The 114,885-nt window shown below is 41.4% G+C and carries 93 protein-coding genes and 2 pseudogenes; 55 read left to right on the top strand and 40 right to left on the bottom strand.

Annotated features, from left to right (window positions below; all coding sequences use genetic code 11):
- Positions 1–243: 243 nt before the first annotated feature.
- The 3 genes from CHB62_RS04325 (at position 244) to CHB62_RS04315 (ending at position 2,515) form a co-directional block, all read left to right on the top strand.
- Positions 244–696 (top strand): hypothetical protein, encoded by a 453-nt coding sequence (locus tag CHB62_RS04325; protein WP_089365838.1) that lies wholly within the window; start codon positions 244–246, stop codon positions 694–696.
- A 149-nt stretch (positions 697–845) separates the two neighbouring features.
- Positions 846–1,409 (top strand): DUF4251 domain-containing protein, encoded by a 564-nt coding sequence (locus CHB62_RS04320; RefSeq protein ID WP_089365837.1) that lies wholly within the window; start codon positions 846–848, stop codon positions 1,407–1,409.
- A complete protein-coding gene (locus CHB62_RS04315; RefSeq protein ID WP_089365836.1) occupies positions 1,406–2,515 on the top strand; it encodes an energy transducer TonB in 1,110 nt (369 codons plus the stop codon). The genes CHB62_RS04320 and CHB62_RS04315 overlap by 4 nt, the downstream gene beginning before the upstream one ends.
- Here CHB62_RS04315 and CHB62_RS14585 read toward each other — a convergent pair.
- The 12 genes from CHB62_RS14585 to CHB62_RS04260 form a co-directional block, all read right to left on the bottom strand.
- Positions 2,503–2,697, bottom strand: coding sequence for a hypothetical protein (locus CHB62_RS14585; RefSeq protein ID WP_141240401.1), 195 nt, complete (start codon positions 2,695–2,697; stop codon positions 2,503–2,505). The two genes, CHB62_RS04315 and CHB62_RS14585, sit on opposite strands and share 13 nt — an antisense overlap.
- 44 nt (positions 2,698–2,741) lie before the next feature.
- Positions 2,742–3,227 carry a hypothetical protein gene (locus CHB62_RS04310; RefSeq protein WP_089365835.1) on the bottom strand — a complete coding sequence of 162 codons (486 nt, stop codon included), beginning with the start codon at positions 3,225–3,227 and terminating at the stop codon, positions 2,742–2,744.
- A 1-nt stretch (position 3,228) separates the two neighbouring features.
- On the bottom strand, positions 3,229–4,710 hold the full coding sequence (locus CHB62_RS04305; protein WP_089365834.1) for an MBOAT family O-acyltransferase: 1,482 nt from the start codon (positions 4,708–4,710) through the stop codon (positions 3,229–3,231).
- A gap of 33 nt (positions 4,711–4,743) precedes the next feature.
- Positions 4,744–5,496 (bottom strand): SGNH/GDSL hydrolase family protein, encoded by a 753-nt coding sequence (locus tag CHB62_RS04300; RefSeq protein WP_089365833.1) that lies wholly within the window; start codon positions 5,494–5,496, stop codon positions 4,744–4,746.
- A 9-nt stretch (positions 5,497–5,505) separates the two neighbouring features.
- The gene (locus CHB62_RS04295; RefSeq protein WP_089365832.1) at positions 5,506–6,255 is read right to left on the bottom strand and encodes an exodeoxyribonuclease III; all 750 of its coding nucleotides are present in this window, start codon (positions 6,253–6,255) and stop codon (positions 5,506–5,508) included.
- A 56-nt stretch (positions 6,256–6,311) separates the two neighbouring features.
- The gene (locus CHB62_RS04290; RefSeq protein ID WP_089365831.1) at positions 6,312–6,929 is read right to left on the bottom strand and encodes a DUF4840 domain-containing protein; all 618 of its coding nucleotides are present in this window, start codon (positions 6,927–6,929) and stop codon (positions 6,312–6,314) included.
- Between the two features lie 33 nt (positions 6,930–6,962).
- The gene (folE, locus tag CHB62_RS04285) at positions 6,963–7,556 is read right to left on the bottom strand and encodes a GTP cyclohydrolase I FolE (protein ID WP_009012308.1); all 594 of its coding nucleotides are present in this window, start codon (positions 7,554–7,556) and stop codon (positions 6,963–6,965) included.
- 67 nt (positions 7,557–7,623) lie between these two features.
- On the bottom strand, positions 7,624–8,289 hold the full coding sequence (locus CHB62_RS04280; RefSeq protein ID WP_089365830.1) for an SPOR domain-containing protein: 666 nt from the start codon (positions 8,287–8,289) through the stop codon (positions 7,624–7,626).
- A 97-nt stretch (positions 8,290–8,386) separates the two neighbouring features.
- Positions 8,387–10,507, bottom strand: a complete 2,121-nt coding sequence (locus CHB62_RS04275) for a BT_3928 family protein (RefSeq protein ID WP_089365829.1) — start codon at positions 10,505–10,507, stop codon at positions 8,387–8,389.
- Positions 10,500–11,048, bottom strand: a complete 549-nt coding sequence (locus CHB62_RS04270; protein WP_089365828.1) for a DUF1599 domain-containing protein — start codon at positions 11,046–11,048, stop codon at positions 10,500–10,502. The genes CHB62_RS04275 and CHB62_RS04270 overlap by 8 nt, the downstream gene beginning before the upstream one ends.
- A gap of 807 nt (positions 11,049–11,855) precedes the next feature.
- Positions 11,856–13,901, bottom strand: a complete 2,046-nt coding sequence (locus CHB62_RS04265) for a hypothetical protein (protein WP_089365827.1) — start codon at positions 13,899–13,901, stop codon at positions 11,856–11,858.
- 52 nt (positions 13,902–13,953) lie between these two features.
- Positions 13,954–14,118: a hypothetical protein gene (locus tag CHB62_RS04260; protein WP_009012313.1), complete on the bottom strand. Its 165-nt coding sequence runs from the start codon at positions 14,116–14,118 to the stop codon at positions 13,954–13,956.
- 599 nt (positions 14,119–14,717) lie between these two features.
- Between CHB62_RS04260 and CHB62_RS04255 the strand changes: the two genes are divergently transcribed.
- From CHB62_RS04255 to CHB62_RS04220, 8 genes are all read left to right on the top strand, one after another.
- Positions 14,718–16,142: a CCA tRNA nucleotidyltransferase gene (locus tag CHB62_RS04255; protein ID WP_089365826.1), complete on the top strand. Its 1,425-nt coding sequence runs from the start codon at positions 14,718–14,720 to the stop codon at positions 16,140–16,142.
- A 198-nt stretch (positions 16,143–16,340) separates the two neighbouring features.
- Positions 16,341–17,675 carry an efflux RND transporter periplasmic adaptor subunit gene (locus CHB62_RS04250; protein WP_009012315.1) on the top strand — a complete coding sequence of 445 codons (1,335 nt, stop codon included), beginning with the start codon at positions 16,341–16,343 and terminating at the stop codon, positions 17,673–17,675.
- Between the two features lie 82 nt (positions 17,676–17,757).
- Positions 17,758–21,021, top strand: a complete 3,264-nt coding sequence (locus CHB62_RS04245; protein WP_089365825.1) for an efflux RND transporter permease subunit — start codon at positions 17,758–17,760, stop codon at positions 21,019–21,021.
- A gap of 21 nt (positions 21,022–21,042) precedes the next feature.
- Positions 21,043–22,422, top strand: a complete 1,380-nt coding sequence (locus CHB62_RS04240) for an efflux transporter outer membrane subunit (RefSeq protein ID WP_089365824.1) — start codon at positions 21,043–21,045, stop codon at positions 22,420–22,422.
- Positions 22,423–22,453: 31 nt separating this feature from the next.
- Positions 22,454–23,236 (top strand): acyl-ACP--UDP-N-acetylglucosamine O-acyltransferase, encoded by a 783-nt coding sequence (gene lpxA, locus CHB62_RS04235; protein ID WP_009012318.1) that lies wholly within the window; start codon positions 22,454–22,456, stop codon positions 23,234–23,236.
- 734 nt (positions 23,237–23,970) lie between these two features.
- Positions 23,971–25,200 (top strand): site-specific integrase, encoded by a 1,230-nt coding sequence (locus tag CHB62_RS04230; RefSeq protein WP_008449768.1) that lies wholly within the window; start codon positions 23,971–23,973, stop codon positions 25,198–25,200.
- A gap of 64 nt (positions 25,201–25,264) precedes the next feature.
- Positions 25,265–26,560, top strand: a complete 1,296-nt coding sequence (locus tag CHB62_RS04225) for a site-specific integrase (RefSeq protein WP_089365823.1) — start codon at positions 25,265–25,267, stop codon at positions 26,558–26,560.
- Positions 26,557–26,973, top strand: a complete 417-nt coding sequence (locus tag CHB62_RS04220; RefSeq protein ID WP_009012960.1) for a hypothetical protein — start codon at positions 26,557–26,559, stop codon at positions 26,971–26,973. Before CHB62_RS04225 ends, CHB62_RS04220 begins: the two co-directional genes overlap by 4 nt.
- 174 nt (positions 26,974–27,147) lie before the next feature.
- Here the strand turns inward: CHB62_RS04220 and CHB62_RS04215 are convergent, their stop codons facing one another.
- The 5 genes from CHB62_RS04215 to CHB62_RS04195 all read right to left on the bottom strand — a co-directional run bounded on the left by CHB62_RS04215 (position 27,148) and on the right by CHB62_RS04195 (position 33,726).
- On the bottom strand, positions 27,148–27,627 hold the full coding sequence (locus CHB62_RS04215) for a hypothetical protein (RefSeq protein ID WP_008449756.1): 480 nt from the start codon (positions 27,625–27,627) through the stop codon (positions 27,148–27,150).
- Between the two features lie 17 nt (positions 27,628–27,644).
- Entirely contained in the window at positions 27,645–29,834 is a 2,190-nt protein-coding gene (locus tag CHB62_RS04210) for a peptidase domain-containing ABC transporter (protein WP_008449702.1), read from the bottom strand.
- A complete protein-coding gene (locus tag CHB62_RS04205) occupies positions 29,835–32,108 on the bottom strand; it encodes a TonB-dependent receptor (RefSeq protein WP_009012961.1) in 2,274 nt (757 codons plus the stop codon).
- Positions 32,109–32,116: 8 nt separating this feature from the next.
- On the bottom strand, positions 32,117–33,394 hold the full coding sequence (locus tag CHB62_RS04200; protein WP_008449654.1) for a radical SAM/SPASM domain-containing protein: 1,278 nt from the start codon (positions 33,392–33,394) through the stop codon (positions 32,117–32,119).
- Positions 33,395–33,546: 152 nt separating this feature from the next.
- Positions 33,547–33,726, bottom strand: a complete 180-nt coding sequence (locus CHB62_RS04195; RefSeq protein WP_009012962.1) for a hypothetical protein — start codon at positions 33,724–33,726, stop codon at positions 33,547–33,549.
- Between the two features lie 206 nt (positions 33,727–33,932).
- Here CHB62_RS04195 and CHB62_RS04190 point away from each other — a divergent pair, with 206 nt between their 5' ends.
- From CHB62_RS04190 to CHB62_RS04150, 9 genes are all read left to right on the top strand, one after another.
- Positions 33,933–34,358, top strand: a complete 426-nt coding sequence (locus CHB62_RS04190) for a hypothetical protein (RefSeq protein ID WP_019036535.1) — start codon at positions 33,933–33,935, stop codon at positions 34,356–34,358.
- Between the two features lie 732 nt (positions 34,359–35,090).
- Entirely contained in the window at positions 35,091–36,050 is a 960-nt protein-coding gene (locus CHB62_RS04185; protein WP_008449695.1) for a TOMM precursor leader peptide-binding protein, read from the top strand.
- A 12-nt stretch (positions 36,051–36,062) separates the two neighbouring features.
- The gene (locus tag CHB62_RS04180; RefSeq protein ID WP_089365822.1) at positions 36,063–37,358 is read left to right on the top strand and encodes a YcaO-like family protein; all 1,296 of its coding nucleotides are present in this window, start codon (positions 36,063–36,065) and stop codon (positions 37,356–37,358) included.
- 4 nt (positions 37,359–37,362) lie between these two features.
- Positions 37,363–38,247: a SagB/ThcOx family dehydrogenase gene (locus tag CHB62_RS04175; protein WP_009012966.1), complete on the top strand. Its 885-nt coding sequence runs from the start codon at positions 37,363–37,365 to the stop codon at positions 38,245–38,247.
- Positions 38,231–39,097, top strand: a complete 867-nt coding sequence (locus CHB62_RS04170; protein ID WP_232214123.1) for an ABC transporter ATP-binding protein — start codon at positions 38,231–38,233, stop codon at positions 39,095–39,097. Before CHB62_RS04175 ends, CHB62_RS04170 begins: the two co-directional genes overlap by 17 nt.
- A gap of 147 nt (positions 39,098–39,244) precedes the next feature.
- Positions 39,245–39,967 (top strand): ABC transporter permease, encoded by a 723-nt coding sequence (locus CHB62_RS04165; RefSeq protein ID WP_008449671.1) that lies wholly within the window; start codon positions 39,245–39,247, stop codon positions 39,965–39,967.
- Positions 39,964–40,497, top strand: coding sequence for a hypothetical protein (locus tag CHB62_RS04160; RefSeq protein WP_008449642.1), 534 nt, complete (start codon positions 39,964–39,966; stop codon positions 40,495–40,497). The genes CHB62_RS04165 and CHB62_RS04160 overlap by 4 nt, the downstream gene beginning before the upstream one ends.
- Positions 40,498–40,542: 45 nt before the next feature.
- Positions 40,543–41,325, top strand: coding sequence for a tetratricopeptide repeat protein (locus CHB62_RS04155; RefSeq protein ID WP_008449717.1), 783 nt, complete (start codon positions 40,543–40,545; stop codon positions 41,323–41,325).
- A gap of 65 nt (positions 41,326–41,390) precedes the next feature.
- Positions 41,391–43,556, top strand: a complete 2,166-nt coding sequence (locus tag CHB62_RS04150) for a TonB-dependent receptor (RefSeq protein ID WP_009012969.1) — start codon at positions 41,391–41,393, stop codon at positions 43,554–43,556.
- Between the two features lie 167 nt (positions 43,557–43,723).
- On the opposite strand, the gene CHB62_RS04145 is transcribed toward CHB62_RS04150, so the two are convergent.
- On the bottom strand, positions 43,724–44,860 hold the full coding sequence (locus CHB62_RS04145) for an ISAzo13 family transposase (protein WP_008449745.1): 1,137 nt from the start codon (positions 44,858–44,860) through the stop codon (positions 43,724–43,726).
- A 334-nt stretch (positions 44,861–45,194) separates the two neighbouring features.
- Between CHB62_RS04145 and CHB62_RS04140 the strand changes: the two genes are divergently transcribed.
- From CHB62_RS04140 to CHB62_RS15450, 3 genes and pseudogenes are all read left to right on the top strand, one after another.
- Positions 45,195–46,481: an IS1380-like element ISBf12 family transposase gene (locus CHB62_RS04140; RefSeq protein WP_008449762.1), complete on the top strand. Its 1,287-nt coding sequence runs from the start codon at positions 45,195–45,197 to the stop codon at positions 46,479–46,481.
- Positions 46,482–46,493: 12 nt separating this feature from the next.
- Positions 46,494–46,679, top strand: a pseudogene (locus tag CHB62_RS15135) (hypothetical protein).
- 113 nt (positions 46,680–46,792) lie between these two features.
- On the top strand, positions 46,793–47,092 hold the full coding sequence (locus tag CHB62_RS15450) for a response regulator transcription factor (RefSeq protein WP_009012343.1): 300 nt from the start codon (positions 46,793–46,795) through the stop codon (positions 47,090–47,092).
- Positions 47,093–47,369: 277 nt separating this feature from the next.
- On the opposite strand, the gene CHB62_RS04125 is transcribed toward CHB62_RS15450, so the two are convergent.
- Positions 47,370–47,660, bottom strand: coding sequence for a helix-turn-helix domain-containing protein (locus tag CHB62_RS04125; protein WP_008449754.1), 291 nt, complete (start codon positions 47,658–47,660; stop codon positions 47,370–47,372).
- 11 nt (positions 47,661–47,671) lie between these two features.
- The gene (locus tag CHB62_RS04120) at positions 47,672–47,974 is read right to left on the bottom strand and encodes a helix-turn-helix domain-containing protein (RefSeq protein WP_008449658.1); all 303 of its coding nucleotides are present in this window, start codon (positions 47,972–47,974) and stop codon (positions 47,672–47,674) included.
- A gap of 376 nt (positions 47,975–48,350) precedes the next feature.
- Between CHB62_RS04120 and CHB62_RS04115 the strand changes: the two genes are divergently transcribed.
- The 6 genes from CHB62_RS04115 (at position 48,351) to CHB62_RS04085 (ending at position 54,971) form a co-directional block, all read left to right on the top strand.
- A complete protein-coding gene (locus CHB62_RS04115; protein WP_009435903.1) occupies positions 48,351–49,715 on the top strand; it encodes a virulence-associated E family protein in 1,365 nt (454 codons plus the stop codon).
- Between the two features lie 181 nt (positions 49,716–49,896).
- Positions 49,897–50,865 (top strand): DUF8464 domain-containing protein, encoded by a 969-nt coding sequence (locus tag CHB62_RS04110; RefSeq protein WP_009012342.1) that lies wholly within the window; start codon positions 49,897–49,899, stop codon positions 50,863–50,865.
- Between the two features lie 4 nt (positions 50,866–50,869).
- Positions 50,870–51,331, top strand: coding sequence for a DUF3408 domain-containing protein (locus CHB62_RS04105; RefSeq protein ID WP_008449678.1), 462 nt, complete (start codon positions 50,870–50,872; stop codon positions 51,329–51,331).
- Positions 51,332–51,691: 360 nt separating this feature from the next.
- Positions 51,692–52,123, top strand: a complete 432-nt coding sequence (locus CHB62_RS04100) for a plasmid mobilization protein (protein WP_008449726.1) — start codon at positions 51,692–51,694, stop codon at positions 52,121–52,123.
- Positions 52,107–53,168, top strand: coding sequence for a relaxase/mobilization nuclease domain-containing protein (locus CHB62_RS04095; protein ID WP_008449737.1), 1,062 nt, complete (start codon positions 52,107–52,109; stop codon positions 53,166–53,168). Before CHB62_RS04100 ends, CHB62_RS04095 begins: the two co-directional genes overlap by 17 nt.
- A 951-nt stretch (positions 53,169–54,119) precedes the next feature.
- Positions 54,120–54,971 carry a hypothetical protein gene (locus tag CHB62_RS04085; RefSeq protein WP_009012319.1) on the top strand — a complete coding sequence of 284 codons (852 nt, stop codon included), beginning with the start codon at positions 54,120–54,122 and terminating at the stop codon, positions 54,969–54,971.
- Positions 54,972–55,131: 160 nt separating this feature from the next.
- Here the strand turns inward: CHB62_RS04085 and CHB62_RS04080 are convergent, their stop codons facing one another.
- The 4 genes from CHB62_RS04080 to typA form a co-directional block, all read right to left on the bottom strand.
- Positions 55,132–55,914 carry a radical SAM protein gene (locus CHB62_RS04080; RefSeq protein WP_009012321.1) on the bottom strand — a complete coding sequence of 261 codons (783 nt, stop codon included), beginning with the start codon at positions 55,912–55,914 and terminating at the stop codon, positions 55,132–55,134.
- 154 nt (positions 55,915–56,068) lie between these two features.
- Positions 56,069–56,971: a hypothetical protein gene (locus tag CHB62_RS04075; RefSeq protein WP_009012322.1), complete on the bottom strand. Its 903-nt coding sequence runs from the start codon at positions 56,969–56,971 to the stop codon at positions 56,069–56,071.
- Between the two features lie 24 nt (positions 56,972–56,995).
- The gene (locus CHB62_RS04070) at positions 56,996–58,237 is read right to left on the bottom strand and encodes a DUF1810 family protein (protein ID WP_009012323.1); all 1,242 of its coding nucleotides are present in this window, start codon (positions 58,235–58,237) and stop codon (positions 56,996–56,998) included.
- A 347-nt stretch (positions 58,238–58,584) separates the two neighbouring features.
- On the bottom strand, positions 58,585–60,387 hold the full coding sequence (gene typA / locus CHB62_RS04065; protein ID WP_089365821.1) for a translational GTPase TypA: 1,803 nt from the start codon (positions 60,385–60,387) through the stop codon (positions 58,585–58,587).
- A 207-nt stretch (positions 60,388–60,594) separates the two neighbouring features.
- Here typA and rpsO point away from each other — a divergent pair, with 207 nt between their 5' ends.
- On the top strand, positions 60,595–60,870 hold the full coding sequence (rpsO, locus tag CHB62_RS04060) for a 30S ribosomal protein S15 (RefSeq protein ID WP_004360506.1): 276 nt from the start codon (positions 60,595–60,597) through the stop codon (positions 60,868–60,870).
- A 314-nt stretch (positions 60,871–61,184) separates the two neighbouring features.
- On the opposite strand, the gene CHB62_RS04055 is transcribed toward rpsO, so the two are convergent.
- From CHB62_RS04055 to CHB62_RS04025, 7 genes are all read right to left on the bottom strand, one after another.
- Positions 61,185–63,620 (bottom strand): C10 family peptidase, encoded by a 2,436-nt coding sequence (locus CHB62_RS04055; protein WP_089365820.1) that lies wholly within the window; start codon positions 63,618–63,620, stop codon positions 61,185–61,187.
- A 113-nt stretch (positions 63,621–63,733) separates the two neighbouring features.
- Entirely contained in the window at positions 63,734–64,144 is a 411-nt protein-coding gene (folK, locus tag CHB62_RS04050; protein ID WP_089365819.1) for a 2-amino-4-hydroxy-6-hydroxymethyldihydropteridine diphosphokinase, read from the bottom strand.
- Between the two features lies 1 nt (position 64,145).
- Positions 64,146–65,330 (bottom strand): S-adenosylmethionine:tRNA ribosyltransferase-isomerase, encoded by a 1,185-nt coding sequence (locus CHB62_RS04045; RefSeq protein ID WP_089365818.1) that lies wholly within the window; start codon positions 65,328–65,330, stop codon positions 64,146–64,148.
- A gap of 21 nt (positions 65,331–65,351) precedes the next feature.
- Positions 65,352–66,050 (bottom strand): tRNA pseudouridine(55) synthase TruB, encoded by a 699-nt coding sequence (gene truB / locus CHB62_RS04040; RefSeq protein WP_089365817.1) that lies wholly within the window; start codon positions 66,048–66,050, stop codon positions 65,352–65,354.
- A 21-nt stretch (positions 66,051–66,071) separates the two neighbouring features.
- Complete coding sequence (locus tag CHB62_RS04035) at positions 66,072–66,932, bottom strand: undecaprenyl-diphosphate phosphatase (RefSeq protein ID WP_089365816.1); 861 nt, start codon at positions 66,930–66,932, stop codon at positions 66,072–66,074.
- A complete protein-coding gene (locus tag CHB62_RS04030; RefSeq protein ID WP_089365815.1) occupies positions 66,932–67,174 on the bottom strand; it encodes a DUF3098 domain-containing protein in 243 nt (80 codons plus the stop codon). Before CHB62_RS04030 ends, CHB62_RS04035 begins: the two co-directional genes overlap by 1 nt.
- A 93-nt stretch (positions 67,175–67,267) precedes the next feature.
- On the bottom strand, positions 67,268–68,146 hold the full coding sequence (locus CHB62_RS04025; RefSeq protein ID WP_089365814.1) for a cell division protein FtsX: 879 nt from the start codon (positions 68,144–68,146) through the stop codon (positions 67,268–67,270).
- A 1,108-nt stretch (positions 68,147–69,254) separates the two neighbouring features.
- On the opposite strand from CHB62_RS04025, the gene CHB62_RS04020 reads away from it, so the two are divergent.
- The 8 genes from CHB62_RS04020 (at position 69,255) to CHB62_RS03985 (ending at position 82,339) form a co-directional block, all read left to right on the top strand.
- The gene (locus CHB62_RS04020; protein ID WP_089365813.1) at positions 69,255–69,938 is read left to right on the top strand and encodes an outer membrane beta-barrel protein; all 684 of its coding nucleotides are present in this window, start codon (positions 69,255–69,257) and stop codon (positions 69,936–69,938) included.
- A 197-nt stretch (positions 69,939–70,135) separates the two neighbouring features.
- Positions 70,136–71,413 (top strand): DUF3078 domain-containing protein, encoded by a 1,278-nt coding sequence (locus CHB62_RS04015; protein WP_089365841.1) that lies wholly within the window; start codon positions 70,136–70,138, stop codon positions 71,411–71,413.
- 379 nt (positions 71,414–71,792) lie between these two features.
- A complete protein-coding gene (locus tag CHB62_RS04010) occupies positions 71,793–75,278 on the top strand; it encodes a SusC/RagA family TonB-linked outer membrane protein (RefSeq protein WP_089365812.1) in 3,486 nt (1,161 codons plus the stop codon).
- A 6-nt stretch (positions 75,279–75,284) separates the two neighbouring features.
- Complete coding sequence (locus tag CHB62_RS04005; protein WP_089365811.1) at positions 75,285–76,832, top strand: RagB/SusD family nutrient uptake outer membrane protein; 1,548 nt, start codon at positions 75,285–75,287, stop codon at positions 76,830–76,832.
- A gap of 41 nt (positions 76,833–76,873) precedes the next feature.
- The gene (locus CHB62_RS04000; RefSeq protein ID WP_089365810.1) at positions 76,874–77,506 is read left to right on the top strand and encodes a fasciclin domain-containing protein; all 633 of its coding nucleotides are present in this window, start codon (positions 76,874–76,876) and stop codon (positions 77,504–77,506) included.
- Between the two features lie 2 nt (positions 77,507–77,508).
- Positions 77,509–77,982 carry a hypothetical protein gene (locus CHB62_RS03995; RefSeq protein ID WP_089365809.1) on the top strand — a complete coding sequence of 158 codons (474 nt, stop codon included), beginning with the start codon at positions 77,509–77,511 and terminating at the stop codon, positions 77,980–77,982.
- Positions 77,983–78,148: 166 nt separating this feature from the next.
- Positions 78,149–79,477 carry a thioredoxin fold domain-containing protein gene (locus tag CHB62_RS03990; RefSeq protein WP_089365808.1) on the top strand — a complete coding sequence of 443 codons (1,329 nt, stop codon included), beginning with the start codon at positions 78,149–78,151 and terminating at the stop codon, positions 79,475–79,477.
- 9 nt (positions 79,478–79,486) lie between these two features.
- A complete protein-coding gene (locus tag CHB62_RS03985) occupies positions 79,487–82,339 on the top strand; it encodes a M16 family metallopeptidase (protein WP_089365807.1) in 2,853 nt (950 codons plus the stop codon).
- Between the two features lie 221 nt (positions 82,340–82,560).
- Here the strand turns inward: CHB62_RS03985 and CHB62_RS03980 are convergent, their stop codons facing one another.
- The 3 genes from CHB62_RS03980 to CHB62_RS03970 all read right to left on the bottom strand — a co-directional run bounded on the left by CHB62_RS03980 (position 82,561) and on the right by CHB62_RS03970 (position 84,761).
- On the bottom strand, positions 82,561–83,490 hold the full coding sequence (locus tag CHB62_RS03980; RefSeq protein ID WP_089365806.1) for a cation diffusion facilitator family transporter: 930 nt from the start codon (positions 83,488–83,490) through the stop codon (positions 82,561–82,563).
- A gap of 34 nt (positions 83,491–83,524) precedes the next feature.
- Entirely contained in the window at positions 83,525–84,346 is an 822-nt protein-coding gene (locus CHB62_RS03975) for a hypothetical protein (protein ID WP_089365840.1), read from the bottom strand.
- A 145-nt stretch (positions 84,347–84,491) separates the two neighbouring features.
- Complete coding sequence (locus CHB62_RS03970; protein WP_089365805.1) at positions 84,492–84,761, bottom strand: hypothetical protein; 270 nt, start codon at positions 84,759–84,761, stop codon at positions 84,492–84,494.
- A 226-nt stretch (positions 84,762–84,987) separates the two neighbouring features.
- Between CHB62_RS03970 and CHB62_RS03965 the strand changes: the two genes are divergently transcribed.
- The 10 genes from CHB62_RS03965 to CHB62_RS03920 all read left to right on the top strand — a co-directional run bounded on the left by CHB62_RS03965 (position 84,988) and on the right by CHB62_RS03920 (position 99,784).
- Positions 84,988–88,740 carry a DUF4922 domain-containing protein gene (locus CHB62_RS03965; protein ID WP_089365804.1) on the top strand — a complete coding sequence of 1,251 codons (3,753 nt, stop codon included), beginning with the start codon at positions 84,988–84,990 and terminating at the stop codon, positions 88,738–88,740.
- An 11-nt stretch (positions 88,741–88,751) separates the two neighbouring features.
- A complete protein-coding gene (locus CHB62_RS03960; protein ID WP_089365803.1) occupies positions 88,752–90,062 on the top strand; it encodes an MFS transporter in 1,311 nt (436 codons plus the stop codon).
- Positions 90,063–90,199: 137 nt separating this feature from the next.
- On the top strand, positions 90,200–91,102 hold the full coding sequence (locus CHB62_RS03955; protein WP_089365802.1) for a M48 family metallopeptidase: 903 nt from the start codon (positions 90,200–90,202) through the stop codon (positions 91,100–91,102).
- 549 nt (positions 91,103–91,651) lie between these two features.
- A complete protein-coding gene (locus CHB62_RS03950; RefSeq protein WP_089365801.1) occupies positions 91,652–92,101 on the top strand; it encodes an NfeD family protein in 450 nt (149 codons plus the stop codon).
- A 101-nt stretch (positions 92,102–92,202) separates the two neighbouring features.
- A complete protein-coding gene (locus tag CHB62_RS03945) occupies positions 92,203–93,159 on the top strand; it encodes an SPFH domain-containing protein (protein ID WP_089365800.1) in 957 nt (318 codons plus the stop codon).
- 109 nt (positions 93,160–93,268) lie between these two features.
- Positions 93,269–94,393, top strand: coding sequence for a UDP-N-acetyl glucosamine 2-epimerase (locus tag CHB62_RS03940; protein WP_089365799.1), 1,125 nt, complete (start codon positions 93,269–93,271; stop codon positions 94,391–94,393).
- 381 nt (positions 94,394–94,774) lie between these two features.
- Entirely contained in the window at positions 94,775–96,139 is a 1,365-nt protein-coding gene (locus tag CHB62_RS03935) for an MATE family efflux transporter (RefSeq protein ID WP_089365798.1), read from the top strand.
- A complete protein-coding gene (locus CHB62_RS03930) occupies positions 96,136–96,699 on the top strand; it encodes an AraC family transcriptional regulator (protein ID WP_089365797.1) in 564 nt (187 codons plus the stop codon). The genes CHB62_RS03935 and CHB62_RS03930 overlap by 4 nt, the downstream gene beginning before the upstream one ends.
- Positions 96,700–97,554: 855 nt before the next feature.
- Positions 97,555–97,767, top strand: a complete 213-nt coding sequence (locus tag CHB62_RS03925; protein WP_089365796.1) for a heavy-metal-associated domain-containing protein — start codon at positions 97,555–97,557, stop codon at positions 97,765–97,767.
- A gap of 97 nt (positions 97,768–97,864) precedes the next feature.
- Positions 97,865–99,784, top strand: coding sequence for a heavy metal translocating P-type ATPase (locus tag CHB62_RS03920; protein WP_089365795.1), 1,920 nt, complete (start codon positions 97,865–97,867; stop codon positions 99,782–99,784).
- 106 nt (positions 99,785–99,890) lie between these two features.
- Here CHB62_RS03920 and CHB62_RS03915 read toward each other — a convergent pair whose 3' ends face one another.
- Entirely contained in the window at positions 99,891–100,760 is an 870-nt protein-coding gene (locus tag CHB62_RS03915) for a hypothetical protein (RefSeq protein ID WP_089365794.1), read from the bottom strand.
- A 116-nt stretch (positions 100,761–100,876) separates the two neighbouring features.
- Entirely contained in the window at positions 100,877–101,827 is a 951-nt protein-coding gene (locus tag CHB62_RS03910) for an aldose epimerase family protein (protein ID WP_089365793.1), read from the bottom strand.
- A gap of 579 nt (positions 101,828–102,406) precedes the next feature.
- On the opposite strand from CHB62_RS03910, the gene CHB62_RS03905 reads away from it, so the two are divergent.
- The 5 genes from CHB62_RS03905 (at position 102,407) to CHB62_RS03885 (ending at position 107,556) form a co-directional block, all read left to right on the top strand.
- Positions 102,407–103,237, top strand: a complete 831-nt coding sequence (locus CHB62_RS03905) for a prephenate dehydratase (RefSeq protein WP_089365839.1) — start codon at positions 102,407–102,409, stop codon at positions 103,235–103,237.
- A gap of 68 nt (positions 103,238–103,305) precedes the next feature.
- Positions 103,306–104,475 carry a pyridoxal phosphate-dependent aminotransferase gene (locus CHB62_RS03900; RefSeq protein ID WP_089365792.1) on the top strand — a complete coding sequence of 390 codons (1,170 nt, stop codon included), beginning with the start codon at positions 103,306–103,308 and terminating at the stop codon, positions 104,473–104,475.
- A 74-nt stretch (positions 104,476–104,549) separates the two neighbouring features.
- Positions 104,550–105,614: a bifunctional 3-deoxy-7-phosphoheptulonate synthase/chorismate mutase type II gene (locus CHB62_RS03895; protein ID WP_089365791.1), complete on the top strand. Its 1,065-nt coding sequence runs from the start codon at positions 104,550–104,552 to the stop codon at positions 105,612–105,614.
- Between the two features lie 145 nt (positions 105,615–105,759).
- Positions 105,760–106,554 (top strand): prephenate dehydrogenase, encoded by a 795-nt coding sequence (locus tag CHB62_RS03890; protein WP_089365790.1) that lies wholly within the window; start codon positions 105,760–105,762, stop codon positions 106,552–106,554.
- A 27-nt stretch (positions 106,555–106,581) separates the two neighbouring features.
- The gene (locus CHB62_RS03885; protein WP_089365789.1) at positions 106,582–107,556 is read left to right on the top strand and encodes an endonuclease/exonuclease/phosphatase family protein; all 975 of its coding nucleotides are present in this window, start codon (positions 106,582–106,584) and stop codon (positions 107,554–107,556) included.
- Between the two features lie 228 nt (positions 107,557–107,784).
- Here the strand turns inward: CHB62_RS03885 and CHB62_RS03880 are convergent, their stop codons facing one another.
- Complete coding sequence (locus tag CHB62_RS03880) at positions 107,785–108,306, bottom strand: GNAT family acetyltransferase (RefSeq protein WP_089365788.1); 522 nt, start codon at positions 108,304–108,306, stop codon at positions 107,785–107,787.
- Positions 108,307–108,522: 216 nt separating this feature from the next.
- Between CHB62_RS03880 and CHB62_RS03875 the strand changes: the two genes are divergently transcribed.
- Together CHB62_RS03875 and CHB62_RS03870 are read left to right on the top strand one after the other, a co-directional pair.
- The gene (locus CHB62_RS03875) at positions 108,523–110,028 is read left to right on the top strand and encodes a glutamine synthetase family protein (RefSeq protein WP_009012937.1); all 1,506 of its coding nucleotides are present in this window, start codon (positions 108,523–108,525) and stop codon (positions 110,026–110,028) included.
- Positions 110,029–110,336: 308 nt separating this feature from the next.
- A complete protein-coding gene (locus CHB62_RS03870; protein ID WP_009012936.1) occupies positions 110,337–111,596 on the top strand; it encodes a nucleotide sugar dehydrogenase in 1,260 nt (419 codons plus the stop codon).
- Between the two features lie 770 nt (positions 111,597–112,366).
- On the opposite strand, the gene CHB62_RS03865 is transcribed toward CHB62_RS03870, so the two are convergent.
- The 3 genes and pseudogenes from CHB62_RS03865 to CHB62_RS03855 all read right to left on the bottom strand — a co-directional run.
- A complete protein-coding gene (locus CHB62_RS03865) occupies positions 112,367–112,726 on the bottom strand; it encodes a DUF2023 family protein (protein ID WP_176414839.1) in 360 nt (119 codons plus the stop codon).
- Between the two features lie 48 nt (positions 112,727–112,774).
- Positions 112,775–113,263: a flavodoxin FldA gene (gene fldA / locus CHB62_RS03860; RefSeq protein ID WP_009012932.1), complete on the bottom strand. Its 489-nt coding sequence runs from the start codon at positions 113,261–113,263 to the stop codon at positions 112,775–112,777.
- A gap of 120 nt (positions 113,264–113,383) precedes the next feature.
- A pseudogene (locus CHB62_RS03855) lies at positions 113,384–114,805 on the bottom strand (S8 family serine peptidase); the annotation flags it as partial.
- Positions 114,806–114,885 lie beyond the last annotated feature (80 nt).

Below are 114,885 nucleotides of genomic sequence, written 5' to 3'. Positions count from 1 at the left end.
AACGAAAGACCAAGAGAAAAATTAAACTTTTCTACTCCAAAGTGTGAGTTCTTTAAACACGTTTTGTAATTTTGCACTTGCTGGTTGACTCTGCGTGCTGCAAAAAGCATATTTTTTAGTAATCTTTCGGTACATTCTCCTTTTTAATGTTTATCTTTGCAAAAGATAGAAGGAGAATGTACCGATTGCATTTCTCCGTGAACTTAAATAGAGAACTCCTTAGAAAAGAAAAGTAATAAGGCTATGTCAAATCAGAATAAACAGCATAAATTTAGAAAGTCGTTGACCTTTAAAGTCCTTTGTGGGCTGGTTGTCCTCTTGGTTTTAGGGTTAGTTTATAATTTCATCGTGGCTGCCGACGATGCTCCCATGACCGAAGAAGAGCAGGAAGAGGTGCAACAACGTAACGCAGATAGGGACACGATTGATATTGTCGGTAATTATCTTTGGCCAGACATGAAGCCTTCAAAGGAAAAGGAAACGACCGATGAGGATAAGACTGTTGATGCTGAGAAAGATAAGAACGCTAAAGACGAAAAAGGCAAGGCCTCATCTGAGAGGGAACAAACGACCCATCATGATGCTCCTATTGCTGCTCCTGCACCAGACATAGCTCCTTCTTCTGACCTTCCTGCCAAGCAGACAGCTCCATCTATTGAGAAGATGGATGCGCCAAGGATAGAGAAGATAGAATAGTCTGACGACTTTTAGATTTGAAAAAAAAGTCTTTAAGGTTCATACATTCACTTTTTTATGTTCGATATATCGTCTTGTAAACATGTTCTGGAGCTTCTTGAACAAAGGAGAGTGGATTTATAACGACTTAAAAGAAAGAGAGGTAGACAATGAAAAGGTTATTTTTATTTCTTTTTGTAGCAGTCCTTATTGCAGGTTGTGCTACTACCTATTATGATTCCGAAGGTAATCCTGTACCAAAGGAGAAGATGAATCAGTTGCGAACCGCTGCTGTGAAGGCTCACTTAGGAGAGCATCGTTATCGTATCTTCGTCGACCGCATGTATCCAATGCGAGGTCCTGCAGTCTATTTACAGTATGATTGGGGGATGGAGGTGAGCGGTGACTCTGTCGGTCTCTTCCTCCCTTACTTCGGTAGAGTCTACCAAATTCCTTATGGACGCGGCGGAGGCTTGAGTCTTGTTGAACCTCTAACGAGTTATAAGGAAGAACCGATGAAGGACGGACGGCGCATCTTCATGACAACACGTAATGATTTTGAGAGTTATCAGATAGTTCTTGAAGTATTCGACAATGCTACTGTCTCACTTATCGTCAACCCCAGTGGAAAGGAGTCTATCAGCTTTTCTGGTGTGATGGAGCTTAATGATGTTTTTACACCAAAGGGTCAAAAAGCAAGTAAGAGACACCAGACAACATTTATGAAATTATGATTAACCGACTTTATACTTTGTTCCTGTCACTGTTCGTAAGCCTTGTGGCCTACGGACAGACGGCAGGAACAATTGCATCTAAGGATGCTATGCTCTATGATTCGTCGCGCCATCTGTACGAGAATGGCAATAAGCTGACGATTGTCTCTAAGGATTTGGAATGGCCAAAGGGCTTGGGTGGTTCTGTGCTGACCGAGTTACAGCAATATCTTACGGCCTTCTTTTTTGGGCAGGCATCAGATAGTTACGATGCTGGGTGGAAGAAGTTCGAGTCCTTACAAGGTAAAGAAGTGCATGCGATAAAGGACGATACGGGGAGAGAAAGGCGTTATTATGATATGGGTTTGCGCTGTCTATGGTTAGAACAGGGACGGTATGTGTCTTTCCTTGCCCGTCTGGAGGAGCGTAACGAGATAAGGGTTATTACGCAAAAGTATTCTTATTTCACCTTTGACCTTATTAATAAGAAGGTGTTAACACAGAAGGATGTGTTCAATCAGACACGTATGTGGCAGGATGCTAACATTCGTAGTCAGTTCTGTGAACTATTAGATTATATGGCGAACACGCATACAGCAGACTCTATAGATTGGGATCACCTTCCTAATCAGTTTGCTTTGGAAGGACAAAACATACGCTTCGACCTCGGTGTAGACAAGAGTGGAGGGGTTTATTCAGACGTGACTGATGACATGGTTGACGTACTTTTCTCTAAAGACTTTAAGCGATGGATGAAGCAAAAGGTATCAACTGAAGGCAATACAAATCTTCCTATGGAGGCTGTATATACTACTTTACCTACTGACTCGGTGTTCCCTGAAGTATTGCCACAGTTTCAAGGGAATGTAGCGGCCGCTATTGGGCAGAGTCTTTCTTATACGAGTATTACTCCCGAAACGACTCCTGTGAATAAAACTTTCGTCTCTTTTATTGTCGATTTGGATGGTTCATTGAAAGATATCACCTTTCTAACGGTTAATAACATCGAGTTAAATCGTGCTATTGCAGCAGCTCTTCAACTGTTGACAGGCTGGAAACCTGCTATGCACAATGGTAAACCTGTGGCTTGCAGATATAACCTCCCGCTTATTCTTCATTTCCAATAAGAGTCGTGCGGAGCCTTAGCACGTGTGGTGCGGATGGTAAGCACCAATGGTGCGGAGGCTTCGCACCAAGCAAACAGATGTAGATGTGATTGTCGATAAAGAGTTGGTTCAGAGTCGATTAATGCTTGTTCTTTGCTTGTTTCAAAGGTGAATGAAGCACGAAAGCATTTGTTTTGTTTCACCAAAGGGAGGAGACGGAAAGTTGATAGGTTATACTTATCTTCTTTTAGGGTATGGTTGTATGCTTTTCGTCCTTCTCTTTTTCAGCTTGATATAGGAAGTCGTAAATGATTTCTGTAACCCTTTCTTGCCCTTCGTTAGTAAGTCCTGGAAGGGTGAAGATTCTTCCCTTTGTTGTATAAATTATCTGAACGATGAAAGGAACGAAGTAATAATGGTAGTCGTTTATCCCTTCTATTTCATCAGCAGTTACTTCCGTATATTTGCAGCGTAGGCAATCGTAGAAACAAATATGGTCACCTTTGATGGATAGATAGTCTTTTTCCCATAGTTTTTGGCAGGCAACAAAAAGTCTGAAAAGCCAAAACGAAACAGTATGAAGTATGAATGAGAGTGCAATAATGAGCATGAAAGGATGGGCAGCGTCTACACCTTTGTGCCCAAAGAAAAACCATATATAAAAGAAGACGGCAATGGATATGAATAACGCTCCTAAGAGTAATAAGCCACTATATTTGTATTTGATAACCATCTTAGAATTGTGTGTAGATAAAAGGTTGGATACTATGATGACTAAGATTAATAACTAACTGCATAACAACAGCAAAGATACATAGCTTTACAAGCCATGAAGAATTGATAAACTTACTTTGCAGCCAGTTATAGTCAGTCTCTCGAATACTATGAAGTTCTAAACTTATGAGAACAACGGCCAACCACAGGGGGTATTCCTTTAGGAAGGTGTAAGCGTCTGTAAGGCTTACTGTATGCAGGATATTGTTGATTAATGTCGTAGCAGTCGTCATGTCCGCCGCACGAAAGAATATCCATGCAAGAGAAACATAGCTAAACGTAATAAACCAACTGATAGTTTTGGTGTATTTATTATCTGGTATCCTATTCAGACCATTGTTCCGGCAGAACTTATGAATGACCAGTCCAATACCATGAAGTACGCCCCATACGACGAACATCCACGATGCGCCATGCCACAGACCAGCCACAATCATTGCCAAGAAGCTATTGAGGTAGGTGCGAAGCTCGCCTTTTCTGTTACCTCCCAATGGGATGTAAAGATAGTCACGGAACCATGTGGAGAGGGCTATGTGCCAACGATGCCAGAACTCAGTGAGGTTCAGACTCTGATAAGGAAACCTGAAGTTGTCTTTTAATTCGTATCCCATCAGTGCAGCAACACCAATGGCAAGGTCGCTATAGCCTGCGAAATCGAAGTAAATCTGTACTGAGAAACCTAATACACCCATCAGGTCACCGAAGCCACTTTGGCTTGCTGGGGCATCAAAAACAATGTTATTGTATTGTGCGATATAGTCGGCTATGAGGGCTTTCTTTATTAATCCGCAGATGATGAGCCATAGTCCTTTATAGACAAGGCGGTCGTCGACCTTATTTCTCAGTGTTTGAACCTGTGGAAGTAATACCTCAGCACGGGTGATAGGACCAGCGATAAGAAGTGGGAAAAAGGTAAGGTAGAAAGCGTAGTCAATGAGTTCTGCCGTCTTGGGATAGTGCCCCTTATAGATATCAACCGTGTAGCTGATAGCTTGAAAGGTGAAGAAAGAGATACCGACAGGCAGCAGCATCTTCTCAGGAGAGAAGTTACTACGTAGGAGTTCATGGAATATCTCAAGAGTAAAGTTTGTGTATTTGTAGTAGAGTAGGGGGATTAACTCTGATAGAATGACGAGGGCAAGTCCAATTTTACGCACCTTTCCCCGTTTTAATCGCATCATAAAGCGAGTGAGATACCATGAGCTAATGGTGATGATAGGCAATAGCCACATCAAAACTCCATTCGCTTTGAAAGCAAAGAAAAGGCTGAAAGCAATGATGTAGACCTTAGTCCACATCGGTCGATAGCGGTTTAATCCGATGTAAATAGCGAAGAAAACAAGGAAGGAAACCATAAAAGGAAATGTACACAGCGACCAGTTCTTGTCTTGTGAAGACAAGAAATCGAATAAGGCGGTTGTTAGCTGTGTTATCTCTGCCATCTATCAATCGTTTAAGTGCTGCTTCTTTCCTATTTAATAACCCTCGAAGGAAGGTTGTAAAAGCTTTGTATTCGTAGCCTTATGATGGGCTTTGGGTTTATTAAGTAGCAGTGGGTTGGCACACTCCTTACTCTTAATAAACTTCGCAGCGGTATCCATCCAGTAGGCTGCTGCAGCCCAGGTAGGGTGATAATGGTCGCTACCTCTTTTGAGTTTAAGGTTACGACTGTCGAAGAAATGGCCCTTCCCAACATTCTCTTCTATAACATCATTGATGCCAGTGTCGCCGTTCCAGTTAGAAGGACTTATCCATACGAAGGGGAGATTACCTAACTTTTTAACCAACTGCTGTACGTATTGCGTGCGATTGGCAAGGTCGTTGATGAATAACTCATTACTTCCAAGACAGATAAGGACGTAGGTTGGCTTGTATTCAGCAATGAAGTGCTCTAATGTTTGGGTTGTTCCCCAGCGCTCTGTAGTAGAACTATACCAGATGACGGTATATAGTTTATGGCCGTTCTCACCTGCATAATCACCCAGCCTACGTGATAGTCCTTCCACCATAGAGTCTCCTATAAAAAGGATAGTCTGGTTGCGACGCACCTTCTTAGCGGTATGCTTTATGGGTTTTGACCTCTCAATAAGTGGTTGACTGAGGTTGGTAAGGGTAATTTTGCGGATGGTATAGTTGCCCATAGTTATCTCTGTTGGGATAACAGCATAGACAATAATGGCTGCCATGACAGCAGCCATCAAGAGTAATGTCTTTATCTGGGCCTGCATACGAGCGTCTTATTTCAAGGTAATCTCTACAGGACAATGGTCGCTTCCCATAATCTCTGTATGAATTTTGGCGTCTTCAAGGCGGTCTTTGAGACGTTCTGATATAAGGAAATAGTCAATACGCCACCCCGTGTTTTTCTCTCTTGCACGGAAACGATACGACCACCAAGAGTAAGTAACCTGCTCTGGATAAAGAGAGCGGAAAGTGTCGATGAAGCCATTACTTAGCAACTGGGTCATCTTCTCACGCTCTTCATCCGTGAAGCCAGCATTCTTGTGGTTGGTTTTTGGGTTCTTAAGGTCTATCTCCTGATGGGCAACATTCATGTCACCACATACGATAACGGGCTTAATAGCATCGAGTCTGTGAAGATAAGCTTGGAAGTCTTCTTCCCACTTCATACGATAGTCCAATCGACGAAGCCCATCCTGTGAGTTCGGTGTATAAACAGTTACGAGGTAGAAGTCTTCCATCTCGAGTGTAATCACACGTCCCTCATGGTCGTGCTCATCAATATCAATACCGTAGGTGACGTTCAACGGCTTATGCTTAGTGTAGATAGCGGTACCAGAATAGCCTTTCTTGTCAGCGTAATTCCAGTAAGATTCATAACCAGGAAAGCTGAGGTCGAGTTGTCCCGCTTGCATCTTCGTTTCTTGAAGACAGAAGAAATCAGCGTCTAAGTCCTTGAATTGCTGCTCAAAGTCTTTCCCTACGCAGGCGCGAAGCCCGTTTACATTCCATGAAATAAACTTCATTGTATTTCTTTCTTAGCTGTTATTCTTAATTAAACCTTAATGAGCTTGTTGTTATCTTATATCTTTCTCCCTGTAAGAGAAAAGCTGACAGGTGTGTCAAAGTCGTCCTGTTTAGTTGCAGTTGCGTGTGCCTTGTCTATTCTCACTAAGCTGTTTATAGTGAATTGTATTGCCATCTCTGATCTACTCATCGTGTAGCTATTATAAAACAGATTATTCCTATAGGTAACAACGCCTGTTAACTCGTAGGTTTCACTGCCTGTTGTTACATCAAACTTGAAGTTAGGCGATAAGTTGAAAAGCACGTAGTCATCTTGTAGTAGGAGTGTTGTAATATAGAATTTTAGGGGTGCTTTCTTCGCATTCAGTAGGGTTGTGTACAATGGAGATGCCGTATTCTTTGATACACCATTCGCTAACAAATTATAAGGAAAGTCGTTAACTATAATAGTAGAGTTCTTGTTTGCTGTCCAAGTGACTATTGTCAAGACTGAGTTGGGTGTGTTATTATCAGTTCTCAAAGTGCCGTTATAGGTGCCGACCATGTTGTTGAGCGCTTGTTCTGCAGTCTTTTCTGCGTCAGGAATATTGTTGTCTTTAGAGCAGCTTGCCGTAAACAATGTTATTACAAGTGCGCAAATGACTATCGTTGTGGTTTTTATAGTCTTTCTCATAACTTTGGGTTTTAAGTTTATTGTTTGTTTCTTCTATATTCTCTTGGTCTCACCGCGTAGCAAGTCCATAAACTCGTTGCGGGTCTTACTTGATTCAAATACACCACTATAAGCACTTGTTGTGGTGATAGAGTTCTGCTTCTCCACGCCACGCATCTGCATACACATGTGCTTTGCTTCGATGACAACCATCACACCTTGTGGCTTCAGTGTATCATTAATACACTGCATCACTTGTTCCGTTAGGCGTTCCTGCACTTGTAAACGGTGTGAAAAGATATCTACAACACGTGCAATCTTGCTCAAACCAGTAATATATCCTTTCGGAATATACGCCACATGAGCCTTACCATAGAACGGAAGAATGTGGTGTTCGCACATAGAGAAGAAGTCAATATCTTTCACAATAACCATCTGATTATACTTCTCTTCAAACAAGGCATCGGTCAATACTTTATGTGGGTCTTGTGTATAACCACGCGTAAGTACCTGCATTGCCTTTGCAACACGCATTGGAGTCTTCTCCAAACCTTCTCTTTCTGGGTCTTCTCCTAAGAGAGTAAGCACCTGCTTGTAGTGTGATGCGAGTTCGTCTAACCCTTCTCGGAATGGTGATTCAGGAATCATATTATTATAGTTTCTTGTTAATTGTATATGTTCTGGTCCTTCGCTCTATTAATAAAAGGTAGGACCTTTAGTTACTTACGACCTGAGAAGTCTTAATGGTTACCATCATACGGACTACATTGGCATGTGGATAACCCTCTGTACGGAGTGTCCGCATAACCTTCTTAGCCGCATTATAGTTAGTGAAATTACCCACAAGACACATCCAACGTGGCGAATAGAAATGTACGTAAACGGGCTGGTCTGGGAATAGCTCCTTGGCTTTCTGACCAGCCTTGTCAGCCTGTTGATGAGCAATACGAGTGTTACCACCGCTATAAACCTGTACACGGAAGCCCCTAACCTTCTGTGTTCCTTTCTTAATACGTTTGGTCACAATCCGCGTGTCTTCAACCTCATCCCATGAAGGGACGTGCGGTCTTCTGACTAAACGTTTGACCATCTTGGTCCTAACTGGTTGTAAGGTACTGTTGTCAGGGCGTGCTATCTCTGGTTTATGCTCGTTTAGCTTCGGGACAGTCAGCTGTCTCGTGTCTGGTGTCTTGATAGCTGGACGTGCGCTCTCGTTTTGACTCTCTACTTTCTGTCGGTCTTTACTATTTTTCTTTGAAGCTTTCTTACCATTCACCAATGCGTCAATCTCGGCACTCTGCGATACCGTTACCGACCCTTGGGCATTAGCAGCCACAATGGAAGTCAGCATAAGAACTATGATTGTAAGGAGTCTTTTCATTCTTTAGTCTTTGATAAGTGAAACAGAGGTTGTATCAAAGATGCCAATGGTTGTTGACCGAGTGGCAGATTGATACAGCCTCTTAGATATTCTTTAATTACTTCTTCCAAGCGTCGATGATAGCCTTGAAGTCAGCAGCCTTCAGTGAAGCACCACCAATCAAACCACCATCAATGTCTGACTTACTAAACAACTCTGCAGCGTTGCTTGCGTTACAGCTACCACCATAGAGGATAGATGTGTCTTCAGCAGCCTCTTTACCATACTTCTCAGCAACGATTGAGCGGATATAAGCTAACATTTCCTGAGCCTGATCAGATGTAGCTGTCTTACCAGTACCGATAGCCCAGATTGGTTCATAAGCCAAGATGATGTTCTTCCACTCCTCAGCTGTAAGGTGGAAGATTGACCCCTCGAGTTCAGCCTTTACTACTTCGTTCTGCTTCTCAGCCTCGCGCTCCTCAAGCGTCTCGCCGCAGCAGAAGATAACCTTCAATCCGTTAGCCAAAGCCAACTGTACTTTCTCCTTGAGAATCTCTGCTGTTTCACCGTAGTACTGGCGACGCTCTGAGTGACCAAGGATTACATACTGTGCACCAGTGCTCTTTACCATAGCGGCAGAAACCTCACCTGTGTAAGCTCCCTTAGCCTTATCAGCACAGTTCTCAGCACCGAGAGCAACGCCCTCAGCGTCTAAAACTTCTGCAACACTTGCAAGGTGAATGAATGGAGTACAGATAACAACATCACAGTTAGGCTTCTCTGCCTTCAATGACTCGTTGATTTCCTTTGCCAAAGCAACACCTTCTTGCAGGGTCTCGTTCATCTTCCAGTTACCTGCTACAATTTTCTTTCTCATTTGTCTTTTACGTTTTAAAAGTTGATATAATCTATTTGATTGTTCTTTCTGTATTATCCATTGCTCTTTCTGCTTAAGCCATTCCTCCCGTTTTCTCACCCATCTTGTCCATGACCAGATGCGATCTGCAACAATGAGAAGGGTCAGTGGGAAGATATAGCAAATAAGTATCAGTACTATCTTTGTCCATGTCTCATTCTCTGGTTCGCGTCCTATCTCTATGAGTGACAATGGTGCGTTTAGTTCTGCTTGTTTGGGTAGGTCGTTATGACTCCACTTGTTGATGATAGTACCTTTGTAAAGCAGTACTAAACCAGGGTTACTACGGATGATAGTCTTTAAGGTTGTCCCATCAGTTGTGTAGAAAGGGTACTCTGCTCCAGTGATGTCTCGCCAATGTTTTACGGCTTTATCCGTACTTGCTGTCAATCCATAGAAGCCATAGCCGTTCTCCTTAGCATATTCATAGATAGCATCTATCTCACCAAAATTACTATCGTCTGCACGTTCCAATACAGGGGCAATGAGTAGGAAGGTATATCCATCCTTGGTTAGTATGCTGTCAGTAAGGTCCTCTCCCGTCTTTTCGTCTGTAATTGAAAAGTCGTGAATAGGTGGTTCGTAACCCTTTTCAAGTATCTCTTGGTGTGTATCTTTGAACACCCATGTAGAGTCATTGTAAGGGTAATCATTCTCAGTGAACTCTTTTGTTACGCCATTCTTCTCACAAATGAAGGTCGTCTTATAAGTTGTTAGCTTAGCCCCTTTAGGAATTTCCATCCCTTTTTTGATATTCTGTCCGATGTAATAAGGACGGAAATCAAAGATAGGCAGATGATAAAGACTCAGTGTGGAGGCTGTGACAATGAAGACAATCGTGAAATAGAAAGCTATCCATTGGTTTGTTTTTGATACAAAGCGCACTTGATGAAGCGGCCAGCAGGCAAGGATGATAGCTGCTGTCAAGAGGATAAGGTTCTTAATGAAAGTCTGTGTGTTCGTAAGGTGAATGGCATCACCGAAGCATCCACAATCCTGTATCGGATTGCTTACAGTAAGCCAAAGGGTCACGAGCGTCATCACTACCATCATGATGAGTGAGAGCTTGCTGGCGAGTCGGCGACGTATAGCAAGCAAGAGCATCACACCCAAGGTGAACTCTATTGCTGATAGTCCGACAGATAAAATCAATTGTGCCCAGTCTGGAATATATGCCGACAACTGTGCTGCCTCTAAGTATTCTGCAATCTTATATTGCGAACCTAAAGGGTCAATTGCCTTGACAAAGCCTGAGAAGATGAATGTCAAAGCAAGTAGTGTACGGCTTAAGTTTACCAGTATGGACTTTAATTTATTCATGTAGTTTGATTGCTCCAAAGCCTGCGTAGTTCATTATATCCATGTAGTTGGCATCGATACCCTCGCTAACAAGCGTTGCTCCACCAAGGTCTTCTATCTCTTTAATACGCTCAATCTTTGTCAAGATGAGGTCGGTATAGCTACTGACACGCATATCGCGCCATGCTTCGCCATAGTCGTGATTTTTCTTAATCATTAATTCGTAGGCCTCTTTTGCGTATCTGTCGTACAGATCTAAAGCTTCGTCAGGGGTCATATCGACGCTATCAACAAAGCCTTTCTCCAACTGGATAAGTCCTACAATACTGTAGTTTATCAGCGCAATGAATTCTGGGCGAATACCTTCACCCACCAAACTCTTACCTGTAATCTCCAAGGAACGGATGCGTTTCGCCTTGATAAAGAGCTGATCAGTAAGGGAAGAAGGACGCAGAATGCGCCATGAAGCACCATAGTCATGGAGCTTCTTTGCGAAAAGACTTCTGCACTCAGCGAGTACATCTTGAAAATCCTGCTGTGTCTTTGTCAGTTGACTTGCCATAGTCTTATATTGATTTGACTGCAAAAATACGTAATTTCGCTGTAATAAACGAATGAATTAACAACTATTCCTGTGTTTAAGGTTGGTTCGTAAATCATTGTGAGCAATTACAACAAGGACTTGAATATCCTTTGTCAATCTTTGTGTTGAAGATAGATAGGTGTCTTTCGGTCGGTTTACAAGGTTTTCTGAGGGGCTTAACCCTAAGTTTTTTTGAGAGAAATCGTATGCCTTAAGGTTTTTCCATTAGTTTATTGGTTGTGAATAGAATAAAGGGTTATACACTTGTATGGTATTACTTTCTTATATCTGTTGGTCTCACAAAGGAGGATAAACTGCAGGGTAAAATACAAATTGATACCCTATCTATTCGTCTTCAGCAAACAACTTATTTCCTTTATTGTGTGATGTTTGTAAAATATTTTATGCAGTTCGAAGCCAATATATGCTCTTTTGGCTTCTAAAAGACGGCTAATTAGCTTGTAGAAGGAGCCCTTTTGAGGTCTAACTAAGGCCCTTTTGGAGTCTAATTAGGCACCTTCTTTGGGCTACTTTATAACTAATTGATTTTCTGTTGGTTGTATACTCACTTCTTATCAGTGTTTTTGCCTTTATTTATAGATGTTTTATACGGAATTATGTAATGATTTTTCAGAACCTTGTCTGCGGGATTTGATATTAAAAAAAGTCTTTCAATCTTCGTAATACTTTGCCTAAAACTATACGAAAGATTATAAAATAAAAGAGCGGGAACGCCTGTTAGGGACATTCCCGCTCTGTGGATGTATGTGTAAATGCAGTATAGTCTTATGGTGCTACTACTACTTTTACCCAGCTATTCGTGTCATCGTGATTGGCTCTGTCATCGTTAGCACTTTCTTTGAATGGCTTTACTTGTTCCAGTTTAGCCTTTTGTGCAGCAGTCATTGTGACAGTAATGTTTGCTAAGAAGCCATTTGGGGTTTGGCTACCAGCGTATAATTGTGTTAAATCAGTAAGGTGGCGTATGTCTAATGACGTGAGCTTATTATGAGCAACTCTTAGTTCTTTTAATTTTGTATTGTTGGAGATGTCAAGAGTTGACAGGGGAGTGAACGATGTATATAGCTGTGTTAGTTTTGTGTTGTGTGTTACATCTATCTGAGTCATTCCTTTTAGTTGATTTATATCAAGTCTGCTAAGGTTTGGATTGTGTGATACATCTACAGAACTTATATTTGAGTCTGCTATGTCTAAAATCTGTAGACTTGCTCCTATAACGTCTAATCCCTTTATTTCTTTTGCTGCAGAAGATGTGAGATTGATTTCTTTCAACTTAGTTAGAAGGCTGAAATCATAGCTTTCAATTTTAGAAAAGGAAGCCTTAAAGATTTCCAGATTTCTATTCCCATCTAAACCAATAACAGCTAATAAACTACCATCTGAGGCAGCATTAAGTTCTTTTAATTTAGGAGTATTGGTGGTGTTGATATACTTTATATTAGAACTATAATATGTCTGTAATTTTGTTAATGAAGGCATATTGCTTGCATTAACAGACTCAAGACTACCATTACTATATAGCCCAAGTGCGCTGAGTGTTTCGTTATCACCTGTTACAACTTCTTTTAGTCCACTTAAATTATGTGCTTGTAACTCTATTATCTTATTTAACCCGGTTACATTTATCTTTGTTACTAATGGGCTACCACTAAGTATTATTCGGTTAGTAATCTGTGGATATTTGTTGAAATTTAGTTCTCCTGCGAGGTTCTTATTATCTTCGAGAATTAGTCCTGTTACATTACGATAGTATTGTAGCTCATCAATTGATGTTAGCTTGTCGTTTTTGTTAATCTTCAATATACCCTTGTAAGAAAGGATTTTCTCCAAGTTGTCTGCTGCATAGATGTCTAGGTGTCCATCTGCGGTTGTAGTTAAGCCGCCTAATACCTTCGCACCAACAGCCTCAATCAGACCCTGATTCTTGAGGATGAAAGCCTTAGCCTTAGATGCATCAAGTGTCATCTCACCGAGGTCGTAAACCTTGGCACGCTGAATGTTGATTTCTTGCTTAACCTTCTTCAAGATAGCTTTGCCATCTTGCATGATAAAGACAAGCGTCAAACCCTGTGAAAGCTTTTGTTCTGGGAGTGCAATGTAATATGCCTTGTTCTCCTCAAGGGTGCCAGACTCGGCTTTTAGGTTTACCACCGGAGAAGCCGCAGTGAACTCGTTTTTAGCCGCACTAATCTTTCCATCAGTAGCAAAAGTGATAGTTGACTTTAAATTACCAGCAAGGTTCTCCTGCCCAATAGCAAGTAATTTCACCTGCTTTACGTCTGAAGTTCCTTTGATGGTAAAGCGGAGCAAACCACCAACATTGTATGCAATGAATGGTTTTCCACGCTGTGGAATGATACCAACAGATACATTCGCCTTTGGATCAAATGTGCCTGCAATGGCATTTTGTTCCTTTGGAAAGTTGTATTGGTATATTGCTTGGGTGTTACTGTTTGCTGAAATCTTCGCATCCTGCTGATAAGGATACATCATGAAGTATGATACGTTATTGACATTTGGTGCTTTTCCCCAGAAATGTACGTCGCTTCCTGCAGTAGGAGTTGTGAATGGGAAATTCTTGGCAGAGGGTGATTTAAAGCCAATACCAATCTTATCGTTTGCTTGCCAAGTAACAGTTGCGCCGTCTGAGCCAAGTACTGTACGTGTGACAGGCTGTGAAGAGCCTGCAATAAAGCTCATCTCAACGAGATTCTCACTGTCACTGTCGCCGTTTCCGAAGTCGTCTTGAGAACATGATACTGTGATAAGTGCAAGTCCTAAGCACAGTAAGTATGCTTTAAAATGTTTCATATAATTCTTTTTGATTTTTTGTTCGTTTTTTGATAAGCTTAATCCTTTGTGGTTAAAATGGTGAGTCATCGTCAGTACCATCTTCAACTCTAAGGTTAGGATCGTGAGTTTCTGTAAATCCCTCGTGCTGAGTACCATGCGCACTATCCATTAAGAAATCACCTTCTGTCTCTATTTTGACCAGAAGGGTAGATGGTTTTTGATATACTTTCTTCATTTTTTCTCCTTTTTGTTATCCTATTTACTCTCTTTGGATATCATGGTTTTCTTTTGATTCTTTTGTTATCCGTGACCGACTTCTTTATGTCTTTTACTTTGTCGTCAGTCCTTTTCTCTTGGACATCTCCGTTAGATGGAGTCCTTAATTACTGATATCACAAATCCGTATTCGGTGGTTATTTTATCTTTACACGGTCTTAAAGACTTATTACCAAGTTCTTTACCGTCGCTTTTTTTAGTGGGTTGCAAAGTTAATCATTCTTCTGTAAACAGTAAAAAAGCTTGTTGGAAACTTTCTAAAACGAAACTTTAATTAACGTATCGATCGTGATTAATCAGCTTTTATTGTGATATGTTAACGTTTGTCTAATGGTACTTTCCATTTAAGTTTAGCCACTTTTGTAAGCGTGAAGATGAATGTTGTATATTCTTTTTACCAATTTACTTGATTTACATCATGCTTATCTATACTCGTAACTTGCGTTATTGTGTAAATAGTTAGTTGTAAAAAGCGTATTCACTTACTTTTAGTCTTGTGAGAGTTAAGGAAATTATGTATCTTTGCATGACTCTTATTATTAAAGATAACATTATTTTATGCGAGATCTTTCAGATGCCGAATTGGCACAGCTTATAGATAAAGACATATTCCATCACATCTCATCTGCAGCAGATAAACTTGGCTTAGAATGCTATGTTGTAGGTGGTTACGTTCGTGATTTGTTTTTGGAACGTCCGTCAAACGACATTGATGTTGTGGTTGTAGGAAGTGGTATTCAGGTTGCAAGTGAGTTAAAATCCATCTTGGGGAGGAAGGCGCATTTGTCAGTCTTTCGTAACTTTGGAACAGCGCAAGTAAAGTATAAGAACATAGAGGTGGAGTTTGTCGGGGCACGCAAGGAAAGTTATAGCCACGACAGTAGGAAACCTGTAGTAGAGAATGGCACATTAGAGGATGACCAGAACCGCCGTGACTTTACGATTAATGCGATGGCTGTTTGCTTGAATAAGGAACGCTTCGGTGAGTTAGTAGACCCATTTGGAGGCATTGATGACCTTTGGGATGGTATTATCCGTACTCCTCTCGATCCAGATGTAACCTTCTCAGATGATCCATTGCGCATGATGCGCTGTGTTCGTTTTGCCACACAGCTTAATTTCTTCATAGAGGATGAGACCTTTGAAGCCTTGGAGCGAAATGCAGAACGAATTAAGATTATCAGCGGGGAACGCATAGAAGAAGAGTTGAATAAGATTATGATGACGGCAACTCCAAGTAAGGGCTTTATTGAGTTATACCGTTGTGGTCTCCTGCAGCTTATTCTGCCTGAGCTTGTTGCACTCGATGTTGTGGAAACAAAGAATGGTCGTGCACATAAGAATAACTTCTATCACACCTTAGAAGTGTTAGATAATATTTGTAAACATACGGATAATCTATGGTTGCGGTGGGCAGCCTTGTTACATGATGTGGGGAAAGCAAAGTGTAAGCGATGGGATACAGTGGCTGGGTGGACCTTTCATAACCACAACTTTGTGGGTGCAAAGATGGTCCCAACAATCTTCCGACGTCTAAATCTCCCGATGGATAGTAAGATGAAATATGTGCAGAAGCAAGTAGACCTACACATGCGTCCGATAGTCATAGCCGATGAAGAGGTGACTGACTCAGCCGTTCGGCGATTGATGAATGATGCTGGTGATGATATAGACGACCTGATGACGCTCTGTGAAGCAGATATAACAAGTAAGAATGCGGTACGAAAACAGCGCTTCTTAGATAACTTCCGTATTGTTCGTGAGAAACTAAAAGACCTGAAAGACCGTGATTATAAGCGTTTGTTACAGCCTTGTATTGACGGTAATGAGATTATGGAGATGTTTAATCTGAAGCCGAGTAGAGAGGTGGGAGAACTGAAAAAGACATTGAAGGATGCTGTTCTTGATAATAAGGTACCCAATGAGCGTGAGCCACTATTAGCTTTGTTACAAGTAAAAGCAAAAGAGTTAGGATTGATATAAATAATAAATGTTAAAAAAGTAAGTGCTTGTTCGATGTCAATGGATAAAAATGTGTATCTTTGCATACCGAAAACTAAAACACTTAGTTTTGGTTTTATAAGGGCTTAGACTTACTGATAAAACCCCTTAGAGGTACATAGTTAGAGTCTTACTATTTGTGAGAAAGAATATAGAAAAAGAATATTTAATATTATAGGTATGAAGAAAAAAGGTGTCTTACTGGCTGCTGTTGCAGCAGCGGCAGTGTTACTTACCAGCTGTAAGGGAGGCCAACAGGGTCTTCCTACAAGTAATGAGTATCCAGTAGTAACGATTGGTGCAGCTAATGCACAGTTGAAGACAACATTCCCAGCAACCATCAAGGGTGTACAGGATGTTGAGGTTCGTCCGAAGGTTAGCGGTTTTATTACAAAACTGTATGTACATGAAGGTGAGTATGTTCATGCTGGTCAGGTGCTATTTGTAGTAGATAACTCTACTTATCAAGCTGCAGTACGCCAAGCTGAGGCACAGGTAGCATCAGCACAAAGTGGTGTTGCAGGTGCACAAGCTCGTGTCATTCAGGCAAATGCAAGCCTCAATTCTGCCAACGCACAGGCTGCCACTTCACGTTTAACATATAGTAACAGCAAGAACCTATATAATAATAAGGTGATTGGCGAGTATGAGTTGGAGTCAGCAAAGAATGCATACGAGACAGCGCAGTCGGCTGTTAGTCAAGCACAGAGTAGTGTTGTCGCAGCTAAGACAGCTGTGACTCAAGCAGTAGCAGCTGTTCGTCAGGCTCAAGCTATGCTTGCTACAGCTAAAGATAACCTTGGTTTCTGCTATGTGAAGAGCCCCGCATCAGGCTATATTGGTAGCCTCCCATATAAGGAGGGAGCTTTGGTAAGTGCTTCTTCAGCACAGCCAGTTACCACAGTCAGCAATAACTCTTCAATAGAAGTTTATTTCTCTATGACAGAAGCGGATGTTTTAAAGCTCAGTCGTACTAATAATGGATTGAGTAATGCCATCAAGTCTTTCCCAGGTGTGAGCTTGATATTGGCTGATGGAACAACCTATAATCATGAAGGAGTCGTTGTTAAGACCAGTGGTATTATTGATCCAACAACAGGTACAGTAAGTGTTATTGCTCGTTTCCCTAATCCAGAACACTTACTGAAGAGTGGTGGAAGTGGTCAGATAGTTATAGCAAAGACTAACAATCGTGTATTGTTGATACCACAGGAGGCTACCGTACAAGTTCAGAATAAGGTCTTTGTCTACAAGGTTGATGCTAAAGACACAGTACGTTATAGCGAGATAAGCATTGATCCACAGAATGATGGTATCAACTATATCGTGACAGGTGGTCTTAAGATGGGTGATCGTATTGTAAGTAAGGGCGTTTCCAGTCTTGAAGATGGTACATGGATTAAGGCTCTAACCCCTGCGGAGTATGATAAAGCCATTCAGAAAGCAGAGAAATTGGGCGAGAAGCAGAGTTCTGCCTCAGGCTTCCTTAAAGCAATGAAGGGCGACGATAAGTAGGTGATGAGTGTTGAATGATCGGCGATGATGTATTGCTTAACTCATTCAATACTTCTAAACCCTAAATAAATAATTAGGTATTATGACATTTACGAATTTCATTAAACGACCGGTATTATCAACGGTTATATCAATCTTCTTTGTACTCTTGGGTATCATTGGATTGATATCACTGCCTATTGAACAATATCCGAATATTGCACCTCCTACGATTTCTATTCAGACATTTTATCAAGGAGCTGATGCACAGACCGTATTGAATTCAGTTATTACACCATTGGAGGAGAGTATCAATGGTGTTGAGAACATGACTTATATGGAGTCAACAGCAACCAATGCTGGTATGGCAATGATTACTGTTTACTTCAAGCAGGGTGCAGACCCTAATATGGCAGCAGTCAATGTACAGAACCGTGTGTCACAAGCACAGGCGTTGTTGCCTGCTGAGGTAACACGTGCGGGTGTGACGGTGTCAAAGCGTCAGAGCTCAACTGTTGTTATGTATTCATTGACAACAGATGACGGACGATATGATGATGAGTTCTTGACGAACTATAACAATATCAATATCGTGCCAATGTTGAAGCGTATCAATGGTGTCGGTGACGTACACACACCGGGTATGAAGACCTACTCTATGCGTATTTGGCTCCTGCCAGATAAGATGAAGCAGTATGGTCTTGTGCCTTCTGATATTTCTGGTGCATTAGCAGAACAGAATATAGAAGCAGCACCAGGTTCTTTCGGTGAGCAAAGCAAGCTTAAATTCGAGTACACCATGCGATATAAGGGACGTTTAAAAACGCCTGAAGAGTATGGTAATATTATTATCTCAAGTAATACAAATGGCCAGACTTTACATTTGCGAGATGTCGCTAAGGTAGAGTTAGGTGGCTTGATGTATTCTGTTGCCATGCGTAACAATGGCCAACCAGCTGTGTTAGGTATGGTCAACCAGGTTGCTGGTTCGAATGCTACTCAGATAGCTGAAGATGTGAAGACAGCCTTGGCTGATGCTCAAAAGCAGATGCCACCAGGAATGAAGGTTACGATAGAGCAGGATGTAACAGAGTTCCTCTTTGCATCTATTGCGGAGGTTATTCGCACATTGGTTATCACCCTTGTGCTGGTATTCTTCGTTGTTTATATCTTCTTGCAGGACTTCCGTTCAACAGTAATCCCTATGATTGCCGTACCAGTGGCATTGATTGGAACCTTCTTCTTCCTATGGGTGTTCGGATTCTCCATCAACCTTTTAACCCTGTCAGCATTGTTATTAGCGATTGCCATTGTGGTCGATGATGCCATTGTGGTCGTTGAGGCTGTTCATGCTAAGCTCGATTTAGGTTATAAGAGTGCTATGACAGCTGCCATAGATGCTATGAACGAGATTTCAGGCGCTATCATCTCTATTACTTTGGTGATGGCAGCAGTGTTCGTTCCTGTATCTTTCATTGGCGGAACCTCAGGTACTTTCTATCGTGAGTTCGGTGTGACAATGGCCGTGTCAATCGTTATCTCTGCTTTGAACGCTTTAACGTTATCACCTGCACTTTGCGCTATTTTCTTGAAGCCTCATGGTGATGATGAAGAACACAAGAAGCTGTCACGCGTAGACAGGTTCCACATTGCTTTCAATGCTCAGTATGAGAAGATTAATAGTAAGTATCAGAAAACCGTTGAGAAGGTTATCAATCATCGTTGGATATCAGGTGTATCTGTCGTCCTTGGTGTTATAGCTCTTGTTCTGACAATGACCTTTACACAGACAGGTCTTGTACCTAACGAAGATACAGGAAGTATATATGTCATGATTAGTACTCCTCCTGGAACCTCTCAAGTAGAGACGCAGAAGGTGACCGACCAGGTGGATAAGATGTTGGCAAGTAACCCTTATATCGAGCGCCGTGAACAGATTGTTGGTTATAACTTCATGGCAGGACAGGGTTCTAACCAGTCGACTTTTATTATTAAGTTGAAGCCTTTCGCTGAGCGTGAATATGGCATGATAGAACGCATTAAGTCTGTCTTTGATGGGGCTGGTATTGCCGGACTGTTTATTGACCCAACTTCTTCAAATATGGTTTTGGGTATGATTTATAAGCAGACTTCAAGTATCAAGGGCGCACAGATTATTGCTTTTGCACCGCCAATGATTCCTGGTTATGGTATGACCAATGGTCTTTCCTTCTCTTTGCAGGATAAGACTGGTGGCGACTTGAATAAGTTCTTTAAGATAGCACAGGATTACATTGCTGCGCTGAACAAGCGTCCAGAGTTTAGCCGTGCACTCACTACATATAATCCTAACTATCCTCAGTACATGGTAGACGTTGATGTTGCGAAGGCAAAGCAGGCTGGTACATCTCCAGCAGCTATCCTTTCTGTATTGCAGGGATACTATGGTGGTATGTACGCATCCAACTTCAATGCATACGGTAAGCTTTTCCGTGTGATGATACAAGGAACAGCAGAGAGTCGAATGGACGAGTCGAGCATGAATAACATCTATGTTCGTACAGCGGCTGGTATGGCTCCTGTGAGTGAGTTCTGTACGTTGAAGCGTGTTTATGGACCATCAAATATCACTCGTTTCAACCTCTTTACGTCTATTGCCGTTAGTGCAACACCTGCCAATGGAGTGTCTTCTGGTCAGGCCATTAAGGCTGCCGAGGAAGTTGCTAAGCAGATATTGCCACAGGGATATGGCTACGAGTTCTCAGGTTTGACACGTTCTGAGCGAGAGTCTTCTAACTCAACGGCGATGATCTTCGTGCTTTGTATTGTGTTTGTCTATTTGATTCTTAGTGCACAGTATGAGAGTTATATCCTTCCGTTGGCCGTTATCTTGTCAATACCATTCGGTCTTGCAGGTGCGTTCATCTTCACCTTGCTGTTTGGACATAGCAATGATATCTATATGCAAATATCCTTGATTATGTTGATTGGATTGTTGGCGAAGAATGCTATTCTTATCGTTGAGTTTGCTCTTGAACGCCGTCGTACGGGTATGGCGATAAAGTATGCGGCTATCTTAGGTGCTGGTGCACGTCTTCGTCCTATCTTGATGACTTCTTTGGCAATGGTTATTGGATTGTTGCCATTGATGTTCGCAAGTGGTGTAGGCCGTAATGGTAACCAAACATTAGGTGCTGCTGCCGTTGGAGGTATGTTGATTGGTACACTCTGTCAGGTATTTGTTGTACCAGCTCTCTTCGCTGGCTTCCAGTACTTACAGGAGCGTATTAAGCCTCTCGAGTTTGAAGATGAGGCTAATCATGACGTCATTAAGGAACTTGAACAATTTGCTAAAGGTCCTGCACATGACTATAAGGTAGAAGAGTAGTACTATATTAAAAGAACAATAATGAAGAATAAGAATATAATCATCATAGCCCTTGCAGCCCTGTCATTGACAGGCTGTAAGAGCCTCTATGGCAATTACGAACGTCCAGACGTTAAGACGAATGGGATTGTGCGTGACCCTGTTGATGACAAGACCGCACTTGAAGGGGCTAACGATTTCGGTAACCTGTCATGGCGTAGTGTCTTTACCGACCCTCAATTACAGGCACTTATTGAGAAAGCTCTTAATAATAATCCTGATTTGCTCAATGCTGCTTTGAATGTGGATATTGCTGAGCAGCAGGTTAAGATGGCGAAGTTGGCATTTTTACCATCGGTAGTCTTCGCACCAACAGGTACGATTTCTCATTTTGGAACGCATACCTCTTCAACACAGTCTTACACGCTTCCTATTGCTGCAAGTTGGGATGTTGACCTCTTTGGGAAGCTTCGTTCGCAGAAGAAAGCCGCACAAATGCTTCTTCTTCAGTCAAAGGATTATAAGGTGGCAGTGCAAACCAGCCTTATTTGTAACGTAGCTAATCTCTATTACACATTGTTGATGCTTGATCGTCAGAAGCAGATTGTCGATGATATGTCTGGTCTGACAAAGAACACTTGGGACATGATGAAGTTGCAGATGGACTTTGGACGTGCTCGTTCAACGAGTGTTCAGAGTGCTGAGGCGGCTTACTATAGCGTACAGACACAGGCTGCAGACATTCGTCGTCAGATTCGTGAGACAGAGAACTCACTGAGTCTTCTTCTTGGCGAACCTGCTCAAGGGATTGTACGTGGAAGCCTTGATAATCAGAGTCTACCAACGAATTTTGCAGGAGGCATTGGTGTTCAGCTGTTAAGCAATCGTGCTGATGTGCATGCAAACGAGATGGCGCTGGCTCAATGCTTCTATAATGTACAGCAGGCACGTAGCCGTTTTTATCCAGCATTGAACATTTCTCCTACCGGAGGTTGGAGTAATGGCAACGGCATGGTAAACCCTGCTAAGTTGTTATTGAGCGTAGTGGGTAGTCTTACACAGCCTGTTTTCATGCGTGGACAGCTGAAAGCTGGTCTACGAGTGGCTGAAGACAAGTATAAGCAAGCGTATAACACGTGGCAAAACAGTATTCTTAAGGCAGGCTCAGAGGTTAGTAATGCACTTGTAGCCTACAACTCTGCTAACGAGAAAGAGAAGTTACAACAACAGCAAATAGATGTCTTAAAGCAAAATGTAGAACATACGCAGATGCTCTATGCACAAAGTTCAAGCACCTATCTTGAGGTTATCACTGCTCAGCAGAGTTTACTTAATGCTCAAATCTCACAGATTCGTGAGCAGTTTACGAAGCTACAATCTATCGTGAACTTGTATAATGCACTCGGTGGTGGCTCTAAGTAATAAGTTTGTTTAATTCTTAGTATTCAAAAGTATGAGTAGTGTAATTAGTCCAAAAGCCGAGATTTCTCCACGAGCAAAGATTGGAGATGGCTGTAAGATATTCCCATTTGTTTACATAGAAGACGATGTTGTCATTGGTGATAACTGTGTTATCTTTCCTTTTGTTAGTATCTTGAATGGTACGAGAATGGGGAATGGGAACAAAGTGCACCAAGGTTCTGTTCTTGCTGCATTGCCACAGGACTTCAACTTCGTAGGAGAAAAGAGCGAATTGATAATTGGCAACAACAATGTTATCCGTGAGAATGTAGTGATAAACCGTGCTACACACCGTGGATGTAAGACGGTCATTGGTTCAGATAACTTCTTGATGGAGGGTGCACACATCAGTCATGATACCGTCGTTGGCGACCGCTGTGTCTTTGGGTATGGTGCGAAGATTGCTGGCGATTGTGTTATTGACACAGGTGCAGTCATCTCTTCTAACGTTGTAGAGAAGGCTAACACCCGTGTTGGGTCGTATGCTGTGGTACAAGCGGGTACAACATTCTCTCGTGATGTCCCTCCTTATATTATTGCGGGAGGCTCTCCAGTTGGATTCCATGGTGTTAATACCACGATTCAAAAGTCTGCTGGTGTAGAAGAGAAGACCCTCAAGCATATCGCTAATGCTTATCGTCTTTTGTTCTATGGTCAAACATCGGTGTTTGATGCATGTATACAAATAGAACAACAGGTTCCTTCCTCAACTGAGATAAGTAATATTATCGACTTTGTTAGAGGTACAGAGGTTGGAATCATTAGTAAATTATAATTTTCATACCTATAATTTTTAATGTTGGGGAGGGTTAACCGCAAGGTTAGCCCTCCTTTTTTGTTTTTATTATATAGGTTTTTATTTTTATTATATAGGTGCTTTTTTGGTTCTTCCGTTAAATGTGTAGATTGTTCATAGAATGAGATTAATCCACATACATGGTAAGCTTGCCTCCAATAAGATGGTTTTATAAAGGGAGGGGAAACAATATGATAAATGTAATTAGGTGTGATGTCTATCTGTCGTCTACAAACAATTTATTCCTATTAGCCTAATTAGGCTATTTAGTCCAATTGGGCTAATTAGGCTAATAACTTATTATTCTGTTATAATATTTCACATCATAATTTTGAATACATGCTCTTTTGGCTTCTAAAAGACGCCCTTTTGGCTTGCAAAAGATGCTCTTTAAGACCCTTGCTAACGCCCTTTTGAAGTCCAACTAATCAAAGAAAATGAAGTAAAATCGAAGTTGGTGTAAACTGACTGATAATAAGCAGGAAACGGAACAATTTGCATAAAACTGCCTCTTTCAAAAAGGGCAGCAATATGCAGATTTAGGCAGAAGTTCAGTTACCAGAACGTTACCCGATTCTAGCATAGGTAACGATGGAGTAATATTCGGTAACTGAATTATTTTCGCTCGTGTGGCTGTTGCTTCGGTCGGCAGTTTTCTGCGTAAGTGAGGAACGCTTTAATTCGGGTAACTTTGCCCACAGAAATTAAAGCGTATGAAACAAGGAAAAATGAAGGTGTTGCTCTACCTCAAAAAGAGCGGTCTTGACAAGTCGGGCAAAGCCCCGATTATGGGGCGGATAACCATCGACCGTTCCATTGCCCAGTTCAGTTGCAAACTCTCCTGCAATCCCGATTTGTGGAATCCCCGTGAGAGCCGAATGGACGGAAAGAGCCGTGAGGCGGTGGAAGTGAACAGCAGGTTGGAAAACCTGTTGCTGTCCGTTCAGTCTGCTTATCAGTCCCTGCTCTCCAAAGGATGCCCGTTTGACGCAACCGATGTGAAGGAGCAGTTTCAGGGCAGCGTGCAGACACGGTGCATGCTCATCGAAAGGCTGGACATACTCATCAAGGAAAAAGAAAACCATGTAGGTATAGACATCAAGGAAGGAGCCATACACGGCTACCACTCCACCCGGATACATTTACAGAAGTTTATTCAACGGAAGTACAAGGTTTCGGACTTGGCATTCTCGCAACTTACAGAGGATTTTATCCATGAGTTCCAGCAGTATTTCTTAGGTGAGTGTGGTTTTCAGGAAAGCACGTTCTATAATGTAGCCACGCATTTGAAGACGGTATGCAGATTGGCATACCGTGAGGGATTGGCAGACACGCTCCTTTTTGACAAGGTTAAGATATCAAAGGGCAACAAGAAACTCCCCAAGGCACTCGACAAGGAAGCGTTGGAAAAGCTGAAGGCTCTCTGCTTTGAGGATTTGGAGGAAGAAATGGAAACGGCAAGGGACATATTCCTCTTTGCCTGCTATGTTGGTGCAGCCTATTGCGACCTGATGGAACTGAGCAAGTCCCACCTTGTCCGTGATGATGAAGGCAAAATGTGGCTGAAATTCAACCGCCACAAGACAGGCGTACCCTGCCGTATCAAGTTATTGCCCGAAGCCATTAGGCTGATAGAGAGGTTTCACTGCGATGAAAGGGAAACACTGCTTCCCTATATCAAGTACAAGAGCTATCAGACCTGTCTGAAAGCCCTGCGGCTTCGTGCAGGCATATCGTTTCCATTTACCACTCATACCGCAAGGCACACCTTTGCAACACTCATCACGCTTGAACAGGGTGTGCCTATTGAAACGGTAAGCAAGATGCTGGGACATTCCAACATAAGCATGACGGAACGCTATGCCAAAGTAACTCCACTGAAACTTTTTGAGGAGTTCGACCTTTTCCTCTCTTTTACAGGTGATATGCAGCTGACTATCTAACGATAAAGTCTCATCATCTTATTTTTTTTCATCCAATCAATCAAAACATTAAAGCATCAAGACAATGAGAAGTACATTCAAGATAATGTTCTATATCAACAGACAGAAAATTAAGGCAGATGGCAATACCGCCATTCTATGCCGTATCACCATAGACGGAAAAAGCACAACCATTACCACGGGCGAAGAATGCAATCCCTCCGAGTGGAACACCAAGCAGGGCTTGACGACAGACAGGAAAACCAATCAAAGACTCCATGAGTTCAGGGAAATTGTGGAAAAGACCTATCAGGATATACTGACAAGGGACGGAGTGGTAAGTGCTGAACTTATCAAGAACCACCTGCAAGGCATAACAGAGAATCCGTCAACCCTCCTTGCCATGAGCAGGGCGGAGCTGCAAGCACTCAAGGAAAGCGTTGGAAAGTCAAGGGCGGAGGGAACTTATCTGAATCTGTCCCATTCTGACAAGAACCTCCGTGAGTTTGTGGAAGATAAAGGATTGCAGGACATATCCATTTCCACCATTACGGAGGACTTGTTTGAGGAATATCGCTTCTTTCTCAAAAAGCGCGGATTAAAGGGAACGACCATCAACAACTATCTCTGCTGGCTGAGCAGGCTGATGTTCCGTGCGGTCAGCAAGAGGATTATTCGCTGCAATCCTTTTGAGCATGCCAAGTATGAGAAAGAAGAAAAGAAGATACGCTTCCTGCAAAAGAGTGAAGTTGCTAAACTTGCGACAATGAAAATGAATGACAGCGAGGCGGATTTGGCAAGGCTGATGTTCGTCTTTTCCTGTCTTACGGGACTGGCAATCGCTGATATGGAAACTCTGCAATATGGGCATATCCAAACGGCAGCGGGCGGGAGGAAGTATATCCGAAAGGAACGTCAAAAGACAAAGGTGGAGTTCGTTGTGCCGCTGCATCCAATAGCGGAGGCCATTATCCGCCATTGTTGGGAAGAACAGGAGGGAAACGAAGAACTGCAGACGGTGAAAGAAAAAGGCGACAGCCTTGTCTTCCCCCGTAGTTGCAGCCGTAGCGTAATGGGCAAGAACCTGTGCATTGTGGGCAAGGCTTGCGGTATCAGAGAACGGTTGTCCTATCATATGGCAAGGCACACTTTCGGTACAATGAGTTTAAGTGCAGGAATACCCATTGAGAGCATTGCCAAGATGATGGGGCACGCCTCCATATCAAGCACGCAGATTTACGCGCAGGTGACGGACAGGAAGATTTCGGAGGATATGGACAGGCTCATTGCCAAGCAATCTGCAAAAGAGAAAGAAATTGCGGAGAGAGAGGCTTGTGAACCTTCGGATTTTGCAACCTGTAAAATGGAGGAAACGGCATGAAAGCAAGCAATAATTCAAAGAGCAAAAATAGCACGTACAATCATCGCAGTTACTTTGATTGGGGGAGTAATATGCAGGTTGTCCACAAGGGTAAAGGCGAGATTGCCATGACGGAGGGAGAACTTGCGAGGTTCTTCGGTGTGACGTGGAGAAAACTCAATCATAGGCTTCAAGCGATAATAAAATCTTCCAACTTGCATCCCGATGAAAGGGGTGCAGGCCAAGAAGAAGTTATCAATGGTAGAGAGTGTGTTGGTTATGCATCACTTTATCCGCTCTCAACAATCATTGCCCTGTCCTTTCTATTGGACAGCATGGAAGCGCATTTATTCAGAAAGTACATCAGTAGAAGATTGCAGACAGAGTCTGCCATTGTAACGCCAATCTTCCTGTTAGGCAATACCAAGAACTAATGAATATATTTCCTTTTTCTTTCACCGATTATATCTTACTACATTACTACAATAAGAGTTAAAGCGGTGAAAGAGAAAGGATTAACGTGTAGTTGGCTGCTCAAAATAATTGTACTACGCAGTAACTACATTTGCCTTTCTTCTTTCACTGCTTCATTACGGTTAAAAAGGGAATTATATGCTATTTGTTATTTGCTTGACTATCCTCTGGAGCACGCTTTCATTGCTTATAAGTATAGATGCCGTGCCCACCATTCCGCTGATAATTTTATACCTGCAATCCGTTATCCTTACCTGTGCCGTGAATACGCTGCCTTCTGCCGTTTGTCGGGGTGTATGCGATGTGGCTGTTATTACACCATTTGCAACTCCGTATGTTTCTGCATCGTAACCCTCAACTTCGATGTTCGCTGTCATTCCTCTTGCTATCGTATTCACGTATTTATAGGGAACGGTTATTGTGCCTTGATGGGCATTTGTCATCTGCACCTTTGCACTGATGGTTTCGGGATAAGGTATAAAATATGCGCCCACCAATAGTCCCAATATCACAATGGTGATTATCGTGATACCATAACGGACAATCCTTGACGGTATCTCGCCAATGATATGCCTTACTTTCTCGCTGCGGAGTTCTATCTCGTTGTCTGCCATAATATTCCTTTCTGCTGTTAGTTGCCTAATTCTAACTGATTTTTTACGAGGTTATAGTATGCACCCCGCTTTGCTGTGAGTGCTTCGTGGTTGCCAATTTCTACCACCTTGCCTTTATCCAATACCACTATCTGATCAGCATTCTTCACCGTACTTAGGCGGTGTGCCACGATAACCACCGTCTTGCCTTTGTAGAACTCATCAAGATGTTCTACTATCATACGCTCATTGTTGGCATCGAGCGAGTTGGTGGCTTCGTCAAGAAAGATATAGTCGGGATTCTTATACACTGCCCTTGCTATCAGGATACGCTGTTTCTGTCCTTGACTCAAACCAACGCCATCGCGACCGATCTTAGTGTTGTATTTTAAGGGCAGTCCCATTGCATAGTCATGAATACAAGCTATTTCAGCAGCTTTCTGCAATCGCTCCTTGTCAATCTCGCCGTCATCTACGGCAATGTTCCTTGCTATACTCTCGGAGAATATCACACCGTCTTGCATCACCACGCCACATTGCCTGCGCCACCATTTCTTATTAAGTGCGTTTACATCTGTTCCGCCAATAGTTATTTGACCTCCCAATACGGGGTAATAGCCTAACATGAGTTTGATGAGCGTTGTTTTACCGCTGCCCGATGCGCCCACAATGGCTGTTACCTTACCTTTGGGGATAGTGAGACTAACATCATCTATAATAGTTTTCAGTGCGTGAGGGTCGTATTTGAAGTTTACGTTTTCAAGGTCTATGCCTTCGTTTTCTTCTTTCACTGCTGTTTCCAATCCTTGCTTTCCGTTCTCATCATCCATACGGTGGATTTCATTGATACGTTCAAGGCTTATCTTTACATCCTGCACCGAATAGAAGAAACTCATCAACTGCTCGACAGGTGAGTTGAGTTGCCCAATGATATACTGCACGGCAAGCATCATACCCAGCGTGAGTTGTCCATGAATGACGGCTGTTGCTGCGACCACCGTGATGACGATGTTTTTCAGTTCATTGATGAAGATGCTGCCTGCCTCTTGTGTCTGTTGGAGTTTCAACGATTTCATCTGCACTCCAAAGAGGTCTGCCTGCACGTCCTCCCATTCCCAGCGTCTGCGCTGCTCGCAGTCTTGGAGCTTTATCTCCTGCATGGAGGTGATAAACTCGTAGGTCTTGTTGTTGTTGATGGCTTGCTGCTCAAAGAGTTCGTAGTCAAGTACCTTTCTGCGCCTGAGGAAGAGTGCAAGCCAACCGCCATAAAGCAGACTGCCGAGCATGAAGATGGCAAAGACGAGCCAATTATAGGATAGCAGTACGATGCTGAACACCACAAAGGTGAAGAGTGAGAACACGATACTGAGCGTCTGTTGCGTCAGAAACGTGTTCACCCTACTGTGGTCGCCCATACGCTGCATGAGGTCGCCCATCAGTTTGGTATCGAAGAATGACATCGGCAGCTTTAAGAGCTTGATGAAGAAGTCGCTTACCAATGAGATGTTGATGCGCAGCGAGATGTGCAGCAACAGCCAACGGCGAATAAAGTCGATGGCAGTACGGCTCACGGTAAGCATCAGTTGTCCTAAGAGTATCAGCCATATAAAACCGATATTCTGGTTTTTGATGCCCACATCCACGATAGACTGGGTGAGGAAAGGCAGAATAAGCTGTAACAAACTGCCCACGAGCAAACCTAAGACAATCTGCCCGAAGTACTTGCGATATTGCTTGATGTAGCCAAAGAGGAATCTGAACGAGCGTTCCTCTGTTGGCTGTTCCTCCATCTGCTTTTCATAAAATGCTGGTGTGGGTTCCAAGAACATGACTATTCCTTTCTCCTCACCGTCCGATTGAGTGCTGACCCAATGCTTCTTAAATACTTCGAGGTCGTATTTTACATGCCCTTTTGCAGGGTCTGCAATGTAGAATCCGTTCTTTTTAACTTTGTATAGTACAACAAAATGATTTTGGTTCCAATGGAGTAAGCAAGGATAATTTATGTCTTTTATTTGATACAAGCTTGCTTTTCCACATAGCACATCAAAACCTAAGGCTTCTGCCAATTGTTTTAAAGCCTGCATTGAAACACCCTCATTGGTTATAGTACAGGTATTTGATAGAGTTTCAAATGAACACTTTCTACCATAATACTTACAGACCATAGCCATGCAGGCAATCCCACACTGCATGGCGTCATGTTGCCTATAAAAATAAAAGGACATTTATTTTGCTGTGTTGTATTTGGTAAGACCGGAGTCGTTGTCTCTATTATTAATGTTTTTACCCAGATGCCTTCGTGAATTGCCTTTTGACAAAGAATAGACGAAAGTCAGTGCCACAAGATTTTTGAAATTACCCCATCGGGTCTTTTCTACGAAATGGAATGAAGGAGTGTCCGCATAAATCCTGGAAGGATCGGGATTGTAAATGAACATGGCACCCACGGTGATTGCACCTAATTTATAGGTAAGGGATGCGTTCGCATTATACCCAATCTTCTCAAAGACATCACCTTCAACAGTGGTCATCGGTAGATTGTGGTTGGTAATGAACTGCCACTTGCCTGCCACCACCTGACAAGAGATTCCGACATTGTTCAGATTGTGGTTGACACGCTGATTAGGCGTATTGTATTTGGAAGACAGATAGTTATAGTAAGGCTGCAAAGTTAGCCAGGAGAAAGGTCTGCAACTCAGAACAAGCGATGCGCCATACTCGTTGACATGGCGGATGCCCACAATCTGGTTCACGAAGTCCGAACCGTCAGCGGAAACAACTGTCATATTCTTGCTGGGATAGTAGGCATGGCTGACGGAAGGTTTGACAAACCAGATATTATTGGCCGACGCATACTGGAAGCTAAGTTCGGTGCGGTAGAAATGGTAGGGCTTCAGACTGCTGTTGCCTTGTAGATAGAATCGTTCATCCACGACGGTACGACTATCTGTGAGCTGACCGACGTTAGGAACCGCAGATGCTATGGACGACGTCAGGCGTAGCGAACTGTGTTTGTGCAGCTGGTAATTAAGAGAAACAGAAGGCCGCATAAGGATGTAGTTGGCTATTGCCTTCGTCGCAGTTCTATATCGGTTGTTCTCCACACCGATTCCCAGGTTGTAGGACAATGCCCCCCATTGATTGGTGTAGTCGGCGTATAGGTATTCCTTTTGCGTATTCACTGTCGACAAATTGGATGCCCCGTCTGTCTGACGCAGGTTTTTGTATTGATAGTAGGCTCCTATCTGTATATTTCCCTGCCACAGTTTGTCAGTATAAAGTGCTTCTGCTATTAGCGAGTAAGACTTGTTGTCGACGACGTTGGTAAACGTTCCCGTTCCCGAGGTGTTTGTTAGATTATTGTTCGAATTGGATTTGAAATAAGTGTTCACCACATTGACCGACAGACTGTTGCCTTTACGGAAGGTGTGTCCGAAGTAGATGTTGGCCGATATGGATGAAAAGTCACTTTGAAGCCTTCTGTGGTTGGCATCTTCCAATGTACCCGTCCGCAAGAGCTGTTGACTGTATTGCTGGGTAGCCGGAAACTTACGATATTCTAAAGTGATATTGAAAAGGTTGCTGTTTTGGAAACGCTGATAGAATAATTGTCCTATGTGGTAGGTACCAGTGTATTTACCCGACAGACCCTTGTAATCGTTCGTCACATCCGGATAGACATAACGGTTTTCCATGGTGTTCCGGTCAAGATGTCTGTAGTCCAGAAAATATGCCGCAGACACCTTGTTGAGCGAATCGCTATAACTGGTGGAAATCAAGTTGGTACCATATCCTGTGGTGATACTGTTTTTGGTGTCGAGATATAGTGAATAGTGCCTTTTGTTGGTGCGCTTAGTCGCTACATCTAATACAGCACCTATCTTCTCATGCGCAAACCTTGCAGGCGGATTGGAATAGTAGTGCAGGGTCTTTATTTCGTCGGCTTTGAGCAGCATCAGTTCACGTACCGACCTCCTGATTCCATCAATCAGCACCAAGACAATTTTACCATCTGCCGTCAGCAGTTCACCGCTGTTTGTTGAAAGTCTGAATTGCGGCAGGCTACTGATGGCCTCCAAAGCGTTGTTTCCCATCTGTCTGGCACGCCTGTCTAACAGGATGATGTCTGCGTTGCCGAAGCTTCTTAGCCCTTGAGCCGACACAGTGACCTCTGAAAGGTTCTGTATGCTTTCTGTCAGCTTGACCACTCCGACATCGCCACGCTTGCACGTTAGCTGTTGTGGCCGATACCCTAAACAAGAGAATTTCAACAGGAACTGTCCGTCTTCGTCTACATTCAAACTGAAGGTTCCTTTTGAATCCGTCAACGTGTGAGCAATGGCTGCCGTGTCAGATAAGCTGGCCAATACGCAGTCAACGCCGGCTAATGGACAGCCAGACGGATCGGTCACCGTACCGTATATCCTGTTCTGTGCGTTGCTGCTTATCAACGAGACTACAAAGGCAAACCATAACGTTGTGAAAATTCTTGCCACCATAATATAAATTATTTACACATTGAATCAATGTAATTTACCATCGAATCTTCCAAATTGATATCCATTCCATCGAATTTACACGCATTTACATATTCATTATCCCTTGGACACACCCCCATACAAATTGGAAGTTGTTTGCATTGTAAGCACCGTTTATTCTCAAAGGATTTCACCTCATATTTTCTGATAAAATCCATGTTCCAAGAAATAGAACCATCGTTTTGAATAATGCCATGAGTTTTGTTCTCATACAAATCATTGCATGCCGTACATTTTATAACATCACCATTAAAATTAATGGCATTATAATACTTACGACTAGCGTAACATGGAACGAAGTTTGTGATAACGTCCAGACGTATTGTGTTATAACCAGATTGTTCAAATAAATTAAGAAGTTCTCCGATGTCTTTATATCTATCTTTCCTTACCTTTTCTTGCCATACTTTTTTGGGGGTAATCGTTATTCTTCCCCGATTAGCCATTGTAATGTGATGGTTGATTTGATCTACTATTTCATAATTTAGATTCTCGTCAGTATAGTTAATTCTCAATAGAATATTAACAGCCTTTGTATTGCTGAGCAATTGGTTGATGTTGTTTAGAACATGATCGAATGCAGAATCACAACCTTTCTGATATTTTACTTTATCATGGTTCTGTTTGGGTCCATCTAATGTAATATGAAACCGCGTCATGCCAAGTTTTTGAATTAATGGAATGTTTTTGGGGAAAATGAAGTAACCATTTGATGTAGCTGTTGTTGAATATTTTACACCTTTTTTCTCACATTCTTTTTGTGCGAATTCACATATTGGCTTTATAATTTGTTTTAAGTACATTAACGGTTCACCACCAAACCATTCGATTTGAAGTGATTCTATATTCTGTACATCAATCATATATTTGATGTGTGTCATCACATTCTCCATTGTACTCTTCGACATTCTTGAAGGTATATGATTTTGTATGCAATACCAACATTTAAAGTTGCAATCCAAGGTTGGTAGAATGATTAACAGATAGTTCTTCTTGTTTACTGAATCACAATATCTTTTCCTAATTATTGAAAGCTCATCAGTATTATCCGGCACAATGAAACCACTTGCTGATAGCTTGTCTTTTAGAACTTTAGGGATGAACTCAATTCTTTCTTTGTCTGTGAGTAGCCTCTCTATTTTTAACCCTAAATCCTTGGGAAGCTTAAAATAAGTGTGTTCAAGCCCATTGTACCAATAAGATTGGTTATTTTGGTATATTATATAGTTATAATTACTTGCTTTCATATATTACAATACTTAATTAACATCCCGTAAAAAAATAAAAGAGCCATATCAAGTATGGTAATGAACGATATGGCTCTTAAAGTGTTGAAGTTTCATTATCATCTACCACGAAATACCTTCAGGTACACGTTGAAATGATGTAGAACTGTTCATTAAGCATGTTGTACCCCCGGTTGAGATTGATCTGTCACAATAATAACATCACATCCGCATCCGGCAACATTGTTAGAACATCCTGTCTGAGAGGCTGCCATTTCAGAAGCTCCACCCTTGACTTCAAGCGACTCCATTAAGGATAATTCCTCAACTGAAAAAAGTTTTTGGTTTTTCATTTAATGTAACATTTAATCGCCTTCTTACTGCTTCAGGCATTGCATTCTTTTGTCGTCAAAATTAGAAAAATATATAGTTGAGTTCAAATAATTTCGATGTTTTCTTGCAGGTTTCCTTGCAAAATCATACTTTTGTATGATAATATATAATCTTTCATGTAACATTATATAGTCAAAAAACGTGAACACGTAAAAAACTCCATAGAATGACGATTTTCGATATTTTAAAAGGGTTAAAAGAGGCAGACGACAACACACAGAGTATCCGGAGTCAAGCCACCAGTGATTATTCTCCTTATATAAAAAGTGCCCAAGCTACTGATAGGCTTGGATATGGAAAAATAGTTCTGATTGATTTCTGTCAATATACTTTTCTATATATATCACCATCTATTTTTTCAACTCTACAACAAAAAAGATTTAGAGATAACGGAGGAAGAATTGATAATATACTTGATGAAAGGCAGTTAAGCTATTTGAGCAATATTCTTAAATCGTATTTCGCGTTACAAAAAAACTATGCCCGTATAGAGTCCTCTGTCTTGCATTTTGACTTTTCAATAAATACCTCTTTATGTAAGCAAATGATACATGCCTCGTTGACCCCTTGTTTAGTAATGATAAAAAAATAACTTGGTATTTTTTTCTCTCTCTCCATGAAACCATATAGTTCCATTTCTGGAGTTTTTCATCAATTGAATACACTGCTCAAGACCGATGCCTCGGCTCCGAAAATGTACCAAGTTATTTTTTAATCATTACTAAAAACAAGCTGTGGCGCTTATTTTTTTGAGAAATCCTTGCATATCTCGAAGAATTTCCATATATTTGCCACACATTATATATGTGTATTTTGTAAATGAAATATATGAAACAGTCCTGGCTGTGTAAACAGGAGCGGATACCGAAAAGCTTACGAGTAGGTTTCTTTAAAATAATACAATTATGAAAACGAAAAAACTACTAAGCCACACAAATTATGCAGCTAAAGTTGTTGCTTCAGGTTGTTGCTGTAATTGCAATTCATGTTGCTGCTGCTGGTCACTTTTCTCCTCCAGTGCATCCATGGAACAGGCTGCTGTAGCCTAATAGTAGCCAAATGAGTGTAGCTCGTTTTGAGTCAGCTATTCTCTAAATCATTAAAAACGAGGTTGTTGTGAAATCACACACATATACTACGATTATTAGTTTATGGTACGATTATTCACATTTATCTGTTACGCAGAATGAGATTTTAGCAGTTATTCAAACAACTATCAAAAATCAACAAGTCTGTTTTTGAAGCCAGACTATCTTTCGATTCATCACGAAAGGAAGAAGCGGAAGATAGCTGGTTTCGATTTTACCCATTAAATTAAAAAACAATGAAACAATTTGATATATTCTTCGATAATGACAATAAACTGTATCAAGTAAGAACCAAAACAGATACAACAACCATAGAATTTACAGATTCCGAAAAAGAACTGATTTTTAAAGACTTGATCAGATTGTACGATACACGGGATAAAATATCTTTTTCAACAATCCAAAAACTATTAAATAAGGCTGACTATAACAAACTTTTGGATGTAGTAAAAGAGTTACAAGAATGTGGAATTCTAGATGAACTGAATTTCGAAGCAGAAGGTGCCACTGTTATTTCTGATATATATAATGAAGTCAATCACAAACCGGTTTCAGAAATGAAGATTGCTTATATTGGCAATACAGATTTTGGCAACCAAGTGAAAGAGAAATCATCCGAATATAACATAGAACATTTTGTTATCTACTCAATAGATGAATTGTCGGATGAAACAATTGAGTCAATCCTCTGTAACAGCGATTTTATCATTGTTGATTCTTTGACTTGGAATCCGTACAAAATGCACATTATCAACGAGAAGGCATTGAAACACAGCAAACCATGGTTATTGATTGAAGGACTGACTTTCTCTGGAAAATTCAGTATTGGGCCGATTTTCCACGGCAAATACACAGGATGTTATGATTGTTACAAAAATAGAATAAGGAGCAATGACGAATTCATCAACTTCAATGACTCTTACGTTAAATACCTTGAAACAGAGAAAGCATCAGCAAAACCAGACTTGAATATCCAACCAGTAGTAAAGGATATGGCTTCCGCTATTGTAATTGCAGATATGCTGAAGTTTCTTTATGCCTGGTATCCCCCGGAAACTTGGAAGTGTTGTATATTGATAAATCCGTCCAATTATGAAGTAGAAAAGCATACTTTTATAAAAGCTCCGATTTGTCATGTATGTAAACCAGCATTGGATTATAATCCGGCTCCGTGGCTCGAATCAGTAACTCTTTAACATAAAAAAACAATGGATGCAGTCAACAACTCTCTGATTAAAGGTATAATGCTGATTTCCAATCAGTTTGGAATCGTAAATCATGTATCCAAATTACCCAGGCTCAATTACGATCCTAAACTTGTAAGCTTTGGTATTTGGCCCAGCAACACTCTGGCTTTCGGAGCAGAAAAGTATGAAGGAAGAAGTAGCGGATGTAACTTTGATCTGCAAAAGTCATTTATGGGAACTTTAGGTGAAACGGTAGAAAGGTATTGCCCCGTATTCTACAATAAAGAGAATATGATCCTAAGTTCTTATAAAAATCTAAAAGTACACGCTATACCGCCCTCGGAATATGCCTTGTTCCATGAGAAGCAATATGCCCAGGAAAATTATCCTCTCCATCGGTTCGACGAGAATATCGAATTACATTGGGATAAATGCATGGATATTACTAATGGGAAAGAAACCTGGGTTCCCGGAGCATGCATCTATCTTCCCTGGTCATGTGAAAAGCAATGGATAAATGTAAGTACATCAACAGGCTTGGCAGCACATACGAATTGGGACAAGGCTTTGCTGGTTGCATTACATGAAGTCATTGAAAGAGATTCGTTTTCTCTCACTTGGTGGCAGAAAATAAGCGCTCCAAAAATTATTATAGACGAGGATATCAGCCATTTTATCCATGAGCGTTTTCCAGCAAGCTACGAGTGGCATTTTATGGATATAACTTACGATTTAGGTATTCCGACAGTTTATGGTATCTGTTTCGGTGAAGCCGAATATGGTAAATTTGTAGCCGTAGGCACTGCGACAAGAGACACCTATGGCGAAGCATTGAAGAAAGTTATTCTCGAAATGGGGCAAAGCGTCAGCTATTTCAGATATTTGTTAGGAGAGAAAAAGAATTGGCAGCCTTCTGAAAACTTTCATACATTACTGGATTTCGAAGACCATTCTATACTATATATAAAAAAACCAGAACTGTGCGAGGTCTTCAAAATCTGGACGGAAACAAAGCCGACCAGAAAGATTGATTTTCTTGAAGAGTCTGCACGCTCAACCAAAGAGAACATCCGGCACATTACCAGCGTACTGAAGTCCAAAGGTTACAATGTATTAGTAAAAGACATCACGACTCCTGATGTAAATCAGGCAGGCTTCTATTGTCTGAGGGTTATCGTTCCTCAATTAATACAAATGGGTGGTGCGTATTCCTTTTATTTCCTGGGCGGAAAAAGACTATATACGATACCGCAGGAACTAGGCTACAAATGCTATCCTTTTGAAGAATTAAATGTATATCCACATCCATTCCCTTAATAATATGAAAACAATAAAATCAAAAGCATTAATAGCAAGCTTAGATTCAGGACTATATGGAGCTAAAAATTTTGGTGAATCGTTGGCTTTGATTTTTAACGAGAATGTGAAATTTGATAAGTTTCTGATTCGCAAACAAGTTGAAAGTATCCAAAGTTTCTCCAATAAATACGTCCACCAACGCTCGTGCCAACCGTATAAAGTGTTTCCCACCAGCAAAGAGTATGATTTGAAACCTTATCTCAAAGAGATGCCTGGTAGTGAAAAAACCAATCTATTCAATATCCTTGCTAAGCGCCGTTCCGGAAGAGCCTATTCTCCTTACTCCATTTCGCTCAACGAGCTGGCGCTACTCTGCCATTATAGCTATGGAATTAGCGGAGAAGACTTTAATAAAGAATCAGAAGCTACGTTACGATTCAGAACGGTTCCATCTGCAGGTGCCTTATATCCACTTGAATTATACGTATATTTGAATACAAGTGTATTGCCTAAAGGAATTTACCATTATAGCCCCAATAAGTCAGTTCTCGAATTCATCAAAGAAGAAGATTATATGGAATATTTAAGAGAAAATCTCGTAGCAGAACCTTTCGTGGATTTGCAACATTGTAGTTGCGTGTTCTTCATCACGTCCTTCTTTGAGAGAGTACTTATCAAATATGGCGACAGAGGCTACCGATTTATACTTCAGGAAGTTGGATTTTTAACTCAGAACATCTCGTTACTCGCCGAATTTCTCGAACTTGGCTCTTGCGTTCTGGGAAGCTACGTTGATGACAACATCAACCAGATCCTCTCTGCTGACGGAACCTTTGAAACTGTGCAAAATGTGATTGTAATTGGAAAAAACAAGGAGGTTCAAGATGACAATGTTACAAGCAAATAATATTTCTTTTTCGATTCAGGGTACTTCCATCCTGCGCAATGTATCGCTGGAAGTTAATCCTGGAGAAATTGTAGCTCTATTAGGACAGAACGGTTCCGGAAAGACAACATTCATTGAGTTGTTGTGTAATATGATGAAATGTTCATCCGGCAATTTCGCATTTTTCGGAAAAGGCAACTTCGACCAGAACAAACAGAATATTGGTGTGCTTTGGGATAATCCGGTTATTTTCCCCATGTTAAAAGTCAAAGAAATAATCGGATTCACTCGAAGAATCTATAACATATCGGAATTGCCACGAGACATCTACGATTTCCTTGAATTAGATAAGATAAAGAATAGGTTCTTTTATCAACTTTCAAAAGGGGAAAGAAAAAGGGTTGCCATTTTTTTGTCCGTATTACATAACCCGTCATTGTTGATTCTGGATGAACCGACCGCCGATCTCGATCCGATGATAAGGGAGGTTATCTGGAGGAATATTTTCAAAAGCAAAAACCGGGGTGTCCTGTTCACGACACATCTTTGGGAAGAAGCCGGAAAATATGCAACCAAAATCTATTTTATCTACGAAGGGAAAATTATCTCGAAAGCATTGAGCCCGCAGGAATTGATAAATGAGTCGGCATATCAGCAAAAGATTGTCATCTCTAAAGAACTGTCCGGCACTGATCCTTTTGAAAATGATGAAAATGTATTGGTCATCCCAGATGATAAATTCCTCAAAATATACTTGAAGAGAGAAGATACCAAAACATTACAAAAGGTTCAGACCCGAACCTACAATTTTTCACTTATGCCTGTTGAGTTAGAGGATATATATCAAATTTTAGTAATGATAAAAAAATAACTTGGTATTTTTTTCTCTCTCTCCATGAAACCATATAGTTCCATTTCTGGAGTTTTTCATCAATTGAATACACTGCTCAAGACCGATGCCTCGGCTCCGAAAATGTACCAAGTTATTTTTTAATCATTACTTAACAAAATCAGAAAGATGAAAGTACTCATAGCTTCAATCTATTATCAATTGCTTTCTTCCATGAGAATCAAGCAAGCCGTATTTTTTACGGTGATATTTCCGGCATTTATTTTCCTTATATTTTCCAGTATATGGGGAATCAACAACAAAGAATATTGTGTATTCTTGCTGACGGGAATTTGCGCTATGACCATAGCCAGTGACGGATTATTCGCTATTGGCGGGGTTATCAAACAGTATTACACATCAGGAGTCATGAAGTTCATAAAAGTAATGCCTTACAACATCATTACTCATATTATCAGTTTGGTATTCAGCCGGATGATTTACATCCTGTTTTCTTTTGTAATACTGTTTATATTAGGTAGAGCCATATTTGGCGTGACATTAAACGTGCCGCAATACCTTTCCATACTGTCAGGATCAATATTGGGATTAATAGAGTTTTCTTTCTTGGGCTTACTGCTCTCTTTCACCAACATGAAAGCTGAAAGCGAAAAAGGATTAATCAACATCATCTATTTTGGACTGATATTTTTAAGTGACACATTTTATCCGATGACAGAAATAAATCCCGTATTCGAAGGCATTGTGGAATTCTCCCCGATTACGCCCGTGTTGAAAGTTCTCAGAGGTGATTATACCTATACATTGTATTTGGCTTTGTGGGCCGCGGCTTTCATGATAGCTTTCTATTTTTGTTTCAAAAGATTTCAAGTAAAAAGGAGTAAACAATGATCACATTTATAATTACTTTCATTATCCTGATGATGCTCCACGAACTGGCTCATGTATTGACAGCAAAGGCCGTAAATATGAAAATAGACAAAATAGGGGGCACTTGGAAACCTCTGCCTCATATTTATGTTTCTGTCATCAACGCACAAGTGTCTAATAAAAAGAATTTTTTATTCCTGATAAGCGGCAATGCTATGACATGGTTCTTATTCGTTATGCTAATGATTTACGGAAGTATGTTCAAAGTCCCTTATCCGGTTTATATGGCATTCGCCACTCAACTGATTTTCGAAACGAATCCATTCTTCTCGGATTACACAAAATTATTTTGCTATTACAAATACATGAAATGGTTAAAATTACAACTCAAAGTAGGTAACAAATTAACTTACAAAGAAATAGAGGCTAACCGTTCATTTATTATTCAAAAATATATGTATAGCAATATATGGTATTTGCAGTTCGTAGGCTGGGTATTTGTGGTGATTGCTCTATTATCACCTCACCTTTTACCTTCTATCATCCTGTGAATTGACATATATCTTTAATTTATCAACTCGTTAAAAAGAAAAAATATGAAAAAGTTTATCGTTTTGTTTGTTACTTTCTTTGCCATTGCAACTATCACTACAAGTACGCATGCAACCGGTATGAACCGTAATTCTTCTGTCGGAACTCCAGAGAATATATTAAATGGCATCCAAGACAAAATCGAGACAGCCATGAACAACTGTTTCGCCCGGAATTCCGTTTCTCCTCTTGACAGTATTTCCCAAAAGCTAAATAAACTGAAAAGTCAAAATAACATCGTACTTTATTGGAAATCTTACGTCAATTATTATAAAAGCGTCTTTTATGCAAAGCTGGGAGATAAAGACAAAAGCAAAAAAGCTATCAAAGAGGCATATATAACTCTGGAAAAAATGAATAACAAGAACTCGGAAGATTATGCATTGCTGGCTCTGACCCAAAGTTTTTATATACAATTCACTTCAGGAATGGCCGCCGGAGTCCTTTCATCTAAAATCACAAGAAATGCAGAGAAAGCTTTGAAGCTTGATTCAACGAATCTGAGAGGATGGTACGTTCTGGGCAGCAATGATTTCTATACACCCGCGAGTTTCGGTGGTGGGAAAAAAGTGGAGTATTATTTGAAAAAAGCTATTTCAACAGTGCCTAAAAGCATAAAAAACCCATATCTGCCTACTTGGGGAAGAGAATATGCTTTCGAACTATTAATCCGATATTACATCCAGAACAAAAAAATGAACGAAGCCAGGAAATATGTACAAATGGCGGAAAAAGAATACCCGAACAGTTACTTTATTGGTGAGTACAAAAAAATAATCAATAAATAAACCCTCCACCTACATAGGTAAGATAAAATCAAACGATTTATAAATAGCTAAATATCCGATCGAACATGAGAATAGACTTCCATTTATTCAGTTTGTTTCTCCTGTTTTTAATCAGGTCATCATATATATATGCGCAGGATGCGAATATACAGGGAAAAATAACAGATAAGAAAGGTGAACCTATATTGGCGGCCAATGTCTATCTGAAAAAAGAACCTGATAAGGGAACCATTTCTGATATAAATGGATATTTTATTCTCCGGTGTCAAAGCCATAGTTTCAACAATGATACGTTGATCATCTCTTTTTTAGGTCTGAAAACCAAAATCATTCCAACAGTGCACTTAGATACAAGCAAAGAGATATCAATCGTTATGGAAGAAGATCAACAGATGCTTGTAGAAGTAGTGATTATGGCTAATCCATCTTTATCAAGAGAATTCTCAATAAAAGAAGTTTCTAAATTTGATATTTATAATACCCCTTCTTCTGCCGGTGACGCATTGAAAATGGTCACTGTCCTTCCTGCATCCACCAATGTATCAGAAAGTGCCAATGTCGAATTGAGAGGAAGTGCCGGCGATATGTCAAGAGTGATGTTAAATGAAGTACCGGTATATAAACCCGTACGCAATTCCCAGATAAATGGAATCGGAAATTTCAGTCTGTTCAATACAGAAATGATAGAAGAGCAAAACGTCTATGCCAGTAATCCCCCATTGGTCTACAGCAATGCAACTGCGGGCCTGGTAGAGATAGGCACAATAAAGAAGTTGTCAGCAAGCGAAACGGCTCTCTCTCTATCACTTGCAAATATCGGTTTCCTCCACTCTCAGCCCATTAATAAAAAAAGTTTTCTTCAGATATATGGAAATTATCAATTTTCTAAACCTTATTTATGGGTCAATGCAAATAATAAGGATATTAATAAATTTTCATCAGAAGATACCGGTTTGAATTTTCATACAGAATTAACCAAAAGGTTAAGCATCAATCTTTATTCCTATTTTATTAATGAAAAGTATCTGGCTAATGATTATTCTTATACTTTTTCAGGGACAGTGGATGCAGGTAAAAGACGAAATTTCAATATTCTGAATTTCAAATACAAATTGGGCAAAGGATTTATCTCAATAAACAATGGCACAGACTTTTCAAACGAGGACTTTAAATTTGGCAATATTTTATCCAAGCAAAAGAACTGCTATGTATACAGTAACTTCGATTTCAAATATTATTTCACTCCGTCATGGAATTTACAATCCGGTTTTTCACATGAATATACCAAGCAAAATTACCGGAGCCGGTTTCCAAAGTATTATTTTGCGGTAAAACCTGAAAACCCAAGTTATTATTTTGAAAACAGTATATCAAACAACAACCTCGAATTTTATCTGTATAACAGAGTGCAGATCTTTAACGAATTAACTTTAGGTGTAGGAATCAGAAAAAATATACCTGTCAAGGAACAATCCGGATATTGGTCTTATCAAACGAACATAAAATATTCATTCAATAATTATAATTCTATATTGGCCTCTTTAGGGAAGTATAACGGATATGCAACCCCATATTACAACACACAGGAGTTTTCCTCCATATCAACGAGGCAGTATTCATTGGAGTATTCATTTTCGAGAAATGATTTCAATCTCCGGTTGGCTACATATCATAAGAAAGAAAATCTGAAGGAAAACTTTTCTGAAACAGATACTTCCGAAAGATTATTAAGAAAAATATGGGGAGCGGAAATCAGTATGAGTAAGAAATACGAAAATTTGACAGGTTCACTTGCATACACTTATCTCTATTCCAAATTCAGAAATGGGGGCAAATGGTATAACTCGTACAACCGGATGGACTATTTAATAAAAGCGTTTATTTCTTACTATCATAAGAAAGCAGGCACTGTCTCACTGTCTTGCTTAACCCGGCCCGGGCTTTATTATAGCCCGATAATAAATGCCGAGATAAATGAAACAGGGGCATACAAACCTTTATATGGCGATTATAATGTGAAACAATATTCAGGATATTGCAGCGTTGACTTCTCTTACAACAAAGTGCTGACCTTAAAATCATCCAATTTAATATTCTTTCTGACTGTCAACAACATCTTTGACATCAAGAATGAAAGCGCCATAATGTTCAGCGAAGACTATTCTACGATAACAGGATACAGACACTATAACAGACGTTCCATCTACACGGGAATGCAACTTCGTTTTTAAAACCATTTAGTAATGATAAAAAAATAACTTGGTATTTTTTTCTCTCTCTCCATGAAACCATATAGTTCCATTTCTGGAGTTTTTCATCAATTGAATACACTGCTCAAGACCGATGCCTCGGCTCCGAAAATGTACCAAGTTATTTTTTAATCATTACTTAGTAACGTTTAAAAAATAACTTGGTATTTTTTGTCTCTCCATGAAACCTTGTAGTTCCATTTCGGTAGCTCTTCATCAAAGGTAATATGCCGTTGACAGACATCATCATAATTGCTATCCACACAACGAGAAGTGTCGTACTTCTTTCTGTTGATGTTGGTGAAGACACAAAGGCCGGATTTCGTTCTGGCCTCTGCGGCAAGTTCGCATGCCTGCTCAACGCTCTCGAAGGAAATACCACTCCATACTCTGGTGATTTGAGAGAAAAGCCTGTGTTCAATGGGGTTCCACTTCGACGTGTACGGGGGATAGTGCGCCACTATTATGTCAATATGGAGGTCTTCGGAAAGTTTGATCAGCTCTTGCTTGAAAAGCCTGCTGGAACTGCTGTTGGAACCTCCACCGTCACAGAGCAACATGATGGCAGTTGCATGTGGATAGATGTCTTGGAGCACACGATACCAGTAGTACTTGAAGTTGTCGCAGAAGAACCCGGCTGTGTCATGGCTTATTCCGAAGCTCATGTATCCAGTATTCTTTTGAACATCGTAGATGCCATAGGGAATGATTTTGCCGCTTGCAAAGGAGGGGAAGTCATGGTCCCTGCATCGCGGCGACCTGTCGCAGTATACCTGTCCGCCTCTTCTGAATGGGCCGACCAACTCTTTCTTCTTCGTGTCTATACTGAAGACGGGTATGTGATTTTCTTCACACATGCTTCTCATTGCGGAGATTTTCTCGAACTGTTCGTTTCTTTTATTGCACTCTGCCATCGAGGTACACTTCTTCGGAGTGCGTTTCTTGAATCCCTCTTTGGATATGATTTGTTTGAGGGTGTGATAGCTTATGCTTATTCCGTAATCCACCTCCATCTTGTCTCTTATGATGCCAGGCGAATAGAAAAGCATGCGTACGCTCTCATCTTGCGGCAAGCCGCCTATGGCATCTTCCGTAATCTCCCGGAAGATGTCGATATACTCGGGATGAACACTGAGAATACTCTTTCTGCCTCCACCTTTCTTCCTTATGTGTCCGGCAGCAATTGTGTCCCCGCTCTCAAGCTCGTGAATACCTCTATACACTGTATTTCTGGTGACATGATATGTTTTGCAGACCAGACTCACGCCGTGCGTTCCAAGTTCCATCGCCTTGTGGGCACAGAACAACCTGCGTTGGCGTTCGTCCAGATTGGCGACTTCTGGGAAACTCCCTGATTTGTCGCACTCGCTATGTCTTCTCTTGTATGCTTCCACCTGCGCCCTGCGCAAGGGCAAAGATACAAAAAATAAACGACAACAAAGAATTAAACAACAACGTATATCATTACGTATCAGTTAATTAAACCTTAATTCCGCAACACTATTATAAATTAAACTTTTTAAGTACCTGAGCAACAAAAAGTTGCTCAGGATTTTGCCATGTCAGAATTTTCACTTATCTTAGTGTTGCAAAAAAAAACAAGAGAATCCAACGATAGACATGGCGAAGATACAAATTAAATCTGAGAGACTCACTCCTTTTGGGGGATTATTTTCAATCATGGAGCAATTTGACTCCACATTATCATCTGTCATCGACTCAACCCTCGGTCTAAGGTGTAGATCGTTCGGTTATCAGTACAGCGAAATCATCCGTTCTCTCATGAGTATCTACTTCTGTGGCGGTTCATGTATTGAGGATGTCACTACTCATTTGATGAACCACCTCTCACTTCATCCGACACTTCGCACTTGTAGCTCTGATACTATCCTCAGGGCGATAAAGGAGTTGACGCAAGAAAACATTTCATACACATCAGATATGGGCAAGACCTACGATTTCAATACGGCTGACACTCTCAATACTTTATTGCTCAATTGTATATTTGCATCTGGCCAACTGAAAGAGGGTGAGATGTATGATGTTGATTTCGACCATCAGTTCATAGAGACAGAGAAGTATGATGCAAAGCCTACATACAAGAAGTTCCTTGGTTATCGCCCTGGCGTGGCGGTTATTGGCGATTTGATAGTCGGTATAGAGAATAGCGATGGTAACACAAATGTTCGTTTCCATCAGAAGGACACGCTGAAGAGGTTCTTTGAGAGATTTGAACAGAATGGGCTCATTATCAATCGCTTCAGAGCTGATTGTGGATCATGTTCCGAGGAAATCGTGGAGGAAATAGAAAAACACTGCAAGTCCTTCTATATCCGTGCTAACCGCTGCAGTTCGATCTACAATGACACCTTTGCTCTCAAAGGCTGGAAAACTGAAGAAATCAATGGCATTGAGTTTGAATTGAACTCTATCCTTGTTGAGAAGTGGAAAGGTAAGGCATATCGACTTGTGATTCAAAGACAGAAACGGATGGATGGTGTGCAGGATTTTTGGGAAGGAGAATACACATACCGTTGTATCCTGACTAACGACTATGATTCTTCCGTAAGAGAAATTGTCGAGTTCTATAACCCTCGTGGAGAAAAGGAACGTATCTTCGATGATATGAACAATGGTTTCGGGTGGGACAGATTGCCCAAATCCTTCATGGCAGAGAACACAGTGTTCCTTCTTCTTACAGCACTTATCCGTAACTTTTACAAGGCCATTATTCAAAGACTTGACGTAAAGAAGTTCGGACTCAATGTAACAAGTCGCATAAAAGCGTTTGTCTTCAGGTTTATCTCTGTACCAGCCAAGTGGATCAAGACATCAAGGCGGTATGTGCTGAATATCTATACCTGTAATTATGCTTACGCAGATGTTTTCCAGACTGATTTTGGATAGTGCCTACAACTTATGGGAATGATATTGTGTATTGCCTCAAGTCACATTGTGGGGTAAGGGGATATTGTAGGCAGAAGTGGGTGCTTCAAGTTCAAATTATCTGCAAATTCAGTAATGAGAGGACGTGTAAACGCAATAAGAACCTTCAAGGGCTTAGTTGCGGATTTGAGGTTAAATAAAATATATGAGAACTGCTAATATCGAATTGAATACATTGTTCAATGCCGATGTCTTTGGCCTGAAAATGTACCAAGTTATTTTTTAATCATTACTTAATTGACAGTAACAAACATATTACACTAGGAATTTGTATGTTAACGTATTCAACAAGAAAACAAATAGGGAACGCCTTGGTTAAGTTATCTGGGGTTGACTATCATTTTGAATTGAGAAACGATAAATGGGTGCAAACCAATAATTCACATTTAACTAATATGGAAAAAGTTATTATTGGGCAAAGTGCAAATGGTAAAAGCATAGCGAACATCGCAGAGTATCTCTCTGTTTCGATAACTACAATCAAGACTCACAGAACAAACATATTCAAAAAACTTGGAGTTAGCAATATTACTGAGGCCATACAATATGTAGAGGATTATAATCTAATTTGAGTACTATCTCCAAAATATCGTATCAGGCAAAAGTTGATATCGAAAAGTGGTTTTGTTGGATTTTCTACTGAAGATATACGGATTGAAATGTCTAGTAATTACAAGTAACTATTTGATTATTAATATTGTTTTATGTCCTTTGTCGCTGAATAGCTACTTGCAATATACCTGTTACCGAGACCTCTGCAAAACTATTTTTAGAAGAAAAACTATGATTGATTATCAGTAAGTTATATTCACTTTATTCTTCTTTTTACGGACTTTTGCAGAGGTTTCGTTACCTCTTATAATTCTCCTCCAACATTTTTTCCAAATCCGACTCCTTATAAAGTATCTTCCCTGCAAACTGTGTGTAAGGAATAATCCTCCTGTCCCGATAGTCCTGCAAGGTGCGAGGGCTGATATACAGCCTCTCGCATACTTCCTTACCTGTAAGGAAGTGCTCATCGCCAAATAGCGGCTTGTGTGTCTGTGCCACTTCCTTAATTCTCTTGCTTACTCCGCTGATAGCTGACAGCACCACCTGCATATCGTCCGCCTCTATATTCAAATCTCTTACCTGTTCCATAATCTTCGTGTCTATTTGTTGATTTTAGTTTTTCCCGTTTCAGCTTTCTCCGTTTTTGTTTGGAGCAACTGTTCCACGTCCTCACGCTTGTAGTAGCACTTATGCCCGATTTGGGCAAAGGGCAACACACCCGTATCACGGTAGTGCTGCAAGGTGCGCTTGCTGATATTAAGCAGCCTGCACACATCACCGTTGTGCAGCCAATCGGTGTGCCTGCTTCGTTCCCCGAATGCCTTGTGGCAGGTCTCGGCAAGGCTGAGAATCTCGTTCCTCAGCTTTGCCCAGTTTGAATCCGTAATGATAAAATATCCCATAGTTTTATTATTGTTTTGTTTGTATTTCTGTCTTATTGGTTTAATAAAACCTTTGTCCGTCTTGCGTTTCACCGCATATTTCTGCCTGCAAAAGTAGAGAGTGTTTGCCATACTTCAAAGCACGAGGGAACAGTAGGGAAATAGAGGGAAAAACATGGAAATGGCAAAAGGATTGTCGCTCTCTTTCTTTGTCTCTTTACTCCATTTTATCATATCCTTTTAGCCGACGCAATACGATGCGTATTGTAGCAAATTAGCACCTGCCTTTCTTGCATCCTTTACACACTTGTCCTCTTGTTTTGGGCTTAAATCCATACTTTCCAACAGTTTCTTGTCAAAAATCTGTGAGAAATTCATAGCCAATGTACGCAACATTATGCAAGCACTCTCCGAATGCTTGGCACTTTCTTGTTCTCTTCATAACTTCACTCTTGGAAACCAAACCAAGCATATAATGAAGAAGAATGCAGATAAAGGTAAATCGGAGGGAGGAAACAATATGTCCAAGCAAAAGAAGACTTCCTCAAAAAACGGTGAGATAGAAACCTATCTGTCCTCTCGCTATGAGTTCAGATACAACACTGTATTGGGAAGAACCGAATACCGAAGCAAGAACGATGCTCATTTCTCAAAAGTGGGTCGCTATGAAATCAACACGCTCCGCAGGGAGATAGACAACGACATCGGGATTATCACATCTTCTGATAATCTCTATTCCATCATCGAGAGCAGTTTCTCTCCACGCATCAACCCCATACAGGAGTATTTCAAAAAGTTGTCTGCAACGGATATAGGCAGCAGTAACCCTGATTGTGGAAATAAAGTTTCCCTTTCACTGAAAGCCATTCCCGACTTGGCAAGTTGCGTTGTCGTGCGCAACTCCGACAAATGGCTGCCGTACCTCACCAAGTGGCTCGTGGCAGTGGTTGCCAACGCAATGGACGACCGTGAGTGCCGTAACCATACCTGCCTCGTACTCACAGGCGAGCAGGGCAAGTTCAAGACCACGTTCCTTGACCTGCTCTGTCCCCCAGCACTGCACGGTTACAGTTACACAGGAAAAATATATCCGCAGGAAAAGGACACACTCACTTATATCGGTCAGAACCTTATCGTAAACATAGACGACCAGCTAAAAGCCCTCAATAAGCGGGATGAGAACGAGCTGAAAAACCTCATCACCTGTCCGATGGTCAAGTACCGTATGCCGTATGACAAGTACGTGGAGGAGCATCCCCACTTGGCAAGCTTTGTGGCATCAGTGAACGGCAATGACTTTCTTACAGACCCGACAGGCAGCAGAAGGTTCCTGCCCTTTGAAGTACTTTCCATAGACATAGAGAAAGCCAAGCGTATTTCAATGGACAATGTCTATGCTGAAGCCAAAGCCCTGCTAAAGTCAGGTTTCCGCTATTGGTTTGATGATGAAGAGATTGCCGAACTATACAGGGAGAGTGAGGACTTTCAGGTACAGACCGCTGAGATGGAACTCTTGCTGCGTTGCTTCGAGAAACCAGCGGAGGACGAAAACTATTCGTTAATGACCACTACGGAGATACTCACCTATTTGGGTATTTATACCCACCAGCCACTTGTTGCCAAACGTATGGGCGAAGCCTTGAAGAAAGCAGAATATATAAAGGTGAGCAAACGAAGAAACGGTGGTAGCCCCATCTATGTCTACAAGATTAGGAAAATCTTGCCCTGCCCGCTCCTTCAAACTTGTAGTAGTCAAATGTAGTAGAATGTGTAGTATTGTCTTATACTACAAAGTAATACTGATTATCAATCACTTATCACAAAATAATATGTAGTAAGAAGAAAGATGAAAAAGTTTGGAGGGGAAAAACTTTGGAAACGGTAAAACCATAAAACAGACAAGCATAAATAATTATCATTCAACCCATTAAAGTATCAAAACAATGAAAAAAGAAGATTTATCACTAATCAAACGATATTCCATCGTGGAATATCTCGAAAGGAAAGGCATTAGGCCTGTCCGTAAAACATCTACCTATGTCATGTATCGCTCACCACTCAGGGAGGAAACTCATCCGAGTTTCAAGGTGGACACGGAAAAGAACCTTTGGATAGACTATGCCGAAGGCAGGGGCGGAAGTATCATCGACCTTTGTATACGCTTGGAAGGCTGCACGCTCTCGGAAGCCATCTGCCGTTTGGGGCAGAACGCTTTAGAGCATACAGCGTACTGCTCCTGTTCTTCAAAGAGAGAAACATCTATCAGTCCAAATCAAAGAAAGGATATAACAGCAAGCGGAACAAGGAGACTGACAAGCATCTCAGACACCTTGCCGCCGCACCTGCAGGAGTATCTCAAAAAGGAACGCTGTATTGATTTAGAAAAGGCAACACCCTTTCTCAAATGTATCAGCTACGAGGTAAGGGAAAGAAGATATGAAGCCATCGGCTTTGCCAATTCTTCAGGTGGTTATGAACTACGGGACAATCATTTGTTTAAGGGAACGATTGCCCCGAAAGACATCACCCCTATATTTGAGGACAAGGCACAACCTGTCTGTCTGTTCGAGGGCTTTATGGATTTTCTTTCTTTCCTTTCAATGAAAGAGGAAGTAACCAACCAATGCCTTGTGATGAATTCCGTGAGTAATGTTGTAAGAAGTATTCACTACCTGAATAAAAGAAATATAACCTCTGTTCGTGCTTTTCTTGATAATGACGATGCAGGTCGAAAAGCTGTGCAGGAATTTGTAAACACAGGTTTTAAGGTAGAAGATATGGCAGTGTATTATAGAGACTTCAAAGACCTCAACGAGTTTCATGTCAGTCGTGTCCGTGAGCAACAGAAAAAGTTGGAGAAAACTCCCAATACAAGCAACAAAAGAAAACAAGTCAAACTTAAAATAAGATAGAGGTATGGAAAAGAAAACAGTCAGCAAAGAGGAAATGGAAAATACCATCAGGAAATCTTTCAGTATGAGCCAAGCTGAAAGTTCAAGTGAACAAACCGTCGCTGAATTTCGAGCAAAGGGAATGAAAAATATTCAAGAGCAAAAACAACAAGGAACAGAACATGTCATAAAGTATGTTACGCCAGCCGAGCCTGCACAGCATACAGAGCATGCAACCGTTCAAAAACGCATCAGTGCCAAGATGAGAAAAGAGACACTCGACGCATACAAGCAGGCGTTCCTCGTTCCGACAAAGCTAAGTGAGAGAAAGGCGGTTTACCTGAGCAGGGAGACGCAGGAACGTGCCGACTTCATCGTTCGCAGGTTGGGTGACAGGGGTAGCAATCTTTCAAGTTTCGTGGAGAACATCGTGCGCATCCATTTGGGGGAATACGGTGAGGATGTAGAGAAATGGAGAAAACTGTGAACCGCAAGAAAATGGTCGAGGGGTTTCAGAAAAAGGAACACCTCTTTCACTCAAAACCCTCGACACTTTTCAGAGAGTAAGGCAACGAACTTTTGCTAAAAACACTGAATGGTGGGAACGCTACGAACGCAGTTAGATACTGAATGCACGGCATTCGCTTTTAATAACCAAAACGCTTTATGCGTAAACGTTTCGTTAGCTGACATTGCAAGACGTCAGTTTGTACCCACAAACTGCTCTTGCTCCCCTCGTTCGATTGTCGGGGAGATAAGACCGTAATCACTCCGTTCTCATCGGTCAGTATTCAGGAATTAAGAAACAATGAATCATCTACAATGATTAACTTTCTAAGAAACTTATATGAAAAGATACAAAGGAAAAGCTGCCCGATGGCAGCAACAGGATAAGGAAGAACAGCGGATGAACAAAACGGAGTTCATCAAGGTAAGATGCACCTTAGAAGAGAAGCAGCGTATCAAGTCAAAAGCGGAAAGTGCAGGGCGGAAGTTCTCAGATTACTGCCGTGAGATACTCCTTAACGGAGAAGTAACAGCCGTTCCCAAGATGACAGACAATGAGAGGGAAGCCATTGCCATTCTCCATCATACAGGAAAGTTCTATGGACAGGTATCCAATCTCATCAAGGTCAAGGACGAAAGGTGGGTACTCATCACAAAGAACCTATCACTATGTGCAAAAGAAGCATTTAAGCGGTTTTACGACCCTCATTTTCGTGTGGAAGATGAGGTATATAAGGTCTTAAATCTAACAAGAAATGATAGGAAAATGTAAGGCGATAGCGCACGGCAGCACGGCTTTAGACTATATCTTCAGAGAGGGCAAGCTTGGCTATCGACTTGCCTTCCACAATCTTTGCAGCAGGGAGCCAAAGGCTATCTATGAGGAAATGAAAGTGGTCAGCGATTACAACAGTCGTTGCAGGAACAAGTTTCTCCGTATCGAAATAGGCATCGCACCGCAGGACGAGAAAAAGCTGTCAGTGTCCGAACTCATGTGGATAACCCATTTATTTGCCAAGCAAATGGGACTTGACAACCACCAATGGGTGGCGGTAACGCACAAGGATACCGACAACAGACACATTCACATCATTGCCAACCGCATCAGTTTGTACGGAGAGGTCTATGATACTACTTTTGTGAGCAATAGGGCAGCAAGGGTGGCGGAAGAAATCAGCAGGGAGAAACACTTGACCATCGCAAAGGAGGTCAAGGCGAAAAAGCAGCATCAGGAGCCAAAAGCCAGTCCAATAAGAGAGCAGACAAAACAGCAGGTACAGCAAATCTGCTATGCCCTGCTTGACAAGTACAAAGGTATGGGTATTACTGGGCATTCCATGTTCCTTTACGAGTTGAACAAGAACGGCATCGCGATAGAGCGCATGAAGAACAAGCAGGGCAAGGTCTATGGCTTGAAGTTCTCATACGCAGGACAATCATTCAAGGCATCCGAAATCGGCAGGGAGTTCGGCTACCGTTCCCTGCAGAAAAACTTTGAACCAACCAACAGGGAAGAGCCAAGGAAACCACACCAAACAATACAGGAGGCAACAGAAAAGAACGAACGCCCTGATACCGGTTATCAACTCGTACCTCCAAGCCGCTCCTCAATTTCACGAGACAATGACACACCACAAGTGCAGAATCCTATTAGTACAGTGGCAGACACCATTGTTAGTGCAGCCGATGAAGTTGTGGAAGGATTAGGCGATTTGATTACACCATCCACACAGGGCAATGACTATGCTGAAACAGCGTGGCAGCGCAAGCTCAGGAACCAAGCCAACAGAAAGAAAAAACGTGGAAGAGGATTATAACTCACGCCTGAACAAAATGCAGAAAGAAGAATATCTCATCAAGAACGCTTGTTATTCGGTAACAAAGTATTATCTTTGCAAACAGAATAACAAGCGTTCTTTGTTAGGCAGAAAACAGCGAAACCAAGTAACTCGCTCGTTTCTAAATCGTTACCAGTTTAGTTCTACTAACAAGGTAACTTCTTTATTTTCAACAAGTTGTATTTTAAGAATTATCTTAAAAACCAATTAAGCACCTTTTACTTTATACTTGATAACTAATTGATACGCTGTTGATTGTAAACCTGCTTCATGTGTGTATTTTTGTCGTTAGTTATAGGTATTTTCTTTAAAATTATGTAATGATTTTTCAAACCCTTGTCTGCAGATTTTCGAAGTCTTAAAACGAAAAGATTTTCAATGAAAGAGGATGAAAATAGGATAGATAGTTGACTGTCTCAGCTATATTTTTGTTTAATGAGTAACTTTGGCTCTTACGTTAAAGCACTACGAAAAGCGTCCACACATTTAACGGAAGAACCGCTTTTTTCGTCCTTATGGCTGTTAGTTTCAAGCGTTCTCATGTGCAATTGAAGGCGTGCGTAGCCTTACTTGTGATTTTTCTTTTCATGAAAATAATTCGGGAATGATGGTAGACTATTTGTTTACTTATTGTTAAATAGACTATTGAGCTTACTTTTTAAACACTTTCTATTGTTCCTTACGGCGTTTTTTAGCCTTTTTTCTCTGTGCGCTAACCTTTCTCTTTTGTCGTTTTAATTATGTTCAAGGTATAAATTGTGTATGATGATGTAAATATTCTATCTATTGAAGATAAAATAAAGGAGGTAATGAAAAAATATTCAAAAATGTTTGTAATATAAAAGAATAGCATTATATTTGTCCCAGAATATAAACAATCTATTTGTAAGAAATAAAATCTTAATATAATAACTTACTTAAATTAATAGTATGAACTTAAAGAAGTTGATAACCAGATACGTCCTGGTTGCTTTAGGCTTAATCTTGAGTGTTCCAATGGTAAGTTCTGCGCAGAGTAAAAATCAGCTGATTAAGCCCTGTAATCAAATTGTGAAGCAGGGTGGGGAGGTTATGGATTGCTCTGAAGGGCAGCAATGGATTATCTTTAAAAAACAATCGCAAAAGAAGACATCAGAAGGTCGTTCGCTTTATACACTTGGATTGTATGATGTCAAAAGTGGTAAAACAACGGTGCTCTCAGATAATAATTGTATCTTTGTTGTTAAATCACCAAAGTCAAAGTCTGGTGATGTACGTATCACAGAAGAGTATGCATGGTATGATGAAGATGGAGTATTAGTCGATGCATCATCCAAAGAAGATATCATTATGCCTGATGATAAGATGCTCATCAGCCAGCTTACCAATGAAGAAGGGACTGTTAGCGATTATCTAAAGGTTATCCCTTTAGGAACGAGCAAGGCTAAGATGATGGAAATTGAGCTGGCTAAGAGTCCTTACACACTGGTTGAAACTACAAACTTAGTAGATAAAGATGGTCAGACGAGTATTCTTCATATATGTAATGAGGCTCTTCATATATGTAATGCGACTTTTGATGTTAACCCATTGAGAAAAGTCACAATAGAGAGTAACAATACTTTCTCTTATTACAGAAATGCGGAGCAGGTTTTTGATGGTGATATGTTGGTTGATACAAAGTATCAGCGTGTTGTCTGCAATACGGATGGTGAGATTGTAGAGGTAGGGAAAGTTATGACATACCAAGAGGCTCTACAGGCTTCTGGTAATGCAAGCAATCCTCAACTGAGCTTAAAGTAATTTGGTTTATAAGTATAATAGACGTAGGATTTATACATTCGTTAAAATAAAATGGACGCATCAAAAGTGCGTCCATTATGGTTGGTTTATACTTTCGTATTGGATAGCTCTTCTATAATAGGAGTCTATCTATGATAGGGTTATTTAGAAGATAGAAAGATTAATACGATGCTGTACAAGGGATTCCCAATGCGATGACACGGTCACGGATGGCATCCAGTTCTTCATGTGTGGCCTTTTGCAGGTGTTGGTCGGGCGTTTCACGGTCGATGGTGTAAATCATCACCTCACGAGGTCCAATCTCCTTGACAACTTCAAGCCATGGAGCAACGAACTTTTCCGTAGTGTTGTTGACGTCATAACCATCCTCGGTTGTCCCCTTCAAAAACATTGTTTGAATAATAGCTTGGCCGTTGAAGGCCTTAATATCTGCTATGATACGATGAACATCGTAGGATGGCTGTGTTGGACGGTCTACCTTATTGATATACTCAGTATTGATAGTATCGAGTTTCAGAATGTTGTTGTCTATCTTTGACAGTGCTTCGTGAATCTTCGGACGATGGATGAATGTAGAGTTACTGAGGACAGAAATCTTTGCTTGTGGGCAATACTTGTTGCGTAGACGAATTGTATCGTCGATGATTTCAGCGAAGTGTGGATGGGAAGTGGGCTCTCCGTTGCCTGCAAAAGTCAGAACGTCAGGGTGGATATTGTCCTGTTGCATTTCCTTCAACTTTGCCTCCAAAGCCTCTGCAATACGCTCACGAGTGGGGTGGGGAGTCTTTGTGCGGTGGTCTTCATTGAATCCGCATTCGCAATATATACAGTCGAAAGTGCATATCTTACCGTCTGCTGGCATCAAGTTAATACCTAAGGAAATACCTAATCGACGGCTGTGGACTGGTCCAAATATAGGGGATGGATAGATAATCGTGCTCATTGAAATTGTCTTTATAAATGGTCTATGGGTAGGATGTGACTGAGTAGATGAGAGCTCATCTATCTGTTGTCTTTCCTTTCATAATCTTGTTACAACAAAGGTACGTATTTTTCTTGGAAATGATGTCGTTTCCAATTATTTTGATACCTACTTTTTATCTTAGACAATCAACCTCATCAGTAGGAAGACTGTTACTCCCAATTTTTACTCCTGTCGTAGAATAAATATTGATGGAAGGTGTAAGATAGGTCCTGTAAAAGATATCTGCCCCTTTTGGTGTTGGTAGATCTTTGTTCACAGCGACGGTAGATGTTGTAAGTATTATTCGTTTTGTTAATCCTTGCTCTGCTACCATTAGGGTATTGTCGTCTATGCTAACGAAACCAAGGAACTTTTCTGTAAGCACTTTGTGTTTATGTGCGGTAGGGTTAATGATAACGGTTAGAGGAGAAGCATGTGGCGTAATTCCTCTATCTGTACAAGATAATACGACAACAGGAGTTGCTTTTTTAATACGTAACATACCTTTTGCGCCCGACTTGGAAATGTATGGTTTGTTAAAAGTTTTGATATCATAATCCCAAGAGATATTGTCTATCTGCATTTCTGTATATGTGTCTACATGATGAGAGAAAATCTTGGTTAATACCTTTGATGAGTTATCAAACATGTAGATATTGTAATATGTCTCGTCGCTATCTCCGTCTGAGTTTGTTATAGGTTGGGTAAAGAAATAATAGGTTCCGAAAGCCCCGCTCCCTGATTGCAGACAACTCATGGCAAGATAGTCTTGCTTCTTTTTAGGGCTTAACTGTGCATAAGGGAGATCGCTACCGTTGTATGCTGCAGGATAAGCATCGTGGGGTAAGCCATGAGAATAGAATGCTGAGAGTGGATCGGTATTTTCTTTTTTGCCTTCTGGATCATATTGTCTACTACCAGTATCAAGGGCTTGCATATACTGACAAGATAACACTATCATAGCAATTAAGGCAATGAATCTTCTGTTCTGTCTTAATGTAGACCGACATAGGCAAATGGCTTCTTTAATATTCATAATATCAATTTAGTTTAGTTAGGATTAGTTGTTGGAGATATGACCATTGAAAGTCTTGCTTATTATTTGAAGTGTATTTCTATCTTTCTTGCCATCGTAAAAGACGTCAAGAACCTTGCTAAAGATGTCATTAGGACTAATGGCATCAAATAGAGTCATAGAGGATTTTAGTTTTAAGGCATCAATAGAGCTACCCATGAGGCGTTCTATATTTCTGTCTTTATATATCAGTAGGGCGTTAGTTATCTCACGTAATCGTTCATTCAAGCAAGGGTTTGCAAGGAATGTACGAGCTTCGTCCGTATCTGCTAAGCCGTAATATTGCGAGTAGGTACTGTGTCCAAGTCCTTTCAGTTGTGGGAAGATATACCATATCCAATGGGAGGTTTTATGCCCTTGCAAGATTTCTTTCAATGCTTGTTGGTAGGTATTGTCATCGTTCTGAGCCTTGATAAATCTTTCAATGTCGAAAGGGTCGGGAGTCAGCACTCCTATACTTTCTTCGAACTTATTGAGAATTGTGCGTAAGTAAGGTGTAAGCAGTGCATAACAATAGGATGCAAGGTTTTGAGGAATACCATAAAATGCTTGTGCAATACTCCCAGCCATCGCTGCTATTGTGTCTGAATCACCACCCAAGGATACTGCAATACGTATCACATCTTCAAAGTTGGCACCCTCAAGGAATGCTAAAAGAGCCTGTGGGACAGTATTCTGACAAGACATATCATAGGAATAAGTAGGTCGGATATCATCCAATTGCGGACTTAAATCATAATGAAATTGCTCCTCTGCATAGCTCTTAATCTCCCTCTTCGTTGCCCCATGACGTGCAAGATAAATGGAGGAAGCAATTGCTTGTGCTCCTTTTATGCCTTCGGGATGATTGTGTGTCACCTCTGCTGATATCTTCGCAAGACCTAATGCTTCCTGTAAACTATGCGCATAGAACGCAACGGGACTCACCCTCATAGCAGAACCATTCCCATAGCTATTATAAGGTTGAGGCTCTGGATTATGCAACCAACGCATAAAACTACCGCCATAACCAGCCGTTGGATAACGTCTACCAAGCTCTTGCATGTGTCGAACCAGTGTTTCTTTGCGATGTTCCTTATCGCCACACAGCCATCGAGCCACAGCCAACGTCATCACCGTATCATCTGTGAATTTACTCTTCGGAGTAAACAAATGAAACTCTTTCCGCTTCGTATTATTAAACTCATAGGCTGACCCTATGATGTCTCCAACTATTGCTCCTAACATAAACTATTACTTTACATATCTGTTAATCAATAATATCTTACCTTTGATATAACAAACAGGAGTTATACAAAAGGCTACAAACTCGAATACAAAAATAGCTATAATCCATTAATGAAACAAATGAAAATAGAGGAAAACTAACGGAAGGGACAAAATAAGAAGATGGTCATTTTTAAGGTTGCTGTCACTACTGTCATAATATTGACGTTATAATCTACTAACTACAAGACTGTTACGAGAAGTGTTAAAAGTGACAGTAACTACAATAAACAAAAAATTAGTAATAAAGAAAGGGGCGGCTACCCCCCATCGGATAGTCGCCCCTCGTCTTATGATTGAAATAAGATTTAATCCTTGTTCTCGCGTTTACGCTCCAAATGATCAAGAGTTATCTTACGCATACGAATGTTCTTTGGAGTTACCTCAACATACTCGTTGCCCTTGATGTACTCAAGACATTCCTCAAGACTCATCTCGGTCTTAGGGATAACGCGTGCCTTCTCGTCAGAACCAGATGCACGGACGTTGGTCAACTGCTTTGCCTTCGTAACGTTGATAACGAGGTCGTTGTCGTGAACATGCTCACCAACAACCTGTCCGCCATAAACTTCCTCACCAGAATCAATGAAGAACTTACCACGATCTTGTAGCTTGTCGATAGCGTAAGCGTAGGCTGTACCAGCCTCCAACGCAATCATTGAACCATTTGTACGACGTACGATCTCGCCCTTGAATGGCTGATAATCTTTGAAACGGTGTGCCATGATAGCTTCACCCTGGCTGGCTGTTAAGACGTTGGTACGTAGACCAATGATACCACGTGATGGTATTTCAAAGGTGATGTTCACACGTTCGCCCTCAGCGTCCATACCGAGCAAGTCACCCTTACGACGAGTCACCATATCAATCATCTTACTTGAGAAATCAGTTGGAACGTTGATTGTCAACTCCTCGATAGGCTCACACTTCTGTCCATTAATCTCCTTGTAGATAACCTGTGGTTGACCAACTTGCAGCTCATAACCCTCACGACGCATTGTCTCAATGAGCACAGAGAGATGGAGAACGCCACGACCACTGACAATCCACTTATCTGTTGCGTCCTCCATAGGACGTACACGTAGTGCAAGATTCTTCTCAAGTTCTTTGTTAAGGCGTTCGCTGATATGACGAGAGGTACAGAACTTACCTTCCTTTCCGAAGAATGGAGAGTCGTTGATGGTGAAGAGCATACTCATTGTTGGCTCGTCAACAGCGATAGGTGGTAGTGGCTCCGGGTTCTCGAAATCAGCAATAGTATCACCAATCTCAAACTTCTCCAAGCCAATCACTGCACAAATATCGCCTGAGTCTACGTGGTCTGTCTTCTTATGGCCCATACCCTCGAAGGTATGAAGCTCTTTAATCTTAGTGCGTTCCTGTGTTCCGTCGCGGTGACAGATTGTAATATTCTGTCCATCCTTCAATGTTCCACGGTGTACACGACCAACGGCGATACGTCCGGTGTAGCTTGAATAGTCCAAAGATGTAATCAGCATCTGTGGTGTTCCTTCAATCTGCTTAGGAGCAGGGATTGCCTCAATAATGAGGTCGAGCAGATATTCAATATTATCTGTTGGCTTCTTCCAATCCTCACTCATCCAGCCATTCTTAGCTGAACCATAGACAACTGGGAAATTCAACTGGTCTTCTGTAGCGTTGAGGTCACACATGAGATCGAATACCATCTCATATACTTCCTCAGGACGACAGTTTGGTTTGTCTACTTTGTTGATAACAACAACTGGTTTCAAACCAAGTTGTAGGGCTTTCTGTAGTACGAAACGAGTCTGTGGCATCGGACCTTCGAAAGCGTCAACGAGCAACAGACAACCGTCTGCCATGTTCAATACACGCTCAACCTCACCACCGAAATCAGAGTGACCTGGTGTGTCGAGAATATTGATTTTTACTCCTTTCCAATTAATACTTACATTCTTACTGAGAATTGTTATCCCTCGTTCGCGCTCCAAGTCGTTAGAGTCGAGAACCTCTCCACTGTTGTCTTGTCCGTCACGGAAAAGTTTTCCTGCGAGCATCATCTTATCAACCAAGGTTGTCTTACCGTGGTCTACGTGCGCAATAACTGCGATGTTACGAATATCTTGCATTTAATTACCTTAAAAAAGCTTACGCTAAATTTATGGTGCAAAAGTACGAATAAAAAATGGAAAACGTTTGTGGTTCCAATAAAAAGTTGTAACTTTGCACAGCATTTTCGGAACGTCCGATGCATTTGATGTCGTAACCCGTTGTGATTAAGGCGGCTAACGACGGAAAGATGTAATTGCAAATCACATTAATCACACAAACAAATTATGTATTTAGACAAGACTAAGAAGGCAGAGATCTTCGCTCAGTATGGTAAGGCACAGAGTACAACTGACACAGGTTCAGCTGAGAGCCAGATTGCTCTTTTCTCTTATCGTATCAAGCACTTGACCGAGCACGTTAAGAAGAACCGCAAGGACTACGTTACAACTCGTTCATTGACACAGCTCGTAGGTAAGCGTCGTGCATTGCTCGATTACCTCTACGATCGTGACATCGAGCGTTATCGTGCTATCATCAAGGCTTTGGGTCTCCGTAAGTAAGCTTTTAAGAAGCAACGAAATAAAGGTAAGAAAGTTAAGGTTGGCTTGTCCATACCTTACTTTCTTACCTTTTTTCATTTACTATTCATGCTATCTTACTTTTGCTATATTGTTGATTAAGTTTTAAAAAGAACGCAAGGAAAGGAAGAACCTATGTAAAGGTTTTCTTAATTACTATATCTTTCTATTTATAGGAAATCGGTCAATGGGTATTTAATAATAATACTCAATGACCGATTTCTTTCTTATCTTTTCCTAAGAAGTTCACATTCTCTATGCGTGCTGTATCTGTTATAAGATAGGATTAGCTTATATTATTTCTTAATTATCTTTTTACCATCTACGATATAGATACCTGCAGGGAGTTCTTCCCAAGGCTGTGATAGGCGAAGCCCTTGCAAGGTAAAGATGTCCAGTGCTCTGCTCTGCTTGGTTTTAAGCAAGTTAATACCATTAGGTCTCAACTCATCAACCGTAGAGAATGTGTTGCGTAACACATTTGGATTCCAAATGTCTTCTCGTTTTCCATCCCTTTCAACCTCAATATGTATCTCGTATGAATGATTAGGCTCTAATTGAGAAGCAGCAAAGGTGATACGTGTCTGTGCTGCATTGTTGTCTGCATCACATGGAAGATAAACATTATTGATGGTACCCAAGTCTATCCACTTATTGCTTGTCAAATCGAGTAGACGATAATGAATTGGACCACGGTAGCCATTCCTAATCTGATAACCAGATACTTTGGAATGTACTTGCAGACTGATATTCTTTATCTTATTAAGTTGGAAGGTGCTGTAATTAGCGTATTCACCATCAACGTAGTAGTCGAGGAAAGTTAATTCAATATTTCCATTATTGACATAAGGTAATACTTCGATCTCGAATGGCTCTTTCATGTCAATAGGTATCTCTACTTCAGTTCCTTTTCTATTGGCTTTTATTGATAGTTTGACGTCATATTTACCTCTTGGTAGATTCCCTAAACTTGGTTTGTTGTAATATAGTGGAAGCATATTAATGACAAAGGTTGTTCGTCCAAGGCGTTGTGCAACAACGTTTGGAGTAAGTAGATAACCATGATATTCTTTCTTTGTCTCTTGATTTGTAAGTGTCATCACAAGTTCGCCACGCACTTCTTCACGTCCAGGATTATACATCGTGAAGCTGTATGCACCCTTAAATCCAGAACCTTCATAGTAAGGTGCAAGTAGGCTTGGAGCCTTTTCAATAACAACTACATCCTTTGGGTTATTTGTATTGAGCTGTACTGCACTTGGAGTGAGTTTTACTTCTATCTCATTGGCGTGATTGATTGGCTTCCAGTCACCGTGTTCCTTAGTCTTGGTATCGAGCATCTCAGAGAATACTGGTACTAAACGGTAGTTTCCGTCAGCAATACCCTTAAAGTTAATATCAGCAACATCAAAGGACATGGAAGTAAAGATAGATGCCCAAGTCTGGTCGCTTGCAGTTGAGTTGAAGATTTTTACTTGTTCGTTCTTGTCATTATAGAGGGCAAGTGCTACCTTCCCAGTGAATACACCAAGTTCACCTTTCACCGAACTATACGAGCCTAACTTCTCAATCTTTGCACTGAAACTTTCAGAACGGTTTGCTTCTGTCTTGTCAATAGTGAGTGAAGTGGTGGTTCTTGCATCTAATCCGCGCTCGATATCCTTAAAAGGTGTAGCCTTACCGTCATTAGGATGGGCAAAGACAACTGAGATATCGTCCCAGAATGTTCCACTATTGAGAGCAAAGCCTGAAACATTAAGGGTTACTATATTGATGTCGAAGTATCCATCGTTTTCACCTCCCCAGCCCCAGTTGGTGTGAATGAGGCCCTGCTCATCATAGCCATCATAAACAAAGGCATGTGGTCCACCTACTACTAAGACTGGATATCCATCTGAGATTTCTTGCATCACCTCATTGAGGAAGTCATTGGCAGGAAGGAAGTTTTTGTCAAGATAACGTACAGTATAGTCGAACTTGTCGCGAAGTGCATTGCAAGCATATTGTAAGTTTGAGTCACTACCTCTATAATAGTATCTCATATTGACAGCCTTACCGATGTCAGACATCAATACGCCAACGGCTTGTCGAGAATGTTCCGTTCTCATCTCATTAGTCGTGTTCTTCATTTCATCCCACCAATAAGTAGCACTCTTCTTAGCATCATCACCTGTTGATGCTATATAATCTTGTGGTCGATTCTTAGGCCATTTATTGTAGAACATCACCTGTGCTGTGGCTGTTGCAACACAACCAGTAGGTGTATGCTGTCCATTACTTAGTGGGGTGTACTTGTTGAAAGGGTCATACTGGCTCCACTTACAAGTAAGCAAGGGTTCTACTTTTCGTTTGATAGGACGCTGTGGAGTAGTAGTTGCAGCTTTAGAACGCACTTCTTTTACAACACGTTCATATTCCTTTAAGAACAGTTTGAAGTAGGGAGGCTGGTCGTTGGGGTTTTCTGTCATCTTATCTCCATAACCTACGAGTTCGTTGAGTTTACTTTCTCCAGAGATAATAACGAATTTCTTGTCGTTTGGATTAGTAAAAATGTAATAAGCTGGTTGCTCATTAGCTTGTGATGAGCGGGTTTTGGGGGTATCGTTCGATAGTTTTGGGTTGTTGATGTATTTGGTAGCTATACTCAAAGCTTGTGCTTTAGTGATAGGATCTGCATTGGCAAGTAAGATGTTTGTAAACGCAGTTACCACTAATAATAATGTTCTTTTCATTTGTTTATCTTATTAGTCAAAGTTTGGGTTTGTTATATTTTACGTCAGGGTTGTATAAGTTTAAGAATATTTCCGACAAATAGATTTAGTTTATTTTACGGTGTGAAGAGCGCTTACTCCTCCCATATCTCCTTCAAGGGAAGCATAACGAAATCACGTTCTTCCATAAGAGGGTGGGGGATGATAAGGTCAGGCTCATTGATACTTAGCTTGTCATAAAGCAGGATATCAATATCTATGATGCGGTCTGTATATTGTGCATTGATAGACTTCTTTACTCGTCCCATCTCTATTTCTATGGCTTGTGTCGCCTCTAATAGCTGTCTGGGAGCAAGAGAGGTAGAGACACATACGCAGGAATTGAGGAAGAGATTAGGGCTTTCAAAGCCCCAAGGCTCTGTCTCATGGAAAGAAGATTGGCGCAATACTGTGCCAATCTTTCCTTCTATTCGTGTTATCGCCTCGTGCATAATGGCCTTTCTATTACCAAGATTGGTGCCGAGGGATAAATAAACTATGTGCATGTTAATCGTTAAGAATCAGTAGAGAGTCGCCAAAGCAACCAAACATATAACCATTCCTTACCGCTTTGTCATATGCCTCCATCACAAGGTCATAACCTCCAAAGGCTGCTGTTTCCATCAATAAAGTTGAGTATGGATGATAGAAATTCACCAGCATTGAGTCGGCAAAGCCAAAGTTGTATGGAGGGAAGATAAATTCATTGGTCCAACCATCATACTCCTTTATCATACCATCAGTGCCAACAGCTGTCTCTGTAGCTTTGACAACACTTGCACCAACAGCACAGATATGATGTCCTGCCTGCTTAGCACCGTTAGCGATACGACATGCGTCAGCATTGATGTGCATCTCCTCTGAATCCATCTTATGCTTTGTAAGGTCCTCTACCTCAATATCATGGAAGGTGCCTAAGCCACAATGTAGTGTGATAAAGGCCTTCTTGATACCTTTGATATCCATCATCTTCATCATGTGTTCAGAGAAATGGATATTTGTACCAGGTGCTGAGACGGCACCTTCATGCTTGGCAAAGACAGACTGGAAATTCTCCATGTCGTCAGCTGTTGCGTGTGCAAACTCTTCCCCATCCTCCTTAGGACGGTTATCAATGACGTAGCGTGGTAATGGAGCCTCTCCCAAAGCAAATAACTCACGCTTGAACTCATCGTGCGGACAGTCGTAAAGGAAGCGGAGAGTACGACCACGAGAGGTAGTATTGTCTATAACCTCAGCTACCATTGTGCCAGACTCATCAAAGAAAAGCTTGTTACCGATACGAATCTTACGTGCAGGCTCTACCAATACATCCCAAAGACGCATCTCCTGATTGAGTTCACGAAGGAGGAATACCTCAATCTTCGCATCAGTCTTCTCCTTTGTACCATATAGACGAGCAGGGAATACCTTCGTGTCATTGAAGATAAAGGCATCTCCCTCATCGAAGTAGTTGAATACATCTTTGAATCGGATGTAGTCTTCTTCAGTAGGTTCACCGTCGATATCAGCCTTGAACATATCAATCTTTCCTGACTTACGGTGTAACACCATCAGCCTACCTTCATCACGACGAGTGACGGTGAAGGTTTGTGTGCTACCATCAGTACGTGTCAGAACACGTTCAGAAGAATGTGGATATAAGGCTACCTGCTCTTTTGGCAAGTTGAATTTAAACTGTGAAAGCTTCATATTTATATATTGGGGAGTTTATTATTTTTCTATAGTTTGTTGTTGGAGCCATGCGTCAAACTGGTCATAATTGACACAGTCTTCTACTCTGACGTCTCCAACACGTGTGCGGCGTAAGGCAGTAAGGTAGGCTCCGCTATTCAGCGCACGACCAAGGTCGCGTGCCAATGCACGAATATAAGTACCTTTACCGCAGACGACACGGATTGAGAGTTGCATCTTCTCTGCATCGAAGTCTAATACTTCTATCTCGTCAATGCGAATATTCTTAGGTTTCAGCGTTATTTCCTTACCTTTTCTTCGATAGTCGAAAGCACGCTTACCATCCACCTTTACAGCACTATAAGTGGGTGGAATTTGTTCGATATCACCCACAAACTGAGGTAGTGTAGCGTCTATCAGCTCCCTTGTAATATGTTCTGTTGGGAAATTTTCATTTACCTCATGTTCCATATCGTAGCTCGGTGTGGTAGCACCCAACTGTAGGGTCGCTGTATATTCCTTTGTGTGAGTCTGTAAAGTCTCAATCTGCTTTGTCATCTTACCCGTTGCAAGGATGAGAACTCCTGTCGCTAAAGGGTCTAATGTACCGGCATGACCAATCTTTACCTTCCCATCATTCGCCTGTGTACAAAGGTAGCGTACGTGTGCTAACGCCTTGAAACTGGTGATGCCGTAGGGCTTGTCAATAGGGATGATTACTCCTTCTTTGAAGTTCATTAGGGCAATAAGTATATGAGATTAGTGTACCATATTCAGTGGAATATCACAGAGCAGCATTATAATGATGATAAGGCCAACGATGATACGATACCAACCGAACCACTTGAAACCATATTTTGCAAGGAAACTTACAAACCACTTCATTGCCAATAGCGCAACGATGAATGATACAACACAGCCAACAGCAAGCATTGTAAGGTTATGAGCTGAAGCCCATGTGCTGTCACTATTTAACAAGTCATACATGTCAAGTACGGTTGCACCAGCCATAGTTGGTACCGCAAGGAAGAATGAGAATTCTGCTGCGCGTTTGCGTGTTAACCCATTTGCCATACCACCCACGATGGTTGCCATAGAGCGGCTTGTGCCAGGAATGAGAGATAAGCACTGGAAAAGACCAATGCGGATAGCACGTTTCTCTGTTATCTGGTTTTCTTCTTTTCCTTTGTTAAAGATCTTGTCACAGTAGAGCATGAATATACCACCCACTACGAGCATTATTGCAACCATCCATACAGATTCAAGCAACCAATCAAGTAGACCGCTCTTCTTAGCTGGTAGACCAATTATAATTGCTGGGACGAACCCAACAAATAGCAACCAATAGAAGCGTATAGGGTGGATAAATCTTTTGAATTTAGACTTCTCATCAGCAGGTACTGGTGTGCGGTCGATTTGGAAAAAGCGTTTCCAATATAGACATACCACAGAGAGGATTGCACCAAACTGTATGATGAACGTGAAGGCATGTACAAATTCATCGTTTGCAGGGACACCCAGAAGTTTCTGAGTGATAATCATGTGACCCGTAGATGACACTGGAAGGAACTCCGTCAGTCCTTCAATAATAGAGATAATAATCGTTTGTAAAAGTGTCATTAGTCCTCCATTCCTTTCGTTTCTTTCGGCTGATAAAGAATAGCACCAATGATAGAGATAAAACCAATAAAGGTGACGATAGGTGCTACTGTGATGTGACGAGCACTAAAGATATTTGGGTCGAATACCGTCTCTGTGGAGGATCCGCCACTCATAAGGATAAAGCCGATAATAACAACGGCTATACCTATAGCCAACAAGATAAAGTTGGTCTTACCAAAAGCTAAATTTCTTTTGTCCATATTGTTTGTTTGAGGAGTTCAAGAGCGTTAGGGGGAGTTAAGACAAGACTGCCTTCGCCACCTAAGAAGTCTTTTACCTTATTTATGTTTTGTTTATATTTTATAGAGGTCACCTGCCTTCATACGCAGGAACTTGTTTACTGACAACCATGAGCAGAAGGTCGCAATAATCACACCAAAGGCTAACATAACGAATGCTGTGATAACCAATGCGTCCCACGACAATACTTTTGTAATCTCTGGCTCGTAATCATAGAGGAAGCATATCCCGACACCCAAGACTGCAATAGCTAATAGGGCAGAGACGAGTCCTTCTAATACAGCGCGTCGTAAGAATGGTGCACGGATGAAATTCCATGATGCTCCAACGAGTTTCATCGTGTGGATTGAGAATCGTCGTGCATATATACTCAGACGGATAGTATTGTTAATCAGAGAGAAGGAGACAATGGTGAGCAAGACGGCAATGACTAACAGCACCAGACTAATCTTACCCAGCGTTTGGTTTACACTCTCTACTAAGCTCTGTGGATAGGTAATGTCGCTCACACCACGATAGGTTCGTAGTTGCTGAACGATGTTACGAATAGAGTCGTTGTTGGCATAGTTGGCCTTTAGTTGTACTTCGATCTCTCCTGTAAACGGATTCTCACCTGCAAACTCGGCAGGGTTAGCACCCAATTCTCGAGTTCCTTCCTTCAAAGCCTGCTCCTTACTGATAAAGTTCAGGCTATTGATATAATGCAAGTTGCGAATACGTTGACAAAGAGCAGAGCTCTCCTCTGTATTCATATCGGGCTGGAGAATCATGGTGATAGTAAGATTCTCCTTCACGTAAGAACTAAGATTGCGACTGGTAAAGCCTGTAAGTACAACCATACCAATCAGCATCAGCACCATAGCTGTACTGATACATAGTGTGACAACCTGCAGACTATGACGACTGCGGGCTTTGTTTCTTTTTTTTGCCATTTCTTTAATAAGGTATAATACACCAAAGTTGTTGCAAAGATACAGCAAAATAAGGTAATGACAAAAGAATTTATATTTTATTTAGAGATAATAGATGAAACTTTTGCACACGCTACTGTGGAAGGGTGGGAGAGAGCGGTTTGATTAAAAGAAATTCTTCCGAGCAATTCAGGGCTTGGGCGACTCTAACAGAAGAGAGACTATTCCGTAAACTACGAAAATAGTTTTATTTTTATTTGCTGTCATAATTAACATTTCATGTAATCTTACTGTCAGTTAATGACTTAGGTGATGATATTCGATGACAGATATGACAGCAAATTCAAAACTCCCTTGAAAAGGATGTTCACGCTTGCTACTTTTTCGAGTGGGGTTGGACAAGTGGGTAAGACATGTTTTTCAGCTTCTCTTAAGAATAAGCAGAATGATAAAAGATACTTAAATTATGAAGGACTGTAGTAGCTCTTGGATTCAGTCGTACCTGCCATTCGCATCATACGGGACGAACCTCGATACATGCAGTGTGGGCTGTTCGCATGCTATGTTTTAAGTATTGAAACGTTGGAAGAAGATGGAGTGGGAAGGAGGTTAAAGGTTTCGTTTTGAGCGTCAATAAGGTTGAGTTTGTAAACCTTTTTCCAGTCTCTCCAATACAACACTTGCCCTTTAAGGTTTAAGAAGACGCCTAATTACGTTCAAGAACATGCTCTTCTTGCCCCTAAAAGACGCCCTTCTTGCCCCTAATTAGGCCTCTTCTTGAAGAGAGTTCATAACCATTTGATATGTTGTTGATTACAAAGATGCTTGTAGGGGAGCCTTCATGGTTTTTAAGACAAATATATAGAAGGTAGAAGTAAAGAATTTTTCGTATCATAGAAAGCTGTGAAGAGGCTATCTTTTGTCTGTGTTATGGCTGTTATCCGTTGGTAAGGTTTGGTGTAAATCAAAGACTTTAATTGCAATATTTCTCAATATTAGGCATGTAAATAGAACTCGATATATAACTTTCGGGGGATGAAAGACTAACAAATAGTATAAGGTATTGCAATAAAATCATGTGAAATACGTTTAACAGATATAATTTTTAACAAAATAAAATACGAAACCTATGAAACGAATAGCAGTTCTAATCGTGTTAGTTACATCAACTTTGGTATCAATGGCACAGAACAAGCCGGGTACATGGTCAGTGATACCACATGTAGGAGTATCAATTTCTTCTTTGTTAGGTGGGTCTGGTATTTACGAAGTGGTCGATAACATGATAGTAGAGGTTAAACCTCATGCATTGTTAGGGTTTGTTGGAGGTGCTGATGTGATGTATCAGGCTTCTGATGCCGTAGGTCTTTCTGCTGGCTTATCATTTGTTCAAGCAGGCTGTAAATTGGAGGATTATACTGATGAACACACTACAGTTTATGATCGTTACTTGCGAATAAATTATGTGAGTATGCCGATTTTAGTTCATAATAAGTTGTTGCCAGGTCTTTCTGTTAAGGTTGGTATAGAACCAACCTGCCTGTTTAATGCTAATAATCATGAAGTACAACAGTCGTATGAAGTAGACAAGGAGGGTAAAAAGTCTAATTTCCATGAGGATGAGTTTACTATCGATATGAAGAATGGTATGCGTAAGTTTGGTCTTTCAATACCAGTTGGTGTAAGCTATGAGTACGAAAATGTTGTGTTAGGAGCATTATATCATGTGGGAGTCTTTAATATTTACAAGAAAGGCGACTCTTCTCGTAACAGCGTATTTGAGGTGTCTGTAGGCTATAAATTAAATCTTTAAGACAACGCTAAGGAGTATTCTTGGTGATTCAAGAAATACGATAACCTTTGGATGAAAGAGTTAGTTGTCTTCCATTTCAGGATGAAGTGGAAGACAACTAATTATATGGGTAAATTGCTTATAGTGATTAAGATTTTCAGTAAATAGGGCCGTAAATTGAAAAAAATACTGTAAGTTTGCACATTATATTAAGTATGATGAAACGGAACTTTTTAATCACATTATTTTTAATGATATGCTTGGGCGCTGTTGCTCAAGTGAGTCATCCTGTCTCTGTTCGTAGCGATGAACGGCCATCAATGGATAAGATACAAGCGTATGTTGACTCGTTGAACGCATTAAAAGACAGTGTTTTTACGTCTAAAAAGCCTAAGATTCGTCGTGAACAGAGACTGCGTAGGAATGATATGAGATTGTTCCTACCACTGACCTATTATGGTAATGTTGCAGAGAAATTGTTCACACGAGATAGAAATGACAACCCTATTTTGTCAGAGTTGATGCACCTTTATCTTGCACGTCCTGACCTTGTCAGAGGGACTGATAGGATGGTACAACAGCAGCAGACAAAGTTGGACGATATTAACGCACCAATCCATCATGACCCAACATTAGTTGAGAAGGTGCCAGAAACACCTGTTGAGCCAACGACAGTGCCAGTGGAGGTTATGATAAAACGACCTAATTTCTGGACGTTTAATGGTGATTATGCTTTACAATTCCTACAGAACTACGTTTCAGGAAACTGGTATAGAGGTGGCGAAAGTAACTATTCAGCATTGGCTTCTTTGGTGATGCAGGCCAATTACAATAATAAACAGAAATTGAAATGGGAAAACCGCTTGGAACTGAAATACGGTTTACAGAGTAGTCGTTCAGACTCTTTGCATAGTTTCAAGAGTACAGAAGACTTGATACGTCTTACCTCAAAACTTGGCTTGCAGGCAACGAAGCGGTGGTACTATACGGTGCAATTTATTGGTAATACACAATTTAGTCGTTCTTATCGTTCTAACGACCCAAAGGTATATTCAGCCTTCGTTGCTCCGTTGAACATAAACCTCTCTATCGGTATGGATTACTCGGTCGACTGGATGAACCACCGTTTGAAGGGTAACTTCCATTTAGCTCCCTTGGCTTATAACATGAAGTACACTCGCATGTTGGATTTGACTCGCCGTTTGGGTATCAAGGATGGTAATCATTTCCTGCATGACTTCGGTTCTGAGTTTACTGTAGATTTAGAATGGAAGATGATGGAGTCGTTGACTTGGAAGACTCGTCTGTATGGCTATTCTACGTATAAGCGCACAGAGTTAGAGTGGGAGAATACCTTTACCTTCCGCTTCAATCGATACATCTCAAGTCGGGTATTTATCTATCCTCGTTTTGACGATGGAGTACGTCGTGATGACCATTATGCCTTCTGGCAGTTGAAGGAATTTGCATCAATAGGATTTCAGTATAGTTTCTAATATAGCAATTTGGACAAGGAAGGGGTAGAAATCTTTAATAAGCCTTGTTGGCAATATTTCTCTATGTGTCGAGAGAATACTCTTCTACGTATAGAGAAGGGAGAAAGTAAAGGGACTATTCGTGTTTAATAGGTAGGCATCTGTTCTATCTTAGAAGTCTCTTCTCCTTTCCGAGAAGGGGTGAGATGTCTTGTTATAGCTATTTTTCTTTTACTTTTTTTATGTCCAATTGGCTTTGATATCCAATATTTTTATGTACATTTGCATCGCAATCAATATTAATACCCTTTTTATGTAGAATCGTTGAGAGCGCATTTGCGAAGTAATCTAATTTGTTTAATAAGTTAATATCAAAAGTAATAACAATAAAGACTAATCAATGAAGTATCATCAACACATGTTTAGAACTTTAAGAAGCTTGCCTTCTTTGGTGTTTCTGACAGCTTTTATCTTGATGCTTTCGTGGAGTTCGCCTGCTTCTGCACAAGTAGCAGGAAAGAAGTTCTCGATTTCGTTTAAGGATAAAAGTGTTGCTCAGATTTTGGATTTCATTTCTACAAAGGGAGACTACAAGATTAATTACACGGATGATGTTAAGAACGATACGTTGCTTCTTACCATCTCGTTTGAGGATGTAGACGAACTGAGTGCTGTAGAAAACCTGTTGGCTCACTCATCTTTTGTCTATAATATTGACGGTAAGGTGATTGATGTCTTCAAGATGAAAAATGCTACACAGGGACAATACACCATTCATGGAACAGTAAAAGACAAGGACGGGTTGGGCGTACCTTTTGCTATTGTACAGATTAAGGGAACGTCGAAAGGTGTTACTGCCGATGTAGATGGTAATTTCTCTATGCCTGTAGAAAAAGAGGAAGGAACTATCACAATCTCCAGTGTAGGCTATGACGCAAAGACACTAAAATACCATACTGGTAAGGCGATGAATGTTATCCTGACGTCATCTGCCGTTGCTATGGGTGAGGTTACGGTCGTTGCTTATGGTAAGAGGAATACACGTGAACAGGTGGGAGCCATTGCCTCTGTTAAAGTTGAAGATTTGCAGAAGGCACCAACAGCAAGTATTGAGAACCTCTTGCAGGGTCGTATGGCTGGTGTAGACGTGACTAACCTGTCTGGTTCACCTGGTGGTGGTGGCTCTCGTATTACTATTCGCGGCTTTAGCTCTCTCAATCAGAAGGGTATCAATGATGGTTCACCGCTTTACGTGATTGATGGTATACCAGTGTCAAGTAGTGCTGGGGATGCAACGGGCGGTATTAACCCACTGTCAGGACTTGACCCTTCAAGTATAGAGTCTGTGCAGGTGCTTAAAGATGCTGCTTCTGCGTCACTCTATGGTTCGCGAGCTGGTAATGGTGTTATCCTCATTACTACTAAGAAAGGTAAGTCGGGACGCTCGGAGGTAAGCTTCAATTTCTCACAATCTCTTTCTTGGTTACCAAGTACACCAATGCAGACACTTGGTAAGGGTGAACGTGATATAGCTCTTCTCTTGGCTAAGAACCAGAGAGGTGCACACTATGATTATATAACAGATAAGCTGATTTACCCTGGTTCTTATAAGGATTCATACGGTTGGGATGCTGATAATGATGGCGCCTACGACTACTTGTGGCGTAATGGTAGGGTGTTAGACCCAGATCGTCGACTACCAGGAATAGCACAAGACTCACTGAACACTTTCTATAACAACAGAACAAACTGGTGGAAATATGCCTTCCGTGTAGGTAGGGTGACCAAAGGTGACTTGTTGTTGGCTGGTGGTACAGATAATATAAGGTATATGGTTAATGCTGGTATCTACGATGAAACGGGTATTATGATTAGCTCTAATTTCCGTCGTTTCAGTTTGTTGAGTAATCTTGACTTTAACCTATCGACGAAGTTGAGTGCTTTCACACGTATCAACCTGACATACGCTACGCAGAAAGCTGGCTCGGATGGGGGACGTGTGCAGGGATTGACATTCGATCCGAAGCGTACGTCTACGCTCTTGCCGGGTAAGGGTAGTGTCGCGGAACAAGTGGCGTTAAGGCAGTTGAAGGATATTGATAAGACGAATTCAAATTATAATGTTCGTCTGAGTGTAGGCTTGAACTATAATATTATAAAAGGTCTGAAATTCTCTTCTACCTACTCGCTTGACCATTATTTCACACGTGTCTACACGTTTACACCTGATTATCTGAAGTATGATAAGAAGTCGGAGGTACAGGCTTCTAATATTGCTATGACGAATATTCAGACTGAGAATATCCTTACTTATAACCTTGCATTGCCAAGCGAACATAAGTTGGAGCTGATGGCTGGTATGACTTATAACTATGACTTGCTGCAGAACCTAAGCGGTACAGCAAAGGGTGGCCCTACTAACTCTATTAAGTTTGCGGGTGAGGGATGGCCTTCTCTCTTCAACGATGGTGGAACTGTGAGGGCTGCACAAAGCTTCCTAACCAATCAGCAGGAGCAGTCATTGCTTAGTTTCTTGGGTCGTGCGGCATATAGCTATAAGAAACGTTACATGGCGGAGTTGTCTATCCGTGCGGATGGATCAAGTGTCTTCGGTAAGGATGTACGCTGGGGAACCTTCCCTTCTGTGGGTCTTGGCTGGGCATTCAGTGAGGAACATTTCATGAAGAAATTCTGGTGGTTGAGCTTCGGTAAGCTTCGTGCTTCTTGGGGTAAGTCTGGTCAGAAGTTCCAAGAACCTTATTTGGCATTGGGCGTGATGGAGGAGAGTAATGTATTTAATGGTTCGTTAGGTCTTATCCCGCAGTCTATGGCTAATAAGAAATTGACTTGGGAGGAGAGTGATCAGTATGACCTCGGTCTTGACTTACAGATGTTGGACTATCGTTTGAAACTCAAGCTCGATTATTACTATAAGTATTCAAGTAAGCTGTTGATGCAGTCTTATCTGCCAGGTAATGTCTTCCTTGCTACAAACATGTGGGACAATGCTTCTGCAATCTCTAACGAAGGTATTGAGTTCGAGGCTCAGTATGATGTTATCCGCAAGAAGAATTGGAACTGGAGTGTAGGCTTCAACCTTTCTCATAATAAGAACATGCTGCGTAAGACGTATAATGGTGAAGACCTTAACGACAAAGTCTTAGGTCGTCCTGTCTATGGTATCTATACCTTTAAGGATGAGGGAATCGTTCAGAAGGAGGAAGATGTCCCAATGTATCCTAATGCTTCTGGTAAGCAGATTCCACTTTATTTTCAGTCTATCAATAATCCATTGCGTGTGGGTGGTAGGAAGATTAAGGACCAGAACTATGATGGTGTGATTGATGATAAGGACCTCTATTATGCTGGTAGTACTCTTCCTGCAGTCTACGGTGGTTTGAATAGCCACTTAGAATGGAAGGGATTGAGCTTTGATGTACTCTTCAGCTATACCATCAGCCGTAAGGTGATGAATATGTATAAGAACAGTGCCTTCACCTTTACAAAGGACTTTGGCGTTATCATGAACTACTTCCACGCTAATGATTTCTGGACAACAAGCAATAGAGATGCGAAGTATCCATCACTTGAGTTCGCTGACAAGGATTATGTAGGGCAGTTTGACGGTAATGTAGACTCTAACATTGAGAACATTAGTTTCTTACGTCTCAAGCAGTTGGTGATTGGTTATCAGTTACCAAAGAACTGGTTGAAGGGCTCTTTCATCAAAGATGCTAATATATACCTTAGTGGAGAGAATCTGTTCTTGATTACTAATTATTCAGGAGTAGACCCTGAAGTTATCAATCCTTATTCTGGTAAGGATGATGGAACACAGTATCCATTGAATAGAAAGGTTACTTTGGGTCTTAACTTAAAATTCTAATAGACAATGAAGAAGATTATAATGCTCTCATTATGTGGTTGTCTTCTGTCCTCTTGCAGCCTTGACTTGCAGCCAGAGAACGGAATGACTTACAGCAACTCGTTCAATACAGAGAAAGAGCTGAACGCAACAACCACTTCTATTCTATATTATATCAATACTGTAGTAGGCAATAACTACGTCCTTTCAACAGCTGGTATGAAGGCTGACGAGATACTGGATGGCAAGCAGATGCGCGAGTGGAACCCACGAACAGTCATAGCAAGCGAGTATTCATGGAAGGGTCTTTATGACATTATCTTTGAGTCTAATCTGTTGCTTGATAATATAAATAAGACAAAAAACTTGCCAGAAGAGCGTCGAAAGTACCATGTTGGACAGGCTGAGTTCGCTCTCGGATTGTCTTATTTCCTCTTGGCTCAGCGTTATGGGGAGGTTATCATCACTGAAAACTCCTCTGAGATAAAGCCTTACTCTTTGTCCTCGCAAGCTGATGTACTCAACGCTGCGATAGAACATGCTAAGAAGGCATTGGATATTCTACCTACATGGGATAAACTGACAGACTTGGATGGTGTGGCTATTACCAATCGTCAGACGGCCTCAAAGGGTACTGCTGCCGCCTTGCTCGCACAGATTTATGCGTGGAAGGGTAGTGTAACCGAACTTTATAAGTTGCAAGGTAATGCGCAGGAAGATTATCAGAAATCTATCGATTACTCAACACAACTTATCGAGGGACAGGTAGGTAACTATCAACTTTGTTCTTCTCCAGAAGAACTCTGTACGTATCTGTCTAATGAGAAGACACCTAATCCTGAGGCAATCTTCAGTCTTTACTTTGATAAGACACGCTCTGAAAATGTTGTCTCACCTAATGAGGTGGCACAGAACTTTGTGAGCTGGCCTGTTAGAGAGGATCAAACATTAGCCGATTTACCATCAAGCAGTACCTATCAGCTTTATACTTCAACAGTAGAAAGCTTGTTCCCAGATACTACTGACCAACGCCTACAAGCGTTCTTCTATCAGTGGGGTACACCACATGAGGTTGATGGGACGGATTATGCTATCATGTATAAGTTTAGAAAGGCAATATTGGACCCCGACCAGTATTCACCAAGTGGTAAAACCTACCGTACGGTAGATGCCGATTATGTCTATTGGCGTCTTGCAGATTTCTATCTTTTGAGAGCTGAATGCTATCAGAAGTTAGGGAACGAAGCAAAGGCTATTGCTGACCTTAATGTGATTCGTTCACGTGCTGGTGCACTTTCTTATCCATCAACCTACGATACAGAGGGACTGAAGAAGGCTATCTTCATCGAAAGAGAAAAGGAGTTTATTGGTGAGAATGATGCCCGTTATGCAGATGTTATTCGCAATGGATATGTGAAAGAAGAACTGCAAGGTAAGTTCCTCTTGCTGACCAATCAGGATATTCAGGGTGGTGCGCTGTTCCTTCCACTTCCAAAGGATTCATGGCAAGATAAGGATGGACACATTATTAACACCCAGTTACGACAGAAACCATATTGGCAAGCTTATAACTAATAATGGGTTAGGAACGTTACAATAAATATATTGTTTGATAGATGAAAAAGATTATATATATAATAGTCGTGTGTCTGACGATGGGGATACTCTCTGGTTGTACCCAGTATAACTTCGATGACACTGGTCTTGCCAATGGTAAGCATGATATGACGATGTGGGAATACTTCAAAGGTGACAGCTATAACTGGGATTCTCTCTGTGTGATGACCGAGCGTGCTGGGCTGGTTTCACTATTTCAAGGGACAAGTCAGTACGGCAAGAACATCACGTTCTTTGGTCCTACCAACAATAGTATCCGTCGTTATCTTTATGATAATAATATGGAAAGGGTATCTGATATTCCTGTTGCGGACTGTAAAAAGTTTATCTTGAACAGTGTTTTACCTAACAAGCGAGTGATGCTTGATGATTTTAAGGAGGGTGTTAAGTCGTCTGATGCATCAACACCTATCGGTAAAGGGGGTGAGACTGTTGAGATGGCTTCAGGTAAACAGTTATGGATTTATACCTTCCGTGAGTCTTACAATAGTGTTCCTGGTGCTGGACCTTTGCGTATCCATTTGGTTTCTCCGACGACTACCAAGACTTCTGACGTTGCTTCATGTAATATTGAAACAAACACGGGAGTGGTTCACTCACTTGTATATGACTTCAACTTAACCGACTTTTAAAAATGAAAAAGATGAAGAAAGGAATCGCATTGCTGTGCCTTATGGCTCTTACAATAGGTTTTATGGTATCATGCAGTAAGATGGCTGTAGGCTATCTAAGGACAACGGGTGCATCTTTTACTCCCGACTCACTTAATGCCTTTCATAATGTAGACTCAACGAGTGACCGTGGTAAATACAAGCAACCATTCGTTTCAACACGTATTCAAGGTGTTGCTGGTACTAACCCTATCAATTATGAGTTGTCTGGGGTTAAGGCTGACAACCAAGAACAGGCACAGTTGTTTATGAAACTCTACAAGGAAGGTAAGATTTCTGTGACTGGCGGTTTGATAGTAGTTACACAAGATGCAGCACAACAGTTGCCTAATGGTAGATATCATCTCTCTATCAAGGTGTATAATGAAGACCATGAGGCTGTCTTGGAGAATATTTTCAAGGTGGTCGTGACTGATGATGAGCTACTTGTCGACTAATATCAATAATGGTAAATGACAAGTGCACATACTATGTTCAGCGTAGATTGAATATGTATTCTCGTCATTGTATGAGACAGACAGACATGAGTAAATCTCAATGCTGTAAGTAGATGATGGTTAAATAGATAAATTGAATAAAACAATCCATTAAAAACAGATTAATATGAAAAGAAGAAGATATATCCTACTGCTTGTATCTCTTTTGATGATGGCAGTACAGCTCCGTGCACAGCAGGGTACAGAAGCAGCAAATGGCATTAAGTTCTTTAAGGGAACTTTCAGTGAAGCTTTGGTAAAAGCTAAGCAAGAGAATAAAATTCTGTTTGTTGACTTCTACGCAGTGTGGTGTGTTCCTTGTAAGAAGATGGCAAAGACAGTTTTCACACAAGAGGAAGTTGGAAAGTATTTCAATGAACACTTTATCAGTCTGCAGTTAGATGCAGAGAAGGGTGAGAATGTTGATATCGCTAAGAACTATAAGGTAGCAGCATATCCAACAGTAGCTTTTATTGCCCCAGATGGCAAAGCTTTGTCTGTGAATACAGGTGCGATGGATAAGGATGAACTCATGGAGGCTGCTAAGATTGCTGCTGGAGAGAGTGTAAGTTTTGAGGAACTTTACAATAAGTACAAGGCTGATAACAACGACCTTGACGTTCAACAGCAACTTCTTCTCAAGGCACCATCATTCTTGCAGGCGCAGGAAGGTATGGATGCAGATAAGTGGGTGACCCGTCTACAGAAACTTTATAAGAACTATGTAGCTGCTAAGGCACCATTGAAACTTATCAATGAGAATGACTATCGTATCATTCTAACATTGGAGGGTGATGAAGATAAGGAGCACAAGCAGTATATGATTGACCTTATGAACGACCACCTTGATGACTGGATGAAGAAACTTGGCAAGGCACCTGCCTACTATATTGTTGAGGCTAACGATATCTTCGCAGAGGATATGGCAAAGGATGGCAACGTAAAGTATAAGGACTATGTAGAGAAAGTTAAGAATCAGTATGCAAAGGCATACGAAGTTGTTGGCTTGACAGGTATTACTCCATACGAGAAAGCAAAGCTCTACTTTGATGCTCTCTACAACTTGTATAAGAATAAGGATGTAAATGGCTATGTGAAAGCTATGGAAACCTATTTTGGCAAGATGGAGAACAACCTCCGTTCAGCCGACTATGGTAAGGCTGCACAGAACCTCTACATGGCTGCAGGCAAGAGCTTGAAGGCTAAGGATCATGAGGTAGCTATCAAGTGGGCTGAGAAAGCTTTGTCACAGGAAGATGCTGTGATGGACCGTGTCAACTATATGGTAATGATAGGTGACTCTTATCGTGAGTTGAAGAACTATACCAAGGCACGTGAATACTATAACCAGGCATTTGCTGAGACACTCCGTTTGGAGAATATGGAGATGCCACAGGCTATGTTGCAGGGTGCAATCAAGCAGAAGCTCTCTACGCTCGAACTCCTTGAAAAGTAAACAATGACTATGTTCAAGAATATCATTAAATGCCTATCGAGCGTGCCAGTGGCACTGCTCATAGGCTTTTTGTTTTTTCCCTTCAATCCTGCCAATGCGCAGATGAATGGATTGCGAAAGGGGAAACTGGCAAATGGGCTTACTTATTATATCTATAATGATGGTTCTGCTACTGGTGAGGCACAATACTACCTCTACCAGAATGTAGGTGCTATCTTGGAGAATGATGAGGAAATGGGATTGGCGCACGTGTTGGAGCATTTGGCTTTCAATACGACAGACCACTTCCCTAATGGTGTGATGAACTTCCTTCGCAGTAATAACCTCAATGACTTTGAGGCTTTCACTGGTGTTGATGATACGCGTTATGCGGTTCATAACGTACCAACCAATGATGCGAAGCTTAATGAGAATATGCTTTGGGTGCTCCGTGACTGGTGCCATGGCGTCAAGATGACCCCTAAAGACATTGAAAAGGAACGTGGTATTATCCTTGAGGAATGGCGTCATCGTTCGGGAGTAGACCGTCGTCTGACAGATGCCATTGCACCTGTTGTTTATAATCATGCTGGCTATGCTACTCATAATGTGATTGGTTCACAGAAGATATTGGAGACCTTCCAGCAGAAGCAAGTAAAGCAGTTCTATGATAAGTGGTACCGTCCTAATATGCAGTTTATTGCTGTTATCGGTGATGTTGATGTCGACCAGATGGAAAAGAATATTCAGACGGTCTTCAAGACATTACCAGCTAAGCAAGCACCTGCTGTAAATCCACAGACAAGACAGATTCCTGACAATACCACACCACTCTATATGCGTTTCATTGACCCAGAGAACAAGAGTGCTTCTTTTGGTCTTTATCAACGTTATGAGGTGAAGGGTAATGCGCCTGAAGAGGACCGAGTACGTCAGTTTATCTTCACTAAGTTCTTCAATACATTGGCTCCAAAGCGTTTTGTGATGTTGAAGAATGCTGATAAGGAGAGTTATATTGCTGCTGAGGTGAGTCTATCTCCTTTGGTACGAAACTATTATCAGATGGCATGGGACATGGTTCCCTATCAGGGTAATGAACAGAAGGCGCTTCAGCAGATGTTAGCTGTACGTGATAACTTGCGTGACCAAGGCTTTACTGCTGCTGAGTTCAATGCTGAGAAGGAGAAGATGTACAATGGAATGAAGGATGTCCTCGAAGCAAAGGGATTAGGAACACCAGACAATGCTTTGATGCTTTTCCGTCAGAACTTCCTCTATGATATTCCTGTACAAGACTTCCGCGGACAGATTAACCGTAACCTCGAGACTTTGGTTGAGTTAGAGGTTGAGGACATGAATGCTTGGATGAAGTCATTGCTTAATGACAATAACCTTGCTTTTGTCACTTATTCTAAGTCGCAGAGTGAGATGAACATCACTGAGAATGATCTTATGGCAGCATTGAAAGCAAAGAGCTCATTCAGCGATATGGCTCATGCTGATGGTATGAAGCCTATCAGTCAGTTGATTGACTTCCCTCTGGCAGGAGGAAAGATTGTTTCTGAAAAGCAGTTAAAGATTTTGCAGGCAAAGGAGTGGACACTCTCTAATGGTGCGAAAGTTCTTTATCGTAACGTTCCAGAACTGAGTGGTAAGTTCCTCTTTGCAGGTTCTGCAGAAGGTGGTAAGTCTATTGTGCCAGCACAAGAACTTGCTAACTATAATGCAATGCGTTCACTCTTGATACAGTCAGGTGTATATAATTACAACCGAAATCAGTTGGCGCAGTGGCTACAGGGCAAGGACATCAATCTTTCCCTCTCGTTGGAAGACTATAGTGATGGTATCGGTGGTAATGCACCTGTTGACAAGGCTGACGATTTCTTCAGCTATTTGTATTTGATTCTGTCACGTCAGAACTTCTCTAAGTCAGCCTTTGACAAGTATATCCAGCGTAACCTCTACGTTTACGAGAACCGTGCAACAACAGGTATGGCTGCCGTACAGGATTCTATCCAGCAGTTGCTCTATCCAGTTAGTGCGATGAATCCACGTCAGGATGAGGCTTTCTTTAAGTCAGTTCAGTTTGATAAGTTACAGGAACAGTTCCAGGCACACCTTGGTGATGCATCACGTTTCACCTATTGTCTTATTGGTGATATTCCTGAAGCAAAGGCTAAAGAGTTGGTGCTTCGCTATATAGGTTCTCTCAAGGGTGAAGGTAAGCCTGTGAAGACAGCTATCCAGCCAATGGATTTCTCGTCATCTACGCCTGTTATCAAGCGCACTTTTGAGACCGAAACAGAAGGTGGTATGGCAGAGATTGAGATTTCATTTGCCAATAAGCAGAAACTTTCTGAGCGTGAGCAAGCTGCTCTGGAGGTGATGCGTGGACTCTTGGAGCGTCGTTATTTTGATGTATTGCGTGAGAAAGAGCACCTTACTTATACCGTAGGTGTACAGAGCAACTATACTTCACAGCCAGTAGCTGGCGAGAGCCTTAACATTCATCTTTCTACTGCGAAAGAGAATACAGATAAAGCTGTTAGCCTTGTTTATAGTATTCTTGATGATGTAAAGGCTGGTCGTTTCACTGCAGATGAGTTCAAGGCTGCAATGGTACCTTTGGCTGTTGATGAGGAACAGGCAGGTGCAGCATCACAGTCTAACAGTGACCCATCAGTTTGGATGGCTTTGTTGAATATCTATGCTGAAACGGGCAACGAGCTATCTCCAAATGACAATGCCGCTTCCGCACCAGTATTCAAGACACTTACACCACAAGATATCACTGCTGTAGCTGTGAAAGTGATGACAAATGCTAAGCAGCGTGAGATTATCGTTAAGCCTGCAGCACAAGAGGGCAAACGCACGTTTAAGTAAGTCTTAATGGCAATTGAGTATAAAGAATAAGGGATGCAGTCGTGCACCCCTTTTTCTTTTGTGTTTTCTTTAATTCTGAAGTGGTATAGCGTCTTATCTATCCCAATTCTTATACTTACCCTATCGCAGATATCTTTATCATTAGTAGGTAGTCGTAGAGTAGGTTGATAACCTTATCCAGTACTCCTCTCTATCTCGGAGAGGCCCCGGAGGAGAGGTCTTTAATAATCCTCTTTATATTTATCTGTTTCAATATAGATATAAATCTTGTATTCTGGGAAGGCTGCACGCATATTCTTCTCAATGTCATTAATCAATTCAGAGGATTGTGCGTCGTATTCAGTCTTGACGTCAATCTTTGCCGTGACGAGGATGTCTGTAGGACCGAGATGGATAGTCTTGACATTGATGAGACGGTCTATTTCATTTCTGTTGAAGGCCTCCTTGATACGTGTTAGGTCCTTTTCTGTAACACTCTCACCGATAAGAAGACTGTAGAACTCACGTGCGAGGAAGAGCGCAGCGGCACAGAGGAGTACACCAATCAGTACACCCGATAGGGCATCATAGAAGGGATTACCTGTGAGGTGGGTCAGAAGTGTACCTCCTAAGGCTATCAGCAGACCAACAACAGCGCAACTGTCTTCTGCAAAGATGATAAGTATTTCACTGTGACGGCTCTCTCGCAAGAAACGATAAAGCGATAGATTGTCCTTGTTCAGTTCCTTAATCTCCTTGAAGGCAACCCTAAGACTGACAGTTTCTACTAAGAGTCCGAAGGCCAGAATACCAATGACGAGCCATGTGTTCTCCATGCTATGTTCTGGATGAAACAGTTTCTCTGTTGCTTCCATTATACCTAAGGCACCACCGGCAAAGAACAACATCATTGCAACAACCAAACTATAGAAGTACTTAGCACGTGCTTGTCCGAACGGATGTTTATCTGATATCTTCGCTGTTGACTGTCGGTTGCCTACTAACAGTAGTATTTCATTGCCACAATCTACGATACTATGGATTGACTCATTCAACATAGCGGCTGAACCAGACACTGCAAAACCAATAAACTTAGACACAGCCACTAAGATGTTTGCACCTAACGCTGCAATAACACTCATCATTCCTTCACTTTTCTTTTCCTTTTCCATATCTTGTTTTAAGCTTTTCTATACTGGTATTTATCTACCAAATGTATTCTGTAACGTACTTACCACTTTCCTGTTTGTTATTCTTATTTAGTGTTGTCACCGTTTCTTCAATGCGGGTGGGACGTCCTTCCTTATCATACTCCGTTGTCAGTTGTGCCTTGAAATCGAAGTCTTTATTTCCTGAATTGGAGCTATAGCTGCTAATATCTCCTTTCGGAATAACACCCATATAGCCTAAGGTGATGAAGGGGATGGGTATCCTTATGCCACTACCATACATCCACAAGAAATAAAAGTTGTGGTAGGCAGCCTTCTCTCCAGTCTCTCTGTAGGTGATATTAAATGGTTTATAAGGAAACATCTTCTCTCCTTTCCATTGGAAGTTATAGGTTGTTCTCCCACAGATAACGTTCGGTGTGTCACGACAAATGAGTCTTCTCTTATTATCGTAGGTGTATGTGTAGTAGCTAGGAGTGTTATTCGCTTCTACGATAAGTCCGTTCTTAACTATGTAATAGCCATCGAGGAGTTCGTCTAACTGGTCTTTAATATGCGTCTTATGAATGTGAATGGTATCACCAGCATAGGAGTAGGTGTAATCCTGCAAGCTATCTGTACCCACACGCTCTATGATGAGCTGTCCTTTTTGGTTACAATAATAGGTGAGTGTATCCTTACTCCTCTCCGGATTTGTTGTTACGTCTTTGATAATCGTCAGGTAACGATGCAGTTGTTCTCCGTGATAAGTTATCTCTTCGGCTATTCCAGAAGGAACAGACGAACATGAGAAAAACAAACTAACAGCCATGATAGCCAGTAAGAACAGTCTGATGTCTTTGTATAAGTCTTTCTTCATTTGTTCTTGATAGTTAGGGAGTTTGTTTGTATATGCGGAGTTCTGCAATCTTGAATAGGAGATAGTGAGTAGTAGTAAGGGACACATACTTCTCTTTTATAGCGAGAAATAAGCTTGTTCAAGTCTTGTTCTTCTACTGTCTGCCTTACTTCTTTGCAGCCTTCTGTGCCTCCTTCACCATTTTCAGACGGTCCTCATAGATAGGGCGCCACTTGTTAATCATAGCTTGAAGGTCCTTGCTTCTTTGCTCCAGTTCGCGGTATTCATCCGTATTTGTTTCGTTGTTCTGGCTTTTTGTCAGCATCTGTTGCAGCATTAGTTTCTGCTGTTCATCAGCCTTCTTGAGCTGTGCACTAAGTCTTTCAAGGCTTTCCATGAATGCCAGTGCACGGTCTATATGATTTTCTTTCTCCATCTTTTTACTATCTTCTAATGTCTTTTATCTGTGTACAAAGTTACGGAAAAAGTTCAGTATGACCACCGCTTTCAAATTATTTTCATGAAAAGAAATATTTATTTACGTGAAGAAAAATATTTTTTTTCATGAAAAGAATTCGTAGTGAGGCGTTTTCTTCATAAACTTCATGCGTAAGACGGGATTTTATAGTATCTTTGCAAGTAGATAAAAGAACACATTTTAGATGGAAAAGAAGAAACAGATAGATTGCTTTCTACCGTATAGTACAGCTGCAATAACGCAGTTGCTCGCTGCACAGTTGCACGAGTCAGGTGTAGTGAAGAGTATATACACGTTAGCTGCCGATGTCCCACCTACTGAGGTACTGTCTCAGTACACCCATCACCTGCAGGCAGGCAGCTTGCTTTCCCTTGCCACTATGCGCCTTATAGCAGCAATTGCAACAGCCGATTATGCCCTGTTTTATTTGAAACAGGGGCCTGTCACGTTAGGTTATCATGCCCTGGAACGTATGCTGCAGGTGGCCGAGGAGACTGAAGCAGCAATGGTTTATGCTGACCATTACTCAGTGGAAGCTGGCAAGACGGTCAAACATCCCGTTACAGCTTATCAGTTGGGTAGCATCCGTGATGACTTCGACTTTGGCTCTGTAGTACTTCTTAAGACTGACTACCTGAAAGAGTTTGAAGCAAAGAAAGAGATTGCAAGAGATTATCAGTATGCTGGTTGGTATGCTCTTCGTCTGTTCTTAAGCCGTAAGGGAGAACTTTTCCATCTGAATGAATATCTCTATACGGAGGAGGAAGACGACCTACGTGCAAGTGGCGAGAAGCAGTTTGATTATGTGAATCCACGCAACCGAGAGGTGCAAATTGAGATGGAACAGGCTGCAACAGCACACCTGTCAGCTATCAATGCCTTGGTAGATACAACGCAATATGCACAGCCAGACTTCTCTGCTGAGGCTTTCCCAGTGGAGGCTTCGGTGGTGATTCCTGTCTTTAATCGTGAGAAGACAGTACGCGATGCGGTTGTATCAGCCCTCTCACAGAATACAGACTTTCCTTTTAATGTCATCGTTGTCGACAACCATTCGACAGACGGAACGACTGAGATTCTCTCTTCTTTGGCTGCTGATGAGCGTCTTGTACATCTTATTCCTACACGTACTGATCTTGGTATAGGTGGCTGTTGGAACTATGCTATCAATGATGTGCATTGCGGTCGCTTTGCTGTTCAGTTGGATAGTGACGATCTTTATTCCTCAGAAAATACTTTGCAGACCATTGTCAATGCTTTCCACGAGCAGAAGGCTGCAATGATTGTAGGTTCTTATCGTATGTGTGACTTCGATCTTAATACCCTTCCACCGGGCTTGATAAGCCATAATGAGTGGACAGAAGATAATGGTTGCAACAACGCCCTACGTATTAATGGGCTCGGTGCACCACGTGCTTTCTTCACTCCTCTGGTTCGTCAGCATCAGTTCCCTAATACAAGTTATGGTGAAGACTATGCGATGGGCTTGGCTTTTAGTCGTCGTTTTCGTATTGGAAGGATATACGATGAGCTTTATCTCTGCCGTCGTTGGGGTGGAAATAGTGATGCTGTACTGAGCATTGATAAGGTTAATGCCAACAATCATTATAAAGATCAGCTTCGTACAGTTGAGATTCTTGCACGTCAAAAGCAGAATAGAGACAGAGAGAAAGGGCTAACTGATTTTTTTCATAACCAGCTGAACCAATGGAAAGACGTTGCAAAACGTTTTGAAGAGTTGGTGGGTGTGCAGACGCGTGAGGTGGGTTCAGCCCTTGCGCAATTCAATCCTGCACGCTTGGTAAGTACAGGGGCGAAGATTGATAAGGCTACGCTGGCTAAGCGTCCTTGCTTCCTTTGTGAGAAGAATCGTCCAAAAGAACAGATTGTTCTGCCTTTTGGGAATGATTTCGATATCCTTGTCAATCCCTTCCCAATCCTTCCAGTACATTTTACGATACCTTCTCGTCATCATCAACAGCAGGCAATAGCGGATAATTACGTACAGATACATCGCTTGCTAAGAGCTTATCCACAGCTGATGGTGTTCTATAATGGTCCGAAGTGTGGGGCGAGTGCACCTGATCATCTCCACTTTCAGGCAGGAACAAGTGGTATTCTTCCTTTACAACGTGACTGGCAGCGGCTTTACGAGACCTCTGTTCCACTCTTGAAGATGAACGATGGGGAGGGAATCTACGAGATAAAAGACTATATCTGTCCGGCTTTAGCTATCGTGAGTCATACAGAGAAGCACGATGTTGAGCTATTCAGTCGTTTATATGAAGCACTTCCATTAAAGGAAGATGAGACCGAGCCGATGATGAATATCGTGGCATGGCGTAATGGGGAGGCGTTTATTTCAGTTGTGTTCCCACGTGAGAAGCATCGCCCTGATTGCTATTCAGCAGAAGGAGAGGCACAGTGTCTGGTCAGTCCGGGTAGCTTGGATATGGCAGGGTTGATGATATTGCCTCGTCAGAGCGACTTCGAAGGGATGACAGCAAGGCTTGCCAAAGCAATTTTACGTGAGGTTTCACTATCAGATGAGGCAATGAAAGATGTTGTGAAACGTCTTCGCAATAAGGCGGTTGACCTCGTTTTCGATGATTGGAAGCACGAACCTATAGTTTCGGTAGGTATCGTTAGCGGCGACGAAATACGTTTCCATCTGAATGGTACTTACACAATAGGAAACAAAGAGGTGACTGGTAAGCAGATTGTAAAGTTCAAAGACGGACAGATTCTGTGGAATTCTACGGTCTATCAAGAACTTTGCTTCACCCCGAAAAATGATGAAATATCCTTTACTTTGGAGGATGTTACTATCGGAGTAGACTTCCATTGGGAGCGCAAAGAGGCACAAACCTTCCTCGGAAAGCTACGTTTTGTTGTCGATGGAGATAAGCTCTGGGCTATTAATGAACTACCTGTAGAACGTTATTTAGCAAGTGTTATCTCAAGTGAGATGAGTGCTACCTCTTCATTAGAGCTTTTGAAGGCACATGCTGTTATCTCTCGCAGTTGGCTTTTGGTACAGATGAGAAGACGAAAAGCCATTGAACTGGGTATTCAGACAGCATCTGCACCTGTAAAAGTGTCGGATGAAGAAGGCGTGGTATGGTATGATAGCGATGCACATACCTTGTTTGATGTCTGTGCTGACGACCATTGTCAACGTTATCAGGGTATTACGAAGGCAACGAGCCCACATGTTGAAGAGGCAATAAAGGCAACACGTGGACAGTTGTTGATGAATGGAAAGGAAATCTGCGATGCTCGTTTTAGTAAGTGTTGTGGAGGTGTTTCGGAGGAATATGAGTACTGTTGGGATAATACTCATAAGCCCTACCTGCTCTCTGTAGTAGATAATGCACCTTTGGGAACAGCCCCTACGATTGATCTCACTGATGAGAAGACGGCACAGGAGTGGATTCTGTCGTCTCCAGAGGCTTTCTGTAATACAAAGGATGCGGCAGTCTTGGGTCAGGTGCTTAATAACTATGACCAAGAAACACAAGACTTTTATCGCTGGACAGTAGACTTCAAGCAGTCAGAACTTGCTGAACTAATCCGTCGTAAGAGTGGTCTTGATTTCGGAGAGATTATTGACCTCCAACCTTTGGAGCGTGGTAAGAGTGGTCGTATCACGCGTTTGAAGATTGTAGGAACAAAGTTCACACGTATTATCGGTAAGGAATTAGAGATAAGACGCACGTTAAGTGAGAGCCATCTCTACAGTTCTGCTTTCGTGGTAGAACGCAGTGAGGTGGTGAATAACGTCCCACAACACTTCCATCTTGTGGGTGCAGGATGGGGACATGGTGTTGGCTTGTGTCAGATAGGTGCTGCTGTAATGGGCGAGAAAGGCTATCAATATGACGAAATCCTCCACCATTATTATCAAAATGCAGCGATTGAAGCACAATACAAATAGCGAATAGCATCATGCGTGACGACCAGAAGATTATCAATGGGATACCTATTATGAGTCGGTGGCGTAGCCATTGGCTTTGGCTGCCTACGCTTTATCTGACACGAGGACTACCATACGTTATCTTATTGATGACTTCCTTGGTTTATTTCAATCGTATGGGTTTGTCGAATGGAGCGATAACACTTACTTCGTCATGGTTCCTTCTTCCATTTATTCTACGTCCGTTACTGGCACGACTCGTCGTGGGCTATTGGAGTAGATATACGTGGATAATCCTCGCAGAGTTTGTTATGACAATAAGTCTTGGAGGTTTAGCACTTGTCGCAACCTCTGCTAATTGGTTTGAATGGACCGTCTTCTTCTTGATGATAATAGCCACTGTGGCTGCCTTACATGACGTTGCTGTCGAACGACTCTATAAGCGTGAGGCTGCTTTATACCATCGTCCAGGGTTCTTTGGAGTACGAGCTATCTCTTATATGCTGTTGTCTCTTATTATAGGAATGGCTATCCCGATAACAATAGCGGGTAATTTAGAAGTGATTAATAGGACTATAGCACCTTCATGGGCAAGGATCTATTGGGTGCTGTCTGCTGTTGTCGCTTCTTTGATGGTGTTCCATATCTTCATCCTTCCCAAGGATAGTCTGCATGCAAACCTCCCTATATGGACTGGTGTGACGCGTCAATGGTGGCATGACGTCAAGTCTGCCTTTGTTCGTCGTCCCCATTATGTGGCAAGCCTGTGCTTCCTTTTCTGCTTCCTTATCCCAGAAGGAATGTTCTTTAGGATAGCTCCTCTCTTCTTGATAGACCCAGGTAGCAACGGTGGATTAGCCCTCTCGCCACAGGAGTTAGGCTTAGTCTCGGGGACGATAGGGACGTTCTCGTTGATAGCAGGCTGTATCTTCGGAATAGGACTGGTTCGTCGGGATGGCCTGAAACGCTGGTTATGGTTATTCGTTGTCGCTTTAACCTTACCAAAGTTTGTCTTTGTCTATCTTAGCTATTACTTTGTTTCTACGCTGTCAATCATCAATATTTGTATGATTATCGAACAGTTCGGAACAGGACTTGGCTTGATTGTTTACGTCGTTTGGCTTACGCATTGTACAAAAGGTGAACATTCTATCTTTACTTACTCGATAGGTACGGCCATAACTGCCTTCTCCTGGGTGATGACAGGGTGGTTTACAGGCTTTTTACAAGAGTATGTTGGCTATCGCTTGTTCTTCCTTCAGGTAGCACTGCTGGGTGTTATCAGTCTTATCGTGACCTGTTTTATACCTGTAACGGAGGAGGTAGGGAAGCGTAAAGGATAGGTCTTACCTAATATGAGAGGGTTATTATGGTTTGTATTTAGCCGTTAACCTTTACAAAAAAGTAATGATTTTATTTGTTCCTCACGAAATTTATTGTACTTTCGCAGTACAGATTGTTATAAAAAAGAGTAAATTGTATGAAGGTTAAGTATTTTTTAATGGCAGCTATTGTTGCTTTGATGACAGCTTGTGGAACGGCCTCAAAGGTTCCTTTGACGAACCGTACACATCGTCTTAGTATTTCCGATGCACAGCTTCTTAGTCTTAGTAATCAGGAATATGCGAAGTTTATGGCATCAGCAAAGAGGTCTACTGATGCAAAGAATACGGCTATGGTTCAGCGTGTAGGGCGCAATCTTGCTAATGCAGTAGAGACTTATTTACGCAATAATGGCTATGCGAATGAGATAAATAACTTCAAATGGGAGTTTAATCTGGTTCAGGATAAACAGGCAAATGCCTTTTGTATGCCTGGAGGTAAGATTGTTGTCTATGAAGGTCTGCTCCCTTACACGCAGAATGAAGCAAGTTTGGCTATCGTGTTAGGCCATGAGATTGCGCATGCCGTGGCTAAACACAGTGCAGAACAGATAACAAAGCAAATGAACCAACAGATGGGAACGAGTATCTTAGGCACTGTCTTGAACTCTGCCGTTGGTAGTGGAGTCGGTGACATAGCCTCACAGGTAGCTGGGGGATACTTTTCTTTCCGTAACTTGAAGTACAGTCGTGATAATGAAAGTGAAGCTGATTACATGGGACTCATCTTTGCTGCGATGGCAGGATACGACCCTGCGAATGCTGTAAGCTTCTGGCAGCGTATGGCCTCAGCGACTAACAGCAGTCGTTCAGAGATATTAAGCGACCACCCATCAGATGCTCGTCGTATCGAGAACATCAAGAGATGGTTACCAGAAGCTGAGAAGTACTACCATGGAGCAGGTGCTAATCGAGTCTCTTCAACTGGTTATTCACAGTCAACAAATACATTGCATATTGGCAGTTCTTCGTCTTCCAATCGCTCAAACAAGCGTCGGTAAGTTGATTGACTACCAACTTTAATATCCTTACGGCTATCTGTTTTCGTTCAAGAACGTAAACAGATAGCCGTAATCTTTTGGTTAATATGTATCTGTTTGAGCGAGTTAATGTTCTAAATTGATGGTCTTTAGATAGCGTGCCAACCCATGTATCTCTTCTTATAGACAAAGTCTATTGTGTTAACTTTGAGTAATTTAGTACCTATTTAGCTATGTGTTGCTTACAGATAGTTGATCCCTTCCCTTCCTAATGATAAACAAGTTGAACTTTCATCAACCGCTTGTTGCATGGTGTCAGCCCTCATCACCATTGGAGTTGAGCACGAATATATCAGTAGAATAGGGCTGCGAAGTGCTTAATAGTCCTTATAAAAGACTGAGATACATGAGGGAACAGTCGCAAGAAGATATATTTGAGAGACAGTATTGTAAGTGAAATCGTATCAAAGAAAAGGTTACTAACTGTTTAAGTGATATTTTTCTCTTGAATTATTTGACCAAGTCAGCTTTTATTACTATCTTTACAAACGAAATCAAACCTTTATATCTATGATTGATTATCTGATACAGAACTTGTGGTTAACATGGTTGTTAGTGAGTCTTGTTTGTATGATCTTGGAGATATTAAATGGAGACTTATACATTATGTGCTTCGCTGTAGGGGCGATGTTTGGCTCACTTGTTTCTTTATTCACTGACAGTATTGTAGCTCAAGTTATTGTTTTCCTTTTCTTCTCAGTGTTGAGTATATTCTTGTTGCGGCCTGCTGCGATAAAATATCTGCATCAGTCAAAAGACAAGAGAGTAAGTAATGCCGAGGCTTTGATAGGCCGTGAAGGTAAGGTGACAGATACCATTGAGGCTGGTGGATATGGTAGAGTGAAGATTGATGGTGACTCTTGGAAGGCACAGTCAGTTGATGGCTCGGAGATTACGCAGGGTGATAGAGTACGTATCTTACGCCTTGACTCTATTATCGCAATGGTTGAGCGTTGTTAAACAAACGCCGAGTTGTACACGAGAATTAAATCAAGTATTAACCTAATGTTCCTCTCTCCATATATACAAAAGTAGATTAAAGTGAGGAATTAATAATTTTAATGTTTATGAACGAAATTGTAGTTTATGTTATAATAGCCAGTGTTGTGTTGGCATTAGTATTTGCCAAGATGGCTGTTGTTATTATCTCACAGAGTGAGACAAGAGTTATAGAGCGCCTTGGTAAATATCATGCGACGCTCCAGCCGGGTGTTAATATCATTATTCCTTTCATCGATCGTGCAAAGGTAATAGTTGCTATACGAGGCGGACGTTACACCTACACGAACGCTATAGACCTTCGTGAGCAAGTTTATGACTTTGATCGTCAGAACGTGATTACGAAAGATAACATTCAAATGCAGATTAATGCGCTGCTTTATTTTCAGATAATTGACCCCTTTAAGGCCGTTTATGAGATCAATAATCTGCCTAATGCTATAGAGAAGTTGACGCAGACAACACTCCGTAACATTATCGGTGAGATGGAACTCGACCAGACTTTAACCTCACGTGATACGATTAATACGAAGTTGCGGGCCGTACTTGACGACGCAACAAACAAGTGGGGAATTAAGGTTAATCGTGTAGAATTACAAGACATTACGCCTCCTGCAAGTGTTTCTGAGGCTATGGAGAAGCAGATGCAGGCTGAACGTAATAAGCGTGCTGCCATCCTTACGAGTGAAGGAGACAAGCAGTCAGCTATCTTACAGTCTGAGGGTGAGAAGGAGGCTGCCATCAACCGCGCTGAAGCCAAGAAGCAACAACAGATTCTTATAGCTGAAGGTGAGGCCGAGGCTCGTATCCGTAAGGCTAAGGCTGAGGCTGTTGCGATTCAGAAGATAACGGAAGCTGTTGGGCAGAGTACCAACCCAGCAAACTATCTCATTGCTCAGAAGTATATTCAGATGCTTTCTGAACTGGCCCAGAACAACAATCAGAAGACGGTTTACCTACCATTCGAAGCAAGCAATTTGATGGGTTCTATTGGTGGAATTAAAGACATGTTTAAGTAAAGCCAAGGGTTATTTCTATTTCAAATAATAAATATAAACACTAATATAGCTATCTACTCTGTAAGGTTCTCATGAATGATAGAGTCTTATAGAGTAGGTCTTTCAAGAAATGAAAAAGCTTTGTATCTTTTGTGGTGCACGTCCTAATTTCATAAAGGTAGCACCGATTATCAGGGTAATCGATAGACTTTCTGAGGGAAACAACCCTCATCAGGTTTCATATTCATTGGTTTATGCAGGTAGTGAGAATGATCCTACACTCGAAGATCAGCTCTTTGATAATCTCTCTATTCGCAGACCAGATGTTTATCTTGGTGTTGAATGTGAGAACTTGAATGAACTTACAGGTCAGGTGATGTCTAAGTTTGAGAAGTATCTACAAGAGAATCCATCTGATGTGGTTATCGTTGTGGACGATCTTGCTTCTACAATGGCGGCTGCTATTGTGACAAAGAAGCAGGCAATCACCCTTGCGCATATTGCAGCTGGTACTCGTTCATTTGATATAACGATGCCTAAGGAAATCAATCGCTTGGTAATTGACGGTCTTTCTGATATACTTTTTACAGCCGGATTTAGCAACAACAGCATTGCTAACAAGGAAGGAGCAGAGTTGTCAAAGGTTTATATGGTGGGTAATATTCTTATTGATAATATCCGCTATGACCGTGAGCGTATTGAGGGTATGAGGCTTTCGGATATTGACGAGTTGGCAGGCTTACCTTTGAAAGAGGGTAACTACCTTGTCTTTACATTGAACCGTAAGGCATTGTTGGCTGATCAAGACAATCTTGAACGAATGTTACACGTGTTGAGTGAAACAGCAGGTGATACCCCTATCATTGCTCCTCTTCGCGACTCAGCAGTGCAGGTTATCATGGCACTTAGCTTGAAGAAGAACATCAAACTCCATAACCTCCATATCGTAAAACCATTGGGTTATCTTGAGTTTGCTTATCTTACTGCCCAAGCCAAGGGTATCATTACTGATTCAGGCAATGTTGCAGAGGAAGCAACATTCAATGGTGTACCCTGTATCACGCTCAACAGCTATACAGAACATATAGAGACAGTAAAGGTGGGCTCCAATGTTTTGGTTGGTGAAGACCCCGAATTGCTTCGTTCTGCATTAACTGATATGGTGGCAGGAACGTGGAAGAAGTGTGGTGTACCAGAGCGTTGGGATGGTCGTTCGGCTGAGCGTGTCATCCAAATCTTGCTCGAACGTCAGTAAGCATCTTATCTATAGAGGGCAAGCGTTAGCCTTCTAAAACAAGGACAGATAGTTTCGTTGTCTGCTAAGGTTGTTTCTTTGGCAGACAGGCGAAGCTATCTGTCCTTTTCGTTTCTATGCGATAACAGTATAAAAGGATAATGAGTGATTTCGTACTTAAACTCATCTGATATCAAAACAAAAGCTATATTCCCGGAAAGTACAGTTTGAGTATAACCCCTTTCATTGTTTTCTTTCAAAGAACATACCTTAGTCAAGAACTGTAATTATGATTTACTATTTTAGAATTACCACTTGATAGATGTTATAATTATGGTTATTAAAGACTCAATTCTGAATTATTTAGTACCTTTGCATGAGTCTTTTAAATAGTAAAAGTTTATGCACAAACATATAGATAACTATACTTATCTGACGCAAGCACCCGTCCATCATGTCATTATCACAATGGCTATACCGACAATCATCTCCATGCTTGTGACAGGATTATACAATATTGCTGATACATTCTTTGTCGGTAAGATTGATACTCAGGCTACAGCGGCAGTAGGAGTCGTGTTCTCTCTGATGTTCTTTGTGCAAGCAATGGGCTTTTTCTTTGGGCATGGTTCGGGCAATTACATCTCTCGTGAGTTAGGAGCACGCCGTCATGAGAATGCAATAAAGATGGCATCAACAGGCTTCTTTAGTTCGTTTTTTGTTGGAGTAATCGTTCTTATCCTTGGTGAGATATTCCTAACTCCCCTCTCCTTGATGCTTGGTAGTACACCTACCATTCTCCCTTACACAGAAGACTATATGCAAGTCATCCTCCTTGGTGCACCCTTCTTAACATCTTCACTCACTCTGAACAACCAGATGCGACTGCAGGGAAATGCCAAGTTTGCCATGTTTGGTATTGTTACGGGAGCTATATTGAACGTGATACTCGACCCGCTTCTCATCTTCACTTGCGGTCTGGGTGTCAGCGGAGCAGCGTGGGCAACGGTGATAGGACAGGCAGTGTCCTTTGTTATCCTTTTATTAATGACACGCAGAGGAGAGAATATTGCCATTCACTTTCGCAATTTCTCACCCTCATTACAGCGTTATAAGGAGATATTCTATGGTGGTAGTCCTTCCATGATGAGGCAAGGCTTAGCCTGTATTGCTACTATGTCATTGAACTTAGCAGCAGGTGTTTATGGCGATTCGGCTATTGCAGCGATGAGTATTGTGGGTCGTATCGCAATGCTTTGCTTTGCTGTTGTCATCGGATTGGGGCAGGGCTTTCAGCCAGTTTGCGGTTTCTGCTATGGTGCAGGACTATATGATAGATTAAAGGAAGCCTACAGGTTTACAGTAATAATTGGTACGAGCTTCCTTATAGTGATATGTATTATTGGCTGGATCATTAGTGGCAGTCTTATAGGAGTTTTCCGTGATGATCCGAAAGTGATTGCTATTGGTGTCGTGGCCTTGCGTTGGCAGCTCTGTACCTTCCCTCTTAACTCCCTCATTTTGGCAAGTAATATGCTTGCACAAACCTGCCGTAAGCCGTGGCGCGCTAATATCTTGGCTGCTGCCCGACAAGGGTTATTCTTCATTCCGCTTATCTTTATTCTCCCAGCACACTTCGGTCTGTTGGGCGTTGAGATGTGTCAAGCAGTCAGCGACATATTCTCTTTCACACTTACAGTACCTATTGTCGTTTACACCTTCCGTGAGTTTACACGTGAGGCAGCAGAAAGGAAAACAAAAGTATGAGTACACTTTACATTAAGAATATGGTATGCGACCGCTGTAAAATGGCTGTTAGCCAAGCCTTGCAGCGTGTTGGACTAAGTCCTACAAAGGTAGAGTTAGGTGAGGTAAACCTTGAGAAAGAACCTTCATCCGACCAGCTTTCTACGCTTCGGACAGCCCTCGAGCAGCTTGGCTTTGAACTTCTTGATGACCAGCGACAGCAGACAATCGAGCAAATCAAGTCTGCTTTAATCCGACTTGTCCGTTATCGTGATAATCAGAGTTCAACCAATCTTAGCGATTACCTATCCTCAGAGCTTCATCAGGATTATAGTGCCCTCTCAAAACTCTTCTCAGAAGTAGAGGGGAAAACCCTTGAACGCTATTATATTGAGTTGCGCATAGAGCGGGTGAAGGAACTTATTCGTTATGATGAGTTGACCTTGACGCAGATAGCCCTTCGTATGAACTACTCTTCTGTGGCCTATCTTTCCAGCCAGTTTAAGTCGGTGACGGGTATGACACCCAGTCGGTTTAAGGCGATGAAAGATATTCCTCGAACATCTTTGGATAAGCTTTAAGTAGTCGAAATAAGCATCTGTTTCTCGGGAGTAGTTTGGGGTGAAGTTCGTTGACAGATGTTATTATAGGATATGGAAAGGTGTTCGTTGTAAATATTTTTCCCTCCTCTTAATGCCAGTATATGCCCTTTAAGGTTGAAGAAAACGCCTAACTACCTTTGAGAACATGCTCTTCTTGAGTGTTGACAGGCCTCTTCTTGATGCTTACTAAGGCCCTTCTTTAACGCCGTTTATAACTGTTTGATTTTTTGCGAGTTATAAACTTGATTTAGTAGAATGCTTCGCTCTTTTATACCTGATTATTTGTGTAAATTTTGTAAAGAGGTTTCAGTGTTTTACAGACGTAGTTAGTAATAAACAGACTATGAATGAGGCGATTATAAAACAGGATAATCACACATTGGAAAAGTGTCAATCATGAGTTTCAAAAGTCGTGCAATCATCTCATTACTCTTAGTTTTATGTAAATGCTAAGATAGTTTCGTTCCCACAGAGAACAACTTTAAGTAGTGAAGTCAACCATAATGCTTTCTCATAGAAACTAACTTTGCTGTCATTACTGTCATATTTTATGAGTACTTAACTACTTTGTTTACAGTCTATTATATGAAGTGTTAAATATGACAGCAAACTAAATTTCAAAATAAACAGTATATTAGAATCAGTGTTTTACGTATTGAGATGTTGAAAGAAATCTATCCGCATGGGATGAGTAGTCGTATGGACTGAATGCGAGAAGTTATAACTTTTATCCATAATTCTGTAAGAGATGATAGATAATATATGTGTATCTTTGCAAGCGTTAAGAATAAAGCAGAATAGTAACAACATAATATTAATAGAAAGGAAAGACTTATGAAAAAGAATGTTTATGCAGTAAGCGGTATGAAGTGTGTACATTGTAAAGCTAACGTTGAGAACGCCTTAAAAACACTTAATGGTGTAGTGTCTGCTGAAGCTAATCTTGAAGATGCTAATGTCACAGTAGAATATGACGAAAGTAAGGTTAATCCTTCTGAAATAAAGGAAGCTGTAGACAACAGCGGACGCTATGAGCTGAGCTTGTAACAGCTTATTTATACGCAAAAGAGCATCAATGTATGCTCTTTTCATTTGTAGAATCCTTCCCCTTCGCTGGTAAGGGGAATATAAAAATAGTATCATTATGAAACAAACAATTCCAGTTATTGGTATGGCTTGTTCAGCATGTTCAGCCAATATAGAGAAGAAGTTGAATACACTCAAGGGGGTTAATTCAGCTTCTGTTTCGCTACCTGGTCGTTCAGCCTTGATTGATTTCAATCCTCAGGTAATCTCACTTGAGAAGATGAAGGCTGAAATCAATGCACTCGGATACGATTTGGTGATAGATAAGGAGACATCGGTAGACGAGATAGAGAAGCGTGAGTATGTACTCTTAAAGCGTAAGACGGTGTTGTCATGGTTGTTCTCAATAGCTGTGATGTGTGTGTCTATGCGATGGATAGACTTGGGTTCACGTGACATTACCAATCAGGTTGCATTATTGATAGCCTTGGCAAACATGCTTTATTGCGGTCGGCAGTTCTATGTATCTTCGTTTAGACAGTTGCGTCATGGCAGTGCAAACATGGATACATTGGTAGCTTTGTCTACGGGAATAGCCTTCCTCTTCAGTACTTTTAATACGTTTTGGGGAGACGCTGTATGGGCAAGTAGGGGAGTTGTATGGCACACCTACTTTGATGCTTCAGTAATGATTATAACCTTCGTGTTGACTGGTAGATTGTTAGAAGAGAAAGCCAAAGACGGTACGGCATCCTCTATTCGTCAGATGATGGGTATGGCCCCGAAGACAGCACATATCGTTGATGGCGACAAGATAGAGGAGGTTCCACTCTCAACCATTGAGGTTGGGGATATTTTGGAGGTTCGCCCTGGTGAGAAGGTACCTGTGGATGGTGAAGTAATATGGGCAGAAAGCTTTATGACAGCTGATGCAGCCTACGTTGATGAGAGTATGATAACGGGTGAACCAACGCCTGCAGAGAAGAAAAAAGGCTCAAAGGTGTTGGCAGGAACAATACCAAGTCAAGGTAAGTTCCGCATGCGTGCTCGTCAAGTTGGTGAGGACACCGCCTTAGCTCACATAATTAAAATGGTGCAAGAAGCACAAGGCTCAAAGGCTCCTGTCCAACGAATCGTTGATAAGGCAGCCTTAGTATTTGTCCCAGTGGTAGCTTGTATTGCTCTTGCGACCTTCCTTTTATGGTGGTTGATAGGAGGGAATAGTGCTTTACCACAGGCAATTATGTCAGCTGTAGCCGTCTTAGTCATTGCTTGTCCATGTGCAATGGGATTGGCAACACCTACTGCGCTTATGGTTGGTATTGGTAAAGCTGCTCAGAAGCAAATCCTTATTAAGGACGCTGCAGCCTTAGAGAGTCTGCGTAAGGTAGATGTGTTGGTAACCGATAAGACTGGTACACTGACCATACCTAATAAGAATATCGATTTTACAAAAGCTGATAACCTTCCTTTTGAAGAGCGTGAAACATTAAAGCCTAATGCTCGTGAGGCGATGGATGAGCTACAGAAGAAGGGGATTGAGGTCTATATGATGAGTGGAGATAAGGATGAGGCGGCTCGTTATTGGGCTGAAAAGGCTGGTATAAAACACTATCATAGTAAGGTGTTACCACAAGACAAGGAAAATCTTGTTAGACAGCTACAAGCCGCAGGGAAGCGAGTTGCAATGGTCGGTGATGGTATTAACGATACACAAGCTTTGGCTTTGGCAGACGTAAGTATTGCTATTGGCAAGGGAACGGACGTAGCTATGGATGTAGCACAGGTGACACTCATGGGAGATGACTTGTCAGCTATCCCAGAAGCGATACAGTTGAGTCGCAATACAGTACGTATGATTTGGGAGAATCTCTTCTGGGCTTTCATCTATAACATTGTTTGTATCCCATTAGCAGCCGGTCTGCTGTATGCTTTCGGTATTGATTGGCAGATTACTCCGTCGTGGGCAAGTGCGTTGATGGCATTCTCCAGTGTTAGTGTTGTACTTAATAGTCTTCGCTTAAGATGGATGAAGTAAGACTGATTTAGGCTTATAAAAAATAGAGTTTACTAATTACTTGTTCTGCAATGAACGATAGTAAATAGTAAACTCTATTTGTTTTCTATGTATTTGTAATACCTCTTTATCTCACAGGATAATCATATCGACTGGTATTATAGAAACCATTATTTTGTGTTGGGAGACGGTCGAACTCTACGCTAACAGAAACTGAATTCTGATTATTAGAGCCCCATTGATAAGTCACACCACCACCAATTCTGTCCATGTAACGACTTACTCCAGTGCCGTAAGCCCATCCCATCGGTCCGTATCCGTATCCCATTGATGCATAACCATAACCGAAAGGAGAATAGCCGAAGCCACCGTAGCCTGCCCAATAGGGTGAACCGTAGGCTCCATAACCAAAGGCTTGGCCGAAGTTGTTGGATGTGAAGGCCTTTTGAACAAATGCGTATGCACTCCAATGTTCATTGAACTGATAGCCAAAGACAGCATTGACTCCACCAACGAAATAGTTATCGCCACGATAGGTAAGATGGTTTACATATCCTCCAACAGCCAAGGTCGCTTTCTTAGAGAGGTTTGTCACATACATCAACGATACGTCCTGTGAGAAACCTGCACCATGATTGTTACCATGTCCAAAGCTCGCAAAGGCCGAAGCGCCAAGGTTTATGTTCAGACCCTTATGTAATCTCCATGGTCCAACACCATATCCCCAAGCTGGATAATAGTAGTTGTTTGGCGTAACGGTCTGTCCATTCTCTGTAATAAGTGGTAGATTATTGTCGATTTGTGCCTGTTGTGCACGGTCTTCAGCCATTTGTCTGGCATATTCCTTCTCTGCTTCAGTGGCTTCACGTGGCCCTTGTAGACGTGCAGACTCGATGGGCTCCACTGTAGAAATGTTCCCATTGTGATTCTCTTTAGTATTCTGTGCATGTAAAGGCATGCAGAGAATAGCCGCTATTATGAAACTATATTTCCTCATTTGGTTGCAAATATAAATATTTGAAGGCCAATCACCAAGTCTTTTAATGATAATTAGCGCTTTTTCAAGATGTTGATATGACGCTGAACTATGCTCATGACGTTAGCACATGTGTGTTATTTCGTACGCATAATCAGTGGTGGGTCGGTCGTGAAGAAGAAGACTGTGGCACTGTGGAGTACCTGCCCAGGCTGTAGTTCATTACTTACTTTCTCCATACCGCTATTGTATCCCGTGTGAATCGGTTGTAATGTAATCCCTTGACTATCTTTTCCGTAGGTGTTGATGTTGAGGGTTGGTTCACTTGAATAGACTGTCATCGCGCGTCCACTCTGTGCATCAAAGAGGATGGCAGCCGGCTTCTGCATATTATCAGGATGTCGCAACTGGTAAGCATTGTCGTATCCATTCCTTGTACTCTTGATGCGTTCGCCAAATTCTCTTGGTTTAGTGAAATCGAAAGGAGTATTTTTAATACGTTGAAGAACGCCTGTCAGCTGTCTTTGTGCATTGTATGTGTTCATCTGAACAGCATCAACCCAAAGATGCTGTTTGATGATGGAGCGGTGCATCTCACCTGAAAGGTTAAAGCAAATACCGTTTGTTACTTCCAAGTTAGTCTTAGCAGTCGTCGCAACTCGGTAGTCTATATCAAGTGCGTTTTGGTCGGAAAGGGTATAGGTAACGGTAACGTTTAACTTTCCATCTAATCCGTTCTCACCTTCTGAAGTCACATATCGTAGTGTAACCGATTGGTTGTCAGAACTAACAAGCTCCCATATCTTCCCAGACAGCGTCTCTTCATGATTCTTACCAAAGGAGAGGAGTGTTGCTCCCAAGGTTCTGTCTTTCATATACTCCTCCTTATTAGTATATGTCTTAACGACAGGCTCCAGTCTACCGTTCCAGTTATGAGCAGTAAGAGAGACAAGACGTGCACCATAGTTACTGATGACAGCCTCCATACCATTGCTGTTCACAAGTCGAATTTGAACCTGTTCTTGTGCGTATGAACAGAGAGCAACGCTAAGCATTGCCACTGTCAGTATTGCATATAACTGTTTCATAGGTCATTCTATTATGTATGCAAAGATAGTGCAAACGAGTGCAATGAATGCTTGCATTCGTATTGTCGAGTGCAGCCTATCTTATGCAAAGATAGTAAAAAAGTTTATATGTTGCTTAGAATTTCCTTATTTTAATAGATGGGCATGACGTATTTAAGTGATGTTATATCCTAAGTCGATAGGAAAGGCTTGTTTTAGTGTGTTAAGATAGATGTAAATAGATATGAGTCTGAGCGTGTTTTTTGTCAGAGAACGATAAGAAAGAAATAGCAAAACACGTAAGATAATGATGGAGAAAAAGTAATTTTTTCTCAAAATACTTGCTTGTAAAGAATAAAAGTAATACATTTGTAGGCGAATATAAACGAAATCGAAGATATGAAGAAGCTTTATGTATCTTTCCGTTACTTCTATTTTTACTTTGCAGAAAAGTGCAAAGCGGGAAGTTGCGTATAGATTTCAACTTAAGAGAATATAGTCTTTTTAGAAATACAAAACGAAACGGTCCTGCTCAACATAGAGTGGGATCGTTTTCGTTTTAGTACAAGTTAGTTGATAACCAATAGACAGATGAAGCGAATGAAACGAATAGCTATACAAGGAGAGTATGGGAGTTTTCACGATATTGCAGCCCATCTATATTTTGCAAATGAGCAGATACAACTCACTTGCTGCGCTACCTTTGAGGATGTATTTGCTGAGGTGAGGGGTGATTCAGCTGCTATTGCTATGCTTGCAATAGAGAACACGATAGCAGGGAGCCTGTTGCATAATTACGATCTACTGCGTCAATCAGGTACAATGGTCGTTGGTGAGCAGCGTCTACATATCCAACACTGTATCTGTTGTTTGCCAGATGATGACTGGTCAACCATTGTTGAGGTACATTCTCACCCTGTAGCCCTTATGCAATGCCGTTCTTTCCTTAGTAATCATCCTAATATAAAGGCAGTAGAAGCTGACGATACCGCTGGTTCAGCAGCTTATATTGTAGAGAACCAATGCCATGGTTGTGCTGCAATATGTTCAGCTGACGCCGCAAGACTTTATGGTCTGAAGATTTTGGAAGACTCAATTGAAGACAATAAACATAACTTCACACGTTTCCTTGTGGCTTGTCATCCACAGAAAGCCGCCCTCCTTCGCTCCTTGGCAGAGGTGGATAAGTCGAGTATAGTCTTCTCTCTCCCACATGAAGAAGGCTCTTTAAGTAAGGTGTTAACCATCCTCTCCTTCTATGACATCAATCTTACGAAGATTCAGTCATTGCCTGTTATCGGTCACGAGTGGGAGTATCTCTTCTATGTAGACTTGACCTTCGATAACTTTACACGCTATCGTCAGGCAATAGATGCCATCACTCCTTTGGTGAAAAGTATCAAGATATTGGGGGAGTATAAGGAGAATTAGAGGGAAGGAGTACTGAGGTAATGCCTCAGTAGATGGAACACAAGGACACAATATAAACTAAGTAGCTTATGATACAGCCAGCAAATAGAGTGCAGGAGGTGCAAGAATACTACTTCTCACGCAAACTGAAGGAGGTAGCGAAGATGAATGCTGAAGGAAAGGATATCATCTCCTTGGCCATTGGCAGCCCAGATATGCCACCGTCAAAACAAACTGTTGATAAACTCTGTGAGGTAGCCAGTCTATCGTCAGAGCATGGTTATCAGCCTACAATAGGTACGTCAGAACTCCGTACGGCTATGGCTGGCTTTTATAAACGGTGGTATGATGTAGAGATAGATGCTGCTACAGAGGTACAACCCCTCATTGGCTCTAAGGAAGGAATCCTACATGTCACCTTGGCCTTCGTAAATCCTGGCGAGCAGGTGTTGGTTCCTAATCCAGGTTATCCTACCTACACAGCACTCTCCCGACTATTGGGAGCAGAGGTGGTCACCTATGACTTGAGGGAAGACAAGGGTTGGCAACCTGATTTCGATGCATTAGAGCAAATGGACCTGAGTCGAGTTCGGCTGATGTGGACCAACTATCCGAATATGCCAACAGGTGGGAATGCTTGTCGAGAGACCTATCAACGCTTAGTAGACTTCGCTCGTCGACATGGTATAGTTGTCGTTAACGATAACCCCTATTCGTTTATTCTCAATGAAGGGGATAAGTTGAGCCTGTTACAAGTACCTGGCGCAAAGGATTGCTGTATTGAATTTAACTCCCTTTCGAAGTCATATAATATGCCAGGCTGGCGTGTTGGAATGTGCGTTACCAACCCAACATTCATCTCATGGATACTGAAAGTGAAGAGTAATATCGACTCTGGAACCTTCAGAGGTATTCAGTTAGCAGCAGCCGAAGCTATGAACACGAATACAGATGAGTGGCATCAGCACTATAACATAGCCGTTTATCGCTCCCGTCGAGTTATCGCAGAAGAGATAATGTCACTATTAGGTTGCACCTATGATAAGGCTCAAGTCGGTATGTTTCTATGGGGTAAGATACCCGAGACGTATGTTGATGCAGAACAACTGACAGAGCGTGTGTTACATGAAGCACGTGTGTTTATAGCGCCTGGTTTCATCTTTGGTAGTAATGGTCGACGTTATGTACGCCTCTCTCTATGTGCAAAAGACGAGCAGATGAAGGAAGCCTACGACCGTATTGCATCTTTAGACTGGTAAAATAAGGTTATATGCATCATTTATATTACCTTTGGAGAATAATTAAGAAAGTAAAGACTAAAAGATAGATAATTATGGAGTTAGAGTTAGAACCTTTACGACTACCGAGCGATAAGGAACGCCCTATAGTTATTGCTGGTCCTTGTTCGGCTGAAACAGAAGAACAGGTGATGTCTACAGCACGCAATCTTGCAGCCAAGGGATGCCATATCTTCCGTGCAGGTATATGGAAACCACGGACGAAACCGGGTGGTTTTGAGGGTAATGGTGAGATGGCCTTACCATGGATGAAGCAAGTGAAAGAAGAGACAGGAATGCTGATTGCTACCGAAGTAGCTACACCTGAGCATGTTGAGGCTGCCTTGAAGTATGATATGGACATCTTGTGGATAGGTGCAAGAACGTCTGCTAATCCTTTTGCAGTGCAGGCTTTGGCTGATGCCTTACAAGGAGTAGACATCCCAGTATTGGTTAAGAACCCAGTAAACCCAGACCTTGAGCTGTGGATAGGGGCACTTCTTCGTCTTAATCAAGCGGGCTTGAAGCGACTGGGTGTTATCCATCGAGGTTTCTCAAGTTATGAAAAGAAAATCTATAGAAATGCTCCTATGTGGCAGATTCCTATTGAGTTGCGTCGAAGAATACCTGGTTTGCCAATTATCTGTGACCCAAGTCATATTGGAGGACGGCGTGACTTGATTGCGCCTCTTTGCCAACAGGCGATGGACTTAGGGTTTGATGGTCTGATTGTTGAGAGTCATTGTAGTCCGGAGAAGGCATGGAGTGATGCCGCACAGCAGGTCACCCCTGATATACTCGATTATATCCTTTCTCTCTTAGTGGTGCGTGATTATAGCTCAACCACCGAAGAGCTGCGTTTCCTTCGTACACAGATAGACGAGATAGACAACTCTTTAATGGGTCTACTTGCCAAGCGTTTCCGTATTTGTCGAGAGATAGGAACCTTCAAGAAGGAGCACAACATGACCATTCTTCAGGCTGGTCGATACAATGAAATCCTTGAGAAGCGTGGTGCACAAGCAAGTCTTTGTGGTATGGATGCCAACTTTGCTGCTCAAGTCTTTGAACTCATACATGAGGAAAGTGTACGTCAACAACTGGAGATAGTGAATAAGTAGGGTAGTGGGTGTTGGGTGATGGGTGTTAGGTGTTGATGAATAGTGATCGTAAACACCCACCACTAATCACTCACCACCTATCATTTATCACCCAACACTACAATTCATCACCACCCAACACTTAACACCTAACACCCAAGCAAACATGAGAATACTAATTATGGGAGCAGGAAAAATGGGGAGTTTCTTCATCGACTTGCTCAGTTTCGACCATGAAGTGGCTGCTTACGAGAAGGATGCACGCCGTCTTCGCTTTACTTATAACTGTCAGAGGTTTACGTCTTTGGAGGAAGTGAAAGGTTTTCAACCAGAGCTTGTCATCAATGCTGTAACAGTGAAATATACGTTATCAGCATTTGAAGAGGTGCTACCCGTATTACCGAAGGACTGTATCTTGTCTGATATCAGTTCGGTGAAGACGGGCCTGAAAACGTGGTATGATCAATGTGGCCACCCTTACGTCTCTACACATCCTATGTTTGGTCCGACCTTTGCTAACCTCAATCAGCTAAGTGAAGAGAATGCTATCATTATCAGTGAAGGCGATTATATGGGTCGAAACTTCTTTAAGGACCTCTACCAGAGGCTCGGTTTGAATATATATGAGTATAGTTTCGAGGAACATGATAAGACTGTAGCTTATTCGTTGAGTATCCCTTTCGTTTCTACCTTTGTCTTTGCGGCTGTGATGAAACACCAAGATGCACCAGGTACGACCTTCAAACGGCACATGCGGATAGCTAAGGGAGTATTGAACGAAGACGATTATCTGCTGCAAGAGATTCTATTCAATCCTTATACCTATGACCAAGTGACACAGATACGCACAGAGTTAAAGGAACTGTTACAGATTATCAACGATAAAGATGCAGCTAAAATGAAAGCTTATCTAACCAAGATTCGCAATCATGTGGCACGAGATATTGAAATAAAGAAATAATTGCTATATCCTTAAAACCTAACTACTATGCGCATATTATTAACCTCCTTTCTTCTGTTGAGTACGCTTCTGTCAGTAGCTCAAACAGGTTTAACGATTGTTGAGTTCAATACCGAGAACCTGTTTGATACTCGGCATGATTCCTTAAAAGACGACCATGAGTTCTTGCCAGACTCTCCCCGTCATTGGACACGTACTAAATACTGGCAGAAACTGAATAGGATAGGACAAGCAATCATTGCTTGTGGGGAAGATAGCAGCGGTTGGTCGCTACCCGATATAGTGGGTTTATGTGAGGTGGAGAACGATAGTGTGCTCTTTGATCTTACTCGTCGTTCATTATTACGTAAGGCTCGTTATGAGTATGTGATGACTTCCTCTAATGATGCTCGTGGTATTGACGTGGCTTTATTGTACTCGCCTTTCTCCTTCCGCTTGATTAAAGCGGATACGTTACGCGTCAAGCCAATGAAGAATATGCGTCCGACTCGTGATATCCTACATGTAGAAGGCGAAATAGAAAACGGTGATACGCTACACATCTTCCTACTTCATGCACCGAGTAGAATGGGTGGCGAACTTTATTCCCGACCTTTTAGAAAACACGTGATGGAGCGGTTATGTAATGCTATAGACTCTCTTCGCCGTACTTATACAGAACCGAAACTATTGGTGATGGGCGACTTCAATGATTATGCTGACAGTCCTTCGCTTTTACTCGCATACGAACATGGGTTGTTTAATGTGTCGGCAGGGGTGCAGGGACGTAATGGTGCGAAAGGAACCTATCGTTATCATGGAGAGTGGGGTAGCCTCGACCAGATGCTCATTAGTGATAACCTACGGTCGTGGGTGGCTGGTTGTCGTATCAATGATGCACCCTTCTTGTTAGAAGAAGATACGAAATACGGCGGAGTAAAGCCCCGCCGTAACTATAATGGAATGCGTTTTAACAATGGATTTAGCGACCATTTACCACTTGTTCTACGTCTTCACCATTGAAGCAAACAACTCTCTCTTTGATTTATTTTCATGAAGAAAAATATTTTTCTTCATGAAAATAAATATTTCCGTTCGTGTAAATAAATTCTTCTTTTCATGAAAATAATTCAGAAGGAGAACTTAACTACCAATTACGATACTTATTATTAGGAAGGAGAACTTAGACTTCTAAAACGTAAACAACCACTTACTCTGAAAGAGGAAACAAAGTAATACGGTGATAGATAGCTAAAATATACGTTGAAAAGCTCGTCTACTATCCCCATTCTCCACGTAGATAACACCACAATAAACAAAACCTAACCGAGCCAAGGAGGCTTGCATAGGACGATTGTCTGCATGTGTGTCAATACGAATGGAGGAGGTAAACGACGAACAATAGCTGATGACATCTGCCATCACACCATGTACACCTTCTGCAGATGCCGCACGATGGATAACATAATAAGGTTGATCGTCGAGCCAACTACCATCATCAATACGCTGATAATTAGGCTCTGGCCCCTCTTTGAATACAAATGTTGCAATGGCCTTGCCTCCTTCATAAAGCAGATAACAATCGCCTTGCACAATGTCACGCTCTATGGTCTCTATAGCAGGATAGTTTGCTGACCATTGATTAGGATTGCCAGCTTTTATCATCTTTGCTTTCCCTTGTTCAATAAAGTCTATTACAACCGACAAATCAGCTATAGAAGCCTTCTTAACAGTACGATTATTCGACAGGTTTATTGTTTTCTTTTTTGTCATAAGATATCTCCTTTTATTACTCCAACGATACAAAAGTACAAAGAAAACCTAACATCAAGGTTCTCATAGATAGGAAAAAGACACAAAAAGAAAAAGGACAAGATGGTTACCAATAATGATGTGAAGAAAAATAGTATGTAAAATAATTGCGAATAAAGAAATTAATATGTATTTTTGTCAGCAGAATCGAATACTAACTTTATAAAACCTATGACAATGGAGAATAACCTTTTTACGCGTTCAGCTAATAGGCTGGAAGCACACCTTGGGAAGAATGCACATGAGTTTACGAAAGATGACATCAAACAAGTTGTCGAAGACTTGAACATCAAGATGGTAAACTTTATGTATCCTGCTGGTGATGGACGATTGAAAACATTGAATTTCATGCTCCACACCCCCGACTACTTGGAGACAATCCTTACAAGTGGCGAGCGCGTTGACGGCTCTTCACTCTTCAGCTTCATTGCTGCAGGAAGTAGTGACCTCTATGTAATGCCTCGTTTCTCTACGGCTTTCATCGATCCTTTCTCAGAGATTCCAACGCTTTGCATGCTCTGTTCATTCTTCGATCGTGACGGCAATCCGTTAGCTTCATCACCTGAGTACACGCTCCGAAAGGCTATGGATGCCTTTAAGAAAGTGACAGGCATGGAGTTTCAGGCTATGGGTGAGTTAGAGTATTATGTTATCCGAGAGGATGAGGGAGTGTTCCCTGCTGACGACCAACATGGTTATCACGAGAGTACACCTTTCTCTAAGGGTAACGATTTCCGCATGCGCTCTATGCAACTAATTGCCGAGTGTGGCGGAAAAATTAAGTATGGACACTCTGAGGTGGGCAACTTCGTGGAGAATGGACGCTGCTATGAACAGAACGAAATTGAGTTCTTACCAGTCCCTGCAAACGAGTGTGCGGAGCAATTACTCATTGCTAAATGGGTTATCCGCAGCTTAGGTTATGAGGAAGGACTTGATATTACTTTCGCTCCTAAGATTACTGTGGGCAAAGCCGGGTCTGGTATGCACATCCACATGCGCATAATGAAGGACGGAAAGAATATGATGTTAGACAATGGTAAGTTGTCACTGGACGCTCGTAAGGCTATTGCGGGTATGATGGATTTGGCAGAAAGTATCACTGCCTTTGGTAATAAGAACCCAACATCTTACTTCCGTCTTGTTCCACATCAGGAGGCTCCAACAAATGTATGCTGGGGTATGAGCAACCGTTCTGTGCTTGTTCGTGTACCATTAGGCTGGACTTCTGGCGAAGATATGTGCCATAAGGCTAACAACGTGGAGCCACTTACAGCACGTGACTACTCTATCAAGCAGACTGTCGAGATGCGTTCACCTGACGCTTCGGCTGATATCTATCAGCTCTTGGCTGGTCTTTGCGTTGCTTGTCGCCATGGCTTCGAGATGGCCAACGCTGAGGCAGAGGCAGAGAGAACCTTTGCTGACGGTGACATCCACGATCCAAAGAATGCTGAACGCTATGCTACATTGGCTCAACTGCCTGATAGCTGTGCTGCTTCAGCGGATTGCTTGGAACGTCAACGCAAGGTTTATGAAGAGTATGATGTGTTCTCTCCTGCCATGATTGATGGTATCATCAAACAGCTCCGCTCATACAATGACCGTACACTACGTCAAGAGATAGAGGGCAAGGAGATGATGATGGAAAAACTTGTTCGCCAGTACTTCCACTGCGGATAAAACAAAACATCTATCTAAACTGTAAATAAGATTAGTACTAACATAAAATCCCAGGCAACAAAATGGTTGTCTGGGATTTTTATAATCATCGTCTTTTACCTGTTGCAGTATGATTTACACTGAACGTAAGTCATTTCTATCTATCATTTACACATCTCTATATTTCATATAAACAATAACAAAAGAACACTAAAAAGCTGAGAGGCAAATAAAACAAAGGCAAGAAGGGATTTAGTAAGGATTTTGTCCTTATCCTTTGTAGTATTCAAATAGAAATACGTATCTTTGCATACAAGCTGAACAAAACAATGGATAAGGATATTAAAGACGTAAAGATAGCTGTGGCTGGAACTGGTTATGTGGGTCTCAGTATAGCTACATTGCTGAGTCAACACCACCCTGTAATGGCTGTTGATGTAGTTAAAGAAAAGGTGGAACTGATTAATAATAAGCGTTCGCCTATTCAAGACGATTATATAGAACAGTATTTGAGCGAGAAGGACTTAAACCTCACCGCTACGATGGATGCAGAGACGGCTTATAAAGATGCTGACTTTGTAGTCATTGCCACACCAACTAATTACGACCCTGTAAAGAACTACTTTGACACACGACATGTTGAAGAAGTCATCGAAATCGTAATGAAGGTGAATCCTAAGGCTATTATGGTGATTAAGTCGACTATCCCTGTTGGATATACAGAGAATATCAGAGCTAAATATAAGTGTGATAATATTCTCTTTGCACCCGAGTTCCTGCGTGAGAGTAAGGCGCTCTACGATAATCTTTATCCAAGTCGTATCATCATTGGTCGCCCCGAAGGTGACGAACGATTGGACTGTGCGGCCCATGTATTTGCCCAGTTATTACAAGAAGGGGCAATAGAAGAGAATATCCCAACCCTTTTCATGGGATTGACCGAGGCTGAGGCTGTAAAGCTATTTGCTAATACTTACCTCGCCCTGCGTGTTAGCTATTTCAATGAATTGGATACTTACGCTGAGGTGAAAGGGCTTGATACATCTAATATCATACAGGGAGTTTGTCTTGACCCACGTATTGGATCATTCTATAATAATCCTTCTTTTGGTTACGGAGGCTATTGCTTGCCAAAGGACACCAAACAGTTGCTTGCCAACTATGCTGATGTCCCAGAGAATCTTATCCAAGCTATTGTCGAGAGTAACCGTACTCGTAAGGACTTTATAGCCGATCAAGTGTTACACACGGCTGGTTATTATGATTACTATGACCGTGGAGACTATAATCCCGACGAAGAGAAAGAATGTATCATTGGTGTTTATCGACTGACAATGAAGTCGAATAGTGACAATTTCCGCCAAAGTTCTATCCAAGGAGTTATGAAGCGCATTAAGGCTAAAGGGGCACAAGTTATTATCTATGAGCCTACACTTGAAGACGGTGCAACCTTCTTTGGTAGTCTTGTTGTCAATAATCTTTCTGATTTCAAACGCCGTTGTCATGCTATCATTGCCAACCGCTATGATAAATGCCTTGATGATGTGAAGGAGAAAGTGTACACCAGAGATATATTTAGAAGGGATTAATATCCTCCTACTCTTCATCCTCAACCAATGTGTTAATACTTGTCACTCATGGTGCTAACAGCTATCACCATGAGTGCTAATGATATACGCCCTCCGAGAAGTGGATAGTGAAGGTTATACCCAATACCTATTATTTGCAGTAAAACCAGTAATCACAATGAATGTTGGTGACTTACACTCTAAAAGATGTGGATAAGGAACGTTATACCCATTTGTTAGTAAATGATACTTACACCACTAAGAATGTATATTTCTTACTTCGTTATATTGAGAATTAACCCTCCAACGTCAAAATAAGATTACCCGTATAAAAGAGAACCTCCAGTGAATTATATACTAACCAAATACTGTTAATATCATCCATTGCCCTTTCATTTAGAATCTTCTACCAACCCTCTATAGGCTAAACATCATCAACTCTGCTTTTAGATAAAACTATTATTCCTGTCATAGCTGTCATAGCTTTTATACTCATAACCTTCTTCTCTTCAACAAGATACAGCACACATTAAATATTAAATGTGCTATCATTTGGAAGATAAATACGCTTATAAGCAGTTTGTCCAGACCTATCACCATACTTACAGTACGCATAAAACAATGGTAACGACTTATATCATATATGCACACTATCGTAAAAGATATCTCAAACAACTATACTTAAGTGTTTAAAGATAAAAAGGCCTGTCTCACGACAAGCCTATTTATAATACAAAAACATTATGAAATAATTTATTTCGCGAACAAGATTATCATTTAATAATTCTGGCTTATGTCGCACATTTACAGGTGCGACACTTGCGTTCACAGTACCGCTCGCACTGTACGCGAATGTCATAACCCAACATTGCACCAAGGATAAAATCCTCTTCGGGCGTTAGTTGGTTAAGAGGTTTGGTTATCATCAGCCGGATGGCATCAAGACACTCCTGTCGACCGAAGAATAGATTCATACGGTCACGACCCACCGGCTGTATGATATATGGGATATTCTGATGCTCAAGACGGAGCGTGGCGAATGACTCATACTTCTTATTACAAGTATATAAGACCATCTGTCGAACACCTTTCTTGTACTCGTAGATGTGATTCATCAGCACCTTCATATCGGCGGACATCATATCTGTCATCATAGTTATCCCTTTGTATGAATAATTATATTGTAAGTTATAAGGCCTTTACAATGCTGGCTTAATAGCTTCTAACCAAGCATCAATACGACCTTCAGTCTTATCATCTTCGTTTACGTCATCCAATGCAAGGCCAACGAACTTACCGTCAACAACAGCCTCACTATCATCAAAGGTATAACCGTCTGTTGAAACACCTGGAAGAATGTTAGCACCTTCAGCTGCATCATATATCTCCTTCATTGCACTACAGAATGTATCTGAGTAGCTTTCGCTATCACCACAACCAAAGATAGCAACAGTCTTACCAGAAAGATCAGCATTCTTCAGTACGTTAATACCATCATACCAATCATCCTGCAGCTCACCTGCGCCCCAAGTAGACGACCCAAGGATAAGGTTATCATTCTCTGCTACTACATCAGCATTAAAGTCTGATACGTTAATAGCTTCAACTCCAAGTTTCTCAGCAATGGTATTTGCAATGCTTTCACATGTACCGGTTGATGAACCGTAAACAACAATTGTCTTCTTCATATTTCTTTTTACTAATTTAATTCATTATTTTCTTTACGCTTGCAAAGATACAATGAAATTATATTACGTGCAATACCTAAAAATGATGGTTTGTGCAAAATACCTACTTTTAGGGAGTCTTTAATTACATTTCATTAACTTCTTTCCATTTCTTATGTATATTCCTTTAGGTAGATTACTATCATCTGTACCCACATAGCGACCATCTAAGAGGAATATACGATTATCTGACGGTTCTTCCTTACGCTCAATAGCATTGATACCCAAAGCCTTTCTACGTAATACCTCTTGTAGTCCAGCCATAACATCAATCTGTCCATATCCATAAAGATTATTCGGATAGCTAAGTGATGAGTCATAATGCGTACATGTCTTGGCAAAGATATCCATGCAATCGGAGGTTGTCAATGTTGGATCAGCTTGTAACCAAAGAGCGATAGCACCTGTCACAACAGGCGCAGACATTGATGTTCCTGCATTAGCATTCCACGAATAGGTACGTCCATTATACTCGAAACGACGAATATCGCTCTTTAAGTCATTCTTTACAGACCCATCCTCTCTATGCGTATTACTGATATAGAAGGAGCTATATGACGATATGATGTTTTGTCCAGGAGCCATTACATCTGGCTTAATTCTCCCATCGAATGTAGGACCCATGGCCGAGAAAGGTGTGCGAACACCGTTCGTACCATTGTTATAGACCTTCTTTTCATTTAGATAGTTTATGAACTGAGTACGATATCCAGTTGCCCCAACAGAGATAACATCGGGCGAAGAGGATGGAGAGAAGACTGTTCTACTACAATCCCCAGCGTTTAGCGTAGGGTCAAGGACATCGGTAAACATCTCTCCAGACGTACGATAAAGTTCAACATCAGCATCTCTACCCACGATTTGAAGCGAGACTCTTGGATTATCTCCCAACCCCTGCTTACAACTAAGCCGTAGATCGTAAGCTGTTTCTTGGCGATTATAACTATTAGGGAAGGCGAGAACGCTCCATTTATACATCTTTCCATCCACGAGAACAGAGTCTGTGAGAAGTGAGTCCTTAGAAGAACACACTCGCACCGTACTCAAATCAACCGTTTTAGGAGATGCCACCTTATTATATATAGACACACGGAACATGAAAGGTTGACGAGACTTAGCCGTACAGCCAAAGCTCTTTGGATTACCACGCAAAAATGTTCCAGCACGTTCCTTACCAATACCTTTATGAATATAGGTGGTCTTCGCCCCATCATTCCCAGCTGAAGAAACAATGATACGTCCAGGTCCTGTTAATCCAGCAAGCAACTCGTAGTATAATTGATCATCTCCTCGAAAGTCTTGTGGACTTCCTTCACTAAAATTGATGACACATGGTTGATGATGTTGGGTAGCATAATCAAATATATACTTAAAACCAAGTGCATCCGTAGCATAGGTGTACTTATAGTAATCCCTTGGTTCTATCAATCCGTAATTGTCTGCTGCATTGTCAACAAAGACGAGGTCGGCCTCACAAGCTATCCCCGCAAAAGATTTCAGAATTTTATATCTTTCAGATAATCAATAGAATAACACCGAATAAAGAAGAAAAGGGTTACGATTTGGAAACGAGCGAGTTTCTT

The sequence above is a fragment of the Prevotella jejuni genome, assembly GCF_900187995.1.
In the GTDB taxonomy this organism is placed as follows: domain Bacteria; phylum Bacteroidota; class Bacteroidia; order Bacteroidales; family Bacteroidaceae; genus Prevotella; species Prevotella jejuni.
This window is presented reverse-complemented; position numbering and strand designations above follow the sequence as displayed.

Coding starts and splice junctions, on each gene's coding strand:
- CHB62_RS04030 (WP_089365815.1), bottom strand. CDS start 67,174: ATGGACAAAAGAAATTTAGCTTTTGGTAAGACCAACTTTATCTTGTTG.
- CHB62_RS03875 (WP_009012937.1), top strand. CDS start 108,523: ATGGAGAATAACCTTTTTACGCGTTCAGCTAATAGGCTGGAAGCACAC.
- CHB62_RS03945 (WP_089365800.1), top strand. CDS start 92,203: ATGTTTATGAACGAAATTGTAGTTTATGTTATAATAGCCAGTGTTGTG.
- CHB62_RS04315 (WP_089365836.1), top strand. CDS start 1,406: ATGATTAACCGACTTTATACTTTGTTCCTGTCACTGTTCGTAAGCCTT.
- CHB62_RS04230 (WP_008449768.1), top strand. CDS start 23,971: ATGAAACAAGGAAAAATGAAGGTGTTGCTCTACCTCAAAAAGAGCGGT.
- CHB62_RS04250 (WP_009012315.1), top strand. CDS start 16,341: ATGAAGAAAAAAGGTGTCTTACTGGCTGCTGTTGCAGCAGCGGCAGTG.
- CHB62_RS04160 (WP_008449642.1), top strand. CDS start 39,964: ATGATCACATTTATAATTACTTTCATTATCCTGATGATGCTCCACGAA.
- truB (WP_089365817.1), bottom strand. CDS start 66,050: ATGAACTTCAAAGAAGGAGTAATCATCCCTATTGACAAGCCCTACGGC.
- CHB62_RS04210 (WP_008449702.1), bottom strand. CDS start 29,834: ATGTCCTTTTATTTTTATAGGCAACATGACGCCATGCAGTGTGGGATT.
- folE (WP_009012308.1), bottom strand. CDS start 7,556: ATGATTCCTGAATCACCATTCCGAGAAGGGTTAGACGAACTCGCATCA.
- CHB62_RS03955 (WP_089365802.1), top strand. CDS start 90,200: ATGAAGGTTAAGTATTTTTTAATGGCAGCTATTGTTGCTTTGATGACA.
- CHB62_RS04080 (WP_009012321.1), bottom strand. CDS start 55,914: ATGAGCACGATTATCTATCCATCCCCTATATTTGGACCAGTCCACAGC.
- CHB62_RS04300 (WP_089365833.1), bottom strand. CDS start 5,496: ATGCAGGCCCAGATAAAGACATTACTCTTGATGGCTGCTGTCATGGCA.
- CHB62_RS04205 (WP_009012961.1), bottom strand. CDS start 32,108: ATGGTGGCAAGAATTTTCACAACGTTATGGTTTGCCTTTGTAGTCTCG.
- CHB62_RS03995 (WP_089365809.1), top strand. CDS start 77,509: ATGAAAAAGATGAAGAAAGGAATCGCATTGCTGTGCCTTATGGCTCTT.
- CHB62_RS03865 (WP_176414839.1), bottom strand. CDS start 112,726: ATGACAGATATGATGTCCGCCGATATGAAGGTGCTGATGAATCACATC.
- CHB62_RS03890 (WP_089365790.1), top strand. CDS start 105,760: ATGAGAATACTAATTATGGGAGCAGGAAAAATGGGGAGTTTCTTCATC.
- CHB62_RS04085 (WP_009012319.1), top strand. CDS start 54,120: ATGAACTTAAAGAAGTTGATAACCAGATACGTCCTGGTTGCTTTAGGC.
- CHB62_RS03930 (WP_089365797.1), top strand. CDS start 96,136: ATGAGTACACTTTACATTAAGAATATGGTATGCGACCGCTGTAAAATG.
- CHB62_RS04290 (WP_089365831.1), bottom strand. CDS start 6,929: ATGAGAAAGACTATAAAAACCACAACGATAGTCATTTGCGCACTTGTA.
- rpsO (WP_004360506.1), top strand. CDS start 60,595: ATGTATTTAGACAAGACTAAGAAGGCAGAGATCTTCGCTCAGTATGGT.
- CHB62_RS04115 (WP_009435903.1), top strand. CDS start 48,351: ATGCAAGCACTCTCCGAATGCTTGGCACTTTCTTGTTCTCTTCATAAC.
- CHB62_RS04220 (WP_009012960.1), top strand. CDS start 26,557: ATGAAAGCAAGCAATAATTCAAAGAGCAAAAATAGCACGTACAATCAT.
- typA (WP_089365821.1), bottom strand. CDS start 60,387: ATGCAAGATATTCGTAACATCGCAGTTATTGCGCACGTAGACCACGGT.
- CHB62_RS04075 (WP_009012322.1), bottom strand. CDS start 56,971: ATGAATATTAAAGAAGCCATTTGCCTATGTCGGTCTACATTAAGACAG.
- CHB62_RS04185 (WP_008449695.1), top strand. CDS start 35,091: ATGAAACAATTTGATATATTCTTCGATAATGACAATAAACTGTATCAA.
- CHB62_RS04010 (WP_089365812.1), top strand. CDS start 71,793: ATGAAGTATCATCAACACATGTTTAGAACTTTAAGAAGCTTGCCTTCT.
- folK (WP_089365819.1), bottom strand. CDS start 64,144: ATGCACATAGTTTATTTATCCCTCGGCACCAATCTTGGTAATAGAAAG.
- CHB62_RS04015 (WP_089365841.1), top strand. CDS start 70,136: ATGAAACGGAACTTTTTAATCACATTATTTTTAATGATATGCTTGGGC.
- CHB62_RS03935 (WP_089365798.1), top strand. CDS start 94,775: ATGCACAAACATATAGATAACTATACTTATCTGACGCAAGCACCCGTC.
- CHB62_RS04125 (WP_008449754.1), bottom strand. CDS start 47,660: ATGGAACAGGTAAGAGATTTGAATATAGAGGCGGACGATATGCAGGTG.
- CHB62_RS04100 (WP_008449726.1), top strand. CDS start 51,692: ATGAAAAGATACAAAGGAAAAGCTGCCCGATGGCAGCAACAGGATAAG.
- CHB62_RS04255 (WP_089365826.1), top strand. CDS start 14,718: ATGCGAGATCTTTCAGATGCCGAATTGGCACAGCTTATAGATAAAGAC.
- CHB62_RS03985 (WP_089365807.1), top strand. CDS start 79,487: ATGTTCAAGAATATCATTAAATGCCTATCGAGCGTGCCAGTGGCACTG.
- CHB62_RS04190 (WP_019036535.1), top strand. CDS start 33,933: ATGACGATTTTCGATATTTTAAAAGGGTTAAAAGAGGCAGACGACAAC.
- CHB62_RS03900 (WP_089365792.1), top strand. CDS start 103,306: ATGATACAGCCAGCAAATAGAGTGCAGGAGGTGCAAGAATACTACTTC.
- CHB62_RS04105 (WP_008449678.1), top strand. CDS start 50,870: ATGGAAAAGAAAACAGTCAGCAAAGAGGAAATGGAAAATACCATCAGG.
- CHB62_RS04020 (WP_089365813.1), top strand. CDS start 69,255: ATGAAACGAATAGCAGTTCTAATCGTGTTAGTTACATCAACTTTGGTA.
- fldA (WP_009012932.1), bottom strand. CDS start 113,263: ATGAAGAAGACAATTGTTGTTTACGGTTCATCAACCGGTACATGTGAA.
- CHB62_RS04260 (WP_009012313.1), bottom strand. CDS start 14,118: ATGAAGAAAGTATATCAAAAACCATCTACCCTTCTGGTCAAAATAGAG.
- CHB62_RS03990 (WP_089365808.1), top strand. CDS start 78,149: ATGAAAAGAAGAAGATATATCCTACTGCTTGTATCTCTTTTGATGATG.
- CHB62_RS04055 (WP_089365820.1), bottom strand. CDS start 63,620: ATGAAAAGAACATTATTATTAGTGGTAACTGCGTTTACAAACATCTTA.
- CHB62_RS03960 (WP_089365803.1), top strand. CDS start 88,752: ATGCGTGACGACCAGAAGATTATCAATGGGATACCTATTATGAGTCGG.
- CHB62_RS04195 (WP_009012962.1), bottom strand. CDS start 33,726: ATGAAAAACCAAAAACTTTTTTCAGTTGAGGAATTATCCTTAATGGAG.
- CHB62_RS03920 (WP_089365795.1), top strand. CDS start 97,865: ATGAAACAAACAATTCCAGTTATTGGTATGGCTTGTTCAGCATGTTCA.
- CHB62_RS04305 (WP_089365834.1), bottom strand. CDS start 4,710: ATGGCAGAGATAACACAGCTAACAACCGCCTTATTCGATTTCTTGTCT.
- CHB62_RS03905 (WP_089365839.1), top strand. CDS start 102,407: ATGAAACGAATAGCTATACAAGGAGAGTATGGGAGTTTTCACGATATT.
- CHB62_RS03950 (WP_089365801.1), top strand. CDS start 91,652: ATGATTGATTATCTGATACAGAACTTGTGGTTAACATGGTTGTTAGTG.
- CHB62_RS04165 (WP_008449671.1), top strand. CDS start 39,245: ATGAAAGTACTCATAGCTTCAATCTATTATCAATTGCTTTCTTCCATG.
- CHB62_RS03885 (WP_089365789.1), top strand. CDS start 106,582: ATGCGCATATTATTAACCTCCTTTCTTCTGTTGAGTACGCTTCTGTCA.
- CHB62_RS04150 (WP_009012969.1), top strand. CDS start 41,391: ATGAGAATAGACTTCCATTTATTCAGTTTGTTTCTCCTGTTTTTAATC.
- CHB62_RS03915 (WP_089365794.1), bottom strand. CDS start 100,760: ATGAGGAAATATAGTTTCATAATAGCGGCTATTCTCTGCATGCCTTTA.
- CHB62_RS04000 (WP_089365810.1), top strand. CDS start 76,874: ATGAAAAAGATTATATATATAATAGTCGTGTGTCTGACGATGGGGATA.
- CHB62_RS04265 (WP_089365827.1), bottom strand. CDS start 13,901: ATGAAACATTTTAAAGCATACTTACTGTGCTTAGGACTTGCACTTATC.
- CHB62_RS03870 (WP_009012936.1), top strand. CDS start 110,337: ATGGATAAGGATATTAAAGACGTAAAGATAGCTGTGGCTGGAACTGGT.
- CHB62_RS04025 (WP_089365814.1), bottom strand. CDS start 68,146: ATGGCAAAAAAAAGAAACAAAGCCCGCAGTCGTCATAGTCTGCAGGTT.
- CHB62_RS03895 (WP_089365791.1), top strand. CDS start 104,550: ATGGAGTTAGAGTTAGAACCTTTACGACTACCGAGCGATAAGGAACGC.
- CHB62_RS03980 (WP_089365806.1), bottom strand. CDS start 83,490: ATGGAAAAGGAAAAGAAAAGTGAAGGAATGATGAGTGTTATTGCAGCG.
- CHB62_RS04325 (WP_089365838.1), top strand. CDS start 244: ATGTCAAATCAGAATAAACAGCATAAATTTAGAAAGTCGTTGACCTTT.
- CHB62_RS04175 (WP_009012966.1), top strand. CDS start 37,363: ATGAAAACAATAAAATCAAAAGCATTAATAGCAAGCTTAGATTCAGGA.
- CHB62_RS03970 (WP_089365805.1), bottom strand. CDS start 84,761: ATGGAGAAAGAAAATCATATAGACCGTGCACTGGCATTCATGGAAAGC.
- CHB62_RS15450 (WP_009012343.1), top strand. CDS start 46,793: ATGTTAACGTATTCAACAAGAAAACAAATAGGGAACGCCTTGGTTAAG.
- CHB62_RS04120 (WP_008449658.1), bottom strand. CDS start 47,974: ATGGGATATTTTATCATTACGGATTCAAACTGGGCAAAGCTGAGGAAC.
- CHB62_RS04295 (WP_089365832.1), bottom strand. CDS start 6,255: ATGAAGTTTATTTCATGGAATGTAAACGGGCTTCGCGCCTGCGTAGGG.
- CHB62_RS03975 (WP_089365840.1), bottom strand. CDS start 84,346: ATGAAGAAAGACTTATACAAAGACATCAGACTGTTCTTACTGGCTATC.
- CHB62_RS03925 (WP_089365796.1), top strand. CDS start 97,555: ATGAAAAAGAATGTTTATGCAGTAAGCGGTATGAAGTGTGTACATTGT.
- CHB62_RS04005 (WP_089365811.1), top strand. CDS start 75,285: ATGAAGAAGATTATAATGCTCTCATTATGTGGTTGTCTTCTGTCCTCT.
- CHB62_RS04155 (WP_008449717.1), top strand. CDS start 40,543: ATGAAAAAGTTTATCGTTTTGTTTGTTACTTTCTTTGCCATTGCAACT.
- CHB62_RS04275 (WP_089365829.1), bottom strand. CDS start 10,507: ATGAATAAATTAAAGTCCATACTGGTAAACTTAAGCCGTACACTACTT.
- CHB62_RS04245 (WP_089365825.1), top strand. CDS start 17,758: ATGACATTTACGAATTTCATTAAACGACCGGTATTATCAACGGTTATA.
- CHB62_RS04270 (WP_089365828.1), bottom strand. CDS start 11,048: ATGGCAAGTCAACTGACAAAGACACAGCAGGATTTTCAAGATGTACTC.
- CHB62_RS03940 (WP_089365799.1), top strand. CDS start 93,269: ATGAAAAAGCTTTGTATCTTTTGTGGTGCACGTCCTAATTTCATAAAG.
- CHB62_RS04310 (WP_089365835.1), bottom strand. CDS start 3,227: ATGGTTATCAAATACAAATATAGTGGCTTATTACTCTTAGGAGCGTTA.
- CHB62_RS04200 (WP_008449654.1), bottom strand. CDS start 33,394: ATGAAAGCAAGTAATTATAACTATATAATATACCAAAATAACCAATCT.
- CHB62_RS04240 (WP_089365824.1), top strand. CDS start 21,043: ATGAAGAATAAGAATATAATCATCATAGCCCTTGCAGCCCTGTCATTG.
- CHB62_RS04110 (WP_009012342.1), top strand. CDS start 49,897: ATGAAAAAAGAAGATTTATCACTAATCAAACGATATTCCATCGTGGAA.
- CHB62_RS04035 (WP_089365816.1), bottom strand. CDS start 66,932: ATGACACTTTTACAAACGATTATTATCTCTATTATTGAAGGACTGACG.
- CHB62_RS04225 (WP_089365823.1), top strand. CDS start 25,265: ATGAGAAGTACATTCAAGATAATGTTCTATATCAACAGACAGAAAATT.
- CHB62_RS04045 (WP_089365818.1), bottom strand. CDS start 65,330: ATGAAGCTTTCACAGTTTAAATTCAACTTGCCAAAAGAGCAGGTAGCC.
- CHB62_RS04180 (WP_089365822.1), top strand. CDS start 36,063: ATGGATGCAGTCAACAACTCTCTGATTAAAGGTATAATGCTGATTTCC.
- CHB62_RS04215 (WP_008449756.1), bottom strand. CDS start 27,627: ATGGCAGACAACGAGATAGAACTCCGCAGCGAGAAAGTAAGGCATATC.
- CHB62_RS03880 (WP_089365788.1), bottom strand. CDS start 108,306: ATGACAAAAAAGAAAACAATAAACCTGTCGAATAATCGTACTGTTAAG.
- CHB62_RS03910 (WP_089365793.1), bottom strand. CDS start 101,827: ATGAAACAGTTATATGCAATACTGACAGTGGCAATGCTTAGCGTTGCT.
- lpxA (WP_009012318.1), top strand. CDS start 22,454: ATGAGTAGTGTAATTAGTCCAAAAGCCGAGATTTCTCCACGAGCAAAG.
- CHB62_RS04145 (WP_008449745.1), bottom strand. CDS start 44,860: ATGGAACTTGGAACGCACGGCGTGAGTCTGGTCTGCAAAACATATCAT.
- CHB62_RS04095 (WP_008449737.1), top strand. CDS start 52,107: ATGATAGGAAAATGTAAGGCGATAGCGCACGGCAGCACGGCTTTAGAC.
- CHB62_RS04320 (WP_089365837.1), top strand. CDS start 846: ATGAAAAGGTTATTTTTATTTCTTTTTGTAGCAGTCCTTATTGCAGGT.
- CHB62_RS03965 (WP_089365804.1), top strand. CDS start 84,988: ATGGAAAAGAAGAAACAGATAGATTGCTTTCTACCGTATAGTACAGCT.
- CHB62_RS04170 (WP_232214123.1), top strand. CDS start 38,231: ATGTTACAAGCAAATAATATTTCTTTTTCGATTCAGGGTACTTCCATC.
- CHB62_RS04070 (WP_009012323.1), bottom strand. CDS start 58,237: ATGTTAGGAGCAATAGTTGGAGACATCATAGGGTCAGCCTATGAGTTT.
- CHB62_RS04140 (WP_008449762.1), top strand. CDS start 45,195: ATGGCGAAGATACAAATTAAATCTGAGAGACTCACTCCTTTTGGGGGA.
- CHB62_RS04280 (WP_089365830.1), bottom strand. CDS start 8,289: ATGAAAAGACTCCTTACAATCATAGTTCTTATGCTGACTTCCATTGTG.